Source organism: Nonomuraea solani (assembly GCF_900108335.1).
Classification (GTDB): domain Bacteria; phylum Actinomycetota; class Actinomycetes; order Streptosporangiales; family Streptosporangiaceae; genus Nonomuraea; species Nonomuraea solani.
The window spans coordinates 56,790-172,132 of sequence record NZ_FNVT01000003.1; the positions used below are offsets into that span (position 1 = coordinate 56,790).

The 115,343-nt window shown below is 69.3% G+C and carries 103 protein-coding genes and 2 pseudogenes (2 of these 105 cut by a window edge); 39 read left to right on the forward strand and 66 right to left on the reverse strand.

The features are described from left to right. The 4 genes in view from C4V41_RS11295 to C4V41_RS11310 are tightly spaced (each overlapping or abutting the next) and all read right to left on the reverse strand, a layout consistent with a single transcriptional unit that may run on beyond the window. Positions 1-893: the 5' portion of an ABC transporter ATP-binding protein gene (locus tag C4V41_RS11295; RefSeq protein ID WP_103955793.1), read on the reverse strand. The gene continues 163 nt to the left of window position 1, outside the view; 893 of the gene's 1,056 nt are visible here — the first part of the coding sequence; its start codon is at positions 891-893; its stop codon lies beyond the left edge, outside the window. Next, complete coding sequence (locus C4V41_RS11300; RefSeq protein WP_103955794.1) at positions 893-1,711, reverse strand: carbohydrate ABC transporter permease; 819 nt, start codon at positions 1,709-1,711, stop codon at positions 893-895. Before C4V41_RS11300 ends, C4V41_RS11295 begins: the two co-directional genes overlap by 1 nt. Further along, positions 1,708-2,625, reverse strand: coding sequence for a carbohydrate ABC transporter permease (locus C4V41_RS11305; protein ID WP_103955795.1), 918 nt, complete (start codon positions 2,623-2,625; stop codon positions 1,708-1,710). Before C4V41_RS11305 ends, C4V41_RS11300 begins: the two co-directional genes overlap by 4 nt. Then, positions 2,600-3,988 (reverse strand): extracellular solute-binding protein, encoded by a 1,389-nt coding sequence (locus C4V41_RS11310; protein WP_235030057.1) that lies wholly within the window; start codon positions 3,986-3,988, stop codon positions 2,600-2,602. Before C4V41_RS11310 ends, C4V41_RS11305 begins: the two co-directional genes overlap by 26 nt. 181 nt (positions 3,989-4,169) lie before the next feature. Between C4V41_RS11310 and iolC the strand changes: the two genes are divergently transcribed. The 5 genes from iolC (at position 4,170) to C4V41_RS11335 (ending at position 9,738) form a co-directional block, all read left to right on the forward strand. Beyond that, the gene (iolC, locus tag C4V41_RS11315; protein WP_235030058.1) at positions 4,170-5,108 is read left to right on the forward strand and encodes a 5-dehydro-2-deoxygluconokinase; all 939 of its coding nucleotides are present in this window, start codon (positions 4,170-4,172) and stop codon (positions 5,106-5,108) included. After that, a complete protein-coding gene (locus C4V41_RS11320) occupies positions 5,105-6,010 on the forward strand; it encodes a Cgl0159 family (beta/alpha)8-fold protein (RefSeq protein WP_407669957.1) in 906 nt (301 codons plus the stop codon). The genes iolC and C4V41_RS11320 overlap by 4 nt, the downstream gene beginning before the upstream one ends. Continuing rightward, complete coding sequence (gene iolB / locus C4V41_RS11325; RefSeq protein WP_103955797.1) at positions 6,007-6,846, forward strand: 5-deoxy-glucuronate isomerase; 840 nt, start codon at positions 6,007-6,009, stop codon at positions 6,844-6,846. The genes C4V41_RS11320 and iolB overlap by 4 nt, the downstream gene beginning before the upstream one ends. Continuing rightward, on the forward strand, positions 6,843-8,690 hold the full coding sequence (iolD, locus tag C4V41_RS11330) for a 3D-(3,5/4)-trihydroxycyclohexane-1,2-dione acylhydrolase (decyclizing) (protein ID WP_103955798.1): 1,848 nt from the start codon (positions 6,843-6,845) through the stop codon (positions 8,688-8,690). The genes iolB and iolD overlap by 4 nt, the downstream gene beginning before the upstream one ends. A gap of 61 nt (positions 8,691-8,751) precedes the next feature. Further along, entirely contained in the window at positions 8,752-9,738 is a 987-nt protein-coding gene (locus C4V41_RS11335; RefSeq protein WP_235030059.1) for an AI-2E family transporter, read from the forward strand. On the opposite strand, the gene C4V41_RS11340 is transcribed toward C4V41_RS11335, so the two are convergent. Next, positions 9,739-10,230: a GNAT family N-acetyltransferase gene (locus C4V41_RS11340; protein ID WP_160150244.1), complete on the reverse strand. Its 492-nt coding sequence runs from the start codon at positions 10,228-10,230 to the stop codon at positions 9,739-9,741. It lies immediately after the preceding gene. 57 nt (positions 10,231-10,287) lie between these two features. Then, complete coding sequence (locus C4V41_RS11345; RefSeq protein WP_160150245.1) at positions 10,288-10,809, reverse strand: DivIVA domain-containing protein; 522 nt, start codon at positions 10,807-10,809, stop codon at positions 10,288-10,290. Positions 10,810-10,924: 115 nt separating this feature from the next. Between C4V41_RS11345 and C4V41_RS11350 the strand changes: the two genes are divergently transcribed. Both C4V41_RS11350 and C4V41_RS11355 read left to right on the forward strand, forming a co-directional pair. Beyond that, positions 10,925-11,671 carry an ABC transporter ATP-binding protein gene (locus C4V41_RS11350; RefSeq protein WP_103955801.1) on the forward strand — a complete coding sequence of 249 codons (747 nt, stop codon included), beginning with the start codon at positions 10,925-10,927 and terminating at the stop codon, positions 11,669-11,671. After that, positions 11,668-12,336: a hypothetical protein gene (locus tag C4V41_RS11355; protein WP_103955802.1), complete on the forward strand. Its 669-nt coding sequence runs from the start codon at positions 11,668-11,670 to the stop codon at positions 12,334-12,336. Before C4V41_RS11350 ends, C4V41_RS11355 begins: the two co-directional genes overlap by 4 nt. A 9-nt stretch (positions 12,337-12,345) precedes the next feature. Here the strand turns inward: C4V41_RS11355 and rlmN are convergent, their stop codons facing one another. Then, a complete protein-coding gene (gene rlmN / locus C4V41_RS11360; protein ID WP_103956502.1) occupies positions 12,346-13,446 on the reverse strand; it encodes a 23S rRNA (adenine(2503)-C(2))-methyltransferase RlmN in 1,101 nt (366 codons plus the stop codon). A 119-nt stretch (positions 13,447-13,565) separates the two neighbouring features. Here rlmN and C4V41_RS11365 point away from each other — a divergent pair, with 119 nt between their 5' ends. Further along, positions 13,566-14,588, forward strand: a complete 1,023-nt coding sequence (locus C4V41_RS11365) for a suppressor of fused domain protein (protein ID WP_103955803.1) — start codon at positions 13,566-13,568, stop codon at positions 14,586-14,588. A gap of 8 nt (positions 14,589-14,596) precedes the next feature. Here C4V41_RS11365 and C4V41_RS11370 read toward each other — a convergent pair whose 3' ends face one another. From C4V41_RS11370 to C4V41_RS11400, 6 genes are all read right to left on the reverse strand, one after another. Further along, on the reverse strand, positions 14,597-15,436 hold the full coding sequence (locus C4V41_RS11370; protein ID WP_200823908.1) for a phosphatidate cytidylyltransferase: 840 nt from the start codon (positions 15,434-15,436) through the stop codon (positions 14,597-14,599). A 787-nt stretch (positions 15,437-16,223) separates the two neighbouring features. Next, the gene (frr, locus tag C4V41_RS11375) at positions 16,224-16,781 is read right to left on the reverse strand and encodes a ribosome recycling factor (RefSeq protein ID WP_103955804.1); all 558 of its coding nucleotides are present in this window, start codon (positions 16,779-16,781) and stop codon (positions 16,224-16,226) included. A 46-nt stretch (positions 16,782-16,827) separates the two neighbouring features. Next, a complete protein-coding gene (gene pyrH, locus C4V41_RS11380; protein ID WP_043634871.1) occupies positions 16,828-17,526 on the reverse strand; it encodes a UMP kinase in 699 nt (232 codons plus the stop codon). Positions 17,527-17,671: 145 nt separating this feature from the next. Further along, on the reverse strand, positions 17,672-18,505 hold the full coding sequence (gene tsf, locus C4V41_RS11385; RefSeq protein WP_103955806.1) for a translation elongation factor Ts: 834 nt from the start codon (positions 18,503-18,505) through the stop codon (positions 17,672-17,674). A 1,416-nt stretch (positions 18,506-19,921) separates the two neighbouring features. Next, the gene (gene rpsB, locus C4V41_RS11390) at positions 19,922-20,896 is read right to left on the reverse strand and encodes a 30S ribosomal protein S2 (RefSeq protein ID WP_103955807.1); all 975 of its coding nucleotides are present in this window, start codon (positions 20,894-20,896) and stop codon (positions 19,922-19,924) included. A gap of 1,158 nt (positions 20,897-22,054) precedes the next feature. Further along, on the reverse strand, positions 22,055-22,669 hold the full coding sequence (locus C4V41_RS11400) for an ArsR/SmtB family transcription factor (protein WP_103956504.1): 615 nt from the start codon (positions 22,667-22,669) through the stop codon (positions 22,055-22,057). Positions 22,670-22,741: 72 nt separating this feature from the next. Here C4V41_RS11400 and C4V41_RS11405 point away from each other — a divergent pair, with 72 nt between their 5' ends. Together C4V41_RS11405 and C4V41_RS66055 are read left to right on the forward strand one after the other, a co-directional pair. Then, on the forward strand, positions 22,742-24,607 hold the full coding sequence (locus C4V41_RS11405) for an MFS transporter (RefSeq protein ID WP_103955808.1): 1,866 nt from the start codon (positions 22,742-22,744) through the stop codon (positions 24,605-24,607). Positions 24,608-24,879: 272 nt separating this feature from the next. After that, positions 24,880-26,355: a M23 family metallopeptidase gene (locus C4V41_RS66055; RefSeq protein ID WP_200823909.1), complete on the forward strand. Its 1,476-nt coding sequence runs from the start codon at positions 24,880-24,882 to the stop codon at positions 26,353-26,355. A 201-nt stretch (positions 26,356-26,556) separates the two neighbouring features. Here C4V41_RS66055 and C4V41_RS11415 read toward each other — a convergent pair whose 3' ends face one another. From C4V41_RS11415 to C4V41_RS11505, 19 genes and pseudogenes are all read right to left on the reverse strand, one after another. After that, entirely contained in the window at positions 26,557-27,423 is an 867-nt protein-coding gene (locus C4V41_RS11415; RefSeq protein ID WP_103956506.1) for a tyrosine recombinase XerC, read from the reverse strand. Positions 27,424-28,750: 1,327 nt separating this feature from the next. Next, complete coding sequence (dprA, locus tag C4V41_RS11420; protein WP_327536818.1) at positions 28,751-29,971, reverse strand: DNA-processing protein DprA; 1,221 nt, start codon at positions 29,969-29,971, stop codon at positions 28,751-28,753. Between the two features lie 663 nt (positions 29,972-30,634). Further along, the gene (locus C4V41_RS11430) at positions 30,635-32,170 is read right to left on the reverse strand and encodes a YifB family Mg chelatase-like AAA ATPase (protein WP_103955810.1); all 1,536 of its coding nucleotides are present in this window, start codon (positions 32,168-32,170) and stop codon (positions 30,635-30,637) included. Next, positions 32,171-32,536, reverse strand: coding sequence for a YraN family protein (locus tag C4V41_RS11435; RefSeq protein ID WP_103955811.1), 366 nt, complete (start codon positions 32,534-32,536; stop codon positions 32,171-32,173). It lies immediately after the preceding gene. Between the two features lie 1,445 nt (positions 32,537-33,981). Then, positions 33,982-34,305, reverse strand: a complete 324-nt coding sequence (locus C4V41_RS11440) for a DUF2469 domain-containing protein (protein WP_026215037.1) — start codon at positions 34,303-34,305, stop codon at positions 33,982-33,984. Between the two features lie 39 nt (positions 34,306-34,344). Next, on the reverse strand, positions 34,345-35,013 hold the full coding sequence (locus C4V41_RS11445) for a ribonuclease HII (protein WP_103955812.1): 669 nt from the start codon (positions 35,011-35,013) through the stop codon (positions 34,345-34,347). A 52-nt stretch (positions 35,014-35,065) separates the two neighbouring features. Continuing rightward, complete coding sequence (gene lepB / locus C4V41_RS11450; RefSeq protein ID WP_103955813.1) at positions 35,066-35,659, reverse strand: signal peptidase I; 594 nt, start codon at positions 35,657-35,659, stop codon at positions 35,066-35,068. Next, on the reverse strand, positions 35,659-36,522 hold the full coding sequence (gene lepB / locus C4V41_RS11455) for a signal peptidase I (protein WP_103955814.1): 864 nt from the start codon (positions 36,520-36,522) through the stop codon (positions 35,659-35,661). Before lepB (C4V41_RS11455) ends, lepB (C4V41_RS11450) begins: the two co-directional genes overlap by 1 nt. A gap of 138 nt (positions 36,523-36,660) precedes the next feature. Beyond that, positions 36,661-37,020: a 50S ribosomal protein L19 gene (gene rplS / locus C4V41_RS11460; protein WP_103955815.1), complete on the reverse strand. Its 360-nt coding sequence runs from the start codon at positions 37,018-37,020 to the stop codon at positions 36,661-36,663. A 160-nt stretch (positions 37,021-37,180) separates the two neighbouring features. Continuing rightward, positions 37,181-37,726: pseudogene (trmD, locus tag C4V41_RS62845) on the reverse strand (tRNA (guanine(37)-N(1))-methyltransferase); the annotation flags it as partial. A 306-nt stretch (positions 37,727-38,032) separates the two neighbouring features. Beyond that, positions 38,033-38,251, reverse strand: a pseudogene (locus C4V41_RS62850) (tRNA (guanosine(37)-N1)-methyltransferase TrmD); the annotation flags it as partial. After that, positions 38,251-38,751 (reverse strand): ribosome maturation factor RimM, encoded by a 501-nt coding sequence (gene rimM, locus C4V41_RS11470; protein ID WP_103955817.1) that lies wholly within the window; start codon positions 38,749-38,751, stop codon positions 38,251-38,253. The gene rimM and the pseudogene C4V41_RS62850, both read right to left, overlap by 1 nt. 70 nt (positions 38,752-38,821) lie before the next feature. Beyond that, positions 38,822-39,067, reverse strand: a complete 246-nt coding sequence (locus C4V41_RS11475) for an RNA-binding protein (protein ID WP_043634919.1) — start codon at positions 39,065-39,067, stop codon at positions 38,822-38,824. A gap of 1 nt (position 39,068) precedes the next feature. Continuing rightward, a complete protein-coding gene (gene rpsP, locus C4V41_RS11480; protein ID WP_103955818.1) occupies positions 39,069-39,515 on the reverse strand; it encodes a 30S ribosomal protein S16 in 447 nt (148 codons plus the stop codon). Positions 39,516-39,744: 229 nt separating this feature from the next. Continuing rightward, entirely contained in the window at positions 39,745-41,292 is a 1,548-nt protein-coding gene (gene ffh / locus C4V41_RS11485; protein ID WP_103955819.1) for a signal recognition particle protein, read from the reverse strand. A 63-nt stretch (positions 41,293-41,355) separates the two neighbouring features. Further along, positions 41,356-41,916 (reverse strand): GTP-binding protein, encoded by a 561-nt coding sequence (locus tag C4V41_RS11490; RefSeq protein ID WP_103955820.1) that lies wholly within the window; start codon positions 41,914-41,916, stop codon positions 41,356-41,358. A gap of 7 nt (positions 41,917-41,923) precedes the next feature. Further along, entirely contained in the window at positions 41,924-42,340 is a 417-nt protein-coding gene (locus tag C4V41_RS11495) for a DUF742 domain-containing protein (RefSeq protein ID WP_235030060.1), read from the reverse strand. A 5-nt stretch (positions 42,341-42,345) separates the two neighbouring features. Further along, positions 42,346-42,768, reverse strand: a complete 423-nt coding sequence (locus C4V41_RS11500) for a roadblock/LC7 domain-containing protein (protein WP_103955821.1) — start codon at positions 42,766-42,768, stop codon at positions 42,346-42,348. Then, positions 42,765-45,530 carry a sensor histidine kinase gene (locus C4V41_RS11505; protein ID WP_160150246.1) on the reverse strand — a complete coding sequence of 922 codons (2,766 nt, stop codon included), beginning with the start codon at positions 45,528-45,530 and terminating at the stop codon, positions 42,765-42,767. The genes C4V41_RS11500 and C4V41_RS11505 overlap by 4 nt, the downstream gene beginning before the upstream one ends. A 574-nt stretch (positions 45,531-46,104) precedes the next feature. Between C4V41_RS11505 and C4V41_RS11510 the strand changes: the two genes are divergently transcribed. The 7 genes from C4V41_RS11510 to C4V41_RS11540 all read left to right on the forward strand — a co-directional run bounded on the left by C4V41_RS11510 (position 46,105) and on the right by C4V41_RS11540 (position 52,762). Further along, positions 46,105-47,052, forward strand: a complete 948-nt coding sequence (locus tag C4V41_RS11510; protein ID WP_160150247.1) for an ABC transporter substrate-binding protein — start codon at positions 46,105-46,107, stop codon at positions 47,050-47,052. Next, entirely contained in the window at positions 47,049-47,858 is an 810-nt protein-coding gene (locus C4V41_RS11515; RefSeq protein ID WP_235030061.1) for an ABC transporter permease, read from the forward strand. The genes C4V41_RS11510 and C4V41_RS11515 overlap by 4 nt, the downstream gene beginning before the upstream one ends. Next, complete coding sequence (locus C4V41_RS11520; protein WP_103956507.1) at positions 47,855-48,631, forward strand: ABC transporter permease; 777 nt, start codon at positions 47,855-47,857, stop codon at positions 48,629-48,631. The genes C4V41_RS11515 and C4V41_RS11520 overlap by 4 nt, the downstream gene beginning before the upstream one ends. A 14-nt stretch (positions 48,632-48,645) precedes the next feature. Continuing rightward, positions 48,646-50,094 (forward strand): dihydroorotase, encoded by a 1,449-nt coding sequence (locus C4V41_RS11525; RefSeq protein ID WP_103955825.1) that lies wholly within the window; start codon positions 48,646-48,648, stop codon positions 50,092-50,094. Between the two features lie 126 nt (positions 50,095-50,220). After that, positions 50,221-51,216 carry an ABC transporter substrate-binding protein gene (locus C4V41_RS11530; protein WP_235030062.1) on the forward strand — a complete coding sequence of 332 codons (996 nt, stop codon included), beginning with the start codon at positions 50,221-50,223 and terminating at the stop codon, positions 51,214-51,216. Continuing rightward, on the forward strand, positions 51,216-51,989 hold the full coding sequence (locus tag C4V41_RS11535) for an ABC transporter permease (RefSeq protein ID WP_103955826.1): 774 nt from the start codon (positions 51,216-51,218) through the stop codon (positions 51,987-51,989). The genes C4V41_RS11530 and C4V41_RS11535 overlap by 1 nt, the downstream gene beginning before the upstream one ends. Beyond that, a complete protein-coding gene (locus C4V41_RS11540; protein ID WP_103955827.1) occupies positions 51,986-52,762 on the forward strand; it encodes an ABC transporter permease in 777 nt (258 codons plus the stop codon). Before C4V41_RS11535 ends, C4V41_RS11540 begins: the two co-directional genes overlap by 4 nt. Positions 52,763-52,871: 109 nt before the next feature. Here the strand turns inward: C4V41_RS11540 and C4V41_RS11545 are convergent, their stop codons facing one another. The 3 genes from C4V41_RS11545 to C4V41_RS11555 are packed head-to-tail and all read right to left on the reverse strand — an operon-like array spanning position 52,872 to position 55,930. Then, positions 52,872-54,284: an MmgE/PrpD family protein gene (locus C4V41_RS11545; RefSeq protein ID WP_103955828.1), complete on the reverse strand. Its 1,413-nt coding sequence runs from the start codon at positions 54,282-54,284 to the stop codon at positions 52,872-52,874. Then, a complete protein-coding gene (locus C4V41_RS11550) occupies positions 54,277-55,107 on the reverse strand; it encodes a cyclase family protein (RefSeq protein WP_103955829.1) in 831 nt (276 codons plus the stop codon). Before C4V41_RS11550 ends, C4V41_RS11545 begins: the two co-directional genes overlap by 8 nt. Positions 55,108-55,123: 16 nt before the next feature. Continuing rightward, on the reverse strand, positions 55,124-55,930 hold the full coding sequence (locus C4V41_RS11555; RefSeq protein WP_160150248.1) for a class I SAM-dependent methyltransferase: 807 nt from the start codon (positions 55,928-55,930) through the stop codon (positions 55,124-55,126). 174 nt (positions 55,931-56,104) lie between these two features. On the opposite strand from C4V41_RS11555, the gene C4V41_RS11560 reads away from it, so the two are divergent. From C4V41_RS11560 to C4V41_RS11575, 4 genes are all read left to right on the forward strand, one after another. Next, positions 56,105-57,103 (forward strand): methyltransferase, encoded by a 999-nt coding sequence (locus tag C4V41_RS11560; protein WP_103955831.1) that lies wholly within the window; start codon positions 56,105-56,107, stop codon positions 57,101-57,103. Between the two features lie 61 nt (positions 57,104-57,164). After that, positions 57,165-58,112 carry an ABC transporter substrate-binding protein gene (locus tag C4V41_RS11565; RefSeq protein WP_160150249.1) on the forward strand — a complete coding sequence of 316 codons (948 nt, stop codon included), beginning with the start codon at positions 57,165-57,167 and terminating at the stop codon, positions 58,110-58,112. Further along, entirely contained in the window at positions 58,109-58,879 is a 771-nt protein-coding gene (locus C4V41_RS11570; protein WP_103955833.1) for an ABC transporter permease, read from the forward strand. The genes C4V41_RS11565 and C4V41_RS11570 overlap by 4 nt, the downstream gene beginning before the upstream one ends. Further along, positions 58,876-59,652: an ABC transporter permease gene (locus C4V41_RS11575; RefSeq protein WP_235030063.1), complete on the forward strand. Its 777-nt coding sequence runs from the start codon at positions 58,876-58,878 to the stop codon at positions 59,650-59,652. Before C4V41_RS11570 ends, C4V41_RS11575 begins: the two co-directional genes overlap by 4 nt. Here the strand turns inward: C4V41_RS11575 and C4V41_RS11580 are convergent, their stop codons facing one another. The 7 genes from C4V41_RS11580 to C4V41_RS11610 are packed head-to-tail and all read right to left on the reverse strand — an operon-like array spanning position 59,653 to position 66,871. Next, positions 59,653-60,660: a nitrilase-related carbon-nitrogen hydrolase gene (locus tag C4V41_RS11580; protein WP_103955834.1), complete on the reverse strand. Its 1,008-nt coding sequence runs from the start codon at positions 60,658-60,660 to the stop codon at positions 59,653-59,655. It abuts the gene before it with no gap. After that, complete coding sequence (locus C4V41_RS11585; RefSeq protein WP_200823911.1) at positions 60,657-61,091, reverse strand: hypothetical protein; 435 nt, start codon at positions 61,089-61,091, stop codon at positions 60,657-60,659. Before C4V41_RS11585 ends, C4V41_RS11580 begins: the two co-directional genes overlap by 4 nt. A gap of 6 nt (positions 61,092-61,097) precedes the next feature. Beyond that, positions 61,098-62,567, reverse strand: coding sequence for an aldehyde dehydrogenase family protein (locus tag C4V41_RS11590; RefSeq protein WP_200823912.1), 1,470 nt, complete (start codon positions 62,565-62,567; stop codon positions 61,098-61,100). 48 nt (positions 62,568-62,615) lie between these two features. After that, positions 62,616-63,203, reverse strand: a complete 588-nt coding sequence (locus C4V41_RS11595; RefSeq protein WP_103955837.1) for a GTP-binding protein — start codon at positions 63,201-63,203, stop codon at positions 62,616-62,618. Continuing rightward, on the reverse strand, positions 63,184-63,603 hold the full coding sequence (locus tag C4V41_RS11600) for a DUF742 domain-containing protein (RefSeq protein WP_235030141.1): 420 nt from the start codon (positions 63,601-63,603) through the stop codon (positions 63,184-63,186). The genes C4V41_RS11595 and C4V41_RS11600 overlap by 20 nt, the downstream gene beginning before the upstream one ends. Then, positions 63,603-64,025 (reverse strand): roadblock/LC7 domain-containing protein, encoded by a 423-nt coding sequence (locus tag C4V41_RS11605; RefSeq protein ID WP_020546542.1) that lies wholly within the window; start codon positions 64,023-64,025, stop codon positions 63,603-63,605. The genes C4V41_RS11600 and C4V41_RS11605 overlap by 1 nt, the downstream gene beginning before the upstream one ends. Continuing rightward, on the reverse strand, positions 64,022-66,871 hold the full coding sequence (locus C4V41_RS11610) for a sensor histidine kinase (RefSeq protein WP_160150250.1): 2,850 nt from the start codon (positions 66,869-66,871) through the stop codon (positions 64,022-64,024). Before C4V41_RS11610 ends, C4V41_RS11605 begins: the two co-directional genes overlap by 4 nt. A gap of 605 nt (positions 66,872-67,476) precedes the next feature. On the opposite strand from C4V41_RS11610, the gene C4V41_RS11615 reads away from it, so the two are divergent. From C4V41_RS11615 to C4V41_RS11640, 6 genes are all read left to right on the forward strand, one after another. Beyond that, positions 67,477-68,475: an ABC transporter substrate-binding protein gene (locus tag C4V41_RS11615; RefSeq protein WP_160150251.1), complete on the forward strand. Its 999-nt coding sequence runs from the start codon at positions 67,477-67,479 to the stop codon at positions 68,473-68,475. Then, complete coding sequence (locus tag C4V41_RS11620) at positions 68,472-69,287, forward strand: ABC transporter permease (RefSeq protein WP_103955840.1); 816 nt, start codon at positions 68,472-68,474, stop codon at positions 69,285-69,287. The genes C4V41_RS11615 and C4V41_RS11620 overlap by 4 nt, the downstream gene beginning before the upstream one ends. Before the next feature lie 11 nt (positions 69,288-69,298). Continuing rightward, positions 69,299-70,078: an ABC transporter permease gene (locus tag C4V41_RS11625; RefSeq protein WP_103955841.1), complete on the forward strand. Its 780-nt coding sequence runs from the start codon at positions 69,299-69,301 to the stop codon at positions 70,076-70,078. A 44-nt stretch (positions 70,079-70,122) separates the two neighbouring features. Continuing rightward, positions 70,123-71,346, forward strand: coding sequence for a flavin-dependent oxidoreductase (locus C4V41_RS11630; RefSeq protein ID WP_103956511.1), 1,224 nt, complete (start codon positions 70,123-70,125; stop codon positions 71,344-71,346). Between the two features lie 152 nt (positions 71,347-71,498). Beyond that, complete coding sequence (locus C4V41_RS11635; protein WP_200823913.1) at positions 71,499-72,269, forward strand: ABC transporter ATP-binding protein; 771 nt, start codon at positions 71,499-71,501, stop codon at positions 72,267-72,269. Between the two features lie 152 nt (positions 72,270-72,421). Continuing rightward, a complete protein-coding gene (locus tag C4V41_RS11640) occupies positions 72,422-73,240 on the forward strand; it encodes a DUF4429 domain-containing protein (protein WP_103955842.1) in 819 nt (272 codons plus the stop codon). Here C4V41_RS11640 and C4V41_RS11645 read toward each other — a convergent pair. After that, on the reverse strand, positions 73,209-74,738 hold the full coding sequence (locus C4V41_RS11645; RefSeq protein WP_200823914.1) for a CocE/NonD family hydrolase: 1,530 nt from the start codon (positions 74,736-74,738) through the stop codon (positions 73,209-73,211). The genes C4V41_RS11640 and C4V41_RS11645 overlap by 32 nt on opposite strands. Before the next feature lie 95 nt (positions 74,739-74,833). Then, on the reverse strand, positions 74,834-76,183 hold the full coding sequence (locus C4V41_RS11650) for a CitMHS family transporter (RefSeq protein WP_103955844.1): 1,350 nt from the start codon (positions 76,181-76,183) through the stop codon (positions 74,834-74,836). A gap of 136 nt (positions 76,184-76,319) precedes the next feature. Between C4V41_RS11650 and C4V41_RS11655 the strand changes: the two genes are divergently transcribed. The 3 genes from C4V41_RS11655 to C4V41_RS11665 all read left to right on the forward strand — a co-directional run bounded on the left by C4V41_RS11655 (position 76,320) and on the right by C4V41_RS11665 (position 79,419). Next, the gene (locus C4V41_RS11655) at positions 76,320-77,249 is read left to right on the forward strand and encodes a LysR family transcriptional regulator (protein ID WP_103955845.1); all 930 of its coding nucleotides are present in this window, start codon (positions 76,320-76,322) and stop codon (positions 77,247-77,249) included. Positions 77,250-77,345: 96 nt separating this feature from the next. Continuing rightward, positions 77,346-78,554, forward strand: a complete 1,209-nt coding sequence (locus tag C4V41_RS11660) for a CaiB/BaiF CoA transferase family protein (protein WP_103955846.1) — start codon at positions 77,346-77,348, stop codon at positions 78,552-78,554. Next, positions 78,544-79,419, forward strand: a complete 876-nt coding sequence (locus C4V41_RS11665; protein WP_103955847.1) for an HpcH/HpaI aldolase/citrate lyase family protein — start codon at positions 78,544-78,546, stop codon at positions 79,417-79,419. The genes C4V41_RS11660 and C4V41_RS11665 overlap by 11 nt, the downstream gene beginning before the upstream one ends. Positions 79,420-79,480: 61 nt before the next feature. Here C4V41_RS11665 and C4V41_RS11670 read toward each other — a convergent pair whose 3' ends face one another. From C4V41_RS11670 to C4V41_RS11700, 7 genes are all read right to left on the reverse strand, one after another. Then, positions 79,481-80,890 carry a glycoside hydrolase family 6 protein gene (locus C4V41_RS11670; RefSeq protein ID WP_235030065.1) on the reverse strand — a complete coding sequence of 470 codons (1,410 nt, stop codon included), beginning with the start codon at positions 80,888-80,890 and terminating at the stop codon, positions 79,481-79,483. Positions 80,891-81,035: 145 nt separating this feature from the next. Then, on the reverse strand, positions 81,036-81,566 hold the full coding sequence (locus C4V41_RS11675) for a GTP-binding protein (RefSeq protein WP_235030066.1): 531 nt from the start codon (positions 81,564-81,566) through the stop codon (positions 81,036-81,038). Positions 81,567-81,594: 28 nt separating this feature from the next. After that, positions 81,595-82,002, reverse strand: a complete 408-nt coding sequence (locus C4V41_RS11680) for a DUF742 domain-containing protein (protein WP_235030067.1) — start codon at positions 82,000-82,002, stop codon at positions 81,595-81,597. 20 nt (positions 82,003-82,022) lie between these two features. Then, a complete protein-coding gene (locus tag C4V41_RS11685) occupies positions 82,023-82,445 on the reverse strand; it encodes a roadblock/LC7 domain-containing protein (protein WP_103955849.1) in 423 nt (140 codons plus the stop codon). Beyond that, positions 82,442-85,780, reverse strand: a complete 3,339-nt coding sequence (locus C4V41_RS11690; RefSeq protein WP_146103627.1) for a sensor histidine kinase — start codon at positions 85,778-85,780, stop codon at positions 82,442-82,444. The genes C4V41_RS11685 and C4V41_RS11690 overlap by 4 nt, the downstream gene beginning before the upstream one ends. Before the next feature lie 252 nt (positions 85,781-86,032). Then, positions 86,033-87,430, reverse strand: coding sequence for an aminobutyraldehyde dehydrogenase (locus C4V41_RS11695; protein ID WP_103955851.1), 1,398 nt, complete (start codon positions 87,428-87,430; stop codon positions 86,033-86,035). A gap of 30 nt (positions 87,431-87,460) precedes the next feature. After that, positions 87,461-88,705, reverse strand: a complete 1,245-nt coding sequence (locus C4V41_RS11700) for a glycosyltransferase (protein ID WP_235030068.1) — start codon at positions 88,703-88,705, stop codon at positions 87,461-87,463. A gap of 146 nt (positions 88,706-88,851) precedes the next feature. Between C4V41_RS11700 and C4V41_RS11705 the strand changes: the two genes are divergently transcribed. Beyond that, positions 88,852-89,457 carry a TetR/AcrR family transcriptional regulator gene (locus C4V41_RS11705; protein WP_235030069.1) on the forward strand — a complete coding sequence of 202 codons (606 nt, stop codon included), beginning with the start codon at positions 88,852-88,854 and terminating at the stop codon, positions 89,455-89,457. Between the two features lie 95 nt (positions 89,458-89,552). Here C4V41_RS11705 and C4V41_RS11710 read toward each other — a convergent pair whose 3' ends face one another. Genes C4V41_RS11710 through C4V41_RS11725 form a run of 4 tightly spaced genes read right to left on the reverse strand, consistent with a single transcriptional unit; the run spans position 89,553 to position 93,360 of the window. After that, complete coding sequence (locus C4V41_RS11710; RefSeq protein WP_103955853.1) at positions 89,553-90,602, reverse strand: ABC transporter ATP-binding protein; 1,050 nt, start codon at positions 90,600-90,602, stop codon at positions 89,553-89,555. Continuing rightward, positions 90,589-91,368, reverse strand: coding sequence for an ABC transporter permease (locus C4V41_RS11715; protein WP_103955854.1), 780 nt, complete (start codon positions 91,366-91,368; stop codon positions 90,589-90,591). The genes C4V41_RS11710 and C4V41_RS11715 overlap by 14 nt, the downstream gene beginning before the upstream one ends. Beyond that, positions 91,361-92,227 (reverse strand): ABC transporter permease, encoded by an 867-nt coding sequence (locus C4V41_RS11720; protein ID WP_235030070.1) that lies wholly within the window; start codon positions 92,225-92,227, stop codon positions 91,361-91,363. The genes C4V41_RS11715 and C4V41_RS11720 overlap by 8 nt, the downstream gene beginning before the upstream one ends. Positions 92,228-92,238: 11 nt before the next feature. Beyond that, the gene (locus C4V41_RS11725; RefSeq protein WP_103955855.1) at positions 92,239-93,360 is read right to left on the reverse strand and encodes a polyamine ABC transporter substrate-binding protein; all 1,122 of its coding nucleotides are present in this window, start codon (positions 93,358-93,360) and stop codon (positions 92,239-92,241) included. Between the two features lie 358 nt (positions 93,361-93,718). Here C4V41_RS11725 and C4V41_RS11735 point away from each other — a divergent pair, with 358 nt between their 5' ends. After that, positions 93,719-94,636: an aminoglycoside phosphotransferase gene (locus C4V41_RS11735; protein WP_103955857.1), complete on the forward strand. Its 918-nt coding sequence runs from the start codon at positions 93,719-93,721 to the stop codon at positions 94,634-94,636. Further along, the gene (locus C4V41_RS11740) at positions 94,633-95,592 is read left to right on the forward strand and encodes an SIS domain-containing protein (RefSeq protein ID WP_103955858.1); all 960 of its coding nucleotides are present in this window, start codon (positions 94,633-94,635) and stop codon (positions 95,590-95,592) included. The genes C4V41_RS11735 and C4V41_RS11740 overlap by 4 nt, the downstream gene beginning before the upstream one ends. Positions 95,593-95,601: 9 nt before the next feature. On the opposite strand, the gene C4V41_RS11745 is transcribed toward C4V41_RS11740, so the two are convergent. From C4V41_RS11745 to C4V41_RS11760, 4 genes are all read right to left on the reverse strand, one after another. After that, positions 95,602-96,168 (reverse strand): GTP-binding protein, encoded by a 567-nt coding sequence (locus C4V41_RS11745; protein WP_103955859.1) that lies wholly within the window; start codon positions 96,166-96,168, stop codon positions 95,602-95,604. Then, on the reverse strand, positions 96,149-96,463 hold the full coding sequence (locus tag C4V41_RS11750; RefSeq protein WP_235030143.1) for a DUF742 domain-containing protein: 315 nt from the start codon (positions 96,461-96,463) through the stop codon (positions 96,149-96,151). The genes C4V41_RS11745 and C4V41_RS11750 overlap by 20 nt, the downstream gene beginning before the upstream one ends. A gap of 66 nt (positions 96,464-96,529) precedes the next feature. Next, positions 96,530-96,952, reverse strand: coding sequence for a roadblock/LC7 domain-containing protein (locus tag C4V41_RS11755; protein WP_103955861.1), 423 nt, complete (start codon positions 96,950-96,952; stop codon positions 96,530-96,532). Further along, positions 96,949-99,588 carry a nitrate- and nitrite sensing domain-containing protein gene (locus C4V41_RS11760; RefSeq protein WP_103955862.1) on the reverse strand — a complete coding sequence of 880 codons (2,640 nt, stop codon included), beginning with the start codon at positions 99,586-99,588 and terminating at the stop codon, positions 96,949-96,951. The genes C4V41_RS11755 and C4V41_RS11760 overlap by 4 nt, the downstream gene beginning before the upstream one ends. Before the next feature lie 339 nt (positions 99,589-99,927). Between C4V41_RS11760 and C4V41_RS11765 the strand changes: the two genes are divergently transcribed. The 5 genes from C4V41_RS11765 to betA all read left to right on the forward strand — a co-directional run bounded on the left by C4V41_RS11765 (position 99,928) and on the right by betA (position 106,497). Continuing rightward, positions 99,928-100,983, forward strand: coding sequence for a quaternary amine ABC transporter ATP-binding protein (locus tag C4V41_RS11765; protein WP_327536865.1), 1,056 nt, complete (start codon positions 99,928-99,930; stop codon positions 100,981-100,983). Further along, the gene (locus C4V41_RS11770) at positions 100,980-102,893 is read left to right on the forward strand and encodes an ABC transporter permease (protein WP_103955864.1); all 1,914 of its coding nucleotides are present in this window, start codon (positions 100,980-100,982) and stop codon (positions 102,891-102,893) included. The genes C4V41_RS11765 and C4V41_RS11770 overlap by 4 nt, the downstream gene beginning before the upstream one ends. After that, positions 102,890-103,867, forward strand: coding sequence for an ABC transporter substrate-binding protein (locus C4V41_RS11775; protein ID WP_103955865.1), 978 nt, complete (start codon positions 102,890-102,892; stop codon positions 103,865-103,867). The genes C4V41_RS11770 and C4V41_RS11775 overlap by 4 nt, the downstream gene beginning before the upstream one ends. Positions 103,868-103,936: 69 nt before the next feature. Next, complete coding sequence (locus tag C4V41_RS11780; RefSeq protein WP_103955866.1) at positions 103,937-104,872, forward strand: ABC transporter substrate-binding protein; 936 nt, start codon at positions 103,937-103,939, stop codon at positions 104,870-104,872. Continuing rightward, positions 104,869-106,497 carry a choline dehydrogenase gene (gene betA / locus C4V41_RS11785; RefSeq protein WP_103955867.1) on the forward strand — a complete coding sequence of 543 codons (1,629 nt, stop codon included), beginning with the start codon at positions 104,869-104,871 and terminating at the stop codon, positions 106,495-106,497. Before C4V41_RS11780 ends, betA begins: the two co-directional genes overlap by 4 nt. Here betA and C4V41_RS11790 read toward each other — a convergent pair. Both C4V41_RS11790 and C4V41_RS11795 read right to left on the reverse strand, forming a co-directional pair. Continuing rightward, complete coding sequence (locus C4V41_RS11790; RefSeq protein WP_103955868.1) at positions 106,479-107,282, reverse strand: ABC transporter permease; 804 nt, start codon at positions 107,280-107,282, stop codon at positions 106,479-106,481. The genes betA and C4V41_RS11790 overlap by 19 nt on opposite strands. Further along, positions 107,279-108,217 carry an ATP-binding cassette domain-containing protein gene (locus tag C4V41_RS11795; RefSeq protein ID WP_103955869.1) on the reverse strand — a complete coding sequence of 313 codons (939 nt, stop codon included), beginning with the start codon at positions 108,215-108,217 and terminating at the stop codon, positions 107,279-107,281. Before C4V41_RS11795 ends, C4V41_RS11790 begins: the two co-directional genes overlap by 4 nt. A 79-nt stretch (positions 108,218-108,296) precedes the next feature. Between C4V41_RS11795 and C4V41_RS11800 the strand changes: the two genes are divergently transcribed. Beyond that, on the forward strand, positions 108,297-109,070 hold the full coding sequence (locus tag C4V41_RS11800; RefSeq protein WP_103956516.1) for a TetR/AcrR family transcriptional regulator: 774 nt from the start codon (positions 108,297-108,299) through the stop codon (positions 109,068-109,070). A gap of 26 nt (positions 109,071-109,096) precedes the next feature. Here C4V41_RS11800 and C4V41_RS11805 read toward each other — a convergent pair whose 3' ends face one another. From C4V41_RS11805 to C4V41_RS11825, 5 genes are all read right to left on the reverse strand, one after another. Further along, positions 109,097-109,675, reverse strand: a complete 579-nt coding sequence (locus C4V41_RS11805; protein WP_103955870.1) for a GTP-binding protein — start codon at positions 109,673-109,675, stop codon at positions 109,097-109,099. Continuing rightward, a complete protein-coding gene (locus C4V41_RS11810) occupies positions 109,656-110,018 on the reverse strand; it encodes a DUF742 domain-containing protein (RefSeq protein WP_103955871.1) in 363 nt (120 codons plus the stop codon). The genes C4V41_RS11805 and C4V41_RS11810 overlap by 20 nt, the downstream gene beginning before the upstream one ends. Before the next feature lie 26 nt (positions 110,019-110,044). Next, entirely contained in the window at positions 110,045-110,467 is a 423-nt protein-coding gene (locus tag C4V41_RS11815; protein WP_103955872.1) for a roadblock/LC7 domain-containing protein, read from the reverse strand. A 21-nt stretch (positions 110,468-110,488) separates the two neighbouring features. Next, complete coding sequence (locus C4V41_RS11820) at positions 110,489-113,413, reverse strand: nitrate- and nitrite sensing domain-containing protein (RefSeq protein WP_160150252.1); 2,925 nt, start codon at positions 113,411-113,413, stop codon at positions 110,489-110,491. A gap of 220 nt (positions 113,414-113,633) precedes the next feature. Continuing rightward, positions 113,634-115,343, reverse strand: the 3' portion of a protein-coding gene (locus tag C4V41_RS11825) for a [protein-PII] uridylyltransferase (protein ID WP_103955874.1). It continues 516 nt past the right edge of the window; only the last 1,710 of its 2,226 coding nucleotides appear in the window; its start codon lies beyond the right edge, outside the window; the stop codon is at positions 113,634-113,636.

Genomic DNA, 115,343 nt, shown 5'->3' on the forward strand with positions numbered 1-115,343 from the left:
ATGACCACCTTCCCGCCCAGCGCGCCCTCCACGGGCTCGGCCGAGTAGGACATGTACTCGGGCCGCACGCCGTACACGACCTGCTCGCCGTCGGACGGCCCGGCCGCGGGGAGCGCGACCTTGCAGCCCGCCACCTCCAGGGTGTCACCTCGTACGGTGCCGTCCAGCAGGTTCATGGGCGTCGAGCCGATGAATCCGGCCACGAACGTGTTGGCCGGCCGCTGGAACACCTCGGCCGGCGTACCGATCTGCCGGATGTGCCCCGCCTCCATGACGGCCATCCGGTCGGCCATGGCCAGGGCCTCGGCCTGGTCGTGGGTGACGAACACGGTGGTGACGCCCAGCTCACGCTGCAGCTTCTTGAGGAATGTGCGCGCCTCCAGCCGCAGCCGCGCGTCCAGGTTGGACAGCGGCTCGTCGAACAGGTACGCCTGCGCCTGCGTCGCCATCACCCTGGCCAGCGCCACCCGCTGCTGCTGCCCGCCGGACAGTTGCCCGGGCCGCCGGTCCATCAGGTGCTCCAGCCCGAGCCGCGCCCCCACCTCGGCCGCCTTCTCCTGGCGCGCGGACCTGGCGACCTTCTTGATCCGCAGCGGATAGGCGATGTTGTCCGTGACGTCCATGTGCGGGAACAGCGCGTAGTCCTGGAACACCATCGCCACGTCCCGGCCACCCGGCTGCACCCCGGTCACGTCGCGCCCGCCGATCACCACGGAGCCGCCGGTCGCCGTCTCCAGCCCGGCGATCGTGCGCAGCAACGTGGTCTTGCCGCAGCCGGAGGGGCCGAGCAGGGCGAAGAACTCGCCGTCGGGAACGGCCAGGTCGAGCGCGTCGAGCGCTTTCACCCCGCCGGGATAGACCTTGGTCAGCCCGCGTAGTTCGATGGCGGCCATTAACGCTTGATCCCTCCGTGGAAGCGGAAGCCGTACTTCTTGCTGACGAACAGGTACATGAGCACCACCGGGATCGAGTAGAGCAGCCCGAACGTGGACAACATGCTGAGGTTGGCCTGACCGCCCTCGGTGTACAGCGTGTACGTGATCACCGCCGCCGGCTGCTTCTCCACGTCGCTCAGCAGCAGGTACGGCATCAGGAAGTTCCCCCACACGTTGGCCACCGCCCAGACCGCGATGGTCGCCAGCCCGGGACGTACCAGGGGGACGACCACGTGCCGCACGATCTGCAGCGGCGTGGCCCCGAACACCCGCGCCGACTCCTCGTAGGACTTCGGCGTGGAGTCCATGAAGTCCTTCAGCATGAAGATCGCCGCCGGCAGCAGCCCGCCGGTCAGGATGAGGATCAGCCCGAACTGCGAGTCGATGAGGTTCAGCTCGACCGCGAGCTGGAACAGCGGCACCATCGCCGCCGTCCCCGTGATGATCGACGACAGCAGCAGCAGCGCGTAGAGCAGCGCGTCCCGCCCGGGCAGGCGCACCCGGCTCAGCGCGTAGGCGGCCAGCGCCGCCAGGATCACGACGAGCACGGCGGTCCCGGCCGACAGCACGACCGAGTTCCAGAGCGACGGCAGCGCGTACGGGTGCTCCAGCACCGCCTGGAAGTTGTCCAAGGTGAAGTCGGGCACCGCGACCTCGTACGTCGGGTCGGAGGTGAACGGCGCCGTCACCAGCCACAGCAGCGGGATCGTGAAGAACGCCAGCAGCACCGCGATCAGCGTGGAGAACCCGATCCGGCCCAGGACGAAGCGCGTCATTTCTTACTCCGCAGCAGCCGCAGGTAGAACACCGCCACGACCAGGTTGATCAGCAGGATGATCGTGGAGACGGCGGCGCCGTAGCCCAGTTGGCCGCTCTGCAGCGCGACCTTGTACACGTGCACGGCCAGGATCTCGGACTTGCCGTCGGGGCCGCCCGCGGTGAGCAGGAACGGGGTGAAGTCGTTGAACGTCCACAGGCTGATCAGCAGCAGGTTCGTCAGGATGTGGCCGCGGATGTGCGGGAACACCACGTCTCTGAGCTGCTGCCAGCCGGACGCCCCGGCCAGGCGGGCGCTCTCCAGGTGGGAGGGGGGCACGTTGCCGAGGGCGGCGCCGTACAACATCATCGAGAACGCCGTGCCGCGCCAGGTGTTGAACACGATGATCGACAACATCGGATGGTCGAGCAGCCAGGCGAACTCCGGCGTGCCGAGCAGCGCGTTCAGCGTGCCGCCGTCGCGGTCGAGCAGCGCCACCCACAGGAACGACACGATCGCGCTGGGCAGGATCCAGGCCAGGATGACCAGGCCCTCGACCAGCCGCTTGAGCGGGCCGCGCCGGTCGCGCAGCAGCCAGGCGATGGTGAAGCCGAGCCCGACCTGCCCGATGACGGCCGAGCCCAGCACGAACTGGGCGGTCAGCCAGGTGGAGTTCCAGAACGTGGGGTTGGCGACCGCGTCGAGCAGGTTGCCCAGACCGACGAACTGCGGCTCGGCCGCGGCGGCGCCGGTCAGGCGGTAGTTGGTGAGCCCCAGGTAGAGCACCCAGAGCGCGGGGAAGACGAGGAAGACGGCGACGAGCAGCAGGGCTGGGGCCACGAAGGCCCCGGCCCTGGCCCGTCCCAGGCCCGCCGCGTCCGAGCTGTAGCGTTCCTCTGGCTTGACCTCAGGAGGCGATATTGCCTGCGCCACCGACGATTCCTTCGAGCTTCTTCTGGTAGTCCGCCGCCGCCTGGTCGGGCGCGGTGCCGCCCACGACCGCGGCGGTGGCCTCCTGCAGCGCCACCGACACCTGCGGATAGACGGCGACCGGCGGCCGGTAGGCCGTCACCGGCAGCACCTTCTCCGAGATGAACGTCAGCAGCGGCTCGCCGGCGAGGATCTCCTTGTTGACGTCGGTGCGGGGTGTGGTCCGCATGTTGCCGTCCTTGGTCTCCTCCTTCAGCGCCGCCGGCGAGAGCGTGAACGTGGCCAGCTCGAACGCCTCCTTGGGGTGCTTGCTGCCGGGGTTGACCGTACGCAGGGCGCCGCCGGACATGCTGACGAAGTCCTGCCCGCGCAGCCCCTTGCCGGGCTCGATGGCGGGGATCATGGCGTAGCCGACGACCTGGTCACGGTCGTCCATCTTGGCGACGCCGTCCTTGGGGTTGACCACGCCGCGCCAGAAGTAGTCGCCCTCCAGCAGGATGCCGATCTCGCTCTTGGCGAACCGCTGGAACGACTTGTCGCGGCCCTTGGCCTCCTGCTGCAGCTTCGGGTCGCCGAGGCCGCCGCCGTAAATCTTCTGGTAGAGGGCGAGCGCGTCCTTCAGCGGCTGGCCGGCGCCGGTCCACTTGCCGTCCTTCTGCACCTCGCCGCCCGCGCCCGCGAGCAGCGGCAGCACGCCCTGCATCGAGGTGGCCTCGCCCATCGCGGTGCCGGCGTTGATCTGGATCGGTACGGGCACGCCGGACGACTTGAGCTTGGCCCCGGCGTCGAGGATCTCCTGCCAGCTCTTCGGCTGCCAGTCGGCGGGCAGCCCGGCCTTGACGAAGAGCGTCTTGTTGAAGTAGAGCACCCGGCCGTCGGTGCCGACCGGCAGGGCGTACCTCTTGCCGTTGAACTCGGCCATCCCCTGGACGGCCTCGGGGATCTGTGACCAGCCGTCCCAGCCGTCGGCGTCGGCCCCGACCAGGTCCGCCAGCGGCTTGAGATAGCCGGCCTCGGCGAACTCGCCGGCCCAGATGCCGTCGATGTCGATCACGTCCGCGCCCTTGCCCGACTTGAGGTCGAGGGAGAGCTTGGTCTTGTACTGCTCGTCGTCGACGCCGCTGGGAACGAACTTGACCGTGACGTTCTTGCCCTTGGCCTTCTGCGCCGCCTCGAACTGGGGGATGACCCACTCTTCGATGAACTTGGCGCCGGCCGCGTTCTTTCCGCCCTGGATGGCGTTCTGGGTGATCGTCAGCTCGATGGCGTCTCCACCTGCGTTGGAGGACTGGCCGCAGGCGGCGAGCCCCAGACCGGCCGCGGCGATGACCGCGACCACACCCATCGACCGTTTCCGCAATGCCATGCAAACCCTCCGACGTGTCCTAAAGGGAGGAAGCCATCGGCCAATATGTCATGACATGCATATGACGTAAAGCCCTGACCGTAACCTCAGCGAAAGATGGCACTTTCGGCAACATAGCGGACATCAGAATGTCATGACAATATGCCATAGTGTCGAAGATAAGCTCGGCCCAGGAGGCGCGTTGTACGACCTGATCACGATCGGCCGCTCCGGCGTCGACGTCTATCCGCTGCAGACCGGCGTCGGCCTGGCCGACGTCGAGACCTTCGGGAAGTTCCTCGGCGGCAGCCCCACCAATGTCGCCGTGGCCGCCGCGCGTCACGGCCTGCGCCCAGCCGTGATCACCGGGGTGGGCGCGGATCCGTTCGGTGACTACGTACGCCGGGCGATCCGCGGGTTCGGCGTGGACGACGCCTTCGTGAGCACGATCGAGGGCCGGCCCACGCCGGTGACGTTCTGCGAGATCTTCCCACCGGACCACTTCCCGATCTACTTCTATCGCGGCGAACATCCACCAGACCTGCAGATCTCCCCCACCATGCTCGATCTGAACGCGATTCGGGCGACGAACCTGTTCTGGTTCTCGCTCACCGGGCTGAGCCAGGAGCCGAGCGCCGCCGCCCACGCCGCCGCGCTGGAGGCGCGCTCCGACGGCTGGACGGTGTTCGACCTGGACTACCGGGCCACGCTGTGGTCGTCGCGGGAGGCCGCCCACGACGCGGCCCAGCGGGCGTTGCCGCGGGCCAACGTGGCGGTCGGCAATCTGGAAGAGGTGGAGGTGGCGGTCGGCGTACGTGATCCCGAGGCCGCCGCGCAGGCGCTGCTGGACGCCGGTGTACGAGTCGCGATCGTGAAAATGGGCCCTGAAGGGGTTTTCGCGCGTACCTCTGAGGAGAGCGCATTGGTGGAGCCCATGGAGGTGAAGGTGGTCAACGGAATCGGCGCGGGAGACGCGTTCGGCGGCGCCATCTGCCTTGGGCTGCTGCGCGGCTGGCCGCTGGAGCGCACGCTGCGCTTCGCCAACGCCGCGGGGGCCTACGTGGCCGCCCGGCTGGCCTGCGCCGACGCCATGCCGACGACCACCGAGGTGGAGGAGCTGCTGAACGGGGTGCGTTCTTGAGCGACATCACACTGTCCAGGACGGCCGACTACGAGCGGCTCACCCGCATCCGCGCCACCCAGCCGGAGGAGATCGCCGCGGCCGCGGCCCGCCGGCGGCGGCGCGGGCTGCCCGGCGAGGGCGAGCGGCTGCTGATCATCGCCGCCGACCACGCGGCCCGCGGCGCCCTGGGGGTGCGCGACCGCCCGCTGGCCATGGCCAGCCGTGTCGACCTGCTCGACCGCCTCAGGCTGGCGCTGTCGCGGCCGGGCGTCGACGGCATCCTGGCCTCCCCCGACGTCCTCGAAGACCTGCTCCTGCTGGGGGCGCTGGAGGGCAAGCTGGCCTTCGGCTCCATGAACAGGGGCGGCCTGCAGGGCTCGGTGTTCGAGCTGGACGACCGCTTCACCGGCTTCGACGCCGCCTCGATCGACTCGATGCGCCTCGACGGCGGCAAGATGCTCTGCCGCATCGACCCGACCGACCACGCGACGGTGGTCACGCTGGAGTCGTGCGCCCGCGCGGTCACCGACCTGGCCCGCCGCCGGCTGGTGGCCATGGTGGAGCCGTTCTGGTCGCTGCGCTCGGAGTCGGGCGTCCTGCGCAACGACCTGTCGCCCGAGGCGGTGATCCGCGCGATCAGCGTCGCCCAGGCCCTCGGCGCGACCTCGGCCTACACCTGGCTGAAGATCCCGGCCGTGGCCGAGATGGAGCGGGTGATGGCCGCCACCACGCTGCCCGCCCTGCTCCTCGGGGGCGACCCGCCCGACATCGACGCCGCCTACGCCGACTGGCACCGCGCCCTGAGCCTGCCCGGGGTGCGCGGCCTGGTGGTCGGGCGCGCGCTGCTCTATCCCCCGGACGACGACGTGGCGACCGCCGTGGACGGCGCCGCGGCTCTGGTGCGGGGGGCCGGCGCGTGACCCACCTTCCCTACGGCGAGACCGCCGCGGGCCCCTGGTCCGTGGAGATCACCCCGTCGCTGGCCGGGTGGACCTATTCGGGCCTGCGGGTGGCGGACCTCACCGACGCTCCGCTGAGGTTCGAGACGGGCGAGGAGGAGATGCTCGTCCTGCCTCTGGCGGGCTCCTGCACGGTCACCATTCCCGGCGACACGTTCGTGCTGACCGGCCGGTCGTCGGTGTTCGACGGCCCCTCCGACTTCGCCTATCTCCCGATTTTCACGGAAGTGACCCTGCAGGGTGCCGGGCGGATCGCGCTGCCCTCGGCCCGCGCCACCCGCGCGCTGCCCGCCCGCTACGTCGCCGCGGCCGAGGTCGCGGTCGAGATCAGGGGCGCCGGCCAGGCCAGCCGTCAGGTGAACAACTTCTGCTCCCCCGACGCCTTCGAATGCGACAAGCTGGTGGCCGTCGAGGTGCTCACGCCGGGCGGCAACTGGTCCTCCTATCCGCCGCACAAGCACGACACCGCGGGCCCGGACGAGGCGGTGCTGGAGGAGATCTACTACTTCGAGGTCGCCGACCAGGGGCTCGGCTACCAGCGGGTCTACTCCTCGGAGCGCGGCCGGATCGACACCCTCGCGGAGGTCTCCTCCGGCGACGTGGTGCTGGTCCCCTACGGCTACCACGGCCCCTCCATGGCCGCCCCCGGCTACGACCTCTACTACCTGAACGTGCTGGCCGGCCCCGCCGAGCAGCGTTCGATGGCGTTCTGCGACGACCCTCGCCACGCCTGGATCCGCTCCTCATGGGACGGCCTGCCCCTCGACCCCAGACTGCCGTTCGGGAGGACTTCATGATCCGGTTGACCGTCGCGCAGGCCATCGTGCGCTTCCTGGCCCAGCAGTGGAGTGAGCGCGACGGCGTGGAGCGCAGGTTCTTCGGCGGCTGCGCCGGCATCTTCGGCCACGGCAACGTCGCCGGGCTCGGCCAGGCGCTGGCCACCTCGGCCGAGGACCTGCCCTACCATCTGAGCCGCAACGAGCAGGCGATGGTGCACACCGCCGCCGCCTACGCCCGCGCCAGCAACCGGCTGGCCACGCTGGCCTGCACCACCTCGATCGGGCCCGGCGCCACCAACATGATCACCGGTGCGGCCGGGGCGACCATCAACCGGCTGCCCGTGCTGCTGCTGCCCGGCGACATCTTCTCCACCCGGGTGGCGGGCCCGGTGCTGCAGGAGCTGGAGGACCAGCGCTCGTACGACATTTCGGTCAACGACTGCTTCAAGCCGGTCTCCCGCTTCTGGGATCGGATCAACCGCCCCGAACAGCTCCCCTCCGCGCTGCTGGCCGCCATGCGGGTGCTCACCGACCCGGCCGAGACCGGGGCGGTGACGCTGGCACTGCCGCAGGACGTCCAGGCCGAGGCGTTCGACTGGCCGGACGAGCTGTTCGCCCGGCGCGTGTGGCACATCCCCAGGCCGCGGCCCGAACGCTCGGCGCTCGAACGGGCCGCCGAGCTGATCCGGTCGGCCGAGCGCCCGCTGATCGTGGCCGGCGGCGGGACGATCTACAGCGAGGCCACCGAGGCGTTGCGCGCCTTCGCCGAGACGCACGGGATCCCGGTGGCCGAGACGCAGGCGGGCAAGGGCGCGCTCCCGTACGGGCACCCGCTCGCCCTGGGCGCGATCGGCGCCACCGGCACCACGGCCGCCAACGCGCTGGCCCGCGAGGCCGACCTGATCATCGGCGTGGGCACCCGCTACAGCGACTTCACCACGGCCTCCCGGACGATCTTCGCCCCTGACGCCCGTTTCGTGAACCTCAACATCACCGGCTTCGACGCCGCCAAGCAGTCCGGTCTGCAACTGGTCGCCGACGCCCGCGAGGGCCTGGCCGACCTGGCCGGGGCGTGCGCGGGCTGGAGCACACCGGCCGCCTACCGCGAGCGGGCCACCGGGCTGACGCGGGCGTGGGACGTGGCCGTGGACGCGGCGTACGCGCTGGAGGGCACGCCGCTGCCGCAGTCGGCGGTGATCGGCGCGGTCAACACGGCGGCCGGCGACGACGGCGTGGTGGTGTGCGCGGCCGGTTCGATGCCCGGCGACCTGCACAAACTCTGGCGGCCCAGCGGTCCGGGCAGCTACCACGTCGAGTACGGCTACTCCTGCATGGGCTACGAGATCGCCGGCGGGCTCGGGGTGAAGATGGCGGCGCCGGAGCGCGAGGTGTTCGTGCTGGTGGGCGATGGCTCGTACCTGATGATGGCCCAGGAGCTCGTCACGGCGATCTCCGAGGGCGTCAAGGTGGTCGTGGTCCTGGTGGACAACTCCGGGTTCGCCTCCATCGGCCGCCTGTCGGAGAGCGTCGGCGCCGAGCGGCTCGGCACCTCCTACCGGCGCCACGACGGCGGGCCGCTGCCGGTGGACTTGGCGGCCAACGCGGCCAGCCTCGGGGCCACGGTGCTGCGGCCCGAGTCGGTCGCCGATCTGCGCAAGGCGCTCGACGCGGCGCGCTCGGCCACCGAGACCACGGTGATCTACGTACGGACCGACCCCATGACCGACGACGCGCCCTCCTCCGAGGCGTGGTGGGACGTGCCGGTGGCGGAGGTGGGAACGACGAGTGCCACTTACGCGGCGCGGGAGACGTACGAGACGAACAAGCGCGCCCAGCGCCTGCACCTGACCCCGCCCACCTGATCAGGGTTGCCCCTGATCACCCCGGGGAACGCCTCTGACCAGGGGTGACAGGGGGCAGAGGATGAGGCCGTGGCGGCTGCTGGGGTGGATCGCGCTCATCGCGGTGGCCGGGTTCTGCCTCTACCACGTGCGCACGGTCGCCATGTCGATCGTCATCGGCCTCTTCCTCACGGCGCTGCTGCTGCCCCCGGCCCGCTGGCTCCGGTCACGCGGGCTGGGCCGCGCGCTCGCCACCGCGATCGTCTTCACCGGCGGGCTGCTGGTGGCGGCGGCGTTGTTCGCGCTGCTGGTGCCGCCCACGGTGAACAGCCTGACGCAGTTGCGCGACAGCGTCGGCAAGGTGCTCGAAGACCTGCACGCCCTGACCGCCCGGTTCGGGCTCGACGACCGCGAGCTCCTCGCCCAGGCCAGGCAGCACCTGGCCGCCTCCGGCCGGCAGCTCACCAGCGGGGCGCTGGCCGGGGTCAGGACGGTGGGCGAGATCGTCATCGGGGCCGTGCTGGCGGTCATCCTGTCGGTGTACTTCGTGCACGGCGGCGACCGCCTCTTCCACTGGCTGCTCGGCCTGGCCCCGGCCGCCGCCAGGACACGGCTGTCCGAGACCGGTCACCTGATCTTCTCGGTGATCGGCCGCTACATCCGCGGCATCGCGATCGTGGGGGCGGTCGACGGGTTCTTCATCGGGATCGCCCTGTGGATCCTCGGGGTGCCGCTCGCGCTGCCGCTGGCGGTGCTGACGTTCGTGGGGGCGTTCCTGCCGGTGGTGGGGGCGTTCATGGCGGGGCTGCTGGCCGCGGTCGTCGCCCTCGTGTCCAAGGGGCTGCTGGTGGCGCTGATCGTGGTGGCCGTCACGGTGGCGGTCCAGCAGATCGAGGGGCACGTGCTGGCGCCGCAGATCTACGGCAAGGCGCTCGATCTGCCGAGCGCGGTGATCCTGCTGGCGATCGCGGTGGGCAGCCTGATCGCGGGCGTCGCCGGCGCCTTCCTCGCCGCCCCGGTCACCTCGGTGCTCGTCGCCCTCCTCCACCGCCCCTCGCCACCTGTCTGATCATTCGCGGGCGGCGTCGTCCTGGACCAGCAGCTCCAGTTCCAGCTCATGCCTGATCGGGATGCCGTCGGACTCGGCCGGGATGCCGGGCTTGAGTGCCCGTACCCGATCCACCGCGTTCCGGTGCAGGGCGACCAGGTCGAAGCCGTAGCGCTGGTAGAAGCGCAGGGCGTGGGTGTTGTCGTTGGTGGTGACCAGCCGGAGCCGGGCCACGCCTCGCTCGGCGGCGACCGCGCGCACCGCGTCCAGTAGCGCCTTTCCGGCCCCCACGCCGGGGAGCACGGCGTCGATGGTGATGACCTCCACAGAGCCGTCGCGCTCGGCGTAGGTGAGCACACCGGCGGGCTCCGCGCCGGACTCGGCGATGAAGCCGGGCAGCTTGGCGGCGTCCACCAGCTCGCCGCGGCCCAGGGCCATCACGGTGGACCCGCCCCAGCTTCCGGTGAGCACCCGGGTGACCAGCGGCAGGTCGTCAGGCGTTAGGGGGCGCACGGAGATCGCCATGAGGTTCGCTGTTCCAGTACGTCTAGGTTCGCTGTTCCAGGACGTCTAGGTTCGCTGTTCCAGGACGTCGGCGATGCCCGCCAGAAACGCGTCCACGTCCGCGATCAGATAGCCGGACCGGAACAGCACGGTCGAGAACTTGGCCGCCCGCACCTCTTTCGCCGTCACCGGATAGTCGGTCGTGCCGCGCAGCGTGGCCACGATCCGGTCGAGGAAGGCGTCGATCTCGTCCTCGTTGTAGCCGGTGCCCATGCGCCCGGGGCGGAAGGCCACCCGTTCCACGCGGGCGGCCTGCGTCTCGAACCACTCCTCGCGCAGCATCTCGCCGGTGGGCTCGTGCATGGCCAGCCGGATGGGCCGCCTGGCCTGCGTCTCCAGAGCCACGACGAACGCTTCGAGAGCGAAGTCCACCGCGGTCTCCTGGTAGCCGCCGCGCTTGGCGCGGAACGTGGCTCTGCGCACCTCGTCCGCGGTGACGGGCTCGAGCGCGTGAGAGCCTCGGCCCAGGGTCGATTCGATCCGCCCGATCAGGGCGTCGACTTCGACGGGTTCATAGCCTGAACGCATACCCATGACGCGCGGAAAGCGGTTCAAGCCTCACTCCTCTTGAGATGTGCTGGGGTCTCTCCATTGTCGGTCCTTTATCCCGGCCATGCGACCCGAGATATACCGTTACAGCACCATGCGTCTGTCCAAGGTCTCTTTCCGCTACCGAAGACGTGATTCTTTCGTCATCGAAGACGCCGACGCCCACCTCGCCCCCGGCGACGTGATCGAGCTCACCGGCGTTAACGGAGCAGGCAAGTCCACTCTGCTCCGTCTCCTGGCCGGCCTCGCCCGGCCGACGACGGGCACGATCGCCGACCGCCCGGCCGTCGTGGGCTTCGCCCCGGACCGCTTTCCCACAGATCAGGCGTTCACGGTCACGGCCTACCTGCGGCACATGTCCCGGGTACGCGGCCACGCCCGCTGGGAGCCGTGGACCGAGCGCCTGAACATGGGCCACCTCCTCGCCACGCCCCTGAGCGACCTGTCCAAGGGCAGCGCGCACAAGGTGGGCCTGGTCCAGGCACTCATGGCCGAACCCGGGCTGCTGATCCTGGACGAACCGTTCGCCGGCCTGGACACCGACACGCGTGTCACGCTGCCTTCGATAGCGACGGAGGTGGCCGGCAGAGGTGGCATCGTCATCGCCAGCGACCACCAGGGTGGTTTACGCGGCCTGCCGGGCCTGCGCCACTGGACCGTACTCGACGGCCACCTCAAGGAAAGCACCACCAACCCCCCGCAGCTCGAAACAGCCGCCGCTGGGACCACCGGCCTGACCTCCACCGTCGCCGTCACCGTGCCCATCGGCGACCTTCCGGACTTTCTCACCAGGATGCGCGCCGAGGGATACCGAGCCAGCGAAGTCGAGGAGACCGGATGATCGCCCTGGCCGTCTTCCGCCTGGCCGCCTACGTCCGCTCTCACCGCGTCTACCAGGCGTTACTCCTCACCCTGGGCCTGCTGGCGATCGTCTACGGCAACCGGGCCCCGAGAGGCGCGGAGGCGACGGTGCTCACGGACGGCGCCGTACTGATCATTCCCATCCTCGCCTGGGCCGCCAGGAGCCTGCTCGACACCGAGCCCGACCGGCAGCGCGAGATGTCGGCGATCCAGGTCGGCGGCCGGGGCAGGGAGGTGGCGGCGGGCCTGGTGGCGGCGTTCGCGGCGTGCCTCACGTTCGCGGCGCTCGGCATGGCCTGGGCGGTCCTGCTCGGCATGACCGGCACCCCGTCGTCAGGGCTGCTGAGCGCGGCCTTCGTCATGTACGGGCTGTCCGCCCTAACCGGCACCGCCCTGGGCGCCCTCACCAGCCGCGTCATCCTGCCGTCGCCGGCCATCTCGATCATGGTCCTGCTGCTCGGCTTCATGGCGATGCTGCTGCTGAGCGCCTCATCCTTCTACTGGCTCACGGTCCCGCTCATCACCTGGATGAAGGCCGCGAACTCCGGCGACCTCCTCATCCAGTTTCCCCAGCTCGCGGCGATCTCCCTGGCCTGGTGCGTGGCCGGACTGACCGCGTACGCCTGGCTCAGGCGCAGGGCATAGGGGGCCCGCTCATTCGGCGGCGGCGAGCTGCCCGCAGGCGCCGTCGATCTCCCGGCCCCGCGTGTCACGCACCGTCACCGGCACCCCGTGGAACTGCAGCCGCCGCACGAACGCCCGCTCGTCCTCCGGCCGCGAAGCCGTCCACTTGGACCCTGGCGTCGGGTTGAGCGGAATGAGGTTGACGTGCACCAGCTTGTTCTTGACCAGCTTGCCGAGCAGATCGGCCCGCCACTCGTGGTCGTTGATGTCCTTGATCAGCGCGTATTCGATCGAGACGCGCCGCTTGGTCTTGGCGGCGTAGGCCCAGGCCGCGTCGAGCACCTCGGCCACCTTCCACCGGGTGTTGATCGGCACCAGCGTGTCGCGCAGCTCGTCGTCGGGCGCGTGCAAGGACAGCGCCAGCGTGACCGGCAGCCCCTCGTCGGCGAGCTTGCCGATCGCGGGCACCAGGCCGACGGTGGAGACCGTGACGCCGCGCGCCGAGATGCCCAGCCCGTCGGGCGCGGGCTCCACCATGCGGCGCACCGCCCCGATCACCTGCTTGTAGTTGGCCAGCGGCTCGCCCATGCCCATGAACACCACGTTGTTGACCCGCCCGGGCCCGCCGGGAATGTCGCCGGCGGCCAGCGCCCGCGCCCCGGACACGACCTGCTCGACGATCTCGGCGGTCGACATGTTGCGGGTCAGCCCGGCCTGGCCGGTGGCGCAGAACGGGCAGTTCATGCCACAGCCGGCCTGCGACGACACGCACATCGTGACGCGGTCGGGATAGCGCATGAGCACGGACTCGACCAGCGCGCCGTCGAACAGCCGCCACAGCGTCTTACGGGTGGTGCCGCCGTCGGTGGTCTGCTCCTTGACCGGCGTGAGCAGGTCGGGCAGCAGCGCGGACAGCTTCTCCCTGGCCGTCGCGGGCAGGTCGGTCATCGCGTTGACGTCGGTGGTGAGACGCTCGAAGTAGTGGCGCGAGAGCTGGTCGGCGCGGAAGGCCTTCTCCCCCAGCTCGGTGACGGCGGCCCGCCGGTCGGCCATCGACAGGTCGGCCAGGTGCCGTGCGGGCTTGGCCCGCCGGGGCGCGACGAAGGTGAGCTGGCCTGCTGGCTGGGACACGTTGCTGCCTTTGCTTGAGGGGTTGTCGACCAGGGTAGTGAACGTTCGGATCGGAGGTGGCATTCCTGGTCACGGTACGGCTCGCGTCTTGGTCTCCGCCGGATCTACAGTCATCACGTATGGCGATTTTTCGGTCGGCATCTGGCGAGGGTGGCACCGAGGTCGTTCTCGCCGCCGGTAACCCGTACGGCAGCCGGACGCTCGTGGTCGAGCGGGACGAGGACTCCTCGGTAGCTTACCTGTGCTCGCCCGAAGGTACGGTGCACGGCGCCGTCTGGCTGGCCAACCACCGGCCCGCCCCGCCCGTCGTCGACCTCGCCCGCATCAACTCCGGCCTGCCGCCGCTGATGCCCAGGCCCAACACGCTGCACCCCGACGGCCGCCGGCCGCTCGGCCAGCTCAACCCGCTGTGGTTCGAGGAGGGCGACGGGGTGGCGCTCTACGAGAACGACGAGCTGCTGGCCGTCATCCCGGGCTGGGCGGACATGAGCAGGGGCATGCCCGGATACGCGCGCGACGCGGTGGGCGAGTCGCCGTTCGCGTGGGCGTTGTCGGAGGCGCTCGAAGGGCTGCGGCCCCGTATCTCCAACGCCAGATCCTACTGGCGCTGGCGGCACAGCGAAGGGTCGTGGCCGTCGTTCCAGCAGTTCGTGATGGGGCATCTGGACGGGGTGCTGGGGCCGGCCGATCGATACTGGGACGCCAGCGGCGAACGGCTGCCGACCGTCGGCATCACCGAGCGGCCGCCGCAGCAGGATCGCGGGTTCACCGTGCTGTCCACGGTGGGGATGAGCTGTCAGCGTATGCCGACGGTGGAGCAGTGGATCGACAAGCCGGGGGCGTACGCCAGGATCGAGCTGGCCGTGGCCACCCGCGAGGACCCGCGTGACGCGGCGCTGCTGCTGGTGTGGCTGTCGCAGTATCCGTGGCACTCGGTGACGTGGCTGGGCCACGGGCACACGGCCAAGTGGTATCACGCGCCTGAGACGTTCCCGCTGGGTCCGCAGTATTCGGGCGTCCTGATGCAGGCCAACCCACCCCACATGCCCGACATGTCAGGATTTGCGTTCGGCGGTGAGGCCGTACGGTGGCTGTGGCTGTCCCCCATCACCACGCAGGCCATGGAGTCGCAGCGCCACTAGGCTCTTCTTCAGAAGAAGAGCGTCATCAGCAGCCAGGCCGGCACCAGCGTCGTCACCAGCGAGTCCAGCCGGTCCATCAGGCCGCCGTGCCCCGGCAGGATCGTGCCCAGGTCCTTGATACCGAGATCCCGCTTGATCATCGACTCGATCAGGTCGCCCACCGTGGCCAGCAGCGCCGCCAGCGCGCCGATCAGCGCGCCCTGCCAGATCTCGCCCCCGAGCAGCCACACGACCAGCCAGCCCCCAACGGCCACACAGGCGATGACCGACCCGGCGAACCCCTCCCAGGTCTTCTTCGGGCTGATCACCGTCATCTTGTGGCGGCCGAAGAGCACGCCCGCGATGTAGCCGCCGATGTCGCTCGCCACGGTCACCGCGATGAAGATCACCACCCGGTGGTGGCCGTCCTCCGCCTCCAGCATCAGCGCCGCGAACGCGCTCAGCATCGCGGGGTAGAACAGCGTGAACACCGAGGCGGTGGCGTCCCGTACGTAGCCGTCCGTACCGTCGCTGAACATCCGCCAGACCAGCAGCACCAGCGCCGACAGGGCGAACGTGGCCAGCAACCACATCGGCCCGCCCCAGTAGGCCCCCGCCTGCATCGCCACCAGGCCCGCGAGCACCGGCACGGCGGGAACCTTGATGTCCCGGGTGTCGAAGGCCTTGATCAGCTCCAGCACGCCGACGCCGACGGCCCCCACCAGGACCAGGAGGAACAACTCCTTGATCGTGTAGAGGGTGCCGAGAACCAGCGCCCCCAGCACCACGCCGACGGCTATCGCGGCGGGCAGGTTCCTTCCGGTACGGCTGCCGCCGCTCGAGCTGGTGCCAGCCGTACGTTCGTCCACAGATCTCTCCAAGAGCCACGGCCCCCGGCCGCCAGAAGCCACGGCTCCTATCACGGGGGCCTAGAGCCACAGCCCCAATCGCCAGTGCCGCGCCACGGCCCCGTACACCCGGGACCGAGCCACAGCCCCAATCCTGGTGGCCGAAAGTCACGGCCGCCACCATCGGGGTCGGAGCCGAGCGCCCACGCCCTTGCCACCAGCTTGCCACCGGGACGAGGACCGCGGGCGCAGGGCCCATCACCCACGGCGGCCCACCGAACACGGGCCACCGCAGGCGCTTCGTATCACCGGCCCACCTGGAGGCGGACCCGCGTCGCGCTACCAGCCCACCCTAGAGGCAGACCCACTACGTACGGCGACCCACCTCGCGGAGCGCCGCCCAGTCTTGAGCAACTCGACCCTCAAGCCGACTCAGACCTCAAGCAACTTGAAGCCCCCGAGCCAACCCAGACCTCAAGCAACCTGAGGCCCTCAAACCGACCCAAACCCTCAGCAACCTGAGGCATTCAGGCCGACCCAGACTCCCAGCAACCTGAGGCCCTCGGGCCGGACTCGAACCTCAAGCAACCCGGAGCCCCAAAGCCGACCCGAACCTCAAGCAACTCGGAGCCCTAAAGCCGACACGAGCCTCAGGCGACCCAGAGATTCCGGGGCTTCAAGCGACCCGGAGCCTTCCAGGCTTCGAGGCTCCGAGCGACCCAGAGCCTTCGAGCCGCTCAAAGACCTCGAAACCTCGAACGAGTCGACTCGACTCGACTCGACTCGAACAAACTTGGCTCGACTCGACTCAGACCTCGAGCAGCTCGGTTTCCTTGTGCTTGAGCAGCTCATCGATCTTCGCGACGTGCTTCTGAGTGAGGTCGTCGAGCTCCTTCTCGGCCCGCCTGACCTCATCCTCACCCGCCTCGCCGTCCTTGATCATCTTGTCGAGCGTCTCCTTGGCCGTGCGGCGGATGTTACGCACCGACACCTTGGCCTGCTCGCCCTTGTTCTTGGCGACCTTGATGTACTCCTTGCGCCGCTCCTCGGACAGCTCCGGGAACGTCACGCGGATCACCTGGCCGTCGTCGGTCGGGTTGACGCCGAGGTCGGAGTCGCGGATGGCCTTCTCGATCGCACCCATCGAGCTCTTGTCGTAGGGCTGGATGAGAACCATGCGCGCCTCGGGCACGTGGAACGACGCCAGCTGCTGGATCGGCGTCGGCGTGCCGTAGTACTCGGCGTTGATCTTGTTGAACATCGAAGGGGTGACCCGGCCCGTACGGATGCTCGCGAAGTCCTCCTTCGCGACCGAGACGGCCTTGTCCATTTTTTCCTCGGCTTCGAGGAGGGTTTCGTCGATCACAGCGGCTCCCTGTCGTCTTCTAGCTGGCGGTGTCGGGCTCGCTCGCTCATTTGCCTGCGGGACTCACCAGCGTGCCGATTTTCTCACCGCGTACCGCTCGCAGGATGTTGCCCTCGCCCATGAGGTCGAAGACCACAATCGGCAGATCGTTGTCCTTGCACAGGCTGATCGCGGTCGCGTCCATGACTGCGAGGTCGCGGAGCAGCACCTCGCCGTAGTCAAGATGGTCGAACCTGACCGCATCCGGATTCTTCCGTGGATCGGAGTCGTAGATCCCGTCCACCTGCGTACCCTTGAGCAGCGCTTCGGCGCCGATCTCCAGGGCGCGCTGGGACGCCGCGGTGTCGGTGGAGAAGAACGGCGAGCCGAGCCCGGCGCCGAAGATCACCACGCGCCCCTTCTCGAGGTGCCTGATCGCACGGCGCGGCAGGAACGGCTCAGCCACCTGCTGCATGGTGATGGCGGTCTGCACGCGCGTCTCCACGCCCCGCCGTTCGAGGAAGTCCTGTAGTGCCAGGCAGTTGATGACGGTGCCCAGCATGCCCATGTAGTCGGCTCTGGCCCGGTCTATGCCGCCTTGCGACAGGGTGGCGCCGCGGAACATGTTGCCGCCGCCGACCACGACCGCGACCTGCACGCCCTCCTTGACCGCCTCGGCGATCGAATCGGCCAGGTGATCGACGACCACCGGATCGATGCCGAGCGGCTCGCTGCCGGCGAACGCCTCCCCTGACAGCTTCAACATCACCCGCTTCCACCGTAGTGGTCCTTGCGGGTTTGGAAATGGGGAAGCCGCCGTCCGTGTGGATTCGTGGGCTGTCTCCCGGTGGTCCTGCACGGCGGCGGCCTCCTTCATTCGGCGGATCGTTGAGCTGGCAGCTTGCCTAAGCCTAAGCCTGACCGACCTTGAAGCGGACAAAGCCGAGGACCTCGACACCGTTCTCGTCGGCGTACTTGCCCACGCTCTTCTTGTTGTCCTTCACAAAGGCCTGCTGCAGCAGCGTGAAGTCCTTGTACCAGCCGTTGACGCGGCCCTCGACGATCTTGCCGATGGCGGCCTCGGGCTTGCCCTCGTCGCGGGTCATCTCTTCGAAGAGCTTGCGCTCCTTCTCGACGACCTCGGCGGGTACGGAGTCGGCCTTGAGGTACTGCGGGGCCATGGCAGCGGCGTGCTGCGCGATGTCCTTGGCGACCTCGGCGTTCGGCTTGTCGAGCTGGACCAGCACGCCCACCGCCGGCGGCAGCGCCGGGTCGGTCTTGTGCATGTAGGCGCCGATGTAGCCGCCCTCCAGCACCGAGAACCGGCGGACCTCGATCTTCTCGCCGAGCGCGGCGTTGGCGACGTCGAGGTGCTCCTTGACGGACTTGCCGTCGAAGGAGGACTCCAGCAGCGTCGCCACGTCGGCGGGCTTGGTCTCGAGGATGTGCGCGACGACCTGGGCGGCCAGCTCCTGGAAGCGCTCGCCCTTGGCCACGAAGTCGGTCTCGCAGTTGAGCTCGAGGAGCGCGGCGGAGGAGTCACCGTCCTGCTTGAGCGCCACGAGGCCGTTGGAAGCGGTGCGAGCCTCGCGCTTGCCCACGTCCTTGGCGCCCTTGAGGCGCAGCAGCTCGATGGCGCGGTCGAAGTCGCCCTCGGACTCCTCCAGCGCCTTCTTGCAGTCCATCATGCCGGCAGCGGTGATCTCGCGAAGCCGCTTGACGTCGGCCATGTTCACGGAAGCCATTGCTCTTTTTCCTTGTGGGATTTCGTCGTCGTCATCGTGGATCGGGCGGGCACCGAATCATCCGGCCGCCCACCCTTTGTTCGTACGGCAACCAGGTGCCGTACGGGAGCGTTGTCTGTCGTACTCGTGACTCGGCTCAGCCCGGCTCTGCTGCTGCTTCGCTCGGCATACTGCCCAGCCTCGCCTCGGCCTACCACCTCAGCACAGCACTCGCCTCACCTCAGCACTCGAACCAGCCCGGCCCGACCTCGAACCAGCAACCACCTGGCCCAACCTCGAACCTGTAACCGTCTGGTCCGACCTCGAACCAGTAACCGCCTGGTTCAACCTCAGCTCAGCAACCACCTTGCCTGGCCTCAGCTCAGCATCCGCCGCGCCTCAGCACCAGCTTCAACCCAGCCACCGCTTCAGTCCGGCAACCGCCAGGCCCAGCCTCAGCTCAGCAACCGCCCAGCCTCAACCCGGCAACCACCTGGCAAGACCCCAGCTCAGCAACCGCTTGACCCGGCTCCAGCTCGGCAACCGCCTGACCTGACTCCGGCCCAGCAACCGCCTGACCTGATTCATGCCCTGCAACCGCCTAGCCTGGCCGGCTCCAGCTCAGCAACCGCCTGGCCCAACCTCGAGCTCAGCAACCGCCTCACTCACCTGGCTCAACCCGGCACCAACCGAACCTCAGCCTCAGCCTCAGCCTCAGCCTCAGCCTCAGCGACCGGCCACCACCCCACCCGGCCTTCCAAACCACGGCCCGAACACTCAAATTCCGAACCATGACCAGAACACCCAAGTGAAGTCGCATCCAGAAGCGGTCACACCATGCCCGCACGCCTTTGTACGATCACGGGCCACCGCCCTGTCTTCGCCGCCTGCGCCTTGGCCTGGCTTACCGCCCGAGCCCAGGGGCCGCCCCGCCCGGCATGCCGTACCGACTCAGCCATTTGCCGAGCCAGCACACACACCTTGCCTGACCGACCACCAAGAACTCTCAACCGCCGGTGGCTTGCCCTATTCAGCTGTCACGTTGCCTTGCCGCTCTGCCTCGCGCTGTTCCGCATCGCCTCACCGAGGTCGCAGAACACCACTCCGCAGGCGTTGCCGTGGGCATCCGCCCTGTTAGCAGACAGAGCCGCGCCACGCCTTACCGTGCCAAACCCGAACCTACTCGGCCGCCTCAGCGCGTACCCTCACGTGCCCTAACCCTGCCTGCGGCAACATCCGCCACCAGGACCCTCAACGACCACCAAGAAGATGACCGGCGAGAAGAACACCTGAAGATCCACCAGGCCCCTCAAGCCAAACCCTGGGATCAAGCCCTAAGACAAGACCCCTGAGTTCAGGCCTCGAAGCCGAACCTGAAGCCAGACTCCCCGATTCGCAGCCGAAGCCGAAACCGACATCGGGGAGTCTGAAGCAGCATCAGGCCTGCTGCTCGGTCTCGCCCTCAGCAGCAGCGGCCGGAGCCTCAGCCGGGGTCTCGACCGGAGCCTCGGCGGGGACCTCAGCCTCGGTCGAAGCCGCAGCCTCAACAGCGGCCTCGGTGGCAGCGCCTTCCTCGGCAACGGCCTCCTCGGCAACGGCCACGGGAGCAGCCGCGGCCTCGTCGGCAGGACGCTCACCGGTGCCCTGCTCGATGAGCTCGCGCTCCCACTCAGCCAGCGGCTCGGCGGCGGCCGGCTTCTCGTCACCGCGAGCGGCGCCGGAGCGAGCCATCAGACCGGCCGCGACACCGTCGGCGACGACCCTGGTCAGCAGACCGACGGCGCGGATGGCGTCGTCGTTGCCCGGGATCGGGTAGTCGACCTCGTCGGGGTCGCAGTTGGTGTCGAGGATCGCGACGACCGGGATGCCAAGCTTCTTGGCCTCGCTGATCGCGATGTGCTCCTTCTTGGTGTCGACGATCCACACCGCGCTGGGCACGCGGCCCATGTCACGGATACCGCCGAGCGTGCGCTCGAGCTTGTCCTTCTCGCGACGGCGCATGAGGAGCTCCTTCTTGGTGAGCCCCGAGGCGGCGACGTTGTCGAAGTCGAGCTCCTCGAGCTCCTTCAGACGCTGAAGCCTCTTGTGCACGGTGGAGAAGTTGGTGAGCATGCCACCCAGCCAGCGCTGGTTGACGTACGGCATGCCAACGCGAGCGGCCTGCTCGGCGATGGCCTCCTGGGCCTGCTTCTTGGTGCCGATGAACAGGATCGTGCCGCCGTGGGCGACGGTCTCCTTGACGAAGTCGTAGGCACGGTCGATGAACGACAGCGACTTCTGCAGGTCGATGATGTAAATGCCGTTGCGCTCGGTGAAGATGAAGCGCTTCATCTTCGGGTTCCAGCGCCGGGTCTGGTGACCGAAGTGAACGCCACTCTCGAGCAGCTGTCGCATGGTGACGACGGGGGCCATGTGCTGGTCCTCCAGGTCTTGGCGCCCTGCGGATGGGCGCGGTTTTCGGTTATGCCGCGACAGCGCGTTGTCTGCCGCCCTGATGCCCCGAACCCGCTCCCGCCGGGCACGTGGCCCGGACCGAAGGCGCGGTCCGCAATGGGGCATGCGAAGTCGGCCTGTGGTCACAGGCCACCGAAAAGTCTACCTCCCACGCCACCCCGGCCTGACCGTCCACGGTCAAAGGGCCACCCCACGCCTCCATCCCCACCAAACCCAACCATCAGCCCAAATCCCACTTCAGCCCGCAAACCCCCACTCACACACCCCCACCCCAAGCCACTTCACCCAACAACCCAAGCCACCCCACCAACCAGCCCCGGCCACCCCACCAACCCGAGCTACCTCACCAACTGAGCCGCGCCACCCCACTCACCAGCCCTCGCCATCCACCGACCTGAGCTACCTCGCCAGCTAGCCCGAGCTACCCACCAACCAGCCCGCGCCAGCCACCGACCCAAACTGCTAACCCACCAACTCGCGCCAACCCAGCTACCTCACCGCCCAACCCCGGCCACCCCACCAGCCCGAGCCACCCCACCCAACCCGAGCCACCCCACCCAACCCTGGCCACCCCACCGGCCAACCCTGGCCACCCACCCAACCCCAGCTACCCACCCAACCCGAGCTACCCCACCGGCCAACCCTGACCACCCACCCAACCCAGGTTGCCCCACCAGTCGGGGCCTCTCCCCGTCCCGCGCCACCCCACCAACTAGCCCACGTCACGCACCAACCCGAGCTACCTCCCAACTAACCCACGCCACCCCAATAGCCAGCCCGAGCCACCCCACCCGAACTGCCCAACCCACCAACCCGCGCCACCCAGCTACCTCGCCGCCCAACCCCGGCCACCCCGCCCGGCAAGTTGCCCCGCCAACCGGGGCCTCTCCCTCAGCCCGAGCTATCCCTCACCCTCACCAGCCCGAACCCCCGCTCAATCCCCGAACCACCACCAACGCTTCAACACGACCGCCTCAGCACTCCTCTCCAAACCAGCACCACCCGATCTGCAACCACTCAGGCCGCCGATCTCCCGAGCCGCCCAACCGCCGTGTCCTCCCAGGCCGCCACCGCCCGACCTCCACACCCCGACGTTGCGGCACCGCACCCCGACGTTCAGACCGCGTCGTGATCCTCGGTCGGCAGCCCCGGAACCCCTCTCTTCGCAACCGGGAACAAATTGACCTGAACCTCAGAGATCCTGGCCCCTTCCGGCGCCTCCGCCTCACTACGCCGTCGCACCCGATAGGGCTCGATCAACTTCTCGATCCCGTCCCTCAACTGCGCCAGTTCCTGAGCACTCACCCTGATCCGAGTCCGGCCGAACTGCGTCGCGTCACGCCAATCCTCAGGCTCCTGATCAACCTGCGACAGAGCTCGATTCGCCTCGTCATTGGCCTCCCGCCGAAACGCCGCCATCAACGAAACCTTGGCCGCCCGAACCTCCGGCTGATCCTCAGGCAGAACACCAACGCTGAGCGACTTGTCCACCGCCTGCCACAACCGCTCCCGGCCATCCCCTCGCGGCGGCGCATCCTCCACGAACCCGTACTTGGCCAACATCCGCAAGTGATAGCTGGCAGCACTGGGCGTGATCCCCGCAATCTCGGCCACCTCGGTGGCAGTAGCACTCCCCTCGACGCCAAGCCTGTCCAGAATCATCAGCCTCGCCGGATGAGCCAGCGCCCGCATCGCTTTGGGGTCACTGAGCCACTCACTGTCCCGCGTCATGAGCCAAAGGTACCTAGCCACAGTTCTGAAGTATTGCTTTCAGAACTGTGAAGGACTACCTTCACATCTATTATGAAGCGTTCCCTTCACAACCGAACCAGCCCCACCACAGCCACAAGCACCGCCCCCGCCACCTCCCGAACCGTCACCACCCCCGAAGCGACACCAGTAGAGCCAACCCCAAAGGCAGCATCAGAAGGCCTCACCCCGGAGGCAACGCCAGGAGGCCCTACTCCGGAGGCAACGCCAGGAGACCTCACCCCGAAGACAGCACCAGAAGGCCCCACTCTGGAAGCGACACCAGCAGGCCGTACTCCGAAATCGGCACCAGCAGCCCCCACCCCAGCGACTGCACCAAAGGCATCCAGACCAACCTCACCAACCGCCGCTACCTCAGCAGCCAAGCCAGAACCCACGAGACCGGCGGCCACACCAACTGCCATCGCACCTGAGCCGCCACCAATAACCACCTCACTTGAGAAACCGCCAAGAGCCGCCTCACCTGGAACGCCCCTTGGAGACGGCGCCCTTGGAGACGGCACCTCGGGAGACAGCACGCTTGGTGACGGCGCTCCTGGAGTCACCGTCTCTGAAGCGGCACCCAGAGCCCCGGCTCCTGAAACACCACCCGATGGCACCACCCCCCTCCGCAAGCAACGCGACTATCGCCTGCTCTGGACAGCCCGAACCATCTCGATCACCGGCTCAGAAGTGTCCAAACTGGCCATCCCCCTGACCGCGATCACCTTGCTCACCGCATCCCCCTCCCAAATGGGCATACTGACGGCCGCAGCCTCCATACCGGCTCTCCTGCTCGGCCTCCAATCAGGCGCCATAGCCGACCGGCTGACCCGCCACCGCCCACTGATGATCGCTTGCGAACTCGTGTCCTGCGCAGCCGCCGCCACGGTCCCCGTTGCCTGGCTCCTGGGCATCCTGAACGTCACCTGGTTGATCGTCGTAGCGTTGGTGATCGGCTCGGCCGGAGTGCTCTTCAAGGCGGCGAACTTCCCTCATGTGGCCGCAGTCGTCGCCCCCGCACAGCGAACCGAGGCGATGGCCGGCTTCCACGCCTCCTATTCGGTGGCCTCAGTCAGCGGCCCCGGCCTGTCGGGCCTCCTGGTACAACTCCTCACGGCACCCCTGGCCGTACTCACGGAAGCTTTGGCGTTCCTGACATCAGCCCTGCTGCTCCGCTCCATCCGTACCCCAGAGAAGACCACTCCCGCAGCGTCCCGAGGCATGTGGCGCGACGTCGTGGAGGGCCTCAAAACCAGCGTCACCCATCCCCTGCTACGCGCTCTCCTGGGCGCAGGCATCACGATCAATTTCTTCGCCATGGCGTACACCGCTGTCTACATGCTCTACATGCTGAACACGCTCAACATCCCCAAGGCCCTGATCGGTGTCCTCATCTCCCTGAGCGGCGTAGGCGGCCTCCTCGGCGCCTGGCTGACCGCCCGCCTCTCCAAGCGCTACGGCGAAAACCGCATCCTGCTCATCACGGTGCTCTTCTTCCCCATGGAAACCCTCGCGGTCGGCCTGCTGGACGGCCCTCTGTGGTGGAAGATCTCACTGCTCTCAATCACCGGAACGATCACAGGCGGCATCGTCGTAGCCTTCGCCACCTGCATGGGCGCCATCACCCTCCGCGAAACCGCCCCAGAACTCCGCGGCAGGGTGAACGCCACCATGACCTTCGCGGTTCAAGGCGTCCTCGCCCTCGGTGGCCTGGCCGGAGGCGTCCTGGCCGAATTCATCGGCCTCCGCCCGGTCATCCTCATCTGTACCGCGGGCATAGCCCTGAGCTCCGTCTGGATCTGGACATCCCCTCTACGCCCCCGCCGCCCCAAACCCTCAGCCCCGAACACACCGCCCGGACCCCCGACGATCACGGACTCCATGGACACTCTCGTCCACACCAAGCGCTATTCCTAGCCCTGCCAAAGCCCAACGCCCAAGCTCACAACCAGCCCGCTACCAAGACCGAAGCTCACAGCCAACCCGCTCCCAAAGCTGAAGCGCACAGTTGGCCCGCTACCAAGACCCAAGCTCACGCCCGCCCACTCCCAAACCGCGCAGCCCCATCATCCCGCTTGCCCAGCACCACTCGGCCCCTTCATCCACAACCCATCCGCCCCCGCCACCGGATATCCACAGAACGACGTTCGCCCGTCCGCGAACCGCGCGCCTCCAGCAACACTCCCACCATGAACCTCGCCCCCGCAGCCCTCACCCTCGCCCACCCCACAACCCAAGCCGCCAACACCTCCAACACCCACTCTCCAGCCCTCTACCAGCCCCAACCCACCGCTGCCGTCCCCTCCACAAGCCACAAGACCAAATCGATCGCGACACCAATACGCCGATCCCTCCTAGCCGCGGTCATCTCGGCGACAGTGGTCCTCCAACTACCCGCCCTCCCGGCAAGAGCCTCTCCTCCCACCTGGCGCTGGCCGCTGGACGGCCAACCCCGGGTCCTGCGCCGTTTCTCCCCACCGCCCCAGCCCTGGCTAGCCGGCCATCGCGGCATTGACCTGGCCGCTCCCACATCAACCCCCGTACGAGCAGCAGGAGCGGGCACAATCCGCTTCGCAGGCCCCGTCGCTGGAAAAGGCGTAGTCACCATCGATCACGAGGACGGCCTGCGCACCACGTACCTCCCAGTCACAGCATCAGTACGACGAGGCGACTCCGTCACGCCAGGCACCAAGCTGGGCGTTCTAGAAGCCGCAAAGCCTCACTGCCAGGAGTCCTGCCTCCACTGGGGTCTTCTACGCGACGCCCGATACCTGAACCCGCTCCTACTTCTAGGCCAGGCCCCCGCCCGCCTGCTCCCGTTCTGGCCCTCAACCACCACGGCCTCTCCCCCGAACGCCATCACCGCCCCGCCTGAAACGACCGCAGCCGCCGCAGCAGCCGTACAACCCCCCACATTGGCCGTGGCAGATTCCCCAATCACACCGGCTCTGACCTCTTACCTCCCGCCTGGCAGTTCCGCCCTCTTCCCATTCACATCAGCACTCCACGTCACATCACCAGCAGCCCCACCAAATCGAGCGCTACAGCCCCGCCCCGAAACCCCCGCATCAAGGCCGGAGACAGCACAAGGCACCATCCGCCCACCGCAGCTCCAGGCAGCAACCCTTGCCCCGGCCGCCACAACCCCCGAGTCGAACCAGCCCCCGCACTCCACGGCGACAACCCGACTCCTGACACGCTCGACCTCGACCCCCACCACCTCCGTCATCGGAATAGGCGTGCTGCTCGGGGCGATCCTCCTGGTCACCGCTCTACACCGCAGACTCCGAAGGAGCCGCCTCCGAACAGCCCAGCACCACCCGCCAAGAGGCCAACACCGCAAACAACGCCCCAGAAACGGCGCCAGGAACAGGCGAAAACGCCGAGGCAGAGCCAGCAGCAAACACGGACACAAACCCGGTGCTCAAGGCGAAGACCGAACACGCCCAGCCGAAGACCCGAAAGACCCGAACGCCAGGGACCCGAAGAAGGCCGAAGACGGAGAGTGCCATATCGACCTGCAACCACCCCTACGCCACAGATCAGCCGCCATTGCCCCGATCTCCAGCCCTGTCACCACTACTCCGGTGCCGTTGACAACCCACCGCCTAGCAACCCGTCTCCATCTTCGAAGATCAACCAGCGGTGTCACGGGTGGCAGATGACCGCCTTCACTGTCGTCTCCAATCGGAACGCCCTCGGGCACCCACCAGCGGATGTTCCCTACGCCAGCCTTCGGCACTCACCAGCAGACGCCCCCAACACAATTCCCGGCCATTCACCAGCTGACGCCCACTACACAAGCCCTCGGGCACGCCCCAGCAGACGCCCACCACGCACGAACACGCCCGGCAGAGGTTCTCTGCTCAGGCCCTCGGATGCGCCTGTCGATATGCCGCCCGCAGGCGCTCGATCGAGACATGCGTGTAGATCTGTGTGGTGTTCAACGACGCATGCCCCAGCACCTCCTGCACGCTACGAAGGTCCGCACCACCCTCAAGCAGATGAGTCGCCGCAGTGTGCCGCAAGCCATGCGGCCCCATGTCCGGTGCCCCCTCTACCTGAGCCAGCCGAGCATGCACCACCCGCCGCACGGTCCCGGCATCGATACGACCGCCCCTCACCCCGAGGAAAAGCGCCGGCCCAGACCCCGCCTTCACCCACAAAGGCCGCCCGTGGATACACCACCGATCCAAAGCACGAAGAGCAGGCAATCCGAACGGCACCGATCGCTCCTTACGCCCCTTGCCCAGCACCCTGACGATGTGCCGTTCACGGTCCACATCATCAACGTCAAGCGCGCATAGTTCACTCACCCGCACACCGGTGGCGTACAGCAGCTCAAGAAGCGCTTGATCCCGCAGTTCTTTGGGCTCACCGGTCGAGCCAACCTCGAGAACCGCCTCCGCCTGCCGCTGATCGAGCACGGCAGGCAACGGCCGTGGCGCCTTGGCACTCCCGAGCAGCAACCCAGGATCGACCGGCAGCCATCCTCGGCGATGACAGTAGGCGGTGAAGGTACGGGCGCAGGCGGTCCTGCGCGCCAACGTGGCCCGCGCTTTGCCCGCCCCATGCTGTTCAGCCAGCCATTCTCGGAGCGTCGCGATATCCAGCCCCTCTAGCCGGCCGTCCAGATGGTCGAGCAACGCGTTGACGTCTCCGAGGTAGGCCCGGACGGTGTGCGGGGAAAGATCACGCTCAAACCGCAGATACCGCCCGAACTCCGCCACCACCTCTTCCCTACCCACCTCCGGGCTTCCACCGCTACCCGTCCTCTCCCCGCCGACCACACGTCTACCGTCGGCCGTACCCCCGCCACTTCCCACACGTCTGCCGTCGGCCGTACCCCCGCCACTTCCCACACGCCCGCCTCTGGCCGCATCCTCACCACCGTTCCCCGCACGCCCGCCACTGGCCACGCCTTCGCCACCGACCACACGTCCACCGCCGGCCATATTTCCGCCCCTGGCCGCATCCTCACCGCCGCCCGTGCTTCCGCCGTCGACCGTACTTTCGCCGTTTGCCACATATCCGCCGCTGCCCGAACCGACATTCACGCCCGACTCCTACCGCTGGTCCGAACTAGTAGTCACGCCCAACCAACCTTCGGTTCCCGTCCTGTCTTCCGGTAACGCGCAATTCCTGCGCACGCTCTCCGCTCCTCTGACCGCACGTCCCTACATCGGCCGGCCGCCCGGTCGTTCGCCGCCGTCCCTCGTTGCCTGTACAAGCAGTCTGTGCGTGGTTCCGTCAGCACCAAGATTTCACTGAGCCCGCTCTACGTCACCCGTGCCTACGGCTCTGACGTCCGGGATTCTGCTTCCGCAGGCAGTGGTGTCAGTTGCCCTCCGTGCAGGGCAGCAAAGCGGGACGAGTACGCCTCGCGTCCGTTCTGCCGTACGGACTGCCGCCCACGGCTCTCGCCCTGAGATTGCACCTACAGGGGGTGGCCCCGATGCATCGGCACCCGAATCAGTGCGGAGCTGGGGACATGGTGACGGCCATCGCTTGGTCCTTGGAGGGCCTTGGTCGAGACCTTAGGAGAGCAGAACGATGGCCGCAAACACAGTCTGGCGGCTGAGCAGTGGCTCGCGCAGAGAATCGACCACCGGTGACCCCTACTTTGTGGCGGTCCAGAGCAGATATGTGAGTGAGGGTCGTGGGGGTGGGCCCGCGGAACCTCAGGCGACATCCCAGTGAGCGGTCTGGTTTCTCGCCTGCTCAACCGCGTTTGGCCTGGTAGGCGACCTGCCACTCGATCGTCGATCCACCGCTCAGCGGGATAGCACCTCTCCGAACGGCATCCCGGTGAGCGACGACGTTTCTCGCCTGCTCGACCGCGTTTGGCCTGGTAGGGGGCCTGCCGCTCGACCGTCGATCCACCGCTCGGCGGGATAGCACCTCACGGTGGACGATGTGGTTTTCGCCCGCTTGGCCTCGTGGGGTCTGGTAGACGGCCTGCCGCTCGATCGTCGATCTATCGCTTGGTGGCGTACCGCCTCCAATCCGCTTCTGGGGTGGGCCGTGCCTGATGCGGCGAGCTTTGCTGGTCGGCCTTGGCTAGTCGTGTTCCGGGTCGGGGAACGGTGGGGGTTCGGTTGGGTCGGGGTGCGGGGTGGGCGGGGGTTCCAGGGCGGCGGATTCTGGGGCTTTGGGGTAAGAAGTCACCTGTTTGCGGATGCGCCAGCCCTTGGTGGTTCGCTCTATGTAGCCTGCGGCTGCCAGGCCGCCCAAGGCGCTCAGGGTGGCGTCCAGTCCAATGCCGGCGGCCACGGCTATGGAGGCCGGGCCTGCGCCGCCTCGGGCGGGGATGGCGTCGAGGACTCTCTTGGTCGGTTCGTTGAGCTTGTCCCGGGGGACCACAGGAGCTCGGTTCTGCGTGGCCAGGTCGTCTCCTATGACGCCGACGAGGTCGATCATCTCCTCTGGGGAGGTTATGCAGACCGCCTTGCGTTCTCGGAGGAGTCTGTGGCAGCCGGCTGACATGTCCGAGGTGATCGGGCCGGGGACCGCTCCCAGATGCCTGTTGAGGGTCAGAGCGTGGGTGGCCGTGTTGAGTGCGCCACTGCGGATCGCGGCTTCTACAACGACCGTGCCTCTCGACAGGGCGGCTATCAGGCGGTTTCTGATGAGGAAGCGGGCTCGGGTGGGGTGTACGCCGGGTGGGCACTCGCTGATCACGACCCCCTGATTCCTGACGGCGTTGAACAGGGTGTCGTGGCTGCTTGGGTAGCAGACGTCCACGCCGCAGGCCAGGACTACGACCGTGGGCGCATCGGCTGCCAGTGCTCCTCTGTGGGCTGCTGCGTCCACGCCGAAGGCTCCGCCTGACACGACGGTCCAACCTGATTCGCTGAGGCCGACGCCGAACTCTGCTGCGATGTGCATGCCGTACGACGTGGCGGCTCGTGCCCCCACTATCGCTACGGACTTGAGGCAGGAGTAGCGGAGGTCTGCTGCGCCGTGGACCCATAGGGCGAGGGGGCGGCTCGGGCCTAGCTGGTCTAGTTGGGTGGGCCATTCGGGGCTGCCGGGGGTGATCAGCCTGGCTCCTGATCTTGCTCCTGCTTCCAGGTCGGCGATGGGGTTGGCGGCCGCCAGACGGGCGTACCAGGCGTTCAGGCGGGCGGTCAGGTCGGGTGGGCGGTCTCGCTGGGTGGTCTCTGCGGCTATGAATTCTGGTGGCAGGGTACGGGTACGGATTGCTTTCACCGCCGCTGCGGCGCCGTACTGCATGACGAGGCGGCCCATGATGGTGTCGCCTACGTCTGTGGCACGCATGAGAGCTGCTCTGGATTGGACCTCCACCATGGCCGCGGTTGTCGCCCCAGGTCCAGGTCCAGGTCCAGGTCCAGGTCCAGGTCCAGGTCCAGGTCCAGGTCCAGGTCCAGGTCCAGGTCCAGCCGCGATCATGGCTCCTGGTGTGGCCGTGGGTGGGGATTCTGGCTCGGGTTCTGAATGGCTGGTGGCAGAAGGTTCTGCAGGGGCCCTGCCGGCATGGGGTGCGGCAGGGTCGGGGTGTGTGCTCGTCATGGCGGCCTCTTCAGGTGCAGGTGTGCTGGTCACGGATGCAGGGGCGGGTTGTTCACGCTGTCTGCCGGGACGGCGGCCGCGGCGCAGTTACTCCTCTGAGCGGTGCCTGCGGCATCTGGATTTCTCCAGGTGATGCAAGGGGGCTTTGGGTTCTCGTAGATGGCGTGCGGGATCCGCAGCGTTCCGATGGTGACTCGCGCGATGTACGGCGCCCCCGTACATGGGTGTTTGCGCGATGTCAGAGCGCCATGGGTGGGGATGCGATACAGCTGGCGGGGTGGACGGTGGTGTCCCATCAGCTGGTGGGTCGACGGTCAGTGGGAGGTGTTCTCCAGGCCGCATGTGGGCGAGCAGGCGGTAACCACAGCGTTCTTGGGTGGGCTGTTGGGTGTTTGGGCTTTCTGGTGTGCGCTACGACTTCACCCCTAGCCAGAAGCTGAGGGCTGCGTTGGTTTCGTCTTGTTCTGGGCTGTCCTTGTCGGCCAGATCGGCGAGGGTCCAGGCGACGCGGATGACGCGGTCGAGGCCGCGGGCGGTGAGGGTGCCGGAGTCCAGGCAGGAGGTCATGGGCTGCATGGCGGCGGCCCCGGGGCGGTAGTTGGTGTTGAGGACAGAGGACGGGATCTCGGCGTTCGTGCGCCATGGAGTGCCCGCCAGGCGCTTGGCGGCTCGTTCGCGGGCCGCGAGGACGCGCTCGGCCACCGTTTTGCTGGATTCGACGAACTGGCGGTCGGCCAGGAGTTCGCGCCTGGATGAGCGGACCACCGTGACCTTCATGTCCACCCGGTCCATGAGCGGGCCCGAGAGTCTTCCCAGGTAGCGGCGTCTTACGGTGGGAGAACATCGGCAGGTGTCCCCCTGGTCCTCGGGCTGGGCGCAGGGGCAGGGGTTGGCGGCGAGAATGAGCATGAACCTGGCCGGGAACGTGACCGAGCCCGCTGACCTGGAGACGGTCACGCGGCCGGACTCCAATGGCTGTCTCAGTGCGTCCAGCACGTGGCGGGGGAACTCTGGGGCTTCGTCCATGAAGAGCACGCCTCTGTGCGCCAGGGAGACGGCTCCTGGACGGACGACCGTGCTGCCACCGCCGATGATCGCGGCGGAGGTCGCCGTATGGTGCGGGCTGACGAACGGAGGTCTGCTCATCATGGGGGCGTTGGAGGGCAGGACTCCGGCGACCGAATGGATGGCCGTGACCTCCAGGGCATGATCGAGGTCCAGGTCCGGCAGGAGGGTGGGGAGGCGTTCGGCGAGCAACGTCTTGCCGGTGCCGGGTGGGCCCAGCATCCAGAGGTTGTGGCCGCCTGCCGCGCACACCTCCAGGGCACGGCGGGCCACCGGCTGGCCCACGACGTCCGCCAGGTCGACCTCCGGGCTGGTGGTGGACCGGGGCGGCTCCACGTTCTCCTCGATCTCCAGCTCTGGCGGGTCATCGCCCTTGCGCAACCACTCCACGAGTTGGCGTAGGTGTGCCACCGGTACGATTTTCACGTCGGGTACGAGGATGGCTTCGGCCGCGTTTCCCGACGGGACCACTACCGTGGCGTCGCCGGTCTTGGCTGCCCCCAGGACGGAGGGGAGGATGCCGCGTACAGGTCTGATGCGGCCGTCGAGGCCGAGCTCCCCCAGGAAGAACAGCTCCGCGATGCGTTCGGCGGGAACCACTCCTGCGGCGCCCAGGATGGCCACGGCTATGGCCAAATCGAACTGGGATCCTCGCTTGGGGAGGCTGGCCGGGAAGAGGCTGACGATGATGCGGGCGTCGGGCCATGGGTAGGTGCTGTTGACCATCGCGGATCTGACGCGGTCTCGTGCTTCGCTCAGTGCTGTGTCGGGGAGGCCGATCAGGTGAAAGCCGGCCAGGCCGTTGCCCACGTCGGCCTCGACCTCGACCGTGTGGCCTGCCACCCCGGCCAGGGCCACGCTGCGGGTGCGGGCCACGGCCATCTAGATCGCCCCCTGTACGTGGCGCAGTGCGAAGTCGCCGGCGAAGCGCTCCAGGGCGATCACGTCTACCCGCACGGTCTCGTAGGTGTGGGGCTGGGCGGACAACCATTGGGCGGCAAGCATCCGGAGTCTGGCCAGTTTGGCGGGGCGTACGGACTCCAGCGCCGTGCCATGGGACCTGCCGGAGCGGGTTTTGACCTCGACGACGACCAGGGTGGGGCCGTCTTCGGCGATGATGTCGATCTCGCCGTGGCGGCAGCGCCAGTTGCGTTCGATCACCCGCATTCCCTTGGCTTCCAGGTAGGTCACGGCTAGTTGTTCGCCCTGTTTGCCTAGTTCGAGCTTGAGTTTGCTCCTTGTGACCATGTGCCATCTCCGTCCGGTCGGGTCTGTGCCAGAGGCGTGAGTCAGCCGGCCGGTCCCCGTCCTAAATCTGGGTCCAGGGGGTGGGGTAGGTGGGCTTGGCCTTTGGCTTGGGCCTGACTTTCGTGGATGTGGGGTGGGGGAAGAGGGGCCGAACGTGGTTCTGGGGATGGAGGGTGGGGTGGGCGGTGTGGTTGTGGATAGAGGGGAGGTGGCGAGCCGGGAGGTGGCGGGCCCGGAAGTGGCGGGCCCGGAAGTGGCGGGCCCGGAAGTGGCGGGCCCGGAAGTGGCGGGCCCGGAAGTGGCGGGCCCGGAAGTGGAACCGTGGAACCACGAAGATCGCGAAGGTAGGGACCGCTGTGCGGCAGGGGGCGGTGGCAGGCTCGGCACGACGTGGGATTGGCGCTGGGCGAGTGCGCGGGACGGGTGGGGTGCGGGATAGGGCGCGCTGAACGGTGGAACTATGCGGGACGAGGCGCGGCGAGGGTGTCGTTGGAACGGGCGGGATGCGGGGGATGCGGGGAGCGGGGCGCTGGACAGGGGTGGGTGCGTGGGTGCGGGATGAGGCCACTGCGGGATATGGCGAGGCCCGAGAGGGGTGTGGTGGGCAGCACGCTGTACAGGACGCGCATGGAACAGCACGCGAGGTTGGACGGACGGGCACTCGGCGAGGGGTGCGGCGCGGGGCAAGGACACAATGCGGGATGAGGTGGGCGGGAGATGAAGTGCGATGCGAAGCGGGAGGCGAGGTGGAAGGCACAAGATGAGGCGGAGCGAGGCAGGACGCGAGGTGCTACGTGAGGTGCGACATGACGTTGGGGCGAGCGCGAGATGGAGCGAGCGCCCGGCGAGGGATGAGGCACGGGGCAGGGGCACGACACAGGCTGTGGGCGCGGCGCGGCGCGGCACGAGACGGACGCGGTGAGGGGTTGGGAGCAGGCGGGAGGCGAGGCGCCGTGTAGGGCGAAGCCCCATGAGAGGTGCCTGGCGCCGTAAGAAGTGCGGGCTCCGTGGAGGGCGAACCGCCGTGAGAGGTACGGGTGTCCTGAAGGGCGAAACTCTGTGAGAAGCGCGGGTGCCCTGAAGGGCGAAGCGCCGTAAGAAGTCCGGGCGCCGTGGAGGGCGAAGCTCTGCGAGAAGCGCGGAGCGCCGTGAGAAGCGCGGGACGCTGTGAGAAGCGCGGGGGGCCGTAGGAAGTCCGGGCGCCGTGGAGGGCGAAGCTCTGTGAGGAGCGCGGGGCGCCGTGAGAAGCGAGGCGCTGGGCAGGGGTGGCGGCGAGGTGCTCGGTGTCCGATACGAGGCAAGGGACGCCTGCTACGGCAGCGAGGCCACGTCCCCGCCCTGAGAGCCCCTACAGGTGCACGTAGCGAGCAGACCGCGGTCGCGGGACTCCAGAGCTGTAGTGCGGCCCAGCGGCTGCCGGGCTCGCGATCACATCAAAGGCCCGCCTAGCCTGAGAAGCCTTCCTTTGGCATCTCCAGGTCTGCCTTGGCCAGTTCCTCCACGTTCACATCCTTGAACGTGACCACTCGCACGTTCTTCACGAACCGCGCCGGCCGATACATGTCCCACACCCACGCGTCCTGCATCTTCACGTCGAAGAACACGTCGCCGTTCTCCGCGGTACGGACGTCGAGGTCCACCGAGTTGGTCAGATAGAAGCGCCGTTCAGTCTCCACCACGTACGTGAACAAACCGACGACATCACGGTATTCGCGGTAAAGCTGCAGCTCCATCTCGGTTTCGTACTTTTCGAGATCCTCTGCGCTCATCGCGGTCCTCCTGTCGTACCGGTCCCCCGGTTCGCCTGCTCAGGCAACCCCGGCCCCCATTTCATTTTCACCCATCTCCCGCGCCACCGTGACGAAGGAGAATCGGTGATCAGGACACGGGCCGTGCGTTTCCAGCGCCAGCCGGTGTCCCGGTGTGACATACCCCTTGTGTTCGGCGAAACCGTACAGCGGGAAGCGCGCGTCGAGCGCGACCATCAGGCGATCCCTGGTCACCTTGGCCACGATCGACGCGGCCGCCACGCATGCGGCCACCTGATCCCCCTTCCACACCGCCAGCGACGGCGCCGGCAGGCCTGGCACCGGGAAGCCGTCCGTCAGGATGTACTCCGGGTCACAGGGCAACTGTGCGACAGCGCGCCTCATTCCTGAAACATTGCTCTTGTGAAGACCTTTAGCGTCGATCTCCCCAGGCGGGATGATCACTACGCCCACATGGGAAAGGTTCATGATCTGGTCGTAGAGGCGCTCACGCACCGGCGGGGCCAGGAGTTTCGAGTCACCCAGGCCGTCGATGGGCTTGCGCAGGATGACGGCGGCGACCACAAGCGGCCCGGCGCAGGCGCCGCGGCCGGCCTCGTCGACGCCCGCGATGGGGGTGAGGCCGCGGCGGGCCAGCGCCCGCTCATAGGCGTAGAGTCCGGAATCGCGGCGGACGACGCTCGGTCGAGGGCGGAACGCAACTGTCATGACACAGGCAGCGTACGCCCCATTCGCCGCAAACCGCGACCGAACGCCCTCTCTACTTGACCTTGTCGAAAGTGTCGGGCTGGGAGAAAAGATAGCCGCGCGACAGCGGCCAGTAGCGCACCACGGCCTTGCCGACCACCGCGTCCTCCGAGATGAAGCCCTTGCCCGGCTCCTCCTGGTGGGCCCTGGAGTCGGCCGAGGCGCTGCGATGGTCGCCCATCAGCCACAACTTCCCGGCGGGCACCGTGACGTCGAAGTCGTCGCCGGAGGGGAAATCGCCGGGATAGAGATAGGAGGACTCCTCCAGCGGCGTGCCGTTGACGGTGATGCGCTTCTTGGAGTCGCAGCACTTGACGCGGTCGCCGCCGACGCCGATGACCCGCTTGATGGTGTCTTCGCCGTTCCAGCCCTTGAACACCACGATGTCGCCGCGCTCGGGCTTGCCCGCGAGCTTGTTGACGAACACGCGGTCGTTGATCAGCAGCGTCTTCTCCATCGACACGGACGGGATGTAGAACGAGCCGACCACGAACGCCTGCAGCAGCAGCGCGATGCCGACACCCATGACGAGCAGCAGGACGGTCTCGCGGAACCCGCCCTTCTTCTTCTCTTTCCCCACGCCCTCCGCCTTCTTGGTGACGGCCATCAACGCCTCCTACGCAGCAGCCAGCGTCGACGGACCAGCACCAAGGGTACGGCGAACGCGAAGCCGGCGACCAGCGGCACCGACCCGCCCAGCGCCTGGAGCGCGGGCTGCGCGAACGTGTCGGGGATGTCTATCGAGGAGAACCGGTTGAACGGCCACACGATCACGAAGGCCCGTCCGATGACCTGACCTTCGGGAATGGAGCCGCCGCCCGCGTCGCCGGTGTGCGAGCGGGAGTCGAGCGAGACCGAACGGTGGTCGCCCATCACCCACAGCCGCCCCGGCGGGACCGTGATGTTGAAGAACTTGTCGGACGGCACGTTGCCCGGATAGAGGTAGCTCTCCTCCTCGATGGGCGTGCCGTTGACCGTGATGCGATTCTTGGAGTCGCAGCACTTGACGTGGTCGCCGCCGACGCCGATGACCCGCTTGATGTAGTCCTTCTCGCCGGGAACGATCCCGAACGCCGTGCCGACCCACCGGAAGAACGCCGCGATCGGGTTGGCCGGCTCTTCGAGCTGGAACTCGCCGTCCCACGAGTCGACGCCGGAGAACACCACGACGTCGCCGCGCTCGATGTCGCGGGTGTGGTAGACGAGCTTGTTGACCAGGACCCTGTCGTTCTTGAGCAGGGTGTTCTCCATCGACTCCGATGGAATGTAGAAGGCCTGGACCACGAATGTCTTGATGATCAGGGCCAGCACCAGTGCGACGACGATAAGAACGGGAAGTTCTTTCCAGAACGACCCCTTCTTCTCCTTTTTCTCGCCCTTGGCCGGCTTCTGAGTCTCTTCGGCGACCACTTCCACCTCGTCTTCGACAGGGCGGCGCGCCGCGCCGTGTTCCTGGCTCTCGCTAGTCATCGCTGACGAGCCTAGATGATGGAACGGCTCGACAAGCCTCGACCGACGTTACACCGTGCACGAGTCGCTCCACATAAAGGAAACGGCCCTGTAAAGCCGAATGGCCCGCGCCAGGCGCGGGCCATTCGGATGCGACGGTTACTTGGCGGTCGTCTCGCGCTTCTCGCGGATACGGGCGGCCTTGCCGCGCAGGTCGCGCATGTAGTAGAGCTTGGCGCGGCGCACGTCACCGCGCGTCACGAGCACGATCTTCTCGATCACCGGGCTGTGCACGGGGAACGTACGCTCCACGCCCACGCCGTAGCTGACCTTACGGACCGTGAAGGTCTCGCGGGCGCCGCTGCCCTGCCTGCGCAGCACGAAGCCCTTGAAGACCTGGATACGGGAGCGGTTGCCTTCGACGACTCGGACGTGAACCTCGAGCGTGTCACCGGGACGGAAGTCCGGTACGTCGCTGCGCAGGGTCGCTTTCTCGAGCTCCTGGATCTTCGTGTGCATGAGAGTCTTTTCCTCAAAGTCTTCGCGAGCACGCGGAGGTCCACTCGGCCGCGCCCGAGTCGAGCACGGCGACAGTAGCGGACACGCCTGCTGTCTCCTGGGGCCCCGGGTCAGTCGTTCCCGGGCACGCAACACCGACCGCTGAATGGTCGGCAGCGATTCAGTTTGCCACATCTTTCCGGCCGACGCGAAACGACAGCTCTTCGAGCAGCTTCCTGTCGTGCTTGTCGAGCGTCTCGGGTTCGAGCTCCGACGCCAGTTCCGGGCGGTTCCGTACCGTACGCCGGAGCGCCTCGTCACGCCGCCATCTGGCCACTTTTCCGTGATGTCCGGACAGCAGCACGGGGGGCACCTCGTGCCCTCGCCACACGGGCGGCTTGGTGTAGACGGGTCCTTCGACCAGATTCCGCATCGACCCGGGGGCGAACGAGTCGTCCACGGCCGACTGGGCGTTGCCCAGCACGCCGGGCAGCAGCCTGCCGATGGCCTCCACCATGACCAGCACCGCCACCTCGCCGCCGGCCAGCACGTAGTCGCCGAGGCTGACCTCGTCCACGCGCAGCCGCGTGGAGTAGTCCTCCATGACGCGCGAGTCGATGCCCTCGTAGCGCCCGCACGCGAACAGCAGCCAGGGCTCCCCGGCCAGCTCCTGCGCGAGCTCCTGGGTGAACGGCCGCCCGCTCGGGGTGGGCACGATCATGCGCGGCACCGCCCGAGTCGGTGTGACCCGAGTCGGTGTGACGGCGGTAGCAGCATCGGCCGCAGTGCCAGCGCCAGCGGAGGCCGTGGCGCCGACGCCGGTGGAAGGTCCAGTGGCAGCCCCGGCGGGGGCCGTGGTGGAAGGTCCGGCGGAGGCCCCGGTGGAGGGTCCAGCGGCAGCCCCGGCAGTGGCCGTGGTGGAAGGTCCGGCGGAGGCCCCGGTGGAGGCCCCAAAGTCGGGGCCGAAGCTAGGCGCGGGGGCGGTGCCGGAGCCAGGGGCGGGGGCAGCGCCGTTGGGGGTTGCCGTGCCGATCACGGTGTCGATGGCGTCGCCCCACACCTCGGGCTTCATGACCATGCCCGGCCCCCCGCCATAAGGGGTGTCGTCCACGGTCTTGTGGACGTCGTGGGCCCAGTCGCGCAGCTGGTGCACGCGTACGTCCAGAGTGCCCCGCTCCCGAGCCTTGCCGATCAGCGAAACGTCGAGCGGCGCGAAGTATTCGGGAAAGATCGAGATGATGTCGAGCCGCATCACAGCAGCCCTTCCGGCGGATCGACGACCAGCCGCCCCGCCTCCAGGTCCACCTCGGGCACCAGCGCCTTCACGAACGGGATCAGCGCCTGCTCCTGCCCCTTGCGCTTCACCACGAGAAGGTCCTGACCATGGTGAAGGATGTCGACCACCTCACCGACCGGCTCGCCGGAGACGGTCTCCACCGTCAGCCCCATGAGCTCGTGGTCGTGGAACTCGTCGGGGTCGTCGGAGGGCGCCACCTCGCCGGAGTCGATGACCAGCATCGTGCCGCGCAGCTCATCGGCCGCGTCGCGGTCGTGGATGCCCTCGAAGGAGACCAAGAGAACGCCTTTGTGCGAGCGGCGGCCCGCGATGACGAGCGGCCCCCTGCTTTCCGGGTCCGTGGCGATCGCCGCGCCGACCGCGAAGCGCAGCTCGGGATCGTCGGTGCGCACCTCCACGGTCACCTCACCGCGTACGCCGTGCGGACGACCTATCCGGCCGACGACCAGCTGCACGTGAACACAACCTTTCTCAACGCGGAGCGCCCCCATCGGAAGAGACCGATGAGGGCGCGCAAACCTGACGCTAACGGACCGCTTCGTGCAGGTCGAGCAGGTCGACCCGTACGTACTTCCCGTCGGCCAGGGCGTTCACGACCGTGCGCAGCGCCTTGGCGGTGCGCCCGCCGCGTCCGATGACCTTGCCCAGGTCCTCGGGGTGCACCCGGACCTCCAGGACGCGCCCGCTGCGAATGCGGCGTGCGCGGACCCGGACATCGTCTGGATGTTCGACGATGCCCTTAACGAGGTGCTCGAGAGCCTCCTCGAGCACGTCAGGCCTCGCCCTCGGCTGCCGGGGTCTCGGCGGGGGCCTCAGCGGCCTCTTCCTTCTTCTTGGCCCGCTTCGGCGTGGTGGCGGCCGTGCCGGTGTCGCCACCGGACAGCGCCTCCTTGGCCGCGGCCTCGTAGAGGGCGTGACGGTCGGGCGCGGGCTCAGCGACCTTCAGCGGCGCAGGGGCGGGCTCGCCCTTGAACTTCTGCCAGTCACCGGTGAGCTTGAGCAGCTTGAGCACGGGCTCGGTCGGCTGCGCGCCGACACCCAGCCAGTAAGCCGCGCGCTCGGCGTCGATCTCGATGCGCGAAGGGTCGTTCTTCGGGTGGTAGAGCCCGATCTCTTCGATCGCCCGGCCGTCCCGCTTGGTGCGGCTGTCGGCGACGACGATGCGGTACTGAGCGTTGCGGATCATGCCGAGCCGCTTGAGCTTGATCTTGACTGCCACTGGTGTGGTCTCTCCTGCATTCGAGCGTGGGTGAGCGGAATCTCGCCGAGTGGGGCACGACGGGACGACGCTCCAGGGACAGGCGCGTCCGGCGGGAGGTGAGAGGGCACCCGCCTGGTCACGATGTTCCAACATGTCATTGTGCCAGATCGATGGCACTGCCTACGACCTGACACGGCAGCGCGCCGCAAAGGCTCGGTAAGAGCCTTCACGGCACGCTGGAAAACCGCTAGTTCTGGCCGGGCAGGCGCAGCTTGGAGGGGTCGAAACCGGGCGGCAGCTCCATGCCCGGCGGCAGCTTGCCACCGAGGTTGCCGAGCACACCCCCCTGCTTGGGCGCCGCGGGCTCCTCCTCGGCGGCGGGCTTGCCCAGCGCAGCCTTGCGCGGGTCGCCGCTGACGCGCCGCCCCTTCTTCGCCTTCTTCTGCGCCTTGGCCGCCTTGCCGCGGCCCCCCGGCATGCCGGGGATGCCCATGCCGCCCGCCACCCGCTTCATCATCTTCTGCGCCTCGTAGAAGCGCGTGACGAGGTTGCTCACCGCGCTGACCGAGACACCGGAACCGGCGGCGATGCGGGCGCGGCGGGAGCCGTTGAGGATCTTCGGGTCCTGGCGCTCGGCGGGGGTCATCGAGCGGATGATGGCCGCGATGCGGTCGAGGTCGCGGTCGTCGATGGAGTTGAGCTGGTCGCGCATCTGGCCCATGCCGGGCATCATGCCGAGCAGGTTCTTGATGGGGCCCATCTTCTGGACCATCATCATCTGCTCGAGGAAGTCCTCGAGGGTGAAGTTTTCTCCCGACGTGAGCTTGCCGGCCATCTTGGCCGCCTGCTCCTCGTCGAACGTCTTCTGGGCCTGCTCGATCAGGGTGAGGATGTCACCCATGTCGAGGATGCGGGAGGCCATCCGGTCGGGGTGGAAGGCGTCGAAGTCTTCGAGCTTCTCGCCGGTGGAGGCGAACATGATCGGCCGGCCGGTGATGTGCCGGACCGACAGGGCCGCGCCACCGCGGGCGTCGCCGTCGAGCTTGGTCAGCACGACGCCGTCGAAGCCGACGCCCTCCATGAACGCCTGCGCCGTCGTGACGGCGTCCTGGCCGATCATGGCGTCGACCACGAACAGGACCTCGTCGGGCGAGACCGCGTCGCGGATGTCGGCGGCCTGCTTCATCATCTCCTGGTCGATGCCCAGGCGACCGGCGGTGTCGATGATGACGATGTCGTGCTGCAGGCGCCTGGCCTCGTCGATCGAGCGGCGGGCGACCTCGATGGGGTCGCCCACGCCGTTGCCCGGCTCGGGCGCGTAGACCGCGACCGCGGCGCGCTCGCCCATGACCTGGAGCTGCTGGACGGCGTTGGGCCGCTGCAGGTCGGCGGCGACCAGCATGGGCGCGTGGCCCTGCTCGCGCAGCCACCGGGCCAGCTTGCCCGCCAGCGTCGTCTTGCCGGCGCCCTGGAGGCCCGCCAGCATGAGGACGGTCGGCGGCGTCTTGGCCAGGCGGAGCCTGCGGGTCTCGCCGCCGAGGATGCCGATCAGCTCGTCATTGACGATCTTGACGACCTGCTGCGCCGGATTCAGCGCCTGGGACACCTCGGCGCCGCGGGCGCGCTCCTTGACCTGGGCGACGAACGCCTTGACCACCGGCAGCGCGACATCGGCCTCAAGCAGGGCGATGCGGATCTCACGGGTGGTGGCGTCGATGTCGGAATCGGACAGCCGCCCTTTGGCACGGAGGGAGGAGAAGACCGATGTCAACCGGTCGGATAGCGTCTCGAACACGTGGTTGGCCAGTCCTCGAAGCGAATGTACGTCGTCGTCTAAGACTCCAGCCTATCCGCTCCGCTAGCCGCTCCAGCCTGGCACGGCCATCCGAACCGTCAGCGCGTGCTCGACCAGGTGGATCAGCGCGCTCTTGACCGAGTCCTTCGACCGGGCGTCCAGGCGCACCATCGGGATGTGCGGCGCCAGGGTAAGGGCGTCGCGGACCTCGGCGTCGCTGTGGGCGTAGGAGCCGTCCCACCCGTTCACCCCCACGATGAACGGGAGCTGGGCCTCTTCGAAGTAGTCGATGGCGGGGAAGCTGTCGGCCAGGCGGCGGGTGTCCACGAGGACGACCGCGCCGATGGCACCCCGGACGAGGTCGTCCCACATGAACCAGAACCGGTGCTGGCCGGGGGTGCCGAACAGGTACAGGATCAGGTCGCGGTCGAGGGAGACCCGGCCGAAGTCCATGGCGACGGTCGTGGTCGACTTCAGCGGCGTCATGCCCAGGTCGTCGATGCCGGCGGAGGCGTCGGTCATGACGGCCTCCGTGGTCAACGGCATGATCTCCGACACCGCGCCGACGAACGTCGTCTTTCCCACGCCGAACCCGCCGGCGACCACGATCTTCGTCGAGGTCAAACCGGGGCTAGAGCCTGCGAAGTCCACTTAGCACCCTTTCCAGCAGGTTGACATCCGGCCTACCCGCTTCCAACTGCGGCTGGTGGACCCGTACCAGGCCCTCGGCCGCCATGTCAGCGATAAGAACACGCACCACGCCGAGCGGGATCCGCAGCAGGGCCGACACCTCGGCCACCGACCTGACCTGCAGGCAGAGCTGGCTGATCGCTTTGTACTCGGGCGTGATGTGGGAGAACTCCCGGTGCTCGGCCGTCGCCGAGGAGACCAGGGCCTCCATCGCCAGCTTGACCTTGGGCGCGGTCCGCCCGCCGGTGACGGCGTAAGGCCGTACCGGTGAGGCGGGGTCAGAGCTGGGTGGCGGAGGTGGCGGCGGCTCCCAGCCACCGCTGTTCCACCCGCCGCTGTTCCATCTGGGGTCTGTCACCTATATCACCTGGTCTGGCTGGCGCGTAGTTCCGCACGCACAGCCGGAGTCAGCACCTGACCGGCACGATCGACCATCAGCGTCATCTGGTACGCCACCAGGCCCATGTCACAGTCCGGCGCGGCCAGCACGGCGAGGCACGAGCCGTCGCTGATCGACATGATCAGCATGAGCCCGCGCTGCATCTCCACGATCGTCTGGTTGACCGCGCCGCCCTCGAACACCCTGGCCGCGCCCTGCGTCAGGCTCACCAGGCCCGACGCGATCGCGGCCAGCTGGTCGGCCCTGTCAGCGGGGAAGCCCGACGATGCCGCCAGCGGCAGCCCGTCGGACGAGACCACCACCGCGTGCGCGACGCCAGGGACCGTGCTGACGAAGTCGGTGATTAACCAATCCACCCCACGTGCCGATTGGCTCAGGTCGTTCATGCGCGCTCATCCCTGCTTTCAACACTTCTCGGACCGGAGGGGTACGTCCTGCCCTCGCTGATGTCGTCCCGTGCCGCCCTGAATCCCTGCTGGAAGCTCGAGAGCCGGCTGCGTACCCGGTCCGGCGAGACCGCCGGCATGGGTGCGACACCCTTCGGCGCCGAGACGGTGTCCGCCGATCCGGGCACCAGGTTGGCCTTGGGCACCCGCTTGGGCAGCCCGGCCGCCGTCGAGCCGTCACGTACCGGCTCCACCACCGCCTGGGCCGCGCTCCAGCCCGCGTCCGCCTTCGAGGAGCCCCACGTGGCCTCGCTCTCGCTGCCCTGCTCGAACCAGGCCGACTCGACCGAGGCGAAGATCGGCAGGTACTCGTCCCCTCCCGACGCGGGCTTGACCACGGGGATGGGGCCCGTCGCCGCGGACTCGGTCTCGGGCAGGTCGTACCGCGGCCGCCGCATCTCCGTTTCCGCCCAGCTCATGTCGGGGCGGTCGCCGGCCGGCGGGCCGCCCGTGGGGCGCTGGGGCAGGGAGGTGTTGCTCGACCAGGTGTTGGACGGCGAGTTCGTGCTGCCGGGGTTGCGCGAGGGCACCCACACGTCGGAGGTGTCGTAGCCACTGACGCCGCCACCACCACCGACGCCGCTACCGGCGCGCGGGTCGGACGGCCAGCCCGTGTCCATGCTGGGCTGGGAGGGGAAGGACGGGTGCCCTGGTCCCGGCCGGTACTCGCCGCCCCCGCCCCACTGGGGCATGGGGGGCGGCGGCACGGACGGCATCGAGGGCATGGAGGGCATCGACGGCATGGAGGGCTGGCCGGCGAAGCCGTCGGGGCCGCCCATTCCGTTGTTGCCCGGGGTCCCGTACGCCGGGGCCTGCGCCCCCAGCAGCGCTTCGGGCATCAGGACCATGGCGGTCAGGCCGCCGGTGCCATGCGGGCGCAACTGCACCCGTACGCCGTGGCGGTGCGCCAGACGGGCGACCACGAACAGGCCCATGCGGCGCGACACCGAGACGTCCACGCTGGGCGCGTCGATGAGGCGGTCGTTGGCCTGGACCAGTTCCTCGCCGGTCATGCCGATGCCGGAGTCGCTGATCGACAGCATCACGCCGCCGCCGTCGATCCGGCTGCCGGAGACCGTGACCCTGGTGTCGCGGGGCGAGAACGACAGGGCGTTCTCGACCAGCTCGGCGATGAGGTGGATGACGTCGTTGACGGCCTGTCCGGCCACCGCGACGCCGTCGGGCACCTGGAGCACGACGCGCTCGTAGTTCTCGACCTCGGACAGCGAGGCGCGGGCGACGTCGACCAGCTTGACGGGCTTGCTCCAGCGGCGCGGCGGTTCCTGACCGGCGAGGACCAGGAGGTTCTCACTGTTACGCCGCATACGGGTCGCCAGGTGGTCCAGCTTGAACAGGTTGCCGAGCCGCTGCTCGTCCTGCTCGCCCTGCTCCAGGCCGTCGATCAGGGTGATCTGCCGTTCGACCAGCGTCTGGCTGCGCCGCGACAGGTTCACGAACATCGCGTTGACGTTGCTGCGCAGGCGGGCTTCCTCGCCGGCCAGCCGGACCGCCTCGCGGTGGACCTCGTCGAACGCCCGCGCGACTTCACCGATCTCGTCGTTGGAGGCGACTCCGATGGGCTCGACCTCGACGTGGTCGCTGGAGGTCTCCGACTCGCGCAACTGGCGGACGGTGTCCGGCAGGCGGCGGCCGGCGATGAACAGGGCCTCCCTGCGCAGCCTGCGCAGCGGGCCGCTCAGCGAACGGGCCATGATGACGGTGACGAGCAGGACGAGGATGAGCAGGAGCACGATGGCGCCCGCCACGATCACGGCGCTCTGCTGCTCGGCGCCTTCCAGCGTGCGGCTGCGCAGCACGATGGCGTCGGCGGCCTGCTGCTCGACCTTGCGCATGCCGTCGATGGTCTCGGTGATGGCGTCGTACCAGGTCTCGCCGTCACGGGTGAGGCCGAGCTGACGGTCCGCGACCGGCAGGCCGCCGTCCTGAAGGATCAGGGCGCGCGCGGCGAGGATCTCGGCGCGGTCGACGGCCTTGCCGCTGACGGTGTCGTCGTACGCCTGGCGGAGCCCGAGGGGAACCTGGGCCCGGAAGGTGGACAGCTCACTGTTCTTCTGGGCGCGCGCGGCGATGAACGCGTCGAGGTCGTCCTTGCCGAAGCCCCGGGTCGCCAGGGCGGCGACGAGCAGGGCGCGCTGGGTGGAGACGTACTGCTTGGCCCGGGACAGGGCGGCGAAGCCGGCGACGTTCGCCGACAGCTCCTTGTCGACCGCGCCTTCGTCGATCTTGTCGTTGAGCGAGAGCAGGTCCGAGATGGACCGGTCGTACAGCTCGATGACGGAGTTGACGTCGAGCTGCGAGTCGATCGCGGTCTTACGCGAGGTCTCGAGCTCGTCGAGGCGGCTCTTGATGGGCAGGGCCTCGGCGGCGTGCGGGCCGTTGCTGGTCGTGAGGGCTTCGACGCCGCTCCTGACCTCGGTGACGAGCTTGTCGACGCGCTCGTACTGGGCCTTCACTTCCGTCGGGCTGCCACCCCGGCGGCCCTGGGCGACGTATCGGGCGCTGAGGTCGCGCTCCATCTCCATTTCGTGCGCGAGCTGGGTCAACTGGCTCGCCAGCACGGCGACCTCGTTGACCTGGGCGTACTCGCTGGCGGTGGTGATCGAGGTCGTGACGCGCAGGCCACCGAGCGCGAGCGCCGCGATGGTCGGGATGACGACCAGGACCACCAGCTTTGAGCGCACTCGCCAGTTGCGCAGGGAGAAGCGAGCCCCTGTCTTTCGCTTGCCGGCTTCCACTTTGCCCGGCATCGACGCCTGTGGCTTACGGGACGCATGTCGGGGGGCTTCTTCAGTTAAGCCCTGATCCCCGCCCACAGAGGGGACAACACTCTTCACTTGCCTCCGCAACCTCTCCTCGGATGGTCTGGTGCACGAAGATCACGTCATGCCGGTGGTTGCCGAGTGACGCCGACGCACCCTTGGGGCGAGAGCTAATTGGAGCACATCAACAGGAGATCGGCCAATAGCGCAAAGATCACAGTCGACCTACAACCCGGCAAATAGCCCAAATCACAACACCTGTTTCAATGGCCAGAAGTCAAGAGGTTGTGACCCTAGATATTCGGACAAAAGTAACATATCGCTATATATCGCCATATATCTCGTTAATTTCCGATGTACTTGCTGCGGTGGGCCGGGCCGCCTGCGCTAGGGTGCCAGCGTCGCTGAACACTTCGTTCGCACTTCACTCCCCCCGGTTCAAAGGAGATCCGCAATGCGGTTCGGTGCATTAGGGCGCACGGCCTTGCTTGGGCTCGTGGCCACCCTCGTCATCACGGGGTGTTCGAGCTCGGGCGACCCGGCATCCACGTCAGGCGCGGCCTCCGGCATGAAGACCGACCTGCTGATCGGCCAGTATCCCGGCGCGGACTCCGCTCCGCTGTTCATCGCCATGGAGCGCGGCTTCTTCAAGGAAGAGGGCCTCAACGTCAAGCAGGAGCCGATCCAGGCTCCGCAGGCGGTTCTGCCCAAGCTCTCCAACGGCACCATGGACGTCGTCCTCGGCAGCTACGCCACCATCCTGACGATCCAGGAGGCGGGCACCGAGAAGTTCAAGTACATCGCCGACTCCTACCAGGGTGCGGCGGGTGCGTTCGGCATCATGGTGAAGAAGGACTCGCCGATCAAGGATGTCGTCGGCCTCAAGGGCAAGAAGATCGGCGTCAACGCGCTGGCCGGTCTGGGCGTCCTCACCATGAACCCGCACATGAAGATCGCGGGTATCGACCCCACCAAGGACATCAAGTACGTCGAGGTCCCGACGACCAACTGGCTCTCCTCGCTCGACAAGGGTGACGTGGACGCCGTGTGGATGACGGACCCGTACGTCAGCCAGGCCAAGAAGGAGCTCGGCGCGACGATGCTCCTCGACACCATGTCGGGCCCGACCGACGGTCTGCCGATCACCGGCTGGGCCGCCACCGAGAAGTGGGTCGGCGAGAACCCCAAGACGCTCGCCGCCTTCCAGCGCGCCATGGCCAAGGCCCAGAACATCGCGGCCACCGACCGCGCCGCCGTGACCAAGGTCCTGCCGACCTTCACCAAGATCCCGGCCGAGACCGCCGCCACCATCAACCTGGGCGCCTACCCCACCACGCTGAGCGCCCAGCGCATCCAGCGCGTCGCCGACCTCATGCTCGACGCCGGCATGCTCAAGCAGAAGATAGACGTCAACTCCATGATTTACGCCACCCCTCAGGGATGATGGGCACAATCACCGCAACGCGGCGCGAGCGGACTCCGCTCGCCCGCGCCAAGCTGATCAAGCTAGCCCGCCACGCCACCGGCGTGGCGGGTTTTCTGCTCGCCTGGCAGTTCCTCGGAATGTCGGGCCTGGTCAAATGGCTGCCGCCGGCCGCGGACACGCTGGTCAGAGCCGTGACGCTGGCCGTCGACCCGACCTTCCTCGACGACCTGCGGGGCACGCTCACCGCCGCGGCCATCGGCCTGCCCCTCGCCGTGCTGGTCGCCGTACCTCTCGGCCTGCTTTTGGGAACGGTCCCAGTCGTCGAGGAGATGACCCGGGTCTTCGTGGAGTTCCTGCGGCCGATCCCCTCGGTGGCGCTGATTCCGCTGGCCCTGTTCTTCTTCCAGCCGGAGATCAACGCCAAGGTCGCGCTCATCGTCTTCGCCGCCTCATGGCCGATCCTCATCAACACGCTGTACGGCGTGCGCGACGTGGACCCGCTGGGCAAGGAGACGCTGCGCTCGTTCGGCTTCGGGCCAGGCGCGGTCATCTGGCGGGTCTCCCTGCCGAGCGCCGCCCCCTTCATCGCCACGGGAGTGCGGCTCGCCGCCTCCATCACGCTCATCCTGGCCATCAGCGTCGAGTACATCGTGGGCGGTTCCAGCGGCATCGGCGGCTTCCTCATCGAGGCGAGCACCGGCGTCGGCGCCGACGCGATGATCGACGTCATCGCGGCCATGCTGTGGGCCGGCGCGATCGGTCTCGTCGTCAACACCGTTCTCGTACGCGCCGAACGGCGTCTCTTCAAGTGGCGGACGACATGATCCGTACCCTCATCAAGCGGCTCTGGCTGGTTCCCGTCGTCCTGGGCGCCTGGGAGCTGACCGCACGGTCCGCGGACAGCCCGTACCTTCCCGGCCCAACCAAGATCCTGGCTCGTGCGTACGAGAAGTGGTTCTCCGGGCCCTACATCCTCACCGACGAGGCCATCGACAACTTCGTCCCCAGCCTGCTCAGGGTGAGCGGGGCCTGGTGCCTGGCCGTGATCGTGGGCGTCTCACTGGGCATCGCGCTCGGCAGGACCGCCTGGCTGGCGGACTTCATCTCGCCGCTGATCGAGTTCGGCCGGGCGGTGCCGCCGCCCGCCATGCTCCCGGTCTTCCTCGTGCTCTTCACGATGGGCACGCAGGTCCAGGTCGCGACCATCGTCTTCGGCATCGTCTGGCCGATCCTGCTCAACTCGATCGACGGCGCGCGCAGCGTCGACCATCTGAAGATCGAGACGGCGACCGTCTTCGGGGTGCCCGCGCGCCTCCGGTTCACCCGGATCATCCTGCCCGCGGCCTCGCCGAAGATCTTCGCCGGTCTGCGCCTGAGCGTCTCGCTGGCGCTGATCCTGATGATCATCTCGGAGCTCAAGGGCAGCACCGAGGGGATCGGCTACCTCCTCAACCTGGCCAGCAACAACGCCGACATGCCGGCCATCTGGGCCGGCGTCCTGGTGCTCGGCGTGCTCGGCTTCACCCTCAACACCCTGTTCCTCATGGTGGAGCGGCGTGTGCTCGCCTGGCACCGCGACGCCCACCGCCTCGCTTAGGAGAGTTCACCCCTGTGACCGAGCTGTTGCTGAAGAACGTGAAGGTCGTCACCCACGACCGGGACGAGCCCGTGGACGCGGACATCGCCATCGAGGACGGTCGTATCGTCCGGGTCGAGCCGGGGTTGTCCGCAGCAGGCGAGGTGATCGACGGGGGTGGCAAGCTGGCCTTCCCCGGGGTCGTGGACGCCCATCAGCACTGGGGCATCTACAACCCGCTGCCCGAGGACACCGGGTCGGAGAGCCGGGCCAGCGCCCAGGGCGGCGTCACGACCGCGCTCACGTACATGCGGACCGGCCAGTACTACCTCAACAAGGGCGGCCCCTACGCGGAGTTCTTCCCCGAGGTGCTCCAGCAGGCCGAGGGCAGGGCCTACATCGACTACGGGTTCCACCTGGCGCCCATGTCGAGCGGGCACATCGATGAGCTGCCCGACCTGGTCGAGCGGTTCGGCGTCGCGTCGTTCAAGATCTTCATGTTCTACGGCGGGCACGGGCTGCACGGGCGCTCCGACGACCAGAGCTCATTCCTCATGCTGCCCGAGGGCGAGCGCTACGACTACGCGCACTTCGAGTTCGTGATGCGGGGCGTCCAGGCGGCCAGGGAGCGCCTGCCCGAGCTGGCGAACGAGATCTCGCTGTCGCTGCACTGCGAGACGGCCGAGATCATGACCGCCTACACCAAGCTCGTCGAGGACGCCGGCGACCTGAGCGGGCTGGCCGCCTACAGCGCCTCCCGTCCGCCGCACTCGGAGGGGCTGGCCGTCTTCATCGCCTCCTATCTCGCCCACGAGACGGGGCTGGCGAACGTCAACCTGCTCCACCTGTCCTCCCGCAAGGCCATGGACGCGGCCGTCCGCATGGCGGCGACGTTCCCGCACATCGACTTCCGCCGTGAGGTCACGATCGGGCATCTCCTTGCCGACGTGGACACGGCCAGCGGCCTCGGCGGCAAGGTGAACCCGCCGATCCGGCCGCGCGAGGACGTCGAGGCCCTGTGGGAGTACGTGTTCGACGGCACGGTCGACTGGGTCGTCAGCGACCACGCCTGCTGCCGTGACGAGCTCAAGTTCGGCACCCCGCGCGACAACGTCTTCCTGGCGAAGTCCGGGTTCGGCGGCGCCGAATACCTGCTGCCCGGCCTGGTCACCGAGGGCCGCCGCAGGGGCCTGCCGTACGGCCGCATCGCCGCGCTGACCTCGTGGAACCCGGCCCAGCGGTTCGGCCTGCGCTCCAAGGGCACGATCGCCCCCGGTTTCGACGCCGACATCTGCCTGGTCGACCCCGCGCACACCTGGACGGTGCGGGCCCAGGACTCGGAGTCGACGCAGGAGTACACGCCGTTCGAGGGATTCGAGCTGACCGCCAAGGTCACGGACACGTTCGTGCGCGGCAACCACGTCCTCGAGGCCGGCAAGATCGTGGGTTCGCCCGTCGGCCGGTATCTGCGCAGACCCGCCTAAAACACGCAGCGCGACGCCACTGGGCCTGCGGCGTCGCGCTGCGAAGTCGATCATTCCTCCGGTACGCTCCCGCCCAGTGACGAAGGTCTCTCCAAGAAGCCTTCCGCCCCCCTGGTAGGAGAACAGATGACCCGCAAGCTATCCCGTCGGGCTCTCGCCCTCGGACTCGCCGCCTCTCTCGGACTCGCCGGCTGCGGCAGCGGCGGTGGCACGAGCGAAACCACCGCACCCACCGCCCCCGGCGGCAACGGGCTGGAGAAGACCACCATCAAGGTCGGCGCCCTGCCCATCCCCGACCCCGTGTCGCTCTACATCGCCAACGCCAAGGGCTTCTTCAAGGAAGAGGGCCTGACGGTCGAGCCAGTCACCATCACCGGCGGTGCCGCCGCATTACCGCAGATAGAGAGCGGCGCGCTGGACATCTCGCAGACCAACTACGTTTCGACGTTCCTGGCCGTGAGCACGGGCAAGAAGATCAAGATCGTCGCCGACATGTACCAGGCGGCGCCCAACACCTTCAACATCCTGGTCCCGAAGGACTCCCCCATCAAGACGGTGGCGGATCTGAAGGGGAAGACGGTGCTGGTCAACAACCTGCGCAACATCGCCACGCTGGCGGTGACGTCCCAGCTCAAGGCCGCCGGGCTCACCGAGACCGACGTCAAGTTCGCCGAGAAGCCGTTCCCCGAGATGGGCAACGCGATCAAGTCGGGTCAGGCGGACGCGGGCTGGATCACCGAGCCGTTCATCACCGCCAACCAGAACGCGCTCGGCTTCCGCTCGATCGCCGACACGATGACGGGGCCGACGGCCGACCTGTCCATCGCGGGCTGGATGGCCACGGAGGGCTGGGCCAAGGAGAACCCGAAGACGCTGGCCGCCTTCCAGCGGGCGATCGCCAAGGCGCAGGCGCTCGCGTCGGGTGACAGGAAAGAGATCGAGGCGATGCTGCCGACGTACACGAAGATCGACGCCAAGACCGCGTCGGCGATCACCCTGGGCGCCTACCCGAGCACGCTGGACGCGGCGCGGCTGCAGAAGGTGGCCGACCTGATGCTCGAGTACAAGTACATCCCCCAGGCGATCGACGCGAAGTCGATCATCGCTACCAGCGCCGGCTGATGACGGGTGCCCGAATACTCCGCGGCGCCGTCGGCGTCGCGGGGTTCCTCCTCGCGGGTGAGCTGGTCATCCGCTTCGGTATGAGCGAGGACCTCGTCTTTCCCACGCCGTCCGAGGTCCTCGGCCAGGTCGTGGGGCTCCCGGCGGACCCCGAGTTCCTGTCGGGCGTCGTCGCGACGCTGTCGAACTGGGCGCTCGGCCTGCTGATCGCGACCGTGGTGGCGGTGCCCGTGGGCGTGCTGCTCGGCGCGCTGCCTCCGGTGGAACGGGCCATCAGGCCGGTGCTGGAGTTCATGCGCCCGATCCCGTCGGTGGCGATCATCCCGCTGGCGATCCTGCTGATCCCGGTGGACGAGCTGATGAAGGTCTCGGTCATCGTGTACGCCTCCATCTGGCCGATCCTGATCAACACCCTGTACGGCATGCACGACGTGGACCCCATGGCCAAGGAGACCCTGCGCTCCTTCGGCTTCGGCCCCCTGACCGTGCTCGCCAGGGTGAGCCTGCCCAGCGCCGCCCCGTTCGTCGCCACCGGCGTCCGGATCGCCGCGGGTGTCGCGCTCGTCCTGGCCGTCAGCGCCGAACTGGTCGCCGGTGGCGCCGCCGGCATCGGCGTGTACGTCAACGTGGCCAGCAGCGGCAACCGGATGGACCTCATGATGGCCGCCACGTGCTGGGCCGGGATCGTCGGCGTGGCCGCGAACCTGGCGCTGCTGGCCGGCGAGCGCCGGCTCTTCCACTGGCACCGGGTGCGGACGGGGGCCGCTCGATGAAGCTCCTCCTCAGGATCCTGGTGATCCCGATCGTGCTCGCCGCCTGGGAGCTGATCGCCCGCGCGGTCGGGGACACCGACTTCCCGCCGCCCACGACGATCGTCGCCCGCATGTACGAGCTGTGGTTCTCCGGCCCCGCGAGCCGGGTGTTCCTCACCGATGACGCGATCGACAATCTCCTGCCCAGCCTCGGCCGCATGTTCGGCGGCTGGATCCTGGCCGCCGTGATCGGCGTCGTGGCGGGGTTGCTGCTCGGGCGCTCGCGCACGGCGACCGACTACGTGGACCCGCTGATCGAGTTCGGGCGCTCCATCCCGCCGCCGCTGCTGCTGCCGGTGTTCCTGGTGCTGTTCCCGAAGGCCCTGACCATGCAGTTGGCCACGATCGTGTTCGGCGTGATCTGGCCGGTGCTGCTCAACTCGATCGACGGGGCCAGGGCGGTGGACCGGACCTATACGGAGACGGCCGTCGTGTTCAACCTGTCGCGGGCGCAGCGGCTGCGCGTGGTCGTGCTGCCCGCCGCCTCGCCGAAGATCTTCGCCGGGCTGCGGCTGAGCCTGTCGCTGGCGCTGATCCTCATGGTGATCACCGAGCTGATCGGTGGCACCGACGGCATCGGCTACCAGTTGCTGCAGGCCCAGCGCAGCTTCGACGGCGCCGGGGTGTGGGCCGCGATCGCGCTGCTCGGCGTGCTCGGCTACGTCGTGAACTCGCTGTTCGTGCTGGCCGAACGACGCGTCCTGGTGTGGCACCGGCAGTCCGGGCGCGGCTGAGTCCTCAGCCGCCGGACCTTCAGTGGCTGGGCCCTCAGCCGCCGGGCCCTCAGCCGCCGGGCCTTCAGCCGCTGGGCCCTCAGCGGCTGGGTCTTCAGCGGCTGGGTCTTCAGTCGAAGGTCGCGACCAGGCGGAGCAGTTCGCCCAGGCCGGCCAGCTCGTCCAGCCGGGCCACCCGGTCGGTCACCGCGTCGGCGGTGGCGTCCGAGAGCCGGCCGGCCGTGTTGTCGCGGAACTTCAGCGCCAGTTCCGCCGCCGACAGCGGCCGCGCCGGACCGCCCCGGTTGGCGAGCACCTCCTGCGTCCACTCGCGGCCGTCGAGGTCGCGGGCCCGCAGCACGGCGGGGAACTGGTGCGGGAAGATCTCCGTCGCCCGGTCGTCGGGCACCACGTCCACCTTGGCCATCAGCTCGCGCCGAACGGGGTCGCGGGCCAGGTCGTCGGTGAAGTCGCCCAGCCCCACACCCAGCCCGCCGCCGCCGAGCAGCCCGGCCACCACCGCGTACGGCCCGCTGAACTGGGCCTGATACCCCGTCTCCGGTGCGCGCTTGGCCTCGATCGGCTGCCCGATGGTCCGGATGACCGGAGTGGGGACGCCCAGCGTCAAACTCTCGACACGGGCGGGGTCCAGGCCCTGCTCGCGCAGCCCCATCGCGGCGTCGATGGCCGCGTGGGTGAAGTGGTTGGCGGGGTAGGGCTTGAAGAAGATCCCGGGCACGGCCCACTCCGTGCCGAGGTTCCTGGTGATCTCGTCAGCGGCGTAGCGGCCGTGCAGGAACGCCTCGAAGAAGCCGAACCGGCCCTCCAGCACGGTCGGCGGCCCGGTGAAACCGCGCCTGACCAGGTCGGCCGCCGTCACCGCCGAGTGCGCGGCCCATCCGCAGTGCAGCCGCTTGACCGTGCCGCCCGTGCGGTTGCCCTCGATGATGCCCGCGGCCGTGGAGGCGGCCAGGCCGAGCACGTCGAGCACGCCGTCGCCGGACTCGCCGAGCAGCAGGGCCGCCGCGACGGCGCCGCCCATGGTGCCGCAGATCGAGGTGGCGTGCTGGCCGTGCTCGAAGAAGATCGAGTTGCCGGCCTCGGAGTCGTAGCCGGCCATGCCCAGCCGTACGCAGACCTCCAGCCCGACCGCGATCGCGCGGATCGTGTCGCGCCCTGAGGCGCCGGCGAGCTCGGCGGCGGCGAGCGCGGCCGGGATGACCGGGGCGCTCGGGTGCAGCACCGAGGGCAGGTGGGTGTCGTCGTAGTCGAGGGAGTGGGCGAGCACGCCGTTGGCCAGCGCGGCCAGCGCGGCGGGCACGGGCGCGCCACCGCCGACGATGTGCGCCTGCGGGCGGCCGCCCTGGTCGAGGACGTAGTCCAGGATGCTCGCGCTGGTCGGCAACCGGTGCGCGGCCACGCAGAGGCCGATCACGTCGAGCACCCGCTTGCGCACGCTGTCGACGACCGCGGCCGGCAGCGTGTCGTAGGAGGTGTCCACCGCGAAGTCGGCCAGCTCACGGCCGAGGGTGCGCTCAGCCATGGGACACCAGCGCCAGCGGCCGTACGGGAGAGCCGGTCGCGCCGAAGAGCGGCAGCGGCGACAGAACGAAGGTGAACTCGTGGACGCCCGCGGCGGCGAGTCCGTCCAGGTCCATCGCCTCGATGAGGTAGATGCCCGACTCCACCAGCAGCACCCGGTGCGCGGGCAGCACGCTGTGCCCCTGACCTGGGGCCAGGCACTCGAAGGCGATGGTGTCGGCGCCCGCCGCGTGCGGGGCGCGCCCGGCCAGCCATCGGGCGCCGGCCTCCCCCACCCCCGGTACGCCCGACGCGCCGCCGATGTAGACCTCGCGGTCGGGGTCGGCGAAGTGGCGGCCCCAGCCGCTGCGGACCAGGATGACGTCTCCCGGCTCGGGCTCGACGCCCTGCCGCCGCACGGTCGCGTCGAGGTCGGCCGGGGTGATCTCGTAGGCCGGCGCGCAGCACTCCACGCCGAGCGTGGCGGGCACGTCGAGCAGCACACCGCGGCGGACGATCGGCGCGATCGTGTGCACGCCGAGCTCGGGATAGACCCCGCCCTCGCAGGCTTCGGCCGCGTCGGCGCCGCCGTGCAGCCGGCCGTCGTGGGACACGTGGGCCAGCGCGTCGATGTGCGTGCCGACATGGGTGCCCATGAAGATCAGGTCGTTGGCGGCCGACCCCCCGTCGGGACGGACCTTGTCGCCGTGCCGGCGCGGCAGGGTGTGCGTGTAGGCCGGATGGTTCGGCGACTGCGGCATGCCCGCATAAAGCGGCCTGCCCAGGTCGTAGGTCGTCACGCCGCCGCGTACGGCGTCGAGCAGGGGGTCGTTCGTGGCGCTCATGTCCCTCTTGTCTCTCTTACAACCGGCCTGTGGCGTAGCGTACGGTGCGCTCCAGAACGAAGGGCTCCTGGGGTAGCGACGCCTCCAGAGCCGCCCTGGCCTCGGGCCGCAATGGTTCGGGGATGGTCTCCAGCGCCGCCCTGCGGGCCGCCGACCAGAGCCAGTCCCACACCTGACCCGCCTCGACGGTCACCTCGAACACCACGTCGGCGCAGCCGGCCTCGCGCAGACCGCCCTCTTCGAGCAGCCGGGTCAGCTCCTCGGGCCCGCCGAGCGTGTGCTGGAACGGGGCGCTGCCCGCGTCCGACGCGTACGGCTCCAGCGCCCGCCCCACCAACCCGAGCAGCTCGGCCTCGGCCGGGCTCGACCTGACCAGCAGACTGGCCGCCAGCCGGCCGCCGGGCCGCAGCAGCCCGGCCATGGACCTGACGGCGGCCGCCGGGTCGGGCAGGAAGTACAGCATCATCCCGGCCAGCACGACGTCGAACCGCTCACCCGGCAGCAGCTCCTCGGCCCGCTCCGCGTCGCCCAGCAGGACCGTCGCCTGGCCCAGGCCGTGGCGCTCGATCTCGGCGGCGGCGGCCATCACCATGCCCGGCGCGAGGTCCAGCCCGACGACCCGGCCGGTGGGTCCGACGGCCTGGGCCGCGGGGACGAGCGAGGCGCCGGTCCCGCAACCGGCGTCCAGCACGTGCTCGCCCGGCGCGGGCGCGGCCCGGCGGACCAGCTCGGCGGCGACAGGGCCGAAGAAGGGCACACCGACGCGCTCGTACGTGCCTGCCGCGCGGTCGAACAGGCCGGCCATGTACTCCTTGGACTTCATCAGGCTCCTCGCGGTGGGTCCGATGATCAGATGAGTTCGAGCTGAGCCTGCCATGAAAGGAGCGCAACGGGCAAAGGGTCATAATGATCACCGCACCCTTCGATGGCGACGGCCTGTGGGCTACGATCACGCTTGCCGTGTGCTCGTCCCGCAGGTGATTCCCTGGAAGGACATATGCCGGATTCCGCTGAGCTCCTCTGGGGAGCCGTAGGCGACATCTCCCGTTTCGCGGCCCTGCTCACCATGGCCGAACTGGGCCTGGCCGACCACCTCGCGCATGAGCCGCTCGACCTGGGCGAGCTGGCGTCGCGGTGCGGGGCGCACGCGCCCTCGCTGCGCCGGGTGCTGCGCGAGCTGGCCGCGATGGGGCTGGTCAGAGAGGCGGAGGCGTACGAGCTGACCGAGAAGGGGGCGGCGCTGCGCTCGGACGCGCCCGACTCCGTGCGCTCGTCGATCCGCATGCTCGGCGAGGAGGGCTTCTGGTACGCCATGGGCATGCTCCCCGCCACGGTCCGCGACGGCGGCTCGGCGTTCGTCAAACGCTACGGACATCTGTACGACCATCTGGCCGCGAACCCCGCACTGAGCGGCATGTTCAACGACTACATGAGCAACCGGGCCGTGCCGATCACCGAGGGCCTGGTCACCCGCCACGACTTCACCACCACCACGACCCTGGTCGACGTGGCCGGCGGCCAGGGCCACATCCTGGCCACGGTCCTGCGCGCCAACCCGCACATGCGCGGCATCCTGTTCGACCTGGAACACGTGACCGAGGGCGCCAGGCGGACGCTGGCCGCCGAAGGGCTGACCGGCCGGGCCGAGGTCGTCGCGGGCGACTTCTTCTCCGGGGTCCCGGCCGGCGGTGACGCCTACCTGCTGGCCAGCGTCCTGCACAACTGGGACGACGAGGACGCCGTCACGATCCTGCGCAACATCCGCGAGGCCATGAACCCCGCGGGCCGCGTCCTGGTGCTCGAAATGGTGCTGCCCGACGGCGATGAGCCGCACCTGGGCAAGGACATCGACCTGCGGATGCTGGCCTTCTTCGACGGCGGCACCGAGCGCGGCCTGGCCGAGTACGCCGCCCTGCTCGACCGGGCGGGGCTGGCGCTGTCCGGCGTCGTCGAGCTCGGCTCCGGCGCGAGCCTCATCGAGGCCGGGCGCCGTTGATCCCCACTCTCCTGAGAGAAAGGCGATGGCGATGAAGCCGGCCAGAATCATGATCGCGGGCATGACGGTCGCACTGATGCTGAGCGCTTGCGGTGGAGGAGGCGCGCCGGAGCCGACCGGCGGCACGTCGGCGGGCGGGCTGGAGAAGACGGAGCTGCTGGTCGGCGTCGTGCCGGTGCCGTCGTCGGCGCCGCTGTTCATCGCGGAGAAGCGCGGCCTGTTCAAGGCGGAGGGCCTGACCGTCAAGACGGAGATCATCCAGGCGCCCCAGGCGGTCATGCCGAAGATCCTCAACGGCAGCATGGACGCGTTCCTGACGAGCTACGTGTCGCTGATGGTCATCAACGACTCCGGCGCGGCCAAGCTGAAGTTGTTCCAGCACAGCCAGGAGGCCGCCCCCAACGTCGCCGGCGTCGTCGTGGCCAAGGGCTCGCCGATCAAGACGGCCGCCGACCTCAAGGGCAAGACCATCGGGGTCAACGTGCTGAAGGCGCTCGGGCAGACGCTCACCAACGCCCATCTGCAGGAGGCCGGGCTCAAGCCGGACGACGCCCGCTACGTGATGGTGCCGTTCGCCAACCAGCTCGACGCGCTGGCCTCGGGCAACGTCGACGCGGCCTGGCTGGTCGAGCCGTTCCTGACCGCGGCCAAGAAGAGCGGCGCGACGCAGATCATCGACACCACCGACGGCGTGACGGCCGGGGTGCCGATCGACGGGTGGGGCGTCAGCGAGCAGTGGTTGGCCGCGAACCCGAAGACGGCCGCCGCCTTCCACCGCGCGCTGGCCAAGGCCCAGCAGATCGCGGGCGAGGACAGGAAGGCGATCGACGAGGTGGTGCCGACGTACACGCAGATCCCGGCGGACGCGGCGGCGGCGATGACGCTCGGGAAGTTCTCGATGCGGGCTGACAGGACGAGCGTGCAGAAGCTGGCCGACCTGCTGCACGGCTACGGCTATCTGAAGGCCAAGGTGGACGTGGTCCGGTTGTTCGCGCCGATGAGCGGATGATCGGCCGCAGGCCGCTGCTCGGGGTGCTCGGCGTGGCGGGTTTTCTCGCCCTCGCCGAGCTGGCAGGGCGGATCGGGCTGATCCCGGACGTCCTGCCGTACACCTCGCGCGTGCTGGCCGCGGCGGTGGAGCTGCCGCTGGAGGCGGGGTTCCGTGCCGACGTGGCGGCCACGCTGCTGGCCTGCGTGACCGGGCTTGCCATCGCGATCGCGGTCGCGGTCCCCGCCGGGCTGCTGTTCGGGACCGTGCCGTTCGTGGAGCGCTCGACGCGGCCGGTGGTGGAGTTCCTGCGGCCGATCCCGTCGGTGTCGCTGATCCCGCTGGCGGTGTTCCTGTTCCCGGCCGGTCAGGACGCCAAGGTCGCGCTGATCGTCTACACCTGCGCGTGGCCGCTGCTCATCAACACGATGTACGGCCTGAGCGACGTCGATCCGCTCGCCAAGGACACGCTGCGCAGCTTCGGCTTCGGCCCGCTGGCGGTGGTGCTGCGGGTGAGCCTGCCGAGCGCGGCGCCGTTCATCGCCACCGGCGTGCGCATCGCCGTGTCGGTCACCCTGATCGTGGCGGTGAGCATGGAGCTGCTGGCCCCGGGCGGCGGCGGGATCGGGGCGTTCCTGTCGCTGGCCGGGGGCGCCAACCGGATCGACCGCATGCTGGCGGCCAGCGCGTGGGCCGGGTTCATCGGGCTCGCGGCCAACCTGCTGTTCACGGCGGGTGAGCGGCGCCTGTTCCGCTGGCACCACGCCCGTACGGGAGACGCCACGTGATCCGCCGGTTGGCGTGGTACTGGTTGCTGCCCGTGGCCGTCGTCGCCTGGGAGCTGGCCACGCGCTCGGCGCAGGCCGCGTACTTCCCGCCGCCGTCCCGGATCGTGGCCCGCATGTACGAGATGTGGTTCTCCGGCCCCTACATCCTCACCGGCGAGGCCGTCGCCGACCTGCTGCCCAGCCTGGGCCGACTGTTCGCCGGATGGGCGATGGCGTGCGTGGCCGGAGTGCTGATCGGGGTGGCGCTGGGGCGTTCGTCATGGCTGTCGGGCCTGGTGGAGCCGCTGCTGCACTTCGGCCGCTCGGTGCCGCCCGTGACACTGCTGCCGGTGTTCCTGGTGCTGTTCAAGATCGGCACGCCGATGGAGCTGGCCGCCATCGTCTACGGCGTCATCTGGCCCGTGATGATCAACTCCATGGACGGCGCCCGCCACGTGGACCGCCGGTACATCGAGACCGGCACCGTCTACCGGCTGGACCGCCGCCGGCGGCTGCTGCGGATCATCCTGCCCGCCGCCGCCCCGCAGATCTTCGCGGGGCTGCGGCTGAGCGTGTCGCTGGCCCTGATCATGATGGTCATCTCGGAGCTGGTCGGCAGCAGCGAGGGCGTCGGGCACCGCCTGCTGGAGGCGCAGAGCCAGTTCGACATTCCGGCCATGTGGGCGGTGATCGTGCTGCTCGGGCTGCTCGGCATCGCGCTCAACGCCGCCTTCCTGGCCGTCGAGCGCGCCCTGCTCGGCTGGCACACCAGCGCCAGGGCGCCCGGCTCCTGATCATCCCTTGCCGTGCAGCCGGTCGATCGCCTCGGCCTGGCGGGTCCTGAACCACGACCGGTCACGCACTCCTTCGGACAGGCCCTCGGGCCGCTCGACGTCGTGCCTGGCGTACTCCTCCGCCCACAGCCCGGTCTTCACCCGGCTGAGCAGGTTGCCCATGCCGGGCCGGCGCCGCAGGCGGCGCAGCGCGTCGAGGTCCAGTTCGGCGGCGGCGACGAGCGACTCGCCCGCGCCGGCCCGCGCGAGCACCCTCCCCTGGGGGTCGATCAGCTCCGAGCCGCCGTTGGTGGAGTCGCCGGGGATCGCGATGCCGGACAGGCCGCCGCTGTTGGCCGAGACCACGTAGGCCAGGTTCTCCACGGCGCGGGCCCGGCGGGCGATGGCCTTGGGCGTCAGGATCGGCGCGGACGCCTCCGAGGTGGGCTGGCAGAAGATCTCCGCGCCGCGCAGGGCCAGCGCGCGGGCCAGCTCCGGCATGAGGATCTCTTCGGAGGTGAGCACCGCGAGGTTCCCCAGCTCGGTGCGCGCCACCGGCAGCACGCCGTCGATGCCGTAGACCTCCAGGTAGCGCTCCCACACGTCGTAAGGGCTGGGCGAGAACATCGAGTGCAGCCTGCGGTACCGCAGCACCGCCCGCCCGTCGGGGGCCAGGATCACCGACGCCTGGAAGTACAGCTCGGGGAAGTGCTCGTCGCTCTCGTACGCGTTCACGCACAGGAACACCTGGTGCCGGACGGCGATCCCGGCCAGCGCGTCGTACTCCGGGCCTGCCGGGTCGAGGGCGGCCTTGTCGCGCCACTCGGGCAGGCTCTCGCCGAGGGGGAAGCCGGTCAGCACGTATTCGGGCAACACCACCAGGCGCAGGTCGGGCCCGAGCCACTGCTTGGACGCCCCCACCTGCTCGCCGATCCGGCCGATGGCGGCCCTGATCTCGGTGCGGGGGTCGGTGGCCGCGTTGACCGCCCTGGTCTCCACCTGCAGGGCCAGCGCCGTGAAGGCGGTCACGCGGCGCGCCGCTCGTCGATCAGGGTGCGTCGCACGCACACCCCGTCCTTCAGCCACTGCCAGACCCGGCTGCGCGACCCGCCGTCCTCGCTCAGCACGATCAGCTCGAACAGCCGCAGGTCCTGGCCCTTGTAGCGCCAGGTCAGGTAGATGGTGCTGTCGTCCAGCTCCCAGAACTCGCCCTTGAGCCGCTCGGTGTCGAACGCGCAGCGGCCGTTCCCGAGGTAGACGCCGGGGAACTCGTGCACCTCCGTACGCCCGTCGTCCCAGGTGTAGCGGTTGGTCTGGTGGTAGGCGTCGCCGCGGATCGCGCAGGTCATGTGGACCCGATGCCGGTCGAGCAGGGCGCCGTCGCGGTCGAGGTGCCGGTATTCGCCCTCCCACTCCCCCTCGTGCCTGGCCAGCAACGGCATGTCCGCGCGAAGTCCCATACGGCGCTACTCCTTCGTCGTGTGCCACCACGGGTCCGCGGTGGTCGATCGGTTGACCAGGAAGGCCCGGCGGCGCAGGAACCTGCCGATGGAGGCCGCCCCCATGCGCGAGCCGCCGAGCCCGGACAGGCGGAAGGAGTGCTTCTCGCCCTCGTGCACGAGCGCGGTCAGCGCCGCGTCGTTGACGCTGACCGCGCCGGCCTGGAGCCGGGCGGCCACCTCCATGGCCTCCTCCTCGGTGGCGGCGAAGACGGCGGCCGACAGCCCGTACGCCGAGTCGTTGGCCAGGGCGACCGCCTCGTCAGGACCGTCCACGGCCATGACCGGCAGCACCGGGCCGAACGTCTCCTCCGTCATGACCAGCATGCCGTGATCGACCCCGGACAGGACGGTCGGACGGCACCAATGACCGCCGCCGTGCCGCTCGATCCGGCCCCCGGTGTGCACGGTCGCCCCCTTGGCCACGGCGTCGGCCAGGTGGGCGGCGATCACGTCCTCCTGGCCGGGCCCGATGATGGGCCCGATGGGGCCGCCCTCGCAGGTCAGCCCGACGGCGGCGGCCTTGTCCACGAGCAGCGCCAGGAACTCGTCGTACGCCTCGCGCGCCACATAGACCCGCTCGATCGACTGGCAGGACTGCCCGGCGTTGGCGGTGCCGCCCCACAGCACGGCCGACGTGGCCCGGTCGAGGTCGGCCCCGGCCAGCACGATCGCCGGGTCCTTGCCGCCGAGCTCCAGGAACGCCGGCACGAACGCGTCGGCCGCCGCCCGCGCCACCAGCCGCCCGGTCTCGACGCTGCCGGTGAAGACCACGGCGTCGACCAGGCCCACCAGCGCCGCGCCCGTCGCGCCGTCGCCTTCGACGACCCGCAGCGGCAGCTCGCCGGGGACCAGCCGCATCAGCGGCTCGATGAACCGGGGCGTCACCTCGCTCGGCTTGACCAGCACGGTGCAGCCGGCGGCCAGCGCGGGGACGGCGTCGATGAGACCGAGCAGGAGCGGGAAGTTCCAGGGGCTGATCATCCCGGCCAGCTCGTACGGCACCGCGTCGCCGCCCACGAAGACGCCGGGCAGGGCGGCGGGGCGTTCGGGCGGCGGGGCGAGGAGGGCGGGCGCCTGGCGTACCCAGCGGGCGATCAGCCCGGCGGTGACCTGCCGTTCGAGCACCGACTCCCCCACCCGGCCGGTGTCGGCCACCAGCGCGGCGAGCAGATCGTCGTCGTCGGCCAGCGCGGCGCCGAACGCGGCCAGGACCGCCCCGCGATCGGCCCGCCGCCACGCGGGGGCCCTCTCGCGCAGACCGGCCGCGACGGCGGCCAGCCGGTCGGGCGGAATCGGGTCCAGTGCCCTGTCGGGCCGTCCGGTGATCGGATTGCGCACGTCCATGGGCTGCGGCCGCCCGGTGCCCGGGTCGCGCACGGTCATGAGATGCGGCCACGAAACATGGGGCTCCTCGCGATACTCGGCGGGAGCCATTGGATCAAGTGAGTGCCCGCCCGTCAACGCGTCCGGCGGCCGATGGGGCTACCCGCCCCACCCCGGCACGGCCATCCGGACCGTCAGCGCGTGCTCGACCAGGTGGATCAGCGCGTTCTTGACGGAGTCCTTGGACCGGGCGTCCAGGCGTACCAAGGGGATGTGCGGCGCGAGAGTCAGCGCGTCGCGCACCTCGATGTCGCTGTGCGGATACTGGCCGTCCCACCCGTTGACGCCCACCACGAACGGGAGTTGCGCCTCTTCGAAGTAGTCGATCGCCGGAAAGCTGTCGGCAAGACGGCGCGTGTCGACCAGCACGACCGCGCCGATGGCGCCGCGCACCAGGTCGTCCCACATGAACCAGAACCGGTGCTGCCCGGGCGTCCCGAACAGGTACAGGATCAGGTCGCGGTCGAGAGAGACCCGGCCGAAGTCCATGGCGACGGTCGTGGTCGACTTCAGCGGCGTCATACCCAGGTCGTCGATGCCGGCGGAGGCGTCGGTCATGACGGCCTCCGTGGTCAACGGCATGATCTCCGACACCGCGCCGACGAACGTCGTCTTGCCCACCCCGAACCCTCCAGCCACCACGATCTTCGTCGAGGTGAGGCCGGGGCTAGAGCCTGCGAAGTCCACTGAGCACCCTTTCGAGCAGATTGACGTCCGGCCGGCCGGCGTCCAGTTGCGGCTGATGCACGCGGACCAGACCCTCGGCGGCCATGTCAGCGATCAGTACGCGTACCACGCCGAGCGGGATCCGCAGCAGGGCCGACACCTCTGCCACGGACCGGACCTGCCGGCACAGTTGGCTGATCGCCTGGTACTCCGGCGTGATGTGCGAGAACTCCCGATGCTCGGCCGTCGCCGAGGACACCAGGGCCTCCATCGCCAGCTTGACCCGGGGCGCCGTCCGCCCACCTGTCACCGCGTACGGGCGGACGGGCGAGGCTGGGTCGGGATTCAGCTGCGACTGGGACTGAGGCTGAGGCGGAGGCGCCCAACCGCTGCTGTTCCATCGGGGGTCTGTCACGTACATCACCTGGTCTGGCTGGCGCGCAGCTCGGCACGCACAGCCGGAGTCAGCACCTGACCGGCGCGGTCGACCATCAGCGTCATCTGGTACGCCACCAGACCCATGTCACAATCCGGGGCCGCCAGCACCGCCAGGCAGGAGCCGTCACTGATCGACATGATCAACATCAGTCCGCGCTGCATCTCCACGATCGTCTGGTTGACCGCGCCGCCCTCGAACACCCTGGCCGCGCCCTGCGTCAGGCTCACCAGGCCCGACGCGATCGCGGCCAGTTGATCCGCCCGGTCGGCGGGAAAGCCCGACGATGCCGCCAGCGGCAGCCCGTCGGACGAGACCACCACCGCGTGCGCGACACCTGGGACCGTGCTGACGAAGTCGGTGATCAGCCAGTCGACTCCGCGTGCCGCATGGCTCAGGTCGTTCATGCGCCCTCCTCCGAGGAACCAACGGGTCCGGCAGGGAACGCCCTGCCCTCGGTGATGTCGTCGCGCGCCGCCCGGAAGCCCTGCTGGAAGCTCGAAAGCCGGTTGCGGACCCGGTCGGGCGACACCGACGGCATCGGTGTGACGCCCTTCGGGGACGCCGAGGTGTCCGCCGAACCCGGCACCAGATTGGCCTTGGGCACCCGTTTGGGCAGCCCGGCCGCCGTCGAACCGTCTCGTGCCGGCTCCACTACCGCCTCCGCCGCGCTCCAGCCCGCGTCCGCCTTGGTCGAGCCCCAGTTCGCGCCGTCGGAGTCGCGCCCGAACCAGGCGGACTCGACCGCGGCGAAGATCGGCAGGTAGTCGTCACCGGCGGACGCGGGCGGGACCGCCGGGATGGGGCCGGTGGCGCCGGACTCGGACTCGGGGAAGTCGAACCCCGGCCGCTGCGGCGGCATGGTGTCGTGGTTCCAGCCGCCGGGCGGCGGTTCGGGGACCGGGCGTTTGGGCAGGCCGCGGTCGCCGTTCCAGGCCGGGCCGCGAGGCGGCACCCAGACGTCGGAGTTGTCCTGGCCCCCGCGCCCTCCCGGCGGCCAGCCGGAATTGTCGGACGCGCCGCGCGGCTCCGAAGGCCAGCCCGCGTTGTCAGGAGCGCCACGCGGTTCGGACGGCCAGCCCGCGTTGTCGGGAGCGCCACGCGGTTCGGAGGGCCAGGCGGTGGGGTCGGGCTGCCACGGGGGCGCGGCCGGCCAGTTGCCGCCCAGCTCCGGGTTCGACGGGAAGGACGGGTGACCGGGGCCCATTTGACCCATCGGTCCCGGATGGAGCTGCGACGTCGGCTGCGGCCAGTCGGTGACGGGCGGGGCCGGGTGCGGTCCCGCGTACGGCTCGTTGCCGAAACCGCCACTGGCCGCACCCGCGAAGGCCGGCGGCTGATTGCCGGAGAACGACGGCGTGCCGGTGTAGACGGGGTTCTGGGAGCCCAGCATGCTCTCGGGAATCAGCACCATCGCGGTCAGGCCGCCGGAGCCGTGCGGGCGCAACTGCACCCGGATGCCGTGCCGGTGCGCCAGACGGGCGACCACGAACAGGCCCATCCGCCGCGACACCGACACGTCCACGCTGGGCGCGTCCGTCAGCCGCTCGTTCGCCTGGGTCAGCTCCTCCTGCGTCATGCCGATGCCGGAGTCGGTGATCGACAACATCACGCCGCCGCCGTCGATCCGGCTGCCCGACACGGTCACCCTGGTCTCGCGGGGCGAGAACGACAGAGCGTTCTCCACCACCTCGGCGAGCAGGTGGATCACGTCGTTGACGGCCTGCCCGGCCACCGAGACGCCGTCGGGCACCTGGAGCACGACCCGCTCGTAGCTCTCGACCTCCGACAGCGAGGCCCGCGCCACGTCGACCAGCTTGACCGGCTGGCTCCACCGGCGCGGCGGGTCCTGGCCCGCCAGCACCAGCAGGTTCTCGCTGTTGCGCCGCATGCGGGTGGCCAGGTGGTCCAGCTTGAACAGGTTGCCGAGCCGCAGTTCGTCCTGCTCGCCCTGCTCCAGGCCGTCGATCAGGGTGATCTGCCGCTCCACCAGCGTCTGACTGCGGCGCGACAGGTTCACGAACATCGCGTTGACGTTGCTCCGCAGCCGCGCCTCCTCGCCGGCCAGCCGGACCGCCTCACGGTGCACCTCGTCGAACGCCCGCGCGACCTCACCGATCTCGTCGTGGGTGTCCACGCCGATCGGGAGGACGGAGCCGACCGTGCCGTCGCCGGCCGCGCGGAGCTGTTGCACGGTCTCCGGCAGGCGGTGCCCGGCGATGTCGAGCGCCTCGCGGCGCAGCTTGCGCAGCGGCCTGATGAGCGAGCGGGCGATGAGCAGGATGATCGAGATGACCACGATCAGCAGCAGCAGGATGAGGCCGCCGGAGATCAGCGCCGAGCGGTTGGCGCCCTCCTCCAGGCCACGGGCGCGCAGGATGACGGAGGAGGACAGGTCCTTCTCCACGCTCCGCAGCGCGTCGATCTTGCCGGTGCTGACGTCGAACCAGGTGGCGCCGTCGCCGTCGGGCGGCACGCCGATGCTCAGCTCCTTGCCCTCCGCCGACTGCGCCATGGCCCGCAGCCTGAACAGGTCGGTCTGGTCGACGTCGCGGCCCACGACCGTGTTGCGGTAGAGCTCCAGTTGGTCGAGGTTGGCCAGGGTGGCGAACAGCGTCTCTTCGCTCTCCTCGCGCGACTTGGCGTCGGTGAGGGCCTCCAGCTCCCCGCTGTCGAAGCCCTTCTTGTCCAGGGCGCTGGCCAGGACGCCGCGCTGCTTGGACGCCTGCTCCTTGGCCCGCGAGATGGCGGCCATCGAGCCGGCGCTGCGCGAGACCTCGTCGTCCACCGCCACCTGGCCTACCTGGTCGTGGAACTGCAGCAGGGTCGCGATGATCTCGGAGTATTTCCTGATCATCGGCAGTGGCTGGATCTTGCCCTTGACCGCCGTGTCGCGCAGCGTCGGGATCTCCTCCAGACGCCGCAGCACCGGTCGTACGGCCTCGGCGTGGGTGTCCGTCAACGCGAGCGTCCGCTGCTTGGCCTCGTCGATGAGGCCGTTCACCCCGCTGTAGGTGCTGCGTAGCTGGGCCTCGCGATTCTCGGGCCGGCCCTGGGCGATGTAGAGAGCGGTCTGGTCGCGTTCGAAGGACAGCTCGTGCGTGACGGCCCCGAGTTGCTCGCTCAGCTCGGCGACCTCGCGAAGGGTCTGGTAGGTGTTGGCGTCGCTGAGCGAGGTGACGACGCTCAGTCCGCCCAGGCCCACGGCCACGGCCGTGGGAACGACGATCAGCGCGACAAGGCGCGATCTCACGTGCCAGTTGCCCAAACCGAACCTATTAGAGGAGGTTTTGGACAGCCGTCGCTTCTGATGGCCGTGCGGCTCGCGGTCGGCGGAAGCTTCAGCGCTCTGCGTTCTCACTTGCCTTCGCAACCTCTCGCCCTGAGGGGAATTCCCGGTGGTCATGCAGCTGAATGGACGCGGGGCAATATGTACCTCGAGATAAGCGTCATTTGAGCACACGCAGGGGTAAGGGCCAACCACTACTTGTGCCCCGATGAGGTGTTTATCCCTAGATGTCCAGAAAATACGACAGAATCGGCAAGATGCCGTCTACCAGGTAAAACGTAGCCATGAAAGATCGTTCCACGAGCCGGCTCCGGACTCGCGGAAATGATCGTCACATTGACACCCGAGGTCCCGCCAGTCACCTTCTTTCCCAAACCGGACAAACATGCGGGTCGTTTAATTTTCACGATAGAGCGGCAAACCGACATTGCAACCGTAAGTGTTATTTTCGCGATAACGACCGCCAATTTGGTGCTACGGTCGATCCCTACTTGTGCGTCAGGCACACACCCCCCGGGAGCAGAAGCCGCCCGGTCCCCCCATGGCTCCATCGGAAGGGAGTCCCTGACATGAGGCTTGGCCGTTCCGCCCGGGCCGCCATCATCGGATTCGCTCTGACGCTCGGCGCCGCCGCGTGCACCTCCGGCGTCGAGACGACCGCGAGCGCCCCGCCCTCCGCGTCCGTGAGCGGTCTGGAGAAGACGAAGCTCAAGATCGCCACACTGCCGGCCATCGACAGTGCCGCCCTGTACGTCGCCATCGACCAGAAGCTCTTCGAGCAGGAGGGCCTGGAGGTCACCCCGCAGGTCGTCCAGAACGCGCCCGAGGCCATCCCGATGCTGCTGAACGGCGAGATCGACGCCATGTTCGGCAACTACGTGTCGATGTTCGCGGCCCACGACAAGGGCTCGCTCAAGCTGCGCATCCTGGCGGAGGGCTCGCGTGCCGCCCCCGACTCGCTCAGCGTCATGGCGCTGCCCAACTCACCCATCAAGACCGCCAAGGACCTGGAAGGCAAGACGATCAACGTGAACGTCCTGCACAACTTCCAGGAACTCGCACTCACCCAGGTGCTCAAGGCCAACAACGTCGACCCGGCCACGATCAAGTACGTCCAGGTGACGTTCCAGAACATCATGCCCTCGTGGAAGGGCGGCCAGATCGACGCGGCCTACCTGGGCGAGCCCATGGTGACGGCGGCCACGGCCTCGATGGGTGCCCGCAAGATCCTCGACCCGGCCTCGGGTCCCGCCGCGGAGTTCCCGATCTCCGGCTACGTCAGCACACAGGACTGGTACGACAAGAACCCGAAGGTGTCGGCCGCGTTCCAGCGGGCGATCCACAACGCGGCCAAGCTCATGGAGACCAACCGTGAGGCGGTGGCCAAGGTGCTGCCGAACTTCACCCAGATCGACGCGGCCACGGCGGCGACCGTGACGTTCCCGTACTTCTCCAGCAACGACAACCCCGTCCGCCTCCAGCGGGTGGCGGACTGGATGCTGGAGGCCAAGTGGCTCACCAAGGCGATCGACGTCAAGGCGCTCATGTCGCCCACGACCTCGGGGTGAGCACACTCGCCCAGCCCCGCCTCCGCCCGGCGTCCCACGCCACGCGCTGGTCACGCCGGGCGGCCGGGGCCCTCGCCTTCGCCGCGCTCATCGAGCTCCTGAGCAGGACCGGGCTGGCCGACCCCGAGTTCCTGCCGCCCGCCACGGAGATCGTCGGGCGGGCGGCCACGCTGGCGGCCGATCCGGCCTTCCGCGCGCACGCCCTCACCAGCCTGCTCGCCTGGGCGATCGGGCTCGGGCTCGCGACGGTGCTCGCGGTGCCGCTCGGCCTGCTGCTCGGCAGCGTGCCGATCATCGACGCGGCCACCCGGTCCGTCGTCGAGTTCCTGCGGCCGATCCCGTCCGTGGCGCTCATCCCGCTGGTCGCCCTCGTGATCGGCACGGGACTGCAGCTCCGCGTCACGCTGGTCGTCTACGCGGCGCTGTGGCCGATCCTCTACAACACGATGTACGGCCTGCGCGGCGTCGACCCCCTGGCCAAGGAGTCGCTGCGCGCCTACGGCTTCGGCCCCCTGGCGGTGCTGCTGCGCGTGTCCCTGCCGTCGTCGGCGCCGTTCATCGCCACCGGTGTCCGGCTGGCCGCCGGGGTGGCGCTCATCCTGACCGTGAGCACCGAGATCGTGGCCGGGCGGGGCGAGGGCATCGGCGTGTTCCTCTTCTTCGCCGGCATCGCGGTGCCCGCGCGGATGGCCGACATCCTGGCCGGGGTGTTCTGGGTCGGGCTGTTCGGCGTGCTGGTGAACGCGCTGCTGGTGGCGGCCGAGCGGCGGGCGTTCCGCTGGCACCACGCCCGGCTGGGGGTGGCGGAGTGAGGGGCCGGGGAATGCGGACGGCCGTCTTCCGTACGGTGGTGCTGGTCGTGCTGGTGCTCGTCTGGGAGGCGGTCACCCGGCTGGCGGGCAGCCCGTTCTTCCCGCCGCCGAGCACGATCGTGGCCCGCATGCACGCGATGTGGTTCTCCGGGCCCTACGTCCTCACCGACGCGGCGGTCGGCAACATCCTGCCGAGCCTGGGCCGGATGGCGCTCGGGTTCGCGGGAGGCGCGCTGGCCGGGGTCGTGCTCGGGCTGGCGCTGGGGTTGTCGGCGCGGGCGTACGACTATCTCGACGGGGTGCTGCAGTTCCTGCGGGCGATCCCGCCGCCCGCGCTGGTCACGGTGTTCCTGGTGCTGTTCGGGTTCGGGCTGCGGATGCAGCTGGCGTTCATCATGTTCAGCATCGTGTGGCCGGTGCTGCTCAACACCGCCGACGGAGCCCGCTCGGTCGAGCCGCTGCACCTGCAGACGAGCCGGGTGTTCCGGCTGTCGCGCGGCGAGCGGATCTTCCGGGTGGTGCTGCCCTCGGCGCTGCCCAAGATGTTCGCCGGGCTGCGGCTGGCCCTGTCGCTGTCGCTGATCGTCATGGTCTTCTCGGAGCTGCTGCCCGGCACCACGAACGGCATCGGGTTCCAGCTCACCGACGCGTACGCGACCTTCGACCTGCCCGCCATGTGGGCCGGGATCGTGCTGCTCGGGGTGCTCGGCTATCTGCTCAACGAGCTGTTCCTGGTCGTCGAGCGCCGCGTGCTCGCCTGGCACCACGCCGCTCAGGAACTCGTGAGTTAGAGTCCCTCTTGGTCCTGCCGACCGATGGGGGCATCGTGAGAACGATGATCGTGGGAGGTGGCATCGGCGGGCTCAGCACCGCGCTGAGCCTGCGGGCCGCCGGGCTGGAATGCGTGGTCGTGGAGGCCGCCGGCACGTTACGGCCGCTCGGTGTGGGCATCAACCTGCAGCCGCACGCCGTGCGCGAGCTGACCGAGCTGGGGCTGGGCGAGGCGCTGGCGGAGCTGGGCGTGGAGACGACCTTCGTCAGGTTCGCCGACCGGCACGGCAACCTCATCCTGGGGCTGCCGCGCGGGCGCTCGGCCGGCTACCGGTGGCCGCAATACAGCGTGCACCGGGGCGAGCTGCAGATGATACTGCTCGCGGCCGTGGAGGAGCGGATCGGGCCAGTGCGCACGGGCGTCAGGTTCGAGGACTTCGAGCAGGACGGTGACGGGGTGCTCGTCACGCTCCGGCGGGATGGGCGGGTGCTGCGGGAGCGGGTGGACGTGCTGGTCGGCGCCGACGGGGTGCAGTCGGCCGTGCGGGCGCGGCTGCATCCGGACGGCGATCCGCTGCGGTGGGGCGGGATCAGGATGTGGCGCGGGGTGACGGAGGCCGACCCGATCCTGGACGGGGCGACGGTGCTGGCCGGCGGCTCCAACCTCGCCGGAAAGTTCGTGACTTATCACATCTCGCCCCGCAATCCCCGGCTGGTCAACTGGGTGGCCGAGGTGAAAGTGGCCGAGCCGGGCGTCGTGGCGGAGGCCGACTGGTTCAGGGAGGGCAGCCGGGCCGAGGTGTCGGCGCACTTCGCGTCGTGGAAATACGCGCTCACCGACATTCAGGCGCTGCTGCGGGACACCGACCGGATTCTGGAATATCCGATGGTGGACCGGGATCCGCTGCCGCACTGGGGTGAGGGGCGGGTGACGCTGCTCGGTGACGCGGCCCATCCCATGTATCCCATCGGGTCGAACGGGGGCTCGCAGGCCGTGCTCGACGCCCGGGTGCTGGCTCGGTGCCTGGCGACGTACGGGGATCCGGAGCGGGGGCTGCTCGCGTACGAGGAGGAGCGGCGCCCGCCGACGTCGGCGCTGGTGCTGGGGCACCGGGCGCTGCCCACCGACGCGACGATGAAGCTGGTGGAGGAGCGGGCGCCGGACGGGTTCGGCGACATCGGCGAGGTGCTCACCGAGGCGGAGCTGACCGCCCTGGGCGACGCGCAGCGCCGCATCTCCGACGCGGACGTGCGGGCGCTCAACGAGCGTGAGTCGTGGAGCGTATGAGGCTTGTGGCGCCCATGGCAACCCGAATCGTGCGAGAGTAAGATCGCGCCCAGATTCGGTTTACCTGACTGACATGTCCAGCATTTACCGCTCCGCTACAGTCATTTGTGACTCGTGAAAGAGTCGTCGCGGCCTCGCCCCTAGGAAATCCATTGCTCGAGATAGACAACCTTTCGCACGTGTACGGCGGCGGTACTCCCAACGCGCACCACGCCATCGAAGGACTCAACCTGAGCGTCGCCGAGGGCGAGCTGCTCTGCATCGTCGGGCCCTCGGGCTGCGGCAAGTCGACGCTGCTGCGCTCCATCGCCGGGCTGATCACGCCGACGGGCGGGCAGGTCAAGGTCGAGGGCAACGTGGTCCGCCAGACGCCGGACAACCTCGCCGTGGTGTTCCAGGACTACAGCCGGTCACTGTTCCCGTGGATGTCGGTGGCGGACAACGTGGCGCTGCCGCTGCGCCGCAAGAACATGGACAAGACCCGCCGCAAGGAGGCCGCCCACGAGGCGCTGGAGTCGGTGGGGCTGGAGGGGGCGGCGCGCAAATACCCGTTCCAGCTGTCCGGCGGCATGCAGCAGCGGGTGGCGATCGCGCGGGCGCTGGCGTACCGGCCGACGTTGATGCTGATGGACGAGCCGTTCGGGTCGGTGGACGCGCAGACCAGGGAAGACCTGGAGGACCTGGTGCTCAAGGTCCGCGGCCATCACCAGATGACGATCGTGCTCATCACGCACGACATCGACGAGAGCGTTTACGTGGGCGACCGGGTGGTGGTGCTGTCGAAGGCGCCCGCCCATGTGGTCGGCGACCTGAAGGTGGATCTTCCGGGGCCTCGTGACCAGATCACGACACGTGAGCACCCTGATTTCGTCCATCTGCGGGCTGAGGTCGGTCGTCTCGTGCGCGGTCACGCGACCGTCTGACCATTTTTCTTTTACGGCGGGCCGACATAACGCCGCCCGCCGTCCGGGGTTGCGGGCCTCCAGGGAGACGGCATCTGACCCGCACATGGCCGGGCCCCGTAACGGCGTTTTCTTTACCGGGCTCCGTGGTCTCTTTCGCTTAGGCTGGTCGTGTGGAGGATGCCTTAGCGGGGCGGGGTTGCGTCTGGGTTTTCACCGATGACGCGCTGCGGATCGAACCCCGGGAATCTGCTTCCAAGTTGCTCACCGAGTTGGGCGAGCGGGTCGTGCCTTATGCGGCCATCGCCGATGTTTCCCTGGCCCAGGGCAGGCGGGGCAGTGTGGTGTTGCGGGTGGTGCCGCGGCGGGGGGCCGACCCCGTGATCAGCGCGGCCGCCGGGCAGCTCAAGGAGACGGCCGATCCTTATCGGCTGGTTCTGCCCGCCGGCAAGGAGACGCTGGCCGATTATTACGCCGAGGAGGTGCGGTCGGCCATTACCGCCACTGAGCCGGTCGGGCGGTTCATGGTCGCGGGGCCTTCCGTGCCGCGGAGTTTCAAGGCGTGGGATGGCGCGGCCACCTTCGATGGCGAGGTCATCACCTTCACCTGGTTCTGGAGCGGGGCCACGTCCGCCAAATACGCCAGTGGGGACCAGCGTTATTCCGTCGATCAGTTGGAAGGCGTCGAATGGCACGGCGCCAAAGGCGACAACGGGTGTCTGCGGTTGAAGGTGCGGGGGCGGCGGATGCCGCTCGATCCGAGTAAGGACCCCGCCTCCGTCATTTTCGGGTGGGGGCATTGGGGGGCCACGCACAAGTCGTTGCCCTTCGCCGCCGCCGTGCTGGCCGCCATCCCGCCCGCCGAGTCGCCGGTCGCCCGTGGTGCCGAGGTCGCGGAGCTGATCGCCAAGCTGGGCGCGTTGCGGGATGCCGGGTTGCTGACGGAGGAGGAGTTCCAGGTCAAGAAGGCGGAGTTGCTCTCACGGATGTGAGGGTGATCGCCGAGCCGCCCCGGCCGAGCTTCAGCCCGACCCGGCCGGCGGGGGCGTCGGAGTCGATCTCCGGGTAGTCGTCGCTCGACACCGTGACGCGTAGGCCGTGCCCCGCGGCCACCCGGTGGTTGACCGGCCAGGTGCGGATGTCCAGGTCGTAGACCTTGCCGGGGCGTACCGTGGCCAGGCGCTCGTGGCCCTGGCGGTGGCTCGCCTTGAGCCAGCCCTGGGTGACGCGGGTCGCCGTACCGTCCGGGGCGGTGTCCTCCACCACGACGGCGATGTTGCCGTCGGAGGCCGTGAACGAGGCGCGCACCCTCGCCTGGATCTCGCCCGCCAGCACCAGGTCCCGTTCGAGCGGGCCCGTCGTGAACGACAACCGCTGGCCGGCACCGCCCGCGGCCGGTTGAGTGTTGACCTCGAACGTGCGGGTCGCCGGGGCGCCCGGGTCGGCCGACAGGCGGCCGTCCGCGCCGAGGCCGAGTCGCTGACCGCGCGTGCCGGGCGGTGGCCAGCTCTGGAACTGCCGCCAGCCGGTGCCGGGGGTCTCGTACGAGGTGATCTTGGCGGCGGGCAGCGGGGTGCCGGGGCGGCGCGCCAGCCAGCGGTCCCACCAGGCGAGGTAGGCGCCGTTGCCGATGTCGGCGGGCTGACCGGCGGGCCAGCCGTGCACCCATGGGCCCGCGACCAGCCACACGTTCTGCTTCCTGGCCTGGAAGTTGTCGACCATGCCCTGGCGGTAGCGGTCGTACCAGCCGGCGATCTCCAGGACCGGGACGTCCAGGTCCTTCCAGCGGGACTTGACGCTGCGCTCGCGCCAGAAGTCGTCGTAGAGGGGGTGCTCGGCGTAGGTGCGCAGGGTGTCGGGGGCCACCGAGCGCTGCCAGTCGCGAATCCTGGCCGAGTAGATGCCGCCTCGGTAGATCGTGTTCTCGTACCAGTCGCTGATGCCGTCGACGGGGATGATGGCGGTCAGGTGGGGCGGCTTGTTCACGGCGACCAGGAGGGAGGAGTGGCCGCCGTAGCTGACGCCCGTCTGGCCGATCCGCCCCGTGGACCAGGGCTGGGCGGCCAGCCATTCGATGAGGTCGTAGTTGTCGCGCTGCTCCTGTCCGCTGAAGGGGTCCAGGTGACCGGGTGAGTCGCCGGAGCCGCGCACGTTGCAGATGGCGGCGGCGTAGCCCCTTTCGACGAAGTACGCGGCGGCGCGGCCCTGGGCTTCGAGCTGGTCGTAGGCGTTGTAGTCGTAGACGATGCCGGGGAAGCGGCCTGGGGCCGGTTCGCCGTCGGGGGCGGCGGGGCGGTGCAGGTCGCAGGCCAGGTGGCTGCCGTCGCGCAGCGGCACGGTGACCCGTTCCCGGTGCACGCCGTACTGGGCGGGGCGGTCGTAGGAGAAGAACGGGTCCGAGGGCGGCTCCGTGGTCTGGGCCGCGGCGGTGGCGGCGGGGGTCAGGGAAAGGGTCAGGGCGACGGTCAGGGCGAGGGTGAGCGATCTCAAGAGGTCGACTCCGTTTCGGGCTCGGAGCGGGGTGGAGGGCCGGGAGGGGTGCCGCCGGGGCCGCGCCATCTCATGGCGATCGTCTCCTGACGGGGTCAGAGGGAGAAGGCGCCGGTCAGCAGCGCGACCACGGTCATCACGAGCGTCGTGGCGAACGCCCAGCCGAAGATGAAACGCTGGTGCTCCCCCAGTTGCACACCGCTCATCCCGACCAGGATGAACGTGGAGGCGGTCAGCGGGCTGAGCGGGAAGCCGGTGGTCATCTGGCCGAGGATGGCGGCCCTGGCGACCTCTGCCGGCGCCCCGCCGAACCCGGCGGTGGTCTCGGCGAGCACCGGCAGGATGCCGAAGTAGTAGGCGTCGGGGGTGAAGACCAGGCTGAGCGGCATGCCGGTGAGCGCCACCAGCACGGGCAGGTGCCCGCCGAGCCCGTCGGGGATGATCTGGACGAACGCGGACGCCATCTCGGTGATCATCTTGGTGCCGGTCAGGATGCCGGTGAACACCCCGGCCGCGAAGATCATGGTGGTGACCAGGACGACGCTCTTGGCGTGCTTCTCCAGGAGCTCCTGCTGCCGTTCCCAGCTCGGGTGGTTGACCAGCAGCGCGATCGCGAACCCGACCACGAACAGCACCGGCAGCGGCATCACCTGCAGCACCAGCGCGACCAGCAGAGCGAGGGTGAGGACCAGGTTGAAGACGTTCAGGACGGTACGCGAGCGCTCCGGCGCCAACCGGGTGCCGGGCCCGTCGCCCACCAGCCGCTCCTCGGACGCCCCGGCCGCCTCGTCTCCGGCCGGCCGCCCGCCGGGCACCTCGATGTCGAGCTTGCCGAGCCGCCGCCGCTCCCTGACCCCGATCAGGTACGACGCCACCAGCACCCACACGATCCCCGCAGCCATGGCGGGCAGCACCGGCGTGAACACCTGCGAGCTGTCCAGCTTCAGCGACGCCATCGCGCGGGCGGTGGGACCACCCCACGGGATGAGGTTCATCACGCCCGCCCCCAGGCAGACGACGCCGGACAGGACCAGCGGGCTCATCCCGAGCCGCCGGTAGACGGGCAGCAGCGCGGAGACCGTGATGAGGAACGTCGAGGCCCCGTCACCGTCGAGCGCCACGCACATGGTGAGGACGGCGGTGCCGACCGCGATGCGCAGCGGATCGCCCTTGGCCACCCGCAGGATGCCGCGGATCAGCGGATCGAAGAGCCCGGCGTCGATCATCAGGCTGAAGTAGAGGACCGCGAACGCGATCATGATCCCGGTTGGCGCGACCTTGGTGAGCCCGTCGAGGATCATCTTGCCGAGCTCGCCGCCACCGAACCCGCCGGCCAGCGCGGCCAGGACCGGGATCAGCACCAGCGCGATCAGGACCGACACACGTTTGCTCATGGTCAGCAGCAGGAACAGTACGATCGTGGTGAATCCCAGGGCCGCCAGCATGGTGTTCGCTCGCCTTCACGCGCCGAAGTGTTACGGAAGAGTTTCCGAGCGGCGAAATCCCAGGTCCAGCATCAAAGCAACATTTATCCATGCAGATTGCGCAATAGTGCCCCTCGCACCCCTATGCTCGCACCCCATGGAGGCGAACCTGCGGTTGCTGGCCGCGTACGCCGCGGTGGCCAGGGCGGCGAGCTTCACCGCGGCGGCGGCCGAGATGCACGTGTCGCAGTCGTCGCTCAGCCGCGCGGTGGCCGAGCTGGAACGGCTGCTCGGCGCCCAACTGCTGGAGCGCGACACCCGCAACGTGCAGCTCACCGCGGCGGGCGTGGAGACGCTGCGGGTGGCCGAGCAGATCGTCACCGCCCACCGCTCGGGGCTGAAGGAGCTGGAGCGCTACCTGCTCGGCGAGTCCGGCGTGGTCGCCGTGGCCACGCTGCCGTCGGTGGCCGCGGTGCTGCTCCCCCAGGTGATCTCGGACTTCCGGGCGCGGCGGCCGCAGGTGGGGCTGCGCATCATGGACGGGCTCGAACAGGTGGTGCTCGGCCGCGTGCTCTCGGGCGACGCCGACTTCGCGATCTCCACGGTGGGCGCGGCGCCCGAGACGCTCGAACACCGCCCGCTGATCAGAGACCGCTTCCACGCCGTGCTGCCCGAGCGGCACCCCCTCGCCGAGCGGGCCGAGGTCACCTGGGATGAGCTGGCCCGCGAGCCGTTCCTGGCCGTCGGGCCCCAGTCGAGCGTGCGCAGGCTCACCGACGCGGCGTTCGCGCAGGCGGGCGCGGGCGTGACGGTCGCGGCGGAGGCGGGCAGCGTGGCGACCGTGGGCGGCCTGGTGACGGCGGGGCTCGGCGTCTCGGCGATGCCCGCGCTGGTGCTGCCCCTGATGAAGGCCGGTCCGCTGGTCTACCGGCCGCTCACCGAGCCCGTCGTGGACCGCCGGCTGGACGTCGTCGTCCGCGCCAGGCGTACGCTGCCGCTGGCCACGAGCGCGTTCCTGGACCTGCTCGACGGCTTCCGCCGCGAGCAGCGGGACCTGCCGGAAGGCGTCTTCTGGAGCCGCGATTAATGCGTAAAGCGCATTGATTCATCGTTCTCTCGTGCTGGACACGCATTTCACCGTCTCGGCAGGATGAAATGAGTCGGGAGGCGAAGGAGCACGCGGGTGGCAGGCACAGATGGCGGCCAGGGGCAGTTGCCCGGGCTGAAGGTGGTGGAGTTCGCACACGTGGTGGCCGGGCCGATGGCCGGCTCCATGCTCGCCGACCAGGGCGCCGACGTGGTGCACGTCGAGACGCCCGGCACCGGTGACGCCGCCCGCGCGATGGGGCCCGCCAAGGACGGCGTGCCGCTGTGGTTCAAGGTCGCGGGCCGCAACAAACGATCGGTCACCCTCGACCTGCACGACGCGGCCGGACGGGAGGTCGCGCACCGGCTCGTCGCGTGGGCCGACGTCGTGATCGTCACGCTGCGGGCCGGGCGGCTGCGCGAGTGGGAGCTGGACTGGGAGGCCGTGCACCGGATCAACCCGAAGGCCGTGCTGCTGCAGATCTCCGGCTTCGGCGCGACCTCCTCCCGCGCGAACGACCCGGGCTTCGGCAAGATGGGCGAGGCCAGGAGCGGGGTGGTGCACCTGACGGGCTTTCCCGGCGGGCCTCCCGTGCACACCGGGTTCTCGCACGGCGACGCGGTGACGGGGTTGATGGGCGCGTACGCGGTGCTCGCCGCGCTGCACCGCAAGGCCGCCGACCCCGATTTCGACGGCGAGTGGATCGACCTGGCGCTGTTCGAGCCGCTGTATCGGCTGATCGAATGGCAGGTGATCGCGTACGACCAGCTCGGCGACGTGCCCGAGCGGGCCGGCAACCAGCTCGCCGTCGCGCCCGCCGCCGTGATCAACACCTACCGGTCCGCCGACGGCGACTGGATCACGGTGACGTCCGCGACCCTCCGCTCGGTACGCAACGTGGCCCGCCTGCTCGGCCTGCCCGAAGAGGAGTTCGCCACCTCGCGGCAGCAGCACGACGGCCGGGAGCGGCTGGACACGGGGCTGCGGGAGTGGGTGGCCGCGCGCGGGAGCGCCGAGTGCCTGGAGCTGTTCGGCCAGGCGGAGGTGGTGGCCTCGCGGGTGTTCACCGCCGCCGACATCGCCGCCGACCCCGTCTACGCCGAGCGCGAGGACATCATCACCATCGACGACGCCGACCTCGGGCCCGTGCGCATGCAGGCCGTGATCCCCCGCTTCCACCAGGCGCCGGGGCAGGTCTGGCGCACCGGGCCCGCGCTCGGGCAGGACAACCGCCTCGTCTACCACGACTGGCTCGGGCTCGGCGAGGACGAGCTGGCCGACCTGGAGCGGCGCGGTGTCATCTGATCCCCTGCGCTCCCTGCTCTTCGTCCCCGGCACCCGGACGGACTGGCTGGCCAAGGCGGCGGCCGCGGGCGCCGACGCGGCGATCCTGGACCTGGAGGACGCGGTGCCGGCCGCCGGCAAGGCCGCGGCCCTGGACCTGGTGGCCGCGGCGGTAAGGGCTCATACGGGGCCGATGGCGCTGTTCGTGCGGGTCAACCCGCTGGACGACTGGGCGGCGGCCGAGGAGCTGCGCACGATCGCGTACGAAGGGCTCGCGGGCGTCGTGCTGCCCAAGGTGCGCGGTCCCGAGGACGTGCGGTTCGCCGACCGGCTGCTCGGCTGGTGCGAGCGGGAGCGCGGCCTGCCGCCGGGTCACATCGCGCTGGTGCCGCTGCTGGAGACGGCTTCGGGGCTGCGGGAGGCGTACGAGGTGGGCAGGGCGGCCGGCCGGGTGGCCTACCTCGGGGCGGTCACCGCGCCGGGCGGCGACGTCGAGCGGGCGGTCGGCTACCGCTGGACCCCGGAGGGCACCGAGACCCTGGGCCTGCGCTCACGCGTGCTCCTGGACGTGCGCGCCGCCGGCGTGCCGAACCCGGTGGCGGGCCTGTGGACACGGGTGGCCGACCTCGACGGGCTGCGGGCCTTCGCCGGGCAGAACCGCGACCTCGGCTACGAGGGCATGCTGGCGATCCATCCCTCGCACGTACCCGTGATCAACGAGGTCTTCTCCCCGAGCCCGGAGGAGCTGGCCCGCTGCGCCCGGCTGGTCGCCGCCGTGGAGGCGGCGCAGGCGCACGGGGCGGGCGCGGTGACGTTCGAGGGCGAGATGGTCGACGAGGCCATGGCCGCCACCGCCCGGCGCCTGCTCGAACGCCACGAACACTAGGCGCCACGGAAACCAGACGGGCCCGCACCAGGGTCATGGTGCGGGCCCGCGGGTGAGGCGCCTAGCTGTTGATCAGGGACATGGCCAGCTCGGGGCTGAACTTCCCGGCCGGCGTGTTCGGCGGCGCGATGCCGCACTGGCCGTCGGAGTCACCCGGAACCTTGACCCAGAACAGGTACTCCGCGCCGCTGGTCTGCTTGACCGGCGGCGTGCCGAGGGCGCGACCGGGCGGGTTGCACCAGTTGTCCTCGGGCGTGCTGTCGCTCCAGGGGCCGTTGCCGTTGCGGCTGGTGTCGATCACGTACGGCTTCGCCAGCGCCCCGCCGACCTGCGCGGCCCACGGCTCGGTGACGCCGGTCGTGAGGTAGTTGGACACGTTGACGGAGAAACCGCGCGTGTTGCTGATGCCGGACTGCTGCAGCAGCGGGACGATCTGGGCCGGCGTGTGCCAGGTGGCGTTGCCCGCGTCGAGGTAGACCCAGGCGTTGGGGGCCTCCGTGCGCAGCACCTGGGTGGCGTTGGCCAGAATCGCGTACTGGGCCGCCGAGTTCGTGTCGGCGTCGCTGTCGCGGTCGAGGCAACCGGCGGCGGCCACCGCGTCCGGCTCCAGCACGACGATCGCGTGCCGGTTGCCGATCGCCTTGGCGAACTCGGTGATCCAGGCGGCGTACGCCTCAGCGGTGCCCGCGCCGCCCGCGGACTCCGTCGCGCAGGCGTCCCGGTGCGGAATGTTGTACGCCGCCAGCATCGGCAGCTTGTCCTGCGCCTGAGCCGCGCCGACATAGGTGTCCACGGCCTGCGTGATGTCGGGGAACCAGCCGCCGAACCACTCGAAGATCGGCTTGCTGGCGATGCTCGTCTGAATGGCCGTCTTGCTGGCGTGGTTCGGGTTCGCGGTGACCCAGGCCGCGGGGTTCGACTTGGTGTTGACGTAGAGCGCGGTCGGCCGCGTCGTCTGCGTCTGCATGAGCGAGACGTTGTCGAAGCGGACCACGGGCTTGCCGGTGGACCCGCCGAGCTGGAAGGTCACCTCCGCGGCGGTCGCGGTGCCGGCGGCGGCCACGAACGGGATGCTGTAGCGCTTGCTCGCCGTGGTCAGGCGGACGTCCGCGGCCAGCGACTGGTTGCTGCTGGGCGTCGCGGTGTACTGGACGGTGGTGCGGGCCGTGTAGGCCACGGTGGAGTAGGCGTCGAAGGAGAGCGTGTAGCTCTGGCCCGGGCTCAGGGCCGCTGTGGTGGGCGCGGCCACCATCGCGTCCCAGGGGTTCGAGACGACGCTCTTCACCTCGACCCGCATCTTCCCTGTTTCGACCGTGACGGCCGACTGGCCGATGGCGGCCCAGGGTGCGGTGGAGGTCGTGAAAGTGCCGTTCCCGATGAGCTGGGCGGCGGCCGAGGCGGGTTGCGGAACGAGCAGGACAGCGGCCAGAGCCGCGGATAACGCCGCGGCGCGGCTTACGAGGAGTCGCACGTGTTCACCTTTCGGCGGGTTCGGCGACGATCATGACGGACCGCCCTTGACAAGGTCAAGGCTCCCAGTGAGCAAAAGTGTTCGCTCTCACGTCAGCGGCCCACCACCCGGACGGGCCAGATGGTGGGCCGATGAAGATCCCGGCCTAGACGGGAGTGTGCATGTGGCGGGTCAGCGCGTGCTCCACCAGAGTGATCAAGGTGGACTTGACCGACTCCCGCTGCCGCGCGTCCAGCCGGACGATCGGGGTGTGGCCGCCGATCGACAGCGCCTCCCTGAGCTCATCCTCGGCGTGGGCGAACTGCCCGTCCCAGCCGTTGATGCCGATCACGAAGGGCAGTTTCGCCTCTTCGAAGTAGTCGATCGCCGGGAAGCTGTCCGCCAGGCGGCGGGTGTCCACCAGGACGACCGCGCCGATGGCACCCCGGACGAGGTCGTCCCACATGAACCAGAACCGGTGCTGTCCAGGCGTGCCGAACAGGTAGAGGATCAGGTCACGGTCGAGCGAGACACGGCCGAAGTCCATGGCCACGGTCGTGGTCGTCTTGTTCGGCGTGAGCGAGACGTCGTCGACGTGCGCGGAGGCGTCCGTCATGACCGCTTCCGTGGTCAGCGGCAGGATCTCCGAGACCGCTCCCACGAACGTCGTCTTCCCCACGCCGAAGCCCCCGGCCACGACGATCTTCGTCGAGGTTAGGCCGGGGCTAGAGCCTGCGAAGTCCACTGAGCACCCTTTCGAGCAAGTTGAGGTCCGGCTTTCCCGCGTCCAGCGCAGGCTGGTGCACGCGGATCAGGCCCTCCGACGCCATGTCGGCGATCAGCACCCGGACCACACCAAGAGGCTGGCGTAAAAGGGCGGAGATCTCGGCAACCGACCTGACGTTCCGGGTCAGCTGAATGATCGCCTGATACTCCGGACTTAGTAGGGAAATGTCTTGGTATTCCGACGTCACGGAGGACACCAGTGCCTCCATGGCGAACTTCATCCGCGGCGCGGTGCGCCCCCCGGTCACGGCATAGGGCCGGACCAAGGAGCTCTGCTTCTGCGGACGGGGGGCCGCCGGATGCGGCGGAGTGCTATCACCAGCCCAACCCTGCTGACCTGACACCATGATCTCCTGTTACCCGTCCGCTAGCGCGGGCGGGTTGCTTGCAGCTCAGCGCGTACGGCAGGGGTGAGCACCTGGCCCGCCCGTTCGACCAGCAGGGTCATCTGGTACGCGACCAGCCCCATGTCACAGTCGGGAGCGGCCAGCACGGCCAGACAGGATCCGTCGCTGATCGACATGATCATCAAGAGGCCACGCTGCATCTCGATAACGGTCTGGGTCACCATTCCGCCCTCGAAGACCCGCGCGGCGCCCTGGGTCAAGCTGATCACGCCTGAGGCCACCGCGGCCAACTGGTCGGCCCGATCCTTGGGAAAACCCTCGGAGAAGGCCAGCGGCAACCCGTCAGACGACACCACGACCGTATGAGCGACGCCTGGCACGTTGTTCACGAAATCCGTGATCAACCAGCTGATGCCGCGCGCTCCCTGGCTCATTTCTCTCATTTGTCCTCCTCATTCTCATCTCCGCGGGTGAACGCCCGGCCTTGCCGGACACCCTGCTGGAAGCTGGAGAGCCGGCTGCGCAACCGTTCGGGTGAGATCTGTGGTGCGGGTGACGTCGCCTGGGGCTCGGCCAGGCTGGCCGTGCCGGGCACCAGGTTGGCCTTGGGAACGCGACGGGGCAGGCCCGACGCGGTCGTACCGGCCTGCTGCGGCTGTGCCGCGGCCTGCGCGGCCTGGAAGCCGGTGTCCGCGGGAGAGGACCACGACGATCCCACCCCGGACTGACCGGGCCTGCGCTGCGGCAGCCCCGACTTGGTCGCCGTGCCGGGGTTCGTGCTGGGCCCGGAGTCGGCGAGCGGCTCGGCGGGCACCGCCGGGTGCACGGCGGTGATCTCCGGCTCGGCCTCGAACCCCTGCCCGAACCCCTGCCCGAGCTCTGTCCCGGTCCCGGTCCCGTGCCCGAACTCCACTCCGAACTCGGGCTCGGACCGTGGCTGCAGGACCTCCGGCTCCGGACGGCGGAACCAGTCCGAGCCGACCGACGAGAAGATCGGCAGGAACTCCTCGCCCTGCTCCTCCATGGGCGAGTTGCGCACCGCGGGCAGCGGTCCCGTCATGTCCTGCGAGGAGTAGTCGCCCTGTCCGAAGGGGCCGTAGGCGGCCTGCCCGTTCTGCTCGAACGAGTCGGCCGGCTTGGGCTCGTCGGCGAACGGCGAGCGGTAGTCGTCCGAGAACTGCTGCCGGGGGCGCTCCACCGCGTCGAACAGCGACCCGCGCGGTGCCGGGTCGGAGAACGACGACCAGCGGTCCTCCTGCGGCGGCTGCTGCTTCGGCGGCTCGGTCGCGAAGGACGGCCACTGCGGCTCGCCCTCCTGCAGGGGCGGCGGCTGCTCGGCGAACGAGGGCCAGCGGTTCTCGGCGAACGAGTTCGGCTCCGCGGCGGAAGGAGACTCCTCCGCGAACGACGGCCAGCGCTGCTCGCCGAACGGCTGCTGCTGCGGCGCCGGGGGCGCCTCCTCGGCGAAGGACGGCCAGCGGGGCTCGTCCTTCGGCTGCTCACCGAACGACTGCTCGCCGAACGGCTTCTCACCGAACGGGGACGGCGGCTCGCCGAACGACGGGGCCTGCTCGCCGAAGGGCGGCTGGCGATCACCGAAGGGCGGCTGCTGCTCGCCGAACGGCGGAGCCTGGTCGCCGAAGGACGGCGCCTGGCCGTTGAGGCTCGCGGACTGCCCGTTGAAGGCGGCCGGCTGCTCGCCGAACGACGGCCAGTTGCCGGTGCCGGGCGCGGGCAGCGAGCCCGGCCACTGCGTGTCGGCGGGGTTGGGCTCGTCGAACGAGGGGTGCCGGCCGGCGCCGTTCTGCGACGGCTGGCCGAACGTGCTCGGGTCGAACGTCGTGAACGCCTCGTACTGGCCGCCCTGCTGCGGCATCCCGGGGCCGCTGCTGATGAGCATGTCGGGCAGCATGACCAGCGCGCTCAGGCCGCCGGTCTCGCGCTGGCTGAGCTGCACCCGTACACCGTGGCGCAGCGCCAGGCGGCCGACCACGAACAGGCCCATGCGCCGCGAGACGGACACGTCCACGACGGGCGGGTTGGCCAGGCGCCAGTTGGCCTCGGCCAGCTCCTCCTGGCTCATGCCGATGCCCAGGTCGTTGATGGACACCATCACGCCGCCCTCGGCGAGGGTGCTGGTGACCTGGACCTTACTCTCGCGCGGGGAGAACGAGATGGCGTTCTCGATCAGCTCGGCGAGCAGGTGGACGGCGTCGGTGACGGCGGGGCCGACGATGAGGGTGCCGGACGGGATCTGGATCTGGACCCGTTCGTAGTTCTCGACCTCGGACAGCGAGGCGCGGGCGACGTCGACCAGCGGCACCGGCTCGCTCCACTTGCGCGCGGCCTCCTGGCCGGCGAGAACCAGGAGGTTCTCGCTGTTGCGGCGCATGCGGGTGGCCAGGTGGTCGAGGCGGAAGAGGTTCGCGAGCCGCTGCTCGTCCTCTTCACCCTGCTCCAGGCCCTCGATCAGTTGAAGCTGCCGCTCGACCAGCGTCTGGCTGCGGCGGGAGAGGTTGACGAACATCGAGTTGACGTTCGCGCGCAGCTTGGCCTCGTCGCCGGCCAGCCGGATCGCCTCGCGGTGGACCTCGTCGAACGCGCGCGCCACTTCCCCGATCTCGTCTCGGGTGTTGACGCCGACCGACGGGACCTCGGGGATCTGCGCGCCCTCGCCGGACTCGCGCAGCACGCGGACGGTGTCGGGCAGCCGGGTCGTGGCGACCTGGAGGGCCTCGGCGCGCAGCCGGCGCAGCGGGCGGACCAGCGAACCGGCCACGCGGGTGGTGATGACCAGGACGAGGAGCAGCAGGACGAGGATCAGCGCGCCGGAGACGATGGCGTTGCGCTGCTCGGTGTCGCTCAGCTCGCGGGTGGCGGCCACGATCTTGGTGGCCAGGCCGTCCTCGACCTTGCGCATCATGTTGCCGGTGGCGGTGGTGCTCTCGTACCAGTTGTTGAGGTCGCGCGCCTGCGGCGAGGTGGTGACGTCGAGGTCGCCGATCCGGTTGTACTCGCTCACCTGCGCCAGCGCGCGCTGGCGCATGGCGTCGGCGAGGTCGACCTGCGGGCCCTTGACGCCCTGCTGGTACGCCTTCAGGTCCGCCGGGTCGGCCTCCAGCTCGAAGGCGGCCAGCTCGGCCTGCTGCTTGTTCCAGGAGCCCAGGAAGTCGGACCAGTCGGCGGCGTCGAGCCTGCGCTGGGCGAGCGTGACGATGAGGATGATCTGCTGCCGCGAGACCTCCTCCTTGAGCCGCTGGATCGAGCCGAGCGCGGCGACGTCACCCTGGAGGGCGTCGTCGCTGACGCCGTCGCCCAGGTCGCCCTGGATGGAGGAGAAGACGTCGATCATCGTGCTGTACGTGCCGATGGCGGCTCGCGCGGGCACGTTGCCGACCATGGAGGCGCGCAGGCTGTCGAGGCCGCCGAGCCAGCGGCGCGTGTTGGCCACGCCCTCCTGGACACGGACCGAGTGCGTGGCGTCGATGGCCGCGGACGCGGAGAGCACCTGCTGCTTGGCCTTGTCCGTGGCCTGGCGCTGCGTCTTGAGCTGCACGAAGCGGCCGCCTCTGCGGCGGTCGGCGACGTACCAGGCGGTGAGCGTGCGCTCCCTGCCCAGCTCATGGTTGAGTGCGCCGATGCGCTGGACCAGCTCGGCCACCTGGGTGAGCCGGCGGTATTCGGCACTGGTGCCGATGGCGTTGGCCAGCTGGACGCCGGCGAGCAGCACGCCCACGACCGTGGGAATGAGGATCAGCGCGACCAGCCTTGAGCGCACACGCCAGTTCGCCAGCCGGAACCGTCCGCCTGTGTACTCCCCTGACCTCGTGTGCCTGGGGTCTTTCGTCCTCACTGCGTCTCGCAACCTCTCGCCGGTACGTGCTCGAAGAAAATCAGACACGCGTGTGGCGCATGGGATTCTGTCCGGCTGGGTAATTGGAACACAACCCGTACCAGATCGGCCAACCGAACATACCCCACATATGCGCCCAAAGAGGCCCTTTGGGCGGCATAACGCCGTACACGTTATCTAGGCGGGACGGAACGAATCCCGCTCGGCCGGTGCCGCGTGCTTGACCATCAGATGCCGCGTCACCGAATACTCCTGCACTGCCTCCTGGCTCATGTCCTTGCCGAACCCACTGCCCTTCACCCCGCCGTGCGGCGCTTCGCTGGCGATGGGCAGATGATCGTTAACCCAGGTCACGCCCACATCGAGCCGGTGTGAGACGCGCATCGCCCTGGCCACGTCACGTGACCACACCGACGATGCCAGACCGTACCTGGTGTCGTTGGCCAGTTTGACCGCTTCGTCCTCGCCATCGAACGGCAGGACGACCAGAACGGGCCCGAAGAGCTCGCCTTGGACGATCTCGCTGTCCTGTGCGACGTCGGTCACAAGCGTCGGCGGATAGAAGAATCCGGGACCCTCGACCGGGGCGCCGCCGTGCAGCACGCGCCCGCCGGAGCGGGAGACGAACCCGTGCACCCGATCGCGGTGGGCGGCGGAGATCAGCGGGCCGATGTCCGTCGCCGGGTCCCAGGGGTCTCCGACGGAGATGCCGGCAAGAGTTGCCCGGATGGCCTCGACGGCGTCGGCGTACGTTTCCCGGGCGACGTAGACGCGCGTGGCCGCCGTGCAGTCCTGCCCGCTGTTGTACGTCGCCCCCATCGCCACCCCGTGGGCCATCTCCGCCAGGTCGGCGTCCTCGAACACCAGCGCCGGCGCCTTGCCCCCGAGCTCCAGGTGCACCCGCTTGAGCGTGGCCGCCGCGCCGGTCATCACGGCCCGGCCGGTCTCGGTGGAGCCGGTCACGCTGACCATGTCGACCCCGGGGTCGGTGACCAGCGCCTGCCCGGCCTCGGCGTCGCCGGTGATCGCCTGCACGAGGTTGTCCGGCGCGCCCGCCTTGGCGAACAGCTCGGCCAGCCGCAGCGTCGTGCGCGGCGTCTGGGGGGCCGGCTTGATCACCACGGCGTTGCCCGCGGCCACCGCGGGGCCGACCTTCCAGACGGCCATGACGAACGGGAAGTTCCACGGCGCGATCGACCCCACCACCCCGACGGGGCGGCGCAGCAGGACCGAGGTGTAGCCGGGGCTGAACACGCCGGCGCCGGAGCCGTCGAGCGAGCGGGCGGCCCCGGCGAAGAAGCGCAGGTTGTCGACGGCGAACGGCAGCTCGCCGTCCCTGAACACCGCCGCCGGCTTGCCCGTCTCCTCGACCTCCAGCCGGGTCAGCTCGTCGGCGTCGGCCTCCACCAGGTCGGCCAGCTTCAGCAGCAGCCGCGCGCGCTCGCCGGGGGTGGTCTGGGACCACTCCTCGAACGCCGCGCGGGCGGCCTGGACCGCGGACGCCACGGCCTCCACCGGCGTATCCGGAATTTCGGCACAGGGGAGGCCGGTGGCGGGGTTGATCAGTTCACGCATGCGAAGAATTCATCTCTCAGGGGGGTCGTGCTACTGGCCGAGCTGCTCGATCAGGTCCGCGGCCTTGCGCAGGCCGTCGCGGCGCCGGATCTCCTCACCCGCGGTGGCGAGCCTCGCTCGCAGCTCGGTGTCCCCGAGCAGCTTCGCGACCGCCCCCGTGAGTTCCTCGTCGGTGAAGGTGTAGGTGGAGAGCCTGACACCATAGCCCAACTCATCGACCCTCTGGGCGTTGTCGTACTGGTCCCAGAAGAGCGGCAGCGCGATCATCGGCTTGCCGAAGTGCAGCGCCTCGGTGGTCGTGTTGTTGCCGCCATGGGTGATGACCAAGTCACACAGTGGGATGATCTTAGTCTGCGGAAGGAACTCCGCGCCCCACATGTTGTCGGCCAGCTTGATCTCCTCGTGCAGCGGGCCCTTGGAGACGATGTACTGGTGGGGCGTCGTGCCCAGCACGTCGACCACCCGCTGCATCAGCTCCACGTCGGAGGAACCGAGCGAGCCGAGCGAGAAGTAGACCAGCGCGCCTTCGGTGCGCTCGAAGGGCAGCTCGAAGTCGTCCTCGGTCTCACGAACGGAGGAGTCGAGACGGTGCCAGGTGGCGCCCAGCGGCCGGGCGTCGGCGTAGTCGAGGATCTCCGGGTAGACGTAGAGGTTCAGGTCGCCCTCGTGGATGAAGTCGAGGTCGGGCAGCGGCTCGGTGCCCTGGGCGACGGACCACTCGTTGAAGGCGGTCCAGAGCTCGCGGTGGGTGCGGTCGTACTCGGCCTTGAAGGCGTCCCACTCGGAGCGGTCGTCGGCGGGCAGGCCCGAGAAGACCGGCGCGACGTTCTCGCCGCGCACCTCCAGCGGGTTGCAGGAGACGATCCGGACGAACTTCTTGCCCGCGGTGAGCAGCGCCGGGAACGTGATCACGTTGTCCTCGACGATGATGTCCGGGTTCACCCGCCCGATGATGGCCTTGAGCTGCGGCTCGCAGTATTTGGCGCCCTCGACCAGCTCGGCCCAGATCGGCTTGGTGACCGTTTCGAGCTGCTCGCGCGTGCTCTTGCGGTATTCCGGCGCGGTCTCCCGGATGAAGTCCTTCCAGAACTGGCCGGGGTCCTGCTCCTCCTCCGCCGGCGGGGCCAGGTCGACCAGGTCTTCCTCGAAGCCGAGCGCTTCGAGCCTGCCCTTCCACGAGGCCTCGGCGGCGAAGACGACGCGGTGGCCGCGGCGGCGCAGGATGTCGCCGATGCCGATCGAGTTGTTGGTCGGGCCGTAGGCGCTTTCAGGCATGAACAGGATGGTGAGAGACATCGAGGCTCCGGGAGATCTCATCAATTTGAAGAGGAATTCAAAAACGCATCTAGCGGGAAGGTCAACTTAAGGGCACTATGGTCACGGCTAACTGAACGGTAGCCAAACGGGTGAAGGTGGTGGGGGTGGCTCAGCGTAAAAGCCGCAGTGACCGGCGCATCGACTTGATCGAGGCCGCGCGCAGGGCCATCATCCGTCATGGCATCGACGGTGTACAGCTCTCGCACGTCGCCGAGGAGGCCGGTCTGACCTCCGGCGCCGTGCTCTACCACTACCCCGACCTCAGCGAACTGCTGGTCGAGGCGCAGCACGCGGGGATGGAGCGCTTCTACGAGCAGCGGCTGCGCCAGCTCGCCACGCTCACCGACCCCGTCGAGAAGCTGGTCGTCACGATCAAGTCCGGGCTGCCCACCGGGCCGCTCGACCCCGACGTCCGCCTGCTCAACGAGCTGGGCGGGGCCGCGGGCCGCAACCGGGTCTATGGCGTGCTGCTCACCTCGCTCTATGACCGGCAGGTGTCGATGTACCAGGCGATCCTGGACACGGGGGCCGCGCTGGGGGTGTTCAGGCTGAGCGGCGACTCGCAGACGATCGCGCGCAACCTGGTGGCCCTGGAGGACGCCTACGGCTATCGCATCACGGCCAGGCACCCGCTGATCGGCCCGGCCGAGGCGGCCGAGCTGATCCTGTCCTTCGCCCGCGCGGCCACGGGCAACGACCTGGCCTACTGACCGGCGGGCGACGCCCTGGCCTACTGACCGGCGGGCAACGACCTGGCCCGCCGGCCGGCGGGCCCGGGCGGCGGCCTGAATCACCGGCAGGCGGGTCACCGGTCGACCGCCATGATCACGGCGTCCTGGGCGTTCCAGCGGACCTTGACCTTGGCGCCCGCCTGGACCGTGCTGGCCCCCTGTACGGCCGCCAGGACCGGCCTGACGTGACCGGGGACCTCCACGGAGATGTGCGAGACACCGCCGTAGAAGCTGACGTCCAGGACGCTGCCCGCCAGGCCCCTGGTGGCGCTCTGGTCGGTCAGCTCGATCCGCTCGGGCCGCACCGCCAGCAGCGCCTTGGCGCCCGCCGCCAGGGTGTCCAGCGGGGTGCCCGCCAGCATGCCGAACTCCGCGCTCCTGATCCCGTCGAGGCCGCTCGCGGTGCCCTCGAAGAGGTTGTTGGCGCCGACGAAGTCGGCCACGAACGGGGAGCGCGGGCGCTCGTACAGGGAGACCGGCGCGTCCACCTGGCGCACGGTGCCGCTGTCGAAGACCGCGATGCGGTCGGCCAGCGACATGGCCTCCTCCTGGTCGTGCGTGACGACCACGAACGTGATGCCCACCTCGTGCTGCAGCCGCTTCAGCTCCAGTTGCATGTCGGCGCGGACCTTCTTGTCCAGGGCCGACAGCGGCTCGTCGAGGAGCAGCAACCGGGGCCGCTTGACGATGGAACGGGCCAACGCGACGCGCTGCCGCTGCCCGCCGGAGAGCTGGGCGGGCTTGCGACCGGCGTGCGCGGACAGGCCGACCGTCTCCAGCACCTCGCCGACGCGCTGCCTGACCTCCTGCCGGGGCAGGCGCTCGCGCTCCAGCCCGTAGGCCACGTTCTTGGCCACGGTCATGTGCGGGAACAGCGCGTACGACTGAAACATCAGGCTGATCGGCCGTCGGTTCGGCTGCTTGTCCAGCAGGTCGTCGCCGTCGAGCGTGACCCGGCCCGCGTCCGGCGTCTCGAAGCCGGCGATGATGCGCAGCAGCGTGGTCTTGCCGCAGCCGGACGGCCCGAGCAGGGCGAAGAACTCGCCCTGGCCGATCTCCAGCGACACCTCGTCCAGCGCGACGACGTCACCGAACCTGCGGGAGACTCCGTCAATCTTGAGCACGGGACTCCCCGATCTTGGTCAGGCGCTGCCCGGCGATCACCGCCGTGAAGCTCACGAGGAGCAGGATCGCGGCCAGCGCGTTGATCTTCGGGGTCACCCCGAAACGAATCATTGAGTAGATGACGATCGGCAGCGTCTGCTCCGTGTTGCCGATCGTGAAGAAGGCGATCACGAACTCGTCCAGCGACAGCGTGAACGCCAGCAGCGCGCCCGCGACGATGCCGGGCATGAGCTGCGGCAGCGTGATCTTCATGAACGTCGCCACCGGGCCGGCCCCCAGATCGCGCGAGGCCTCCTCCAGCGAGGTGTCGGCCCCGGACAACCGGGTGCGCACCACCGCCGCGACGAACGCCATCGAGAACACCGCGTGGGCCAGGACCACCGAGTAGAGGCCGAGCGTGAGCTGGATCATCCCGTAGAAGACCAGCAGCCCGATGGCCAGCACCAGGTCGGGCAGCACGGCGGGCATCAGCGAGACCGCGTCGAGGGCCTTCGAGCGGGTGTGGCGGGCCAGGCCGACGGCCAGCAGCGTGCCGAGCACGGTGGCGATCACCGTGGAGCCGGTGGCCACGATCAGCGTGTTGACCGCGCCCTCCAGGACCCGCTCGTCCTGGACCAGCTCGCCGTACCACTTGAGGCTCAGTCCCTCGAAGGTGTACGCCGAGTCGCCGGAGTTGAACGACATGACGACGAGCACGACGATCGGCAGATAGAGGAAGGCGTACGTGGCCCAGAAGGGGACGTACAGCAGCTTGGATCTACGCACGGCGCGCCACCCATGCCTGCGCGATGAGCAGCACGATCAGCACCGCGATGAGGGCCAGCGCCAGCGTGGAGCCGAACGGCCAGTCGCGCGCCGACAGGAACTGCTGCCGGATCAGGTTGCCCACCATGATCGACTTGCTGCCGCCGAGCATCTCGGGGATGACGAAGTTGCCGAAGCTCGGCACGAACACGAACAGGCAGCCCGTCAGCACGCCCGGCACCGTGAGCGGCAGCGTGACCTTGCGGAACGTGGTGAACCCCGACGCCCCCAGGTTCGCCGAGGCCTCCCTGAGCTGCGGGTCGAGCTTCTCGATCGTGGCGAACAGCGGCAGCACCATCAGCGGCAGGTACGAGTACAGCAGCCCCGCCACGATCGCGCCCTCGTTGTAGAGCAGGTCGAGCGGCCCGAGCCCGAACAGCTTGAGCCCGCTGTTGAGCAGCCCTGGACCGTTCAGCAGGATGATCCAGGCGTAGACCCGGATGATGAAGTTCGTCCAGAACGGCAGCACGATCGCGACCAGCGCGATCGTCTTCCACTTACGCGGAAGCCGCGCGATCAGGTACGCCGTCGGATAGCCCACCAGCAACGCGAGCAGCGTCGTCAGCGCGGCGATCTTCAGCGAGCCGGCGACGACGTTCAGGTAGAGCGGGTCGAACAGGCGGGCGAAGTTCTCCGTGGTGAACTCGTAGACCACGCCACCGAAGCGCCCGCGCTGGAAGACCGTGTAGCTCATGACCAGCGCCAGCGGCACCAGCAGGAGCACGACCAGATATGTCAGCCCGGGCGACAGGAACACGAACGCGCCCAGCCGGCGTCCCCGCTTGTGGGACACCGGCCGGGCCTTGACCTCTGACTTCACTACAACGACAACTACTTCGCCTGGATGTCGGCCTGCAGGCGCGTGTACTTGGTGGACGCCTGGCCGAGGTCGATCAGCGACTCACCGTTCAGCAGCTCGGCGGGCTTGATGTTGAGCAGCGAGCCCTGGGGGACCTTCACCTGGTCCATGGCGGCCTTGTTGGGCACCTTGTAGTTGATGTTCTCGGCGGCCCAGCTGTGGATCGCGGGGTCGAGGATGTAGTTGATCAGGGCGTGCGCGGCCTCCTTGTTCTTGGAGGACTTCATGATCACCATGGTGTCGACCCAGAGGTCGCTGCCCTCGGTCGGCACCACGAACTTGATGTTGCCCTTGGGGTCGGTGGTCGGGCACCAGCCGTCCCACGCCTCGACCATGACGGCCTCGCCGCTCTTCAGGCGGTCGCCGAACGTGGTGTCGTCGAAGGCGAGCAGGTGGGGCTTGGCCGACTCCAGCAGCTCCTTGGCCTTCGCGATCTCCTCGTCCTTGTCGGTGTTGACCGAGTAGCCGAGGGACTTGAGCGCGGGCAGGGCCAGCCAGCGCTCGGTGGTCATCATCGTGATCTTCTTGTCGGCCCACGCCGGGGGCTTCAGCAGATCGTTCCAACTCTTCGGCTCGGCCTTGACGAGGTCGCTGCGGTAGCAGATGCCGGTGGTGCCCCAGGTGTAGGGCACCGAGTACTTGTTGCCCTTGTCATAGGAGAGCTGCGTGGCCTCGGGGTAGAGGTTGGCCAGGTTGGGGATCAGCTCGGGGTGGATCGGCTCCAGCAGGCCCTGGGCGTTGAGCGCCTGGGCGTACTGGCCGGACACGAACGCCACGTCGACGCCGCTGTCACCGGAGGCGGTGAGCTTGGCCATCGCCTCCTCGTTGGTGGCGTGCAGGCCGATCTCCATGTTCTTGACCTTGAGCTTCTCCTTGACCTTCTCGGGAAGCTCCTTGGGCGTGTAGTCAGCCCAGACGGTGACCTGGAGCGACTGCTGCGACAGGTCCGCGTTGGGCTTGAGCTGGTCGGCTGCCGCCGGTGCCGTGCCATTGGCGCTTGACGACGACTCACCGCCGCACGCCGCGACGGCAAGCGCGAGGCCGGCCACCGCGATGGTAGCCGGGAGACGACGGGTGAACCGGGTACGGGACACGGCCGCTACTCCTTCAGGTTTCGGTGGAAGAGGGGTCGCGCGACCTTACCGGACACAGCAGACCAGACCAGGAGTGTTGCAGCAGAAATCAACATGGGCAAGACTTTTGATGACATTGCCACCAGGAAGTTTGGTCATCGAGTTGAATTGGGATTCAATAAGTCATCGGCTGCTCTCTCTCGGTGAGAAGCCCCTGACCGATCGAGATCATGGCGTCACCGCCGGTCTCCTGAGGGTGCTGGCGGAAGAGCCGCCGCCACCCTTCTCGGTGCGCCGCTTCCTCCCGTTGCCCACCCTCTCGTACGGTCCTGGAGATCTCCACACTGGGGCCCCAGGTGAGCGCGATTTCGGCCCCCACGTGGACCAGACGAACTACTCCGTGGTCGTGGGCGAGCGGGTGGTCGTCAAGTGGCTGACCCCGCCGCAGCCCCTTCCGCACCCCACGCCGGAGGTCTTCGCGCACCTCGTTGAGGCGGGCTTCAACGACACCGCCCCGCCTTACGCCGCCCTGACGGCCGTGCTGAACGGCCGCCCGCACCTGCTGGCCCTGGTCACGGGCTACCTTCCGGACGCGCGGGACGGCTGGGAGTGGTGCGTGGACGAGGCGGTGGCGGGCACGACGGACTTCGCGGGGCGGATCGGCCGCCTGGCCGCCGACCTGCACCTGGCCTTGTCCACCCTTCCCACGCCGCCGGCCGCCGGCACGCCGGAGCTGGCGGAGCGGGCCGGGGCGGCGCTGGAGGAGGCGTTGCGGCTGACCGGCGGAGAGGATGGCGCGTGGCTGGCCGCGCGGGCCGCAAACCTCGGGAACGAGCTGGTCAGGCTGGGTGAAACCGGCTCAGGACCACGCATTAGAATCCACGGTGACCTGCACGTGGGCCAGATCCTGCAGTGGCGTGACGGTTACGCGGTGATCGACTTCGACGGCAACCCGACGGTCGCCGAGGCGGATCCGTACCAACCGGCGGCCAGGGACGTGGCCCAGCTCACCACGAGCCTCGAACACGTCGCCCAGGTGGCGATCAAGAGAAGAGACACCCCACCCGACCGAGCGGCGGCCTGGGCGGCCAAGGCCCGCGCCGCGTTGCTCACCACGTACAAGACCCGCCTGGCGGACAAGGGCGGGGCCGACCTGCTGGACGAGACGCTGCTCCGACCGTTCGAGGTGGAGCAGGAGTGCCGTGAGCTGATCTACGCCGCCCGCCACCTCCCCCGCTGGCGCTACGCCCCCATGGGCGTCCTGCGCACCTGGTACCCCGAGGAGAACATCGCGTGAATTCCGAGCTCTACCTGTCCGACCTCGAGGCCAAGCCGCAGGCCCTGACCGATCTGGCCGAGGCGCTGCGCGCGGAGGACCCGTTCGACCCGCTGCCCGGCGACATCGACCGGGTGCTCTTCCTGGGCATGGGCAGCTCCCGCTACGCCGCGGGCGTGGCGGCCCTGCGGCTGCGCGCCGCGGGGGTGAACGCCCACGCCGAGTACGCCTCCGCCACCGCGAGCCATCCCGCGGCCCCCGGCACCCTGGTCGTCCCGATCTCGGCCACCGGCTCCAGCCGCGAGACGCTCGACGCCACGGCCCGCTACGCCGGTGGCCCCGCCCACGTGGCGGTGCTCACCAACCGGCCCGTCTCCCCCCTCGCCGAGGCGGCCGACTCGGTGATCGACCTGTGGGCGGGCGAGGAGCGCGGCGGTGTCGCCTGCCGGACGTTCCAGCACACCCTGGCGCTGCTCCTCGCCCTGGAGTCCCGGCTCACCGGCCGCGACCGCGACCTGCCCGCCCTGATCGACAGGGTCGCGCTGGCCACGGCCGACCTGCTGGACCGCAGGGACGAGTGGCTGCCGCTGACCATGGAGCTGCTCGACGGCCCGCACGGCGTCTACACGATCGCCCCGGCCGAGCGCCTGTCGTCGGCCGAGCAGTCGGCGCTGATGTTCCGCGAGGGCCCGCGCCGCCCGGCCGACGCCTGCGAGAGCGGCGACTGGTCGCACGTGGACGTCTATCTCACCAAGACGCTCGACTACCGGGCCCTGCTCTTCCCCGGCTCCCACTACGACGGCCAGGCCATGGACTGGGTACGCGAGCGCGGCTCCACGGTGATCACCGTCGGCGCCGAGGTGAAGGACGCCACGGCGGCGATCCGCTACCCCGGCGACGACGACCCGGACGTCGCCCTGCTCACCGAGACGCTGGTGGCGGAGCTGGTGGCGGCATACTGGTGGACGGCCCGCTAGAGAAAAAGCTCAGTGGGCCCGTGCGGCCAGCGCGTGCTCGACCAGCGTGATCAGGGTGTTCTTGACCGCGGGCCGGGCCCGCGCGTCCGTGCGCACGATCGGCACGTGCGGCGAGAGCGTGAGCGCCTCCCGCACCTCGGTCTCGACGTGCGGGAACGCGCCGTCCCAGCCGTTGAGGCCGATGACGAACGGCAGCCCCGTGTTCTCGAAGTAGTCGACCGCGGGAAAGCTGTCGGCCAGCCGCCGCGAGTCGACCAGCACCACGGCCCCGATGGCCCCACGGACGAGGTCGTCCCACATGAACCAGAACCGGTGCTGCCCCGGCGTGCCGAACAGATAAAGGATCAGGTCGTCGGCGAGCGAGAGCCGGCCGAAGTCCATCGCCACGGTGGTGGTGGTCTTGCCCGGGGTGTGCCCGAGGTCATCGATGCCCGTCGACGCGTCCGTCATCACCGCCTCGGTGGTCAGCGGCATGATCTCGGACACCGAACCCACGAACGTGGTCTTTCCCACGCCGAATCCGCCGGCCACGACGATCTTCGTGGCGGTGAGCCGGCTAGAGCCTGCGAAGTCCACTCAGCACCCTTTCGAGCAGGCCCTTGTCGGGAAGCCCCGCCTCCAACTGCGGCTGGTACACCCTGACCAGCCCGTCCGCCTCCATGTCGGCGATCAGCACGCGCGCCACCCCGAGGGGGACGCCGAGCAGCGCGGAGATCTCCGCCACGGATCGTACCTGCCGGCACAGCTCGCTGATCGCGCGGTATTCACGCGTATAGGTCGTGCCGAGCTGCGCCGAGGTGGCCGAGGATACCAGTGCCTCCATCGCGAGCTGTGATCGCGGAGCGGTCCGTCCGCCGGTGACGGCGTACATCCGGACGAGCGAACTGCGCTCGGGCTCCGCCTCCCCGTTGTGCCACGATGCCACTGTTCACTCCCATCACCACGAGCGCGCGGCGGACAGCTCCGCCCGCACGGCAGGTGTGAGCACCTGCCCCGCACGCTCGACCAGGATCGTCATCTGGTAGGCCACCAAGCCCATGTCGCAGTCGGGGGCGGCCAGCACCGCCAGACAGGATCCATCGCTGATCGACATGATGAGCAACAGGCCGCGTCGCATCTCCACGATGGTCTGGACGACGCCTCCGCCCTCGAACACCCGCGCCGACCCCTGCGTCAGGCTCACCAGCCCCGCTCCGATGGCGGCGAGCTGGTCGGCGCGGTCCTGCGGGAAGCCCCGCGAGAAGGCCATGGGCAGGCCGTCGGCGGAGACGACCACCGCGTGCGCCACGCCGGGAACCTCGTCCACGAAGCCGCTGACCAGCCAGCTGATGTCCCTGGCAGCCTGGCTCAGCTCCCTCATGAGTCCTCCTCGAGCTCGGCGCGGCCCTTGCGCACACCCTGCTGGTAGCTGGCCAGTCTGGAACGCAGCCGGTCGGGAGACGGCGGAGGAGCGGGAACGGGCGGCGGCTGCGGGCTTGCGGTGCCCGGTACCAGATTCGCTCTTGGCGTCCGTTTCGGCAAGCCTGAGCTGGTGGTCCCGTTCTGGGCGGGTTCCGCAACGGCGTCGGCGGCCTGCCAGCCCTGGTCGGCCGGGGTCGTCCAGGGGGCCGGCTCCACGCGGTCGGCCGTGGCCGGGGCCTTGGAGAACCAGGTGCTCTCCTCGACGGAGGCGAAGATCGGCAGGAACTCGTCCTTGGACGGCGCGGGGGCGGCGCTCGGGGCGGCGTTCGGAGTGGCGTTCGGAGTGGCGAAGGCGGGCGGCGTGGCGAAGCTGGGGTACGACAGGTCCGGCGGCTGCTGCTCGACCGAGTTCGTGTGCGGCGAGCTGAACCAGGACGACGGCTGCGGCACGTGGTCGAACGACGGATGCCCCGGCGGCGGCCCGGTCAGTGGCCCAGTTAGTGGCCGGGTCAGCGGCCGGGACAGCGGCCCGTCGGGGAACGGCCCTCCGGACAGCGGCCCGGCTCCCGGCGGCGGCCCGTACATGGGCGCCTGCCGGTCCTGCCTGGGCGCCGGGACCCGCGACGGGAGCGCGGTCGGAACCGCGGTGAGCAGCGCGGGCGGGATCAGCACCATGGCGGTCAGCCCGCCGATGTCCTGCCGCCGGAGCTGCACCCTGATGTTGTGCCGCAGCGCCAGCCGCCCGACCACGAACAGTCCCATGCGCCGCGACACCGACACGTCCACGACCGGCGGGTTGGCCAGCCGCCAGTTGGCCTCGCCCAGCTCCTCCTGGCTCATGCCGATGCCGTTGTCGGTGACCGACATCATCAGGCTGCCGCCGTCGATGCGGCTGCTGGCGATGATGACCTTGGTGTCCCGTGAGGAGAACGACGCCGCGTTCTCGACCAGCTCGGCGAGCAGGTGGACCACGTCGGTGACGGCCTGCCCGGCGATGGCGACGTCCGACTCGACCTGAATGCTGACCCGGTCGTAGCTCTCGACCTCGCCGAGCGCGGCCCGCACGATGTCCATCAGCTCGACCGGCTCGCTCCACTTGCGCGCCGCCTCCTGCCCGGCCAGGACCAGGAGGTTCTCGCTGTTGCGCCGCATACGGGTGGCCAGGTGGTCGAGCCTGAACAGGTCGCCGAGCCTGGTGTCGTCGCGCTCGCCGCGCTCCAGCTTCTCGATCAGCGTGAGCTGCCGCTCGACCAGCGTCTGGCTGCGCCTGGACAGGTTGACGAACATGGCGTTGACGTTGGAACGCAACTGCGCCTCGTCGCCGGCCAGCCGGACGGCCTCGCGGTGCACCTCGTCGAACGCGCGCGCGACCTCGCCGACCTCGTCCTTGGAGAAGATGCCGATGGGCGGCACCTCGGCGTGGACCGCTCCTTCGCGCGACTCGCGCAGGTGCTGCACGAACTCGGGCAGCCGCTTGCCCGCGATCTCCAGTGCCTCGCCGCGCAGGCGGCGCAGGGGGCGTACCAGCGAGCGGGCCACTCCGGTGGTGATCAGCAGCACCGCCACGAGCAGCGCGAGCACGGCGCCGGCGGTGATGAACGCCCGCCGGCTCTCGTCCGCGCTGAGCGCCTCGCTGCGCGCCACGATGCCCTGGGCCCGGCCCTCCTCGATCTCGCGCATGGAGTCGACGACCACGGTCGCCGCGTCGAACCACTCCCTGGCGTCGTCGGGCTTGGCCTGGTCGAGCCCGCGCAGCGGGAGCCCCTTGGTGGCCCTGATCAGCACCAGCTCCCGCAGGAACAACATACGGTCGGCGGATCTGCCGTTGACGGTCTCGTCGAACAGGCGCCGCTCCTCGGCGGTGGCCTCGGCGGCGAAGCCCTTGCGCTCGCCGGCCTCCCTGGCCTGCTCGCCGAGCAGCCGCTTGAGCTGGTCCTGGTCGAACGCCCCCTCGACCAGGGCGACGGTGACCAGCGCCTGCTGGTAGGAGACGCTCTCCTTGGCGCGGGCGAGCCCGTCGAGCATGCGGGTCTGGCGGAACAGCTCGTCGTCCGAGCTGCCCTTGATGAGCTCGTTGTGCACGGACAGCAGGTCGTTGATCACCGTGGTGTAGAGCTCGACGGACGGGCCAGGCAGCAGGTTGGCCTCCAGGGCCTGCTCACGCAGCGCGGACAGGTCGTCGAGGCGGTTGAGCAGGCTTTCGAGCTGGTCGGCGGTACGTCCGCTGGCCTCGTTCAGCAGCGGCTGGGCGATGCCGCGCACCCGCCGGCTCGACTGGTCCACCTGGTCCATCTGGGCCTGGACCTCGCCGAGCCCGTCCTGCGGGCGATTCCTGGCGATGTACCAGGAGGTCGTGGCCCGCTCGGCGGACACCCAGTGGGTGAGCCCGCCCACCTCGGCGGACAGGCGGGCGAACTGGTTGGTGGCCGCGAAGTCGCCGGCGGCGGTCGTCGAGGAGAGCACCTGGATCCCGCCGAGCAGCACGGTGGCCGCCGTCGGAATCATGATGAGGGCGACGAGCCGCGCCCGGACCCGCCAATTGCGCAGCCGCCAGCCACCCTCGCTGGCGTGCTTGACGCCGAGCTGTGTACTCACCGAACGCACCTCGCCCGAATCGGCGTATATGAGGGGCCCTGCACCCCTGAGAAATCAGTAAGTGCGGGTAATTGGAACACAGACCATGGGTGGTGGCCAAGCGAACATAACGCGACAAATGTTGGGTCGTGTGACTGATGAGGATAGAACCTGGCGCTCCATGCCGGAAGCATGCAACGCGAGAAATACTCCAGTAACACAGCACGTGTCCGATTCTGGGTGTTTTGTTCGTTCCAAACGCGTAACGTGCTAGGCGCACCCTGGTCTCCGCAGGCCCACGGCGTTGAGATTCCCGCTATTCACCACATATGTTGAGCGACGTCAATCGAGGAGGCGAGTGTGGGAGATTCTCCCGACAGCGCGGCCATCACCGTTGCCGGCCTTTGGAAGATCTTCGGACCGAAGGCACAAAAGGTGCTGGACAGCGAGGACAAGCACCTGGACCCCGCCGCACTCAGGGAGAAGACCGGCTGCACCGCCGCCGTCAGAGACGTGAGCTTCGAGGTGCGCCCCGGCGAGGTCTTCGTGGTGATGGGCCTGTCGGGCAGCGGCAAGTCCACCCTCGTACGCTGCCTCACCCGCCTCATCGAGCCCAGCGCCGGCGAGATCACCATCGGCGGCGAGGACATCGGCCGCGCCTCGCCCGCCCGGCTCCGCGAGATCCGCCGCCACCAGGTCAGCATGGTCTTCCAGCATTTCGGCCTGCTGCCGCACCGCAAGGTGATCGACAACGTGGCCTACGGGCTGGAGATCCAGGGCACCGCCAGGCCCGCCAGGCACGAGCGGGCGGCCGAGATCCTCTCGCTCGTCGGCCTCGACGGCTACGCCGACGCCTACCCCGACCAGCTCTCCGGCGGCATGCAGCAGCGCGTGGGCCTGGCCAGGGCGCTGGCCGTGGATCCGCGGGTGATGCTGTTCGACGAGCCGTTCAGCGCGCTCGACCCGCTGATCCGCCGCGACATGCAGGCCGAGGTGATCCGGCTGCACCGCGAGGTCGGCAAGACGATGGTCTTCATCACGCACGACCTGTCCGAGGCGCTCAAGCTGGGCGAGCGGATCGCGATCATGCGGGCCGGCGCGATCGTGCAGCTCGGCACGGCCGAGGAGCTGGTGGGCGCGCCGGCCGACGACTACGTGGCCGACTTCGTCCGCGACGTGCCCAGGAGTCACGTGCTGACCCTGCGCTGGATCTGCCGCGACCCCGAGCCGGGCGAGCCGCTGGACGGGCCGGAGTTACCGGTCTCCACGGTCATCAAGGACGCCATCGGCGTCTCTTCCGCCTCTTCCCGCCCGATCAAGGTCATGGACGGCGACCGGCTGGCGGGCGTCGTCGACCGGGTGGACCTGCTCGGTTTCCTCTCCGGCCAGGACGTCGCGGTGAAGGCGGGCACATGAGCACCACGGCGGTCAGCACGCCCTCGGGGCTCCGGCTGCCGAGGTGGGTGCTGCCGGCCGGGGTGGTGGTCCTGTTCGCGGGCGCGTACCTGGTCTTCCAGGGCACGGGGACACTGCCGCACGACGACGAGGCGCCGCAGTTCCTCGCCGTCACCGACCTGCGCGAATGGATCGACGACCACCGCAACGACAACCCGCTCTTCCTGTACTTCCTCAACTACATCCGGCTCTTCGTGGGCGCGCTCTACGACCTGTTCCAGGGCACGCTGCACGCGCTCGGCTGGCCCGGCATCACCGGCGTCATGGGCGGGCTGGCCTGGCTGGCGGGCGGCTACCGGATCGCGCTGGTCGCGGTCGCGGGCGTGAGCGCGTTCGGCGTGCTCGGGCTGTGGGAGTCGAGCGTGGACACGCTGGCCCTGGTCTCGGTGGCGGTGCTGTTGTCGCTGCTCATCGGGATCCCGCTGGGCGTCTGGGCCGGGCTCTCGGGGCGCGTGCGGCGGGTGATCACTCCCGTGCTGGACGTCATGCAGATCATGCCGACGTTCGCGTATCTGGCGCCGCTGGCACTGTTCTTCCACATCGGCGCGCCCGCAGGGGCCATCGCGACGATGATCTACGCGATCCCGCCCGCCATCCGCATCAGCGCGCTGGCCATCTCGGAGGTCTCCCCCACGGCGGTCGAGGCATCGACCTCGCTGGGCGCGACGCGGCGGCAGACGCTGTTCAAGGTCTATCTGCCGCTGGCCAGGTCCACGATGGCGCTGGCGGTCAACCAGACGATCATGATGGCGCTGTCCATGGTGGTCATCGCGAACCTGATCTCGGCCCCCGGGCTGGGCGGCGACATCATCCGCGGCCTGTCGCGGGCCCAGGTCGGCATCATGCTGCCGGCCGGCATCGCGATCGTGATCATGGCGGTGCTGCTCGACCGGATGATGACGGCCGTCAGCCGGCGCGACCCGCACGCCAGGCGGCGCCGCAGTGACCTGATCGCGGCGGGCGCGCTGGCCGGGGCCGGGCTGGCGCTCATCCCGGTGCTGCCGCCGGTCTGGCCGGAGAACCTCACGATCAACCTCGTCGCCGAGGTCAACGACGCCGTGCGCTGGGCCGAGACCAACTGGTACGCGGTGACGACGTTCATCAAGGACGTCTTCTCCCACGGCCTGCTCAACCCGCTGGAGTCGCTGCTCGTCTCGGCCCCGTGGTGGCTGGTCGCGCTGGCGGTGCTGACCCTGGCCTGGCGGGTCAGCGGGGTACGCCCGGCGCTGATCGCCCTGGCCTGCCTGCTGGCGATCGCGCTGCTCGGCGTCTGGGAGCACACCATGCAGACGATGACCACGGTCGCCGTCGCGGTGCTGGTCACCCTGGTCATCGGCCTGCTGCTGGGGGTGGCCGCGGCCCGCTCGCCGCGCTACTCGGCCATCCAGCGGCCGCTGCTCGACGCGGCGCAGACGATGCCGGCGTTCGTCTACCTGCTGCCGGCGCTGGCGCTGTTCGAGACCACCCGGTTCACCGCGATCTTCGCGTCCGTCATCTACGCCGTCCCGCCGGTGGTACGCCTGGTCGAGGACGGCATCAAGGCCGTGCCCGCCACGGTCGTCGAGGCGGCGACCTCGGCGGGCTCCACCCCGCGCCAGCTCCTGTGGAAGGTGCAGTTGCCCATGGCCAGGCAGGCGATCCTGCTCGCGGCCAACCAGGGCATCGTGATGACGCTGGCCATGGTGGTCGTCGGCGGTCTGGTCGGGGCGGGGGCCCTCGGCTATGACGTGGTCGCCGGGTTCTCCCAGCGGACCGACTTCGGCATGGGCTTCGTGGCCGGCATCGCGACCGTACTGCTCGGAGTCATGCTCGACCGCATCACGCAGGGCGCCGACAGGCGTCCTTCCCCCCGAAAGAGGAAGTTCACATGAAGATTCGCCTGCTCGCAGGCCTCCTCGTCCTTGGACTCACCGCCGTCGGCTGCGGCGGTGCCACGGTAGAGACCGGCACTCCCCGTTCCTCCGCGCCGGCGGCCGGGGCCAGCGCCTCGACCGGGTCCGCCGGGACCGTGAAGATCGCGATCAACCCCTGGGTCGGTTACGAGGCCAGCGCGAACGTCGTCGCGTACCTGCTGAAGAACGAGCTCAACTACAACGTCGAGCTGCCCGAGATCAAGGAGCAGCTCGCCTGGGAGGGCTTCGAGACCGGCGACGTGGACGTCATCATCGAGAACTGGGGCCACCCCGACCTGAAGAAGAAGTTCATCGAGGAGAAGAAGACCGCGGTCGAGGCGGGCTCCACGGGCAACAAGGGCGTCATCGGCTGGTACATCCCCAAGTGGATGGCCGACGAGCACCCCGACATCACCGACTCCAAGAACCTCAACAAGTACGCCGGCCTGTTCAAGACCTCCGAGTCCGGCGGCAAGGGCCAGTTGCTGTTCGGCGACCCGTCGTACGTCAGCAACGAGGACGCCCTGATCAAGAACCTCAAGCTGAACTACAAGGTCGTCGTCGGCGGCAGCGAGGCCGCCCTGATCAAGGGCGCCCAGCAGGCGCAGGAGCAGAAGAAGGCGCTGCTGTTCTACTTCTGGGACCCGCACTGGCTGTTCAGCAAGACCGACCTGGTCCGGGTCAACCTGCCCGCCTACACCGAGGGCTGCGACGCCGACCCCAAGAAGGTGGCGTGCGACTACCCGGAGATGGACCTCGACAAGATCGTGGCCAAGCGGTTCGCCGACACCGGCGGCAAGGCATACGAGCTGGTCAAGAACTTCAACTGGACCAACGAGGACCAGAACGCCGTCGCCGACGACATGACCAACAACGGCATGAGCGGCGAAGAGGCGGCCAAGAAGTGGATCGAGGCCAACACCGCCAAGTGGCAGGCCTGGATCCCCAAGTGACCCCGTCCTGACCCCGTCTTGAGTCGCGGCCCCCGCGTTCGGCGGCGGGCCGCGGCCGCGGAGACCTCCATGCGAACGAAGACGCTCGTCGGGCCGCTGCTCGCGGCCCTGCTCCTGACCTCCTGCTCCGGCGCGGAGCCCGGCACCATCGCCCAGGCCAAGGGGACCGTCAACATCGACATCCACGCCTGGGTCGGCTACGAGGCCCAGGCCGCCGTGCTGGCCTATCTGCTCAAGAACGAGCTGGGCTACAAGGTGAACACCCGGCCCGTCAAAGAGGACCAGTCCTGGCGGGATTTCCAGTCGGGAAAGGTCGATGTGATCGTCGAAAGCTGGGGTCACAACGACTTGAAGAAGGAGTTCATCGAGGACAAGAAGGTCGCCCTGTCCGCCGGCCTCACCGGTAACAAGGGGGTCATCGGCTGGTACGTCCCCGAGTGGATGGCCAAAAAGTACCCCGACATTACGGACTACCGAAACCTCAATAAGTACGCGAGCCTTTTCCGGACCGACAAAACCGGAAATGCCGGCCAAGTTCTGGACGGAGACCCGACCTTCGTCACGAATGACGAGGCTCTCGTCAAGAACCTCGGGCTGAATTACAAGGTCGTCTACTCGGGCAGCGAGGCCGCGCTGATCAAGGCGGCGCAGAACGCGACGAGAAATCGGACGCCCTTATTGATGTATTTCTACGAGCCGCAATGGCTGTTCACGAAGGTGAGGCTCGTCAAGGTGGCGCTGCCCGCGTACGCCGTGGGCTGCGACGCCGACCCGGCCAAGGTGGCCTGCGACTATCCGCCGTATCTGCTGGACAAGATCGTGAGCAGGAGGTTCGCCGAGACCGGCGGGCCCGCGTACGAGCTGGTGCGCAACTTCACCTGGACCAACGACGACCAGAACACCGTCGCGAGCTCCATGATCAACGACAAGCTTACCGCCGAGGCGGCCGCCAAGCGGTGGGTGGCAGAGAACAAGATCGTGTGGAAGGACTGGATCCCCCGTTGAGGTTCGACTTCGTCATCGTGGGCGGCGGCTCGGCCGGTTGCGCCCTGGCCAATCGGCTGAGCGCCGACCCCTCGACGTCGGTGCTGGTGCTGGAGGCCGGCCGGCCCGACTACCTGTGGGACGTGTTCATCCACATGCCGGCCGCGCTGATGTTCCCGATCGGCAGCCGGTTCTACGACTGGAAGTACGAGTCCGAGCCCGAGCCGCACATGGACGGCCGCCGCATCTACCACGCCCGCGGCAAGGTGCTGGGCGGCTCCAGCAGCATCAACGGCATGATCTTCCAGCGCGGCAACCCGCTCGACTACGAGCGCTGGGCGGCCGATCCCGGCATGAAGCGGTGGGACTACGCGCACTGCCTGCCGTACTTCAAGAAGATGGAGACCTGCCTGGCCGACCCCGACACGGCCTTCCGCGGCGGCGCGGGCCCGCTGACCCTGGAGCGCGGCCCGGCCCGCGGCCCGCTGTTCGAGGCGTTCTTCGAGGCGGTGCAGCAGGCCGGCCATCCCCTGACGGACGACGTGAACGGCTACCGCCAGGAGGGCTTCGCCGCCTTCGACCGCAACATCCACCGCGGCCGCCGCCTCAGCGCCGCCCGCGCCTACCTGCACCCCGTACGCCACCGCCGCAACCTCACGATCAGGACCCGGGCCCTGGTGGAACGCGTGCTCTTCGACGGCACCAGGGCGGTCGGCGTGCAGTGCGACGGCGAGCGCATTGAGGCGTCCGAGGTCATCCTGTGCGGCGGCGCGATCAACACGCCCCAGTTGCTCCAGCTCTCCGGCGTGGGCCCGCAGGCGCTGCTGGAACCCCTGGGCATCAGGCCGGTCCTCGACCTGCCGGGCGTGGGCGAGAACCTCCAGGACCACCTGGAGGTCTACGTCCAGCACGCCTGCACCCGACCGGTGTCCCAGCAGCCCTCGCTGGCCATGTGGCGCCGGCCCTTCATCGGCGCGGACTGGCTGTTCCGCAGGAGCGGTCCTGGGGCGACGAACCACTTCGAGGCGGGCGGGTTCATCCGCTCGAACGACGAGGTGGCGTACCCGAACCTGATGTTCCACTTCCTGCCGATCGCGGTCCGCTACGACGGCTCGGCCCCCGCGGGCGGCCACGGCTACCAGGTGCACATCGGCCCGATGTACTCCGACTCCCGCGGCTCGGTCCGCATCACCTCCACCGACCCTCGGCAGAAGCCCGCTCTGCGCTTCAACTACCTGTCCACCGACCAGGACCGCAGGGAGTGGGTGGAGGCGATCAGGCACGCCAGGGCCATCCTCGCCCAGCCGGCCTGGGCGGATCTGGACGGCGGCGAGCTCTCCCCCGGCCCGGACGTGCGGACGGACGAGGAGATCCTCGCCTGGGTCGCCCGAGACGGCGAGACGGCGCTGCACCCGTCGTGCACCTGCAAGATGGGCACCGACGACCTGGCGGTGGTCGACCCGGACACCATGCGCGTCCACGGGCTGGAGGGCCTGCGCGTGGTGGACGCCTCGGCCATGCCGTACGTCACCAACGGCAACATCTACGCCCCGGTCATGATGCTCGCCGAGAAGTCCGCCGACCTCATCCTCGGCAACACCCCGCTGCCGCCGGAGCCCGTGGAGTTCTACCGGTCCAAGCGCTGATAGAGGCGGACCGACAGGGTGAAGAAGACGACGGTGATCACCAGGGGCCACACGACGGCCATCAGGACCGCGTGCTGGGCGATCCACGAGTCGCCGCCCCACCCCTGGTTCCCGAACAGGTGCCGGGCCGCCGCCACCGTGGACGACAACGGGTTCCACTCCGAGATCACGCCCAGCCAGCCCGGCATGGTGCCGGGGGCGACGAAGGCGTTCGACAGGAAGCCGATCGGGAACTCCAGGGTCTGGATCACCACCACCCCGCCGGGATCCTTGGTGATCAGGCCCAGGTACATGCCTGCCCACAGCAGCGAGAAGCGCAGCAGGAGCAGCAGGCCCACCCCGCCCAGCGCGCCCTGGAGCGTGGTCGGGCGCCAGCCGACCGCCAGGCCGCAGGCCAGCAGGCCGGCCAGGACGAGGACCGAGTTGAGCAGGTCGGCGACGGCCCGGCCGACCAGGACCGCGGAGGGCGCCATGGGCATCGAGCGGAACCGGTCGGTGACGCCCTTCGAGGCGTCCGCGGTGACGGCCATCATCGTGGCGCTGAGGCCGAAGAGCATCGTCATGCCGTACATGCCGGGCATGAGGAAGGTGAAGTAGTTCGTCCCGGCGGGCACCTGCACGGCGCCGCCGAACAGGTAGCCGAAGGCCAGGGTGATCATCACGGGGAAGATCACCCCGAACACCACCGTCATCGGCTGGTTGGCCCAGTGGATCAGGTCGCGGCGGGCGACCGTCCACCCGTCGGCCAGCGCCCATTTCAGCCGGTTCTCCGCGATCACGATCATCGTGCGCCACCTCCGGCGTCGGTGAGGTTGAGGAACACTTCGTCGAGCGTCGGACGGCGCAGCGCGACGTCCTCGGCCTCGATCCCGGCCGCCGCGAAGGCCGCGAGCACCTCGGTGAGCGACCGCACCCGCTCGCTCACCGGCACGCGCACGTGCCTGGTGTCCCGGTCGATCTCCGCCGGCCCCGGCACCAGCCGGCCGACGATCTCGGCCGCCTCCGCCAGCCGCGCCGGATCGTGGACCACCACGTCGAGCCGGTCGCCGCCGAGCTTCGACTTGAGCTCGTCGGGCGTGCCCTCGGCCACCACGCGGCCCGCGTCGATGACCGAGATCCGGTCCGCGAGCTGGTCGGCCTCCTCCAGGTATTGCGTGGTCAGCAGCACCGTGGTGCCGCCGGACACCAGGTCGCGCACCGCCCGCCAGATCTCCGTCCGGCTGCGCGGGTCGAGCCCGGTCGTCGGCTCGTCGAGGAACAGCACGGGCGGGGCCAGGATCATACCGGCCGCCAGGTCGAGGCGGCGGCGCATGCCGCCCGAATACTCCTTGGCCGGTCCCTTGTGCTCCAGCCCGAACCGCTCCAGCAGCTCCGCCGCCCTGGCCTTGGCCGCGGCCCCGCCCAGGTGGTAGAGGCGGCCGAACAGCTCCAGGTTCTGGCGGCCGGTGAGGACCTCGTCCACGGCGGCGTGCTGGCCGACCAGGCCGATGTTGCGGCGCACCTGGCGGGGGTGGGTGGTCACGTCGAAACCGGCCACCTCCGCTCGCCCGCCGGAGGGGCGCAGGAGCGTGGTGAGGATGCGGACGGCCGTGGTCTTGCCCGCGCCGTTGGGGCCGAGCAGGCCGCAGACCGTGCCCCGGGCCACGTCCAGGTCGATGCCGTCGAGCGCCGTCTTCTCGCCGTAGGTCTTGCGCAGGTTGTGCGCGAGTACCGCTGACATGCCGCCTCCTTCACGAATCGTACGCCGTACCGTACAGCCTACGATTCAAGAAGGCAACCGTACGGTGTACCGTACGAAGGTGACAGTTGAGTACTCCGGGAAGGGCGACCCGGCGCGCAGCCTCGCGCTGCTCTGGCGCACCAGCGAGCGGGCCAGCCGCAAGGGCAAGCCCGAGCTGAGCGTCGACCGCATCGTGCGCGCCGCCATCGAGGTGGCCGACGCCGAAGGGCTGCAGGCGCTGTCCATGCGCCGGGTGGCCGAACGGCTGGGCGTGGGGACGATGTCGCTCTACACGTACGTGCCGGGCAAGCCGGAGTTGTTCGACGTCATGCTCGACACCGTCTACGGCGAGACCGCCAGGCCACAGGACGTGCCCGGCGGCTGGCGGGGCCGGCTGGAGCAGATCGCCAGGGAGAACTGGGCCCTCTACCTGCGCCACCCGTGGCTGCTGCAGGTGGCGGCGAGCCGCCCGGCGCTCGGGCCGAACGTCACGGCCAAATACGACTACGAGCTGACCGCCATCGACGGCATCGGCCTGTCCGACCTGGAGATGGACTCGGTCATCACCCTGGTCACCGGCTTCGTGCACGGGGCGGCCAGGGGCGCGGTCGAGGCGGCGCAGGCGGAGAGCCGGACGGGCGTCAGCGACGAGCAGTGGTGGGCCGCGCACGCGCCCTTCCTCAGCCGGATCGCCGACGTCAGCAACTACCCCACGGCGGCCCGGGTCGGGCAGGCGGCGGGCGAGGCGCTCAACGCGGCCTACAGCCCGGAGCACGCCTTCGAGTTCGGCCTGGAGCGCGTGCTCGACGGCATCGAAACCCTGGTGAAGAAGCGGAGCGCCGCCACGGGGTGACGGCGCCTCTAAAAGATCTGGCGGATCTAGCTGACGGACGCGGCGCGCAGGCGCACGACGTGCTCGACCAGCGAGATCAGCGTGCCCTTGACCGAGTCGCGGTTGCGGGCGTCGGTGCGCACGATCGGCACGTGCGGCGACAGCGCGAGCGCCTCCCTGACCTCGTCCTCGCTGTGCGGGAACTGCCCCTCCCAGCCGTTGACGCCGACCACGAACGGCAGCTTGGCCTCTTCGAAGTAGTCGATGGCCGGGAAGCTGTCGGCCAGGCGGCGCGTGTCGAGCAGCACCACGGCGCCGATCGCGCCGCGCACGAGGTCGTCCCACATGAACCAGAACCGGTGCTGCCCGGGCGTGCCGAACAGGTAGAGGATCAGGTCGCGGTCGAGCGAGAGCCGGCCGAAGTCCATGGCCACGGTCGTGGTCTGCTTGTTCGGCGTCATGCCGAGGTCGTCGATGCCCGCGGACGCGTCGGTCATCACCGCTTCTGTGGTGAGCGGGAGGATCTCGGACACCGCCCCCACGAACGTCGTCTTCCCGACGCCGAAGCCACCGGCGACGACGATCTTCGTCGACGTGAGGCCGGGGCTAGAGCCTGCGTAGTCCACTGAGCACCCTTTCGAGCATGTTGAGGTCTGGCTGTCCCTGGCTGAGGCGTGGCTGGTGCAGGCGGACAAGCCCTTCGTCGGACATGTCCGCCACGAGCACCCGGGCCACGCCCAGCGGGACGCGGAGTAGGGCCGAGATCTCGGCGACCGACCGGAACGACCTGCAGAGCTGCATGATGGACTCCTGCTCGGGGGTGAGCATGGCCATCTCGTCATCCGGGATCGACATGGACGAGATCAACGTCTCCATCGCGAGGTGGTAGCGCGGCTCGGCGCGACCGCCCGTCATCGCGTACGGACGGAACAGGGGTTCTTCTTCCCCGATTCCGTCAGTGCCGTACACGGCCCTCTCCCATCAGTTCCATAACATCACCGGGTCCTGGCGGCCTGGAGTTCTGCGCGCAGGGCCGGTGTGAGCGCTTGTCCAGCCCTGTCTACCAGCAACGTCATCTGGTACGCCACGAGTCCCATGTCACAATCCGGACCCGCGAGCACGGTGAGAACGGAGCCGTCGCTGATCGCCATGACGATGAGCAGACCGCGCTGCATCTCGACGACGGTCTGCGTCACCGAGCCGCCCTCGAACACCCTGGACGCACCCACGGTCAGGCTCAGCAGGCCGGCGGAGACCGCGGCGAGCTGGTCGGCCCGGTCGGGCGGGAAGCCCTCCGAAGCGGCCAGGCACAGCCCGTCCGCCGAGACCACGACGGCGTGTGCGACTCCGGGCGTCTGGCGGACGAAGTCGGTGATCAGCCAGTCGAACCTGTGCGCCTCATGGCTAAGGGTTGTCACGCATCCTCCCCGGCGGGACGCTCACTCACTCTGTTCCTCCTGTCCACGTACTTCCTGACGGCCCCGTCGCACGCCCTGCTGGTAACTGGCCATCCGGTTGCGCATCCGGTCCGCTGAGACCGGAGGCGCCGGCGTCTGCCGCTGCGGCTGTTGCGCCTGCGCGGACTGGCTCGCCGTACCGGGCACCAGATTCGCCTTAGGGGTGCGTTTGGGGAGCCCGGCGGCGGTGATGCCACCAAGGCTGGGATCGCTGGCTGCGGCCGCCGCCTGCCAGCCGGCATCGGCGGCCGTTCGCCACGCTTCCTCCCCAGAGGGTACGGCTTGCGCGGGTGTGGCCTCTCCCCCATTTGCCGCATGCCGCCCGGGTTCTTCGGGCTTGCGGAACCAGGCGGACTCCACCGCCGCGAAGATGGGCAGGAACTCCTCCCGCTCCGGCTCCAACGGCGACACCTCGACCGAGGGCGCCGGGTCGGGCCGGCGCACGTCGTTGGTCGGGAACTGCGTGGGCGGCGGCGTCTGGAACGCGCCATTTCCCGATGCGCGAGAACCCGCGCCGGGGTACGAAGGGTAGCTTCCGGAGTCGAAAGAGGCCGGCTGCCTGCGGTAGGAGCCGCCGTCGGTGTCCGCGGTGAAGCCGCTCACGCCCGCTCTGCCCGGGTCGGAGGGGAACGCCCCGAACGCCGGTCCCGGCGCGCTGTCGTACGAGCGGGGACCCTGCCTGGCGTCGAACGCGCCGGGCCCCTGCCCGGCGGAGGCGCTGGGCCTGGCGGGATCGAACGCACCGGGCCTGGCGGGACCGTTGGCGGGGCTGTCGAACGCGCCCGGCCTGGCGGGACCATTGGCAGGGCCGTCGAACGTGCCCGGCCCCTGACGCGCGGGGCCGGGGTCGAACGCCTGCGGGACGTGCCTGCCCGCTCCGGCGGGCCGGGGACGGCCGTTGTCGACGGAGTCGAAGCTGCCGAACGACCTGAACGTCCCGTTCTGCACGGGCGCCGGCCCCGTCTGGCTGGGCACAGCGCCGCCGCCGAACGCCGGCCGCTGCGGCGGAGGCGGCTGGCTGCCGTCGGCGATCAGCGCGGGCGGCAGCAGCACCATGGCGATCAGGCCGTTGCCCTCGCCCTTGCGCAGTTGCACCCGGATGCCGTGGCGCAGCGCCAGGCGGCCGACCACGAACAGGCCCATGCGCCGGGAGACCGACACGTCCACGACGGGCGGCTCGGCCAGGCGCCGGTTGGCCTCGGCCAGCTCGTCCTCGGTCATGCTGATGCCGGTGTCGCTCACCGACAGCAGCGCGCCGCCGCCCTCGATGAGGCTGCTGGTGACGGTGACCTGGGAGTGGTTCGGGGAGAACTGGATGGCGTTCTCGACCAGCTCGGCGACCAGGTGCACGAGGTCGTTGGCGGCGCTGCCGAGCACCGAGGTGCCCCGGTGCACGCGGACCTGGACGCGCTCGTAGCCTTCGACCTCAGAGAGCGCGGCGCGTACGACGTCGACGAGCTTGGCCGGCTGGCTGCGCCGGCGGGTGGCCTCGTGGCCGGCCAGGACCAGGAGGTTCTCGGAGTTGCGCCGCATGCGGGTGGCGAGGTGGTCGAGCTTGAACAGGTCGGAGAGCCGGGCGCCGTCCTGCTCGCCCTTCTCCAGGCCGTCGATCAGCGAGATCTGCCGCTCGACCAGCGTCTGGGTGCGGCGCGAGAGGTTGACGAACATCGAGCTGATGTTGCTGCGCAGCTCGGCCTCCTCGCCCGCCAGGCGCACGGCCTGCCGGTGCACCTGGTCGAAGGCGCGGGCCACCTCACCGATCTCGTCGTTGCCCTCGACCTCGATCGGGTGCACCTCGGCCACGGACGTGTCGCCGCTGACGCGAAGCTGGTGCACCACGTCGGGCAGCCGGAACCCGGCCACCTCCAGGGCCTCGGTACGCAGCCGGCGCAGCGGGCTGACCATGGAGCGGGCGATGGCGACCGTGAGCAGCAGGACGAGCAGCAGCAGCGCCAGGATCAGGACACCGGCGATGATCGCGTTGCGGATCTCGGACTGGCGCAGCTCCTGGCTGCGCAGGTTCACCTTGGCGGCCAGCGACTTCTCGATCCCGTGCAGGACGTCGACGGCGGCCGTGTTCTGGGCGAACCACTCCTCGCGCTCCGCCCGCGCGGAGATCAGGTTGTCGGTGATCCTCGCGCCCGGCTCCCTGCTGCTGACCAGGGTGACCGCGCGGGACTTGGTGAGTTGGATGTTGACGTAGTCGGGCTGCGACGCCAGCGCCTTCGACAGTTCGGTGCCGATCTCGACGCCGGCCTCGGCGCCCACCTTCGAGATGTCGCTCTGCTGGCGGGCGTTGGAGGCGATGAACTGCTCGACCTCCTTGGAGCCCACGTTGCGGGTGTCGTAGGAGGCCCGCAGGAGCAGGACACGCTGCCGGGAGATCTCCTCCTTGGCCGCCGCGAGCGCGCTCAGGGCGCGGAACTGGCCGACGATCTGCACGTCCTGCGACATCAGGCTCAGCTCATCGTGCAGCTTGAGCAGGGTGTCGGTGAGGAAGTCGTACCGGATGGTGTTGGTCTGGCCCTCGGTCCTGATCTTCGGCAGGCGGCCGAGGTCGTAGCGGGCCTGGGCGGCGGCCTTGACCACGCGGGGGCCGTAGGAGTCGTCCATGGTGACGAGGTCCGCGCGGACGGACTTGACCAGGGCGTCGACGGCGGATTTGTACTCGGTGAGCTGGGGGTTCAGCTTCTTGCGCATCGCGCGGCTGGCCCCGATCCAGCCTCCGGTGTCACGCTCCAGCCCGATGGCCTGGACGAGGTCGCGGACGCGGCCCGCCTGCTCGGCCGCGGTGGCCGTGCGGTCGTAGTCGGCGATGCTCTGGACCGAGCCGACCACGCGCGCGCCTCCGAGCACCACACCGGCGATGGTGGGCACCAGGATGAGCGCGGTGAGCCGCCATCTCACGCGCCAGTTTCGCAGGCCGAGTCGCGGCAGTGACCGCTTGACGCGCTCCTGCCGCACGGCTGGCCCGCCGCCGCCGTTCCCCGTAGTCACCGCTCCGCTACCCCTCAATCGTCCCGTTAGCAACGGGTCATCAAGCCGTCCACAAGGTATCCGCAGGATCTGACTTATCAGGCATATCGGACACAATCGTTACAAATGCGACCGTGTTGTCTGTTGTTGGCTATCGCAGTGCGGCCAGGACTTGATCGCGGACTTGAGCCCTCTGCGCGTCGTCGCTGAGGGGGCGACCAGCGCGGTCCACAACGTAGAAGACGTCCACCGCCTCCGCGCCGAGAGTCTCTACGCGAGCGGCTCTCACGTCAAGAGCGCACTCCCCGAACGCCCGTCCAATGCGCCACAGAAGTCCCGGCCTGTCATGGGCCCTGACTTCCACCACGGTGGCGGTCGTGGAGGCGTCGTCCACCAAGGTCACACGGGGTGGAGCGACTGGAACGCGAGGGGGCCTCATAGATCGGGTGCGGCGTGCCAATCGTTGTTCGATGTCAAGACGTCCAGCAAGGACGAGACGGAGATCGGACTCCAGGGTCGCCGGGTCGGGAGGGGAGCCGTACTCGGGGATCACGGAGAACTCGATCACCGCCGTGGAACCGGCGGACGCGGACGACGCGGAGCGCACGACGAGCCGATGCGCGGACAGCACCCCGGCGGCGCTCCACAGCAGTCCGACCCGGTCGGGGGCGACGACCGTGACCGCTCCCCCGTTGACGCGGACGGCGCCGCCGCCGTGGCGGGCCAGCGCGGCCTGCTCGGGCGACAGGGTGGGCGGCTTGGGCGGGGGCGAGCCGGCCAGCACGGACCTGACGCGGCGCACGAGGTCGGCGACCAGGCCCGCCTTCCAGCTGTTCCAGGCGGCCGGGCCGGTCGCGTTGCCGTCGGCGACCGCCAGCGCGGCCAGCAGGTCGAGCACCTCGCGCGAGCCGACGGTCCCGGCGACCTTCTCGATCGTGACCGGGTCGTCGAGGTCTCTGCGGGTGGCGGTCTCGGGGAGCAGCAGGTGGTGGCGTACGACGGTGGCCAGCGTCTCCACGTCGGGCGCGGGCAGGCCGATGCGGGTGGCGATGTCGCGCACCACGACCTCGCCGGTCGCCGAGTGGTCGCCGGGCCAGCCCTTGCCCACGTCGTGCAGGAGCGCGCCGATCAGCAGGAGGTCGGGACGGGAGACCTCGCGGGTGTGGCTGGCGGCGTTCGCGGCGGCCTCGATCAGGTGGCGGTCGACCGTGAAGCGGTGGATCGGGTTGCGCTGCGGACGATGGCGTACGCGTTCCCAGTCAGGAAGCAGCTTGACAAGGATGCCCGCCTGGTCGAGCTCCTCCCACACGGGCACGGCGGCGCGGCCCGCGCCGAGAATCGACACCAGCGCGTCGCGCGCCTCCTCGGGCCACGGCACCGGCATCGGCGGTGACTGAGCTGCGAGGACGGACACCGTGGCGGGCGCCAGCGGCAGCCCGGAATCGGCCGCCGCGGCGGCCGCGCGCAGCACCAGGACGGGGTCTTTACGGGGATCGATGCCCCGGGCGAGCACCACTTCGCCACCGTGCTCGACCACGCCGTCCGCCAGCGGGCGGCGGCCTCGGGGAGCGGGCCCTGACAAGAGCCTGTCAACGGTGCGCCAGGTGGCGTCGAACGCGTGCGAGATCGTGCGGCCCGCCTCCGCGAGCCGGCGCATCAGCGCCTCAGCGTCCAGCAGGCCGAGCAGCCCGGCGACCGCGTCCTGCTCCTGCAGGACCAGCCGGTCGGTGCCGCGCGCGGTGACGACGTGCAGGGCGTGCCGCACGTCCAGGATGAACTCGTACGCCTCCCGCGCCCGCGGCCCCGGCGCCGAGGCGACCCAGGCGGCGGCCACGGCCTGCATCGCCTGGACGTCGCGGAG

What these genes read in the sequence shown, in the direction of transcription:
- C4V41_RS11300 (WP_103955794.1), bottom strand. Translation starts at nt 1,711, where the DNA reads ATGACGCGCTTCGTCCTGGGCCGGATCGGGTTCTCCACGCTGATCGCG.
- C4V41_RS11310 (WP_235030057.1), bottom strand. Translation starts at nt 3,988, where the DNA reads ATGGCATTGCGGAAACGGTCGATGGGTGTGGTCGCGGTCATCGCCGCG.
- iolD (WP_103955798.1), top strand. Translation starts at nt 6,843, where the DNA reads ATGATCCGGTTGACCGTCGCGCAGGCCATCGTGCGCTTCCTGGCCCAG.
- C4V41_RS11335 (WP_235030059.1), top strand. Translation starts at nt 8,752, where the DNA reads ATGAGGCCGTGGCGGCTGCTGGGGTGGATCGCGCTCATCGCGGTGGCC.
- C4V41_RS11345 (WP_160150245.1), bottom strand. Translation starts at nt 10,809, where the DNA reads ATGCGTTCAGGCTATGAACCCGTCGAAGTCGACGCCCTGATCGGGCGG.
- C4V41_RS11350 (WP_103955801.1), top strand. Translation starts at nt 10,925, where the DNA reads ATGCGTCTGTCCAAGGTCTCTTTCCGCTACCGAAGACGTGATTCTTTC.
- C4V41_RS11355 (WP_103955802.1), top strand. Translation starts at nt 11,668, where the DNA reads ATGATCGCCCTGGCCGTCTTCCGCCTGGCCGCCTACGTCCGCTCTCAC.
- C4V41_RS11365 (WP_103955803.1), top strand. Translation starts at nt 13,566, where the DNA reads ATGGCGATTTTTCGGTCGGCATCTGGCGAGGGTGGCACCGAGGTCGTT.
- pyrH (WP_043634871.1), bottom strand. Translation starts at nt 17,526, where the DNA reads ATGTTGAAGCTGTCAGGGGAGGCGTTCGCCGGCAGCGAGCCGCTCGGC.
- tsf (WP_103955806.1), bottom strand. Translation starts at nt 18,505, where the DNA reads ATGGCTTCCGTGAACATGGCCGACGTCAAGCGGCTTCGCGAGATCACC.
- rpsB (WP_103955807.1), bottom strand. Translation starts at nt 20,896, where the DNA reads ATGGCCCCCGTCGTCACCATGCGACAGCTGCTCGAGAGTGGCGTTCAC.
- C4V41_RS11400 (WP_103956504.1), bottom strand. Translation starts at nt 22,669, where the DNA reads ATGACGCGGGACAGTGAGTGGCTCAGTGACCCCAAAGCGATGCGGGCG.
- C4V41_RS11405 (WP_103955808.1), top strand. Translation starts at nt 22,742, where the DNA reads ATGAAGCGTTCCCTTCACAACCGAACCAGCCCCACCACAGCCACAAGC.
- C4V41_RS66055 (WP_200823909.1), top strand. Translation starts at nt 24,880, where the DNA reads ATGAACCTCGCCCCCGCAGCCCTCACCCTCGCCCACCCCACAACCCAA.
- dprA (WP_327536818.1), bottom strand. Translation starts at nt 29,971, where the DNA reads ATGCGTGCCACAGACGTAGGCGACACCATCATGGGCCGCCTCGTCATG.
- C4V41_RS11430 (WP_103955810.1), bottom strand. Translation starts at nt 32,170, where the DNA reads ATGGCCGTGGCCCGCACCCGCAGCGTGGCCCTGGCCGGGGTGGCAGGC.
- C4V41_RS11435 (WP_103955811.1), bottom strand. Translation starts at nt 32,536, where the DNA reads ATGGTCACAAGGAGCAAACTCAAGCTCGAACTAGGCAAACAGGGCGAA.
- C4V41_RS11440 (WP_026215037.1), bottom strand. Translation starts at nt 34,305, where the DNA reads ATGAGCGCAGAGGATCTCGAAAAGTACGAAACCGAGATGGAGCTGCAG.
- C4V41_RS11445 (WP_103955812.1), bottom strand. Translation starts at nt 35,013, where the DNA reads ATGACAGTTGCGTTCCGCCCTCGACCGAGCGTCGTCCGCCGCGATTCC.
- lepB (WP_103955813.1), bottom strand. Translation starts at nt 35,659, where the DNA reads ATGGCCGTCACCAAGAAGGCGGAGGGCGTGGGGAAAGAGAAGAAGAAG.
- lepB (WP_103955814.1), bottom strand. Translation starts at nt 36,522, where the DNA reads ATGACTAGCGAGAGCCAGGAACACGGCGCGGCGCGCCGCCCTGTCGAA.
- rplS (WP_103955815.1), bottom strand. Translation starts at nt 37,020, where the DNA reads ATGCACACGAAGATCCAGGAGCTCGAGAAAGCGACCCTGCGCAGCGAC.
- C4V41_RS11500 (WP_103955821.1), bottom strand. Translation starts at nt 42,768, where the DNA reads ATGAACGACCTGAGCCAATCGGCACGTGGGGTGGATTGGTTAATCACC.
- C4V41_RS11515 (WP_235030061.1), top strand. Translation starts at nt 47,049, where the DNA reads ATGATGGGCACAATCACCGCAACGCGGCGCGAGCGGACTCCGCTCGCC.
- C4V41_RS11520 (WP_103956507.1), top strand. Translation starts at nt 47,855, where the DNA reads ATGATCCGTACCCTCATCAAGCGGCTCTGGCTGGTTCCCGTCGTCCTG.
- C4V41_RS11530 (WP_235030062.1), top strand. Translation starts at nt 50,221, where the DNA reads ATGACCCGCAAGCTATCCCGTCGGGCTCTCGCCCTCGGACTCGCCGCC.
- C4V41_RS11535 (WP_103955826.1), top strand. Translation starts at nt 51,216, where the DNA reads ATGACGGGTGCCCGAATACTCCGCGGCGCCGTCGGCGTCGCGGGGTTC.
- C4V41_RS11540 (WP_103955827.1), top strand. Translation starts at nt 51,986, where the DNA reads ATGAAGCTCCTCCTCAGGATCCTGGTGATCCCGATCGTGCTCGCCGCC.
- C4V41_RS11545 (WP_103955828.1), bottom strand. Translation starts at nt 54,284, where the DNA reads ATGGCTGAGCGCACCCTCGGCCGTGAGCTGGCCGACTTCGCGGTGGAC.
- C4V41_RS11550 (WP_103955829.1), bottom strand. Translation starts at nt 55,107, where the DNA reads ATGAGCGCCACGAACGACCCCCTGCTCGACGCCGTACGCGGCGGCGTG.
- C4V41_RS11555 (WP_160150248.1), bottom strand. Translation starts at nt 55,930, where the DNA reads ATGAAGTCCAAGGAGTACATGGCCGGCCTGTTCGACCGCGCGGCAGGC.
- C4V41_RS11560 (WP_103955831.1), top strand. Translation starts at nt 56,105, where the DNA reads ATGCCGGATTCCGCTGAGCTCCTCTGGGGAGCCGTAGGCGACATCTCC.
- C4V41_RS11565 (WP_160150249.1), top strand. Translation starts at nt 57,165, where the DNA reads ATGACGGTCGCACTGATGCTGAGCGCTTGCGGTGGAGGAGGCGCGCCG.
- C4V41_RS11570 (WP_103955833.1), top strand. Translation starts at nt 58,109, where the DNA reads ATGATCGGCCGCAGGCCGCTGCTCGGGGTGCTCGGCGTGGCGGGTTTT.
- C4V41_RS11585 (WP_200823911.1), bottom strand. Translation starts at nt 61,091, where the DNA reads ATGGGACTTCGCGCGGACATGCCGTTGCTGGCCAGGCACGAGGGGGAG.
- C4V41_RS11590 (WP_200823912.1), bottom strand. Translation starts at nt 62,567, where the DNA reads ATGGCTCCCGCCGAGTATCGCGAGGAGCCCCATGTTTCGTGGCCGCAT.
- C4V41_RS11600 (WP_235030141.1), bottom strand. Translation starts at nt 63,603, where the DNA reads ATGTACGTGACAGACCCCCGATGGAACAGCAGCGGTTGGGCGCCTCCG.
- C4V41_RS11605 (WP_020546542.1), bottom strand. Translation starts at nt 64,025, where the DNA reads ATGAACGACCTGAGCCATGCGGCACGCGGAGTCGACTGGCTGATCACC.
- C4V41_RS11615 (WP_160150251.1), top strand. Translation starts at nt 67,477, where the DNA reads ATGAGGCTTGGCCGTTCCGCCCGGGCCGCCATCATCGGATTCGCTCTG.
- C4V41_RS11625 (WP_103955841.1), top strand. Translation starts at nt 69,299, where the DNA reads ATGCGGACGGCCGTCTTCCGTACGGTGGTGCTGGTCGTGCTGGTGCTC.
- C4V41_RS11630 (WP_103956511.1), top strand. Translation starts at nt 70,123, where the DNA reads ATGATCGTGGGAGGTGGCATCGGCGGGCTCAGCACCGCGCTGAGCCTG.
- C4V41_RS11650 (WP_103955844.1), bottom strand. Translation starts at nt 76,183, where the DNA reads ATGCTGGCGGCCCTGGGATTCACCACGATCGTACTGTTCCTGCTGCTG.
- C4V41_RS11655 (WP_103955845.1), top strand. Translation starts at nt 76,320, where the DNA reads ATGGAGGCGAACCTGCGGTTGCTGGCCGCGTACGCCGCGGTGGCCAGG.
- C4V41_RS11680 (WP_235030067.1), bottom strand. Translation starts at nt 82,002, where the DNA reads ATGGTGTCAGGTCAGCAGGGTTGGGCTGGTGATAGCACTCCGCCGCAT.
- C4V41_RS11685 (WP_103955849.1), bottom strand. Translation starts at nt 82,445, where the DNA reads ATGAGAGAAATGAGCCAGGGAGCGCGCGGCATCAGCTGGTTGATCACG.
- C4V41_RS11695 (WP_103955851.1), bottom strand. Translation starts at nt 87,430, where the DNA reads ATGCGTGAACTGATCAACCCCGCCACCGGCCTCCCCTGTGCCGAAATT.
- C4V41_RS11700 (WP_235030068.1), bottom strand. Translation starts at nt 88,705, where the DNA reads ATGCCTGAAAGCGCCTACGGCCCGACCAACAACTCGATCGGCATCGGC.
- C4V41_RS11750 (WP_235030143.1), bottom strand. Translation starts at nt 96,463, where the DNA reads ATGTACGCCGTCACCGGCGGACGGACCGCTCCGCGATCACAGCTCGCG.
- C4V41_RS11755 (WP_103955861.1), bottom strand. Translation starts at nt 96,952, where the DNA reads ATGAGGGAGCTGAGCCAGGCTGCCAGGGACATCAGCTGGCTGGTCAGC.
- C4V41_RS11770 (WP_103955864.1), top strand. Translation starts at nt 100,980, where the DNA reads ATGAGCACCACGGCGGTCAGCACGCCCTCGGGGCTCCGGCTGCCGAGG.
- C4V41_RS11775 (WP_103955865.1), top strand. Translation starts at nt 102,890, where the DNA reads ATGAAGATTCGCCTGCTCGCAGGCCTCCTCGTCCTTGGACTCACCGCC.
- C4V41_RS11780 (WP_103955866.1), top strand. Translation starts at nt 103,937, where the DNA reads ATGCGAACGAAGACGCTCGTCGGGCCGCTGCTCGCGGCCCTGCTCCTG.
- C4V41_RS11790 (WP_103955868.1), bottom strand. Translation starts at nt 107,282, where the DNA reads ATGATCGTGATCGCGGAGAACCGGCTGAAATGGGCGCTGGCCGACGGG.
- C4V41_RS11795 (WP_103955869.1), bottom strand. Translation starts at nt 108,217, where the DNA reads ATGTCAGCGGTACTCGCGCACAACCTGCGCAAGACCTACGGCGAGAAG.